Origin of the sequence: Anabaena catenula FACHB-362 (assembly GCF_014698735.1) — a bacterium.
Classification (GTDB): domain Bacteria; phylum Cyanobacteriota; class Cyanobacteriia; order Cyanobacteriales; family Nostocaceae; genus Anabaena; species Anabaena variabilis_A.
Genome location: NZ_JACJTQ010000028.1, coordinates 1 through 83,935, shown reverse-complemented (window position 1 = coordinate 83,935; position 83,935 = coordinate 1). Strand labels below are relative to the sequence as shown.

Genomic DNA, 83,935 nt, shown 5'->3' with positions numbered 1-83,935 from the left:
GTGAGGATTGCTCTGAATATATTCAAATATACTGCCCATAACGTCTTACCAAAAAATACACTTTTATATTCTTATACCATAATTTAATTCTTTTTCGGAGATGTCTAATATGATTCGATTGTTTTGAATGTTTATATCATCGTTAGACATAGTATTAATTATATTCCCTAAATACACAATTTCTCGTTCCCAGTCTCCGACTGGGAATGCTATGATGAGGCTCTGCCTCAATATCTCACAAATCAATTATCTCCACATCTAATAAACTCGGTAATCCTATATAATTCCGATAACTAGAATAACGCCAATGAGCCGGATCATCAACATAACCACGTCGCACCGGATTATTGTGCATATACTCTAATTTTTGCCTAAACATTTCCTCATTGGAAATTATCTGTGGATGAAAACCTTCTTGCCACAGTTGATACTCTTGTTTGATCTTATGTTTTATTTTATAAAACTCCAGTTGACCAAGTATATATTCAGCTTTATTTTTATGAAGTAAATCAATAATTGAACGGGCAGTAAATGATTTAAAATTACCTATTTCTTTGGATAAGTTTGCAGCCGCAGCGATAAGATGAAGATGATTTTCCATGATGACGTAACCATACAATGTCAACCGCTGTTGTCGTTGCATGAATTTTAGGGAATCTATGATAATTTGCACAACTTCAGTTTGTCCAAATAATGGCATCCAATTAACTATTGTGCTGGTTATAAAGTGTGGTTGAGTTCCTAGTACATGATAGCGGCTGCGTCCCATTCTTTCATTTAATTTGGTAGATGTGGTGATTTGATTTTAATATGGGAGGCAGAAGTTATACATCGTATAATCAACGATCATTAGTAAATTTGGGATACATAAGTTTTTGATTTTAGGCTATCAATTTAGGAGGCAGAGCTTCTATGATGGTATTTTGGGAGGCAGAGCCTCTTGATGGCATTCCCAGTCGGAGACTGGGAACGAGGGATAACTACACATTTATTGGTTGTCTAGTTTTCACCGGTTGATAATGTCCATTACTTTCAATTGGTACAGATGGAATAGTTTCTTTCCCTGTAATCAATCTCGCGCCACGATTGCGGGTAAAATAACTCCAAACCCATTGAATCATCACAACTAATTTGTTATCAAATTCAATCAGGAAGTAGATGTGAATAAATAGCCAAACAAACCACGCGAGGAAACCTTTAAGTTTGATGAAACCTAAATCAACAACTGCGGCGTGTTGCCCAATCATTGCTAAACTTCCTCTATCCACATAGTTAAATTGTGGTAGTGTTTCACCTTTAAGGCGTTTCTGAATTAGTTTAGCTACATATTCGCCTTCTTGCATGGCGACTGGTGCAACACCAGGTAAGGGTTTATTATTTTGATGGGCAAAATTTGCTAAGTCACCAACTACAAAGATGTTGGGATGTCCTTTAATACTTAGGTCTGGTTCAACGATAACACGACCAGCGCGATCGCTCTCCACCCCAGTCCGTTCTGTCAAAACTTTCCCCATTGGTGAGGCTTTCACTCCCGCAGCCCATAATACTGTTTTCGCAGCTATCTCTTTAACATCATCACCTTGTTTGATAGTCACAATATCATTGGCAATATTAGTTACCAGGGTTTTTGTCTGGACATTTACGCCTAATTGTGTTAAAGAAGTTTCTGCTTCTTGGGATAATTCTGGGGCAAAAGGTGGGAGAATGCGATCCATCCCTTCTAAAAGTAAAATTTGCGCTTCTGATGTATCGATGTTGCGGAAATCTTCTTTGAGGGTTTTGGTTGCCAATTCTGCGATCGCACCAGCTAATTCTACACCAGTCGGACCACCACCAACAATTACAAAAGTTAACCAAGCACGCCGTTTAGCTGCATCAGTTTCTTTTTCAGCGGCTTCAAACGCCATAAAAATCCGCCGACGCATTTCAATAGCATCTTCCACAGTCTTCAAACCGGGTGCAAATTCTTCCCAGTTATCTTTGCCAAAATAGGAATGCTTCGCCCCGGTGGCGACAATTAACGTATCATAAGGTACTATTTCGCCACTGAGAATTACCTGTTGTGCATTGGTGTCAATATCATTGACTTCACCCAACAGCACTTTTGTATTTTTACTTTTGCTGAGAACAGAACGCAAAGGTGAGGAAATATCCGCTGGAGACAAAGCACCCGTAGCTACTTGGTACAAGAGTGGTTGAAATAGATGAAAATTGCGTTTATCAATCAGGGTAACGTTGACATTAGCTTTAGCTAGGCTTTTTGCCGCATAAAGTCCACCAAAGCCACCACCAACGATAACTACCTGATGTGGTGGGTTATGATCATGTAAATCAACCATAAGAAATGTTTCCTTGTATTACCGATGCTGTAACTATTCTTAACAAATTTGTATCAAAGTTATCATAAATATTTCTGTTTATGTTGAACACCTTAAAAAAAAATTAAAGTATTCATAATTTCCACATAAAAGTAAAATTTTTTTCTATAACATTTTCTTTAGATACAGATAAGTATAGTTAATATTAACTTATCCCCAGTCAAGGCAATAAATATACCTAGATGTCTCTTCAACAAGATTCTGACCTAGAGTATTTATTTTGGTAACACAATTTGGGGTAAAATCAAAAGTCTGCCAATTTTATAACTATGCTTGCGGACAGGAGATGCTTCTATGGCGCGGATGTATTATGATGAAGATGCCAATTTAGACCTTTTGGCTGGAAAAACGATTGCTATTATTGGTTATGGTTCACAAGGTCATGCCCACGCCCTTAATTTAAAAGACAGTGGTGTAAATGTAATTGTAGGATTATATCCCGGTAGTAAGTCAACAGCAAAAGCCGAAGCTGCTGGCTTGACTGTGAAAAATGTGGCTGACGCTGCTAAAGCTGCCGATTTCATCATGATTTTATTACCTGATGAAGTGCAGAAAACAATTTACAAAAACGAGATTGAACCAAATTTAGAAGCAGGAAATGTTTTAGCCTTTGCACATGGCTTTAATATTCACTTTGCACAAGTTGTCCCTCCGGCTGATGTTGATGTGGTGATGGTTGCACCAAAAGGCCCAGGACACTTAGTGCGTCGGACTTACGAACAAGGACAAGGTGTACCGGCTTTATTTGCAGTATATCAAGATGCTACAGGCAAGGCACGCGATCGCGCAATGGCTTATGCTAGAGGTATCGGTGGTACACGCGCAGGTATTCTGGAAACTACTTTCCGGGAAGAAACCGAAACCGATTTGTTTGGTGAACAAGCAGTATTGTGTGGTGGTTTGAGTGCTTTAATCAAAGCCGGTTTTGAAACCCTAGTTGAAGCAGGTTATCAACCAGAATTAGCATATTTTGAATGTCTGCACGAAGTCAAATTAATTGTTGACTTAGTTGTAGAAGGTGGTTTAGCTACCATGCGCGATAGTATTTCTAATACTGCTGAATATGGTGATTATACCCGTGGGCCAAGAGTCGTTACTGCTGACACCAAAGCAGAAATGAAGAAAATCCTCAGCGAAATCCAATCTGGACAATTTGCGCGAGAATTCGTTCTCGAAAACCAAGCCGGTAAACCTGGTTTCACCGCTATGCGTCGTCAAGAAGCAGAACATCCCATTGAGGAAGTTGGTAGAGATTTACGCGCCATGTTTAGCTGGTTAAAGAAAGCTTAATTTTTGGAGAATTGGGAATTGGGAATTAGTGAAAAATTATAGCGGTATGCGCTTGAATAAGGTACATCATAGCCCCCTCCTCGCTTGCGGGGAGGGGGTTGGGGGGTGGGGTTCTTGTATCTCACTCAACCAAAAACCGCTATATGACTCCTGACTCCTGACTCCTGACTCCTTATTTACTATTTTTAATCAAACTATTGAAAGTAGAAGCCGTTTCTTCTGGTTTTCCAGATCCAGGAAAAACTAAAACACTCTTAACTTCTGGGTTATCTAATAATGCTTTTAAACGATGAAATTGCGGTTCACTAATAGCAATACCATTATAATTTTTCACATAATTTAATTCTTCTTGGAAATTAGCATCATTATAAACCTGAATAAAGACTCTATCCACATTCCATTTTTCCCAATCAGCCGCAAAGTATCGTTTAGCCCAATAAGGGTTATGATGACAAATATCAAAACTCACGGTCGAATTAGCTTTTTTCATGCCCGTAATCATTTGCTGCACAAAAGTAGTTAACTTAGCAGTCCGATCTACTTTTCCTGGTAATTCAGCATGATAACCTAAATAATCATCCCATTGTACAGCATCAATTTTGGGATACCTTTGTACAAACTCGACTAAAATATTTTTAAAGAAATTCGCAACTTCAGGAATTTCTACATCAAGCACATAATGTTCTACGGCAGAATAGGTTTTATCTACACCAGGAACAACCCATTTTTTCTCAATAGCTAAATCAAAAATAGGGCTATTTTTATCTATTTTAATACCTTTTTCAAAATAAGCGTGAACCTGCATTCCCTGTTTATCAGCTTCATCAATTAACCAATCTAACCATTGATCTTGAAACAGATTTGGACAACTTTTATAACCGAGGGTTTGCTGCATCACCTTACTATTGTACATTGTACAACCATTACCCCAAACACCATGAATAATAGTATTAAATCCTTGAGCGCGATAATAACGCACTCTTTCACGAATCGTTTTTTCAGTGGCATTATTAGTAACTTGGTAGCGACTTAAATAAATGCCTCTAATGGCTTTTTTCTGCCAAGGATTTGCAGGTAATGGTGTTGTTTTCGGTATGCTGATTTTAATGGGAGTTGGTTGATTATTAGGAGTAATTTTAGCAATACTTGATGCAGCCGGAGAAGGAATTTTTGTAGAGTTTGCTTGAGGTGTTGCTTGAGGTATTGGGGCAATAATTGGTGTAGGATTTGCTGTAATATTTGGTGTAGAATTGAAGATAGGATTAGTGATTTGTTGAGCTTGAGATACAAGGTTGCTAACATCTATATTGTTTCTCTGGGTAAACAACCAATAACCACCTGCGAAAATAATTAGTATCACGGAAAATGGAATATTGGCACATCCACATCCACTTGGTTCTTTTTTCTGGTTCGACATAATATGATGATTAGGTGAGAATCTTACTCTATAGACAATTGTTAACCTATGAGAATAAGATACAACTGAGATTCTGCACTTTACGGTTGAAAGTCGAAAAATCTTAACTCAACTTAACCTAAAAGGCGATTAATTTATTTTATCTACCACGAGATTTACCAAATCAAGTTAATTTGATTTTCTCTTGTTGTCTATATCAACTTATAAATCAACGTTCAGAAATTGGCGTATTTTCATAACCACGTATCTAACGCTTTGTTCATCTGTATATTGTGGATTAATTGGAATCTCTTTGCCATCTTTTAGAGAAATTACAGCCTGATAAACTTTAGAATATCTATCTTGCTTGTCGTGAATATGAAAACGGACAATCTCTTCTAGAGGATACTCGATAATTTCCTTGCTATGTAAACTTTTACGTTCTATATAAAACTTATTGATACTTTTATAAAAAGTGCAATTTGTTGCAGATGACATTGCTGAATAAGCACCAATTCCTGCAATAAATAACATAAATAAGCTGACAAAAACAAGATGGTCACGTTGATTTTGTCGCAATATTAGAAAGCTGTCACTAGAATTAATGAAACTATTAAATTTAATCATGAATGCCTGATTATCTTGATAGCTAATATGAGAGAGAAGGGGAAAATGTTTCAAATTACTGACAATGATGACTTGATAACTTTTACTCCCTTTGCTTCCAATCTTTTCCTGAATGTATGCTTGTTGAGGATTATATATATTTATTTTTTCCATACTTCTCAGAATTTTAAACCGCCTTAATTCGCAGTTAATTTCTGGAGGTGAAAAACGAGTACAGGTAAGATGGAGAGAAGCAAAATCAAAAACTATGAAATAAATCCAAAAACTCAAACCACCTATAAATAATACGCTTCCCCATAACCAATCGGCAATTGGTCGGTGTTTGATGACTAATCTAGTGCGGGTTTCCTCTACAACTTTCATCAGTCCTTGTGTATAGAATACATAACATATAAGTAGAGTATTCCCTTTTTAGTCAAGTAACCTATCACAGAGTTTTATATTCTCCCCTCCTGACTTTATTCTCATATTTCCTCTTCTTTGAGCTACCTCAAAGACAGTATGATAAAATTCTGACAGATTGGGGATAGAACAAGTTCAGAGGGTCAGACAGATGACCAACACCACCCTTAATTTCTCGACTGCTTCGGGACACCAAGTTTTAGCAGCAGCAGGTAAAAAATATTTACGTCCCGGTGGACGCATAGCTACAGAAAAATTATGCCAATGGGCGAATTTTCAACCAGGTGAGACAGTTTTAGAATTAGCTTCTAGCTTTGGTTATAGTGCTATTTCTTTGGTTCAACGCTACCATGTACAGGTAGTGGGAATAGAAAAAAATCCTGAAAGTGTAGCTAGTGCGCGTGCTAATATTCGTGCTGCTGGCTTAGAAAATGAAATTGAAATTATTGAAGGTGACATTTTCCACCTGGATAAAATTCCAGGAAAGTTTGATTACGTTTTCGCTGAAGCAATTCTAACAATGCAATCTCCACCGGGGAAAGCCAAGCTGTTAACAGAAATTCACAACCGACTGAAACCGGGAGGTAAATTTCTCTCCCATGAATTATTAGCTAATGATCAAGAAGCCGAAATTAGTGCAGATTTAGCCAAAGTAATTAAAGTTAATTCTACACCTCTTTCAGCAATTAACTGGATTCAGGTTTTTACTCAAGCAGGATTAAAAGTACAGAAACACGAAACCGGTGCTATGAGTTTACTGAATTGTTGGCGAATGTTGCAAGATGAAGGCATTATCAACACCATGCGGATTTTCTGGAATATCTTAACACAGCCTGCTATCCGCCAACGGGTTTTAGAAATGCGTCATGTTTTCCATAAGTTTCAGCAAGAACTAGGCTACATCCTTATATGTGCTGTTACTGATTAATATCTTGACACTTTGGAAATTTTACTCTTACATTGATATGAGTTCTACTGTCACCCAACTACGAGAACAAATTGAATATCCCCGTGCGGGAGTTTTAAGCAAGATGTTAGTAAAAGATACAGCTTGTCAATATACTCTCTTTTGTCTAGCAGCTAATACCGAAATATCTGAACATACCTCTACGCGCAATGCTACTGTCAATGTCTTAGAAGGTAGAGGTTTACTAACTTTATCAGGGGAAAATATTAAATTAGAACCCGGAGTTTTTGTTTTTATGCCTGCTAACGCACCTCATGCTTTACAGGCTGAATCTAATCTATCATTCCTGCTTACACTTTCTGAAAAAGCAGCAGATATTAATTAATTATTTTTGGAGATTTGCAAAATGTCATCACTAATTTCTACCTTTACCCAAAATTTAGCTTTTTCTGCACCAGAAATAGAAGCAATTCTTTCCACACCTTTAAATAAGGTACTGAATTCACCACAATTAAAACAAGAATTAGACAGTTTAGATATTAAATTGCTGCGAGAAACTTTACCCACCGCAGGTGCAGTTTTAGCTACACATTTACCGCCTTTTTATAACTGGCTAAAAAATGAATTAGGAGTGCAGCGTGTTCCTGATAGTCCAGATCATACAACAAAATGGGTAATTGGTTTTCTCAATAATCAAGAAAGTATCAATCACCTCGTTGAGTTACATCGTCCAGTTCCACACGCAGCTTTAGAACAGGCTGTTCCTCGCTTGGTTGGTTTATTTGATGGTGTGGAAGATATTACAGTACGCAAGGAATGGGAAAAGGCTGTGGCCGCACTTTGTTTAGTTTTAGTTGTTGATGCCCGTGAACAAGAAAAACTTGCCACAGTAGGATAATTGTTTTGGTGGGCATTGCCCACCCTACTCAATTTTACCATCGGCAATATCGTTTAAGTTATGAAGATCAATTATCGTAATTTCCCCACCTCGATGATAGGCAATTGTAGAGTTGATACTTTTGATTAACCGCACACATTCTTCATAGGTAATCCCAATACTTCGCGCCATGCGATAATAAGATAAACTTTCTTTTAATCTTTCACCTTTTGGTGTGGTTTCGGTTCCCGATGTGGTTGCAAAATATTGAATTAATCTCGCAAGTCTAATAATTGCCCTTTCGGAAACTAAGCCGTGAACTGTTTCATGTAATTGCTGAATTCTGTTGTTAAAAACAACCAACATTCGCAAAGCAATATCAGGCTTTTGTTGAATTGCTATTAATAAAGCATTTCGTTCAACAGTGATAATTTCACAATCAGTTTCAGCGGTGACAGTGGCTGGAGAAATGCCATTACCTAACAATGCAGGTGCGGCGAAAATTTCCCCAGTTCCTAAATTGCGAAGTATTGTTTCTTTACCTGTGGTTGCAGTTTTACTAACTTTAATTACACCACTGGCAACAGCATATAATTTAGCGGGTAAGGAATCACTTTCATGAAAAATTATCTCCCCTTTTTCATAACTTTTCACCACAGTATAAGGTTGCAGATTTAGTTGATCTGTGGTTTCTAAGTCTGCAAACACTTTAATTTGGGCTATTTGTGCTAAGGAAGCCTGCATTATAGGGCAAATGCGGGACGATGTTGAATCCAAGGATTAGCGGCTTCTAATTGCGCTGCGAGACTAATTAAAGTAGACTCAGCGGCTGGTTTACCCATTAATTGCACACTCATGGGTAAGCCGTTACTATCAAAACCGACGGGAATGGCTATAGCTGGTAATCCAGTTGCATTGGCTACAGGACAAGGTGCAACCCAGTTAACAATATTTTCAAATGTCTCTTCTGGACTCAAATTTGCCCATTCACCGACGCGAATTGGAGAATGCAAATAAACTGGCAATACCAGCACATCAAAAGTATCGAAAAAGGCGATAATTTGCCGTGAAACTATCTGCATCTTGGCAACTGCTTGCAGATATTCAGCTACAGAACTGGTTCTAGCTAATAACCAGCGATTCACTGGCTGCAATGCTTCTGCTGGCAGCCCTGCTGCGGCTATTCCAGATTGCCAGACAATTTGAAATGGTTCAACTAAACCGCTGAAATCTGGACATTTTTCTTCAATTTGATGTCCAAATTGTGCTAGTAATTGGACTGTTTGCAAAACCCCTTGTTTACAGTTAGCATCAGCTTCACCCAAGGGAAGAATGCTGGTACTAAAGGCAATTTTTAAATTATCGGTTTTTTGTTGAGTTGCAGACAGAAATGAGGGTTGAGGATCTGGCAACCAATAAGGATCACCAGTAACATAGCCAGAGATAACGTCTAACATAGCCGCTGCATCAGCCACTGTGCGGGCGATTGGACCATTAACAGCGATTCCCCCCAAGCGATCGCCTACAGGTGCTTTGGTGACTCTTCCCCGCGCTGGTTTGATGCCTACCAGACCACAACAAGCCGCAGGTCCACGAATTGAACCACCACCATCGGAACCTTGAGCGATCGCACTTAATCCCGCTGCGACTGATGAGGCTGCACCACCACTAGAACCACCAGGGGTATATTCCAAATTCCAAGGGTTTCTGGCTGGGGGAAATCCCGTAGGTTCACTGTAGGGAAAAGAACCTAATTCGGAAGTTGCCGTTTTACCAAGAATCGTAAACCCAGCTTGTTTAATCCGTGTTACCACCCCATCATCGTAGTTAGGGATATTATTGACTAATGCTGGATTTCCATAACTACAAGTAACACCCTCTAAGGCGTTCAAGTCTTTAATAGAAATCGGCACACCAAAAAATGGTGGTAGTTCTGAGGTGGTTGTCAGTAATTCTGTTTTGGCTTTTGCATCAGCAACAGCTAAATCTGCCGTTACCGTAAAATAACTTCCCAGTTGGGGATTTAAGCGTTCAATCCGTTCTAAATATATTTCTACCAAATCCAGGGGTGACAATTCCCGACGACGGATTAATTGTGCTAACTCTAAAGCCGGGGTAAAAGCTAAATCAATTTCATTCATTGTTATTTTTGCCAAATTCAATTTTCATACATCTATCAGGAGTTATATTTTTCCATATTTCAGAATTATTAACATTAGAACTTTGAACGTGTTTCTACTTTTTAGCAAGTTATCATTTTCAGATGCTTATGTCTAGAGACACAAACTTGATAAAATATCTATTGAAAATAAATGAAAGCCAGAGTTTTTAAGCAATCTTTTATAACTAAAAATAAATAAAAATGCGATAGCTTCGCTAGCCATAGATATCGCATTCTCAATTAATTCAGATTGAAAACATTAAACTTGCGATCTATCAGTCAAAATCTCATAACCTGTATCTGTCACCAACACTGTATGCTCAAACTGAGCAGATATAGCATTATCAACAGTTACAGCCGTCCACCTATCGGATAAAATCCGCGTGAATCTAGAACCAGCATTTAAAATTGGCTCAATTGCTAAAGTCATCCCTGAACGCAATTTCACATTAGGGATATCACGAGTTCTGTAATTAAATACCGCAGGTTCCTCGTGCAAATTCCGACCAACACCATGTCCAGTAAATTCTTCTACCACACAAAAATTATTAGCTTTTACATGGTCTTCAATAGCACCAGCAATTTCCGCTAGATGGACACCAGCTTTTACCTGTTCGATTCCTTTGAAGAGAGATTCTTCAGCGACGCGAATCAGTCTAGCAGCTTCTGGAGTCACATCACCCACAGCGATTGTAATACAGGAATCACCATGAAATCCTTGATAATATGCACCAGTATCTACTTTTAATACATCTCCTGCCCGAATAACTTTTTTGGGACTAGGAATACCATGTACAACTTCATTGTTAATGCTAGAGCAGATTGAACCGGGAAAACCGTGATATCCTTTAAAGCTAGGTGTTGCACCCATTTCTCGGATGCGTTTTTCCGCATGAGCATCCAAATCAGCCGTTGTCATTCCTGGCTGGACTAGCTCAGAAATTTCTTTGAGAACGGTTGCCACAATTTTAGCTGATTGCCGCATAATTTCAATTTCACGCGGCGATTTAATTTCAATTCCTCGGCGTTGTCTTTTTTCGGGTTTTGGCTGGGCTGGTTTAGAAAGCAAGTTGCTGAAAATGTTCATGGGAAAATTAATAATTGCTGGTGCTTGACTGCCTAAGTGTCAATTAGTTATCTAGCTTAGTTGAGAAAAAATATCTATATTTAACTTAACTTATTTTGTGCCTCTGGAGAAACACAGGTGACTGGGGACATGGAAGAGGATTGTTTAATAGGGAATTGGTGATATGCGATGATCGCACATCTTCCCACAAAAAAATCTGCACCTGTCAGCGTCATCAGACACAAATCACAGATGCAGAATTTACAAATTAATGTGAATTACACAACAGCAAAATTATTCAAATTGCCACTGTAACCTGTAATCTCAATAATGGAGTCGGTAGCCGCAGAGAAACCAGCAATACCGTAGTACCGTCGTTGTTGTTATCAATGAGTTCTGCGCTTAGTTGCCCAGTGAACAAGTCGTACTCATAAGTGACGACTTTATCAGTAGTGCCGTCAGTATTGTTGTCAAATAAAGCTGAAGTGGTGTTGTAAGTATTTGTGTATGAAGTGGTGGTATCTATCGTACCGTCACCATCAAAGTCCACTATCTCTGAAATCCGGTTGCCATTGGCATCGTATGTGTAGCTGAAGATCCGATTTGCCGTACCGTCAGCATCAAAGTCAAGGATAGAAATCCTAAATAAGTATGGCTCTTCAGTACCACAAATAGCAGTATTTGATACTAGCTTTCACAGCACTTTACCGGATGCAGCCGCTATTTATCCTGGTCCATATCAATGGGTAGAACAAGGTATCCGTCGCTACGGATTTCATGGTATTAGTCACCAATATTGTGCTAACCGTGCAGCGCAAATTCTCGGTCGAGATTTAGCATCATTGCGGTTAATAACCTGTCATTTAGGTAATGGTTGTTCCTTAGCTGCTATTAAAAATGGTCAGAGTATTGATACAACTATGGGTTTTACACCCTTGGATGGTTTAATGATGGGTAGTCGTTCTGGTGCGATTGATCCGGGGATTCTCATTCACTTAATGCAGAAGTATAATTACTCAGCAGATAAGTTAGATTATATTCTCAATAAAGCTTCTGAATTACGGGGAATATCGGGTATCTCCAGTGATTTTCGAGAAATCTTAGCTGCAATTGAACTAGGTAATGAGCGTGCTAAATTAGCTTATGATATATACGTACATCGTTTGCAGACCGGTATCGGTTCTATGCTGGCCAGTTTAGGGGGATTAGATGCCTTAATATTCACTGCTGGAGTGGGTGAAAAATCTGCGTTAATTAGACAAGGAGCTTGTGATGCTTGGTCATTTTTGGGACTAAAAATAGATCCTGAAAAAAATCAGCAAAAACCATTTGATGTAGATATTGCTACACCTGACTCAACTGTGCGAATATTAGTTATACATACTCAAGAAGATTGGGCGATCGCGAAGCTCGCCGCAGGTATCGCTCAACAATGTTGACAACTATAACATCAACAGGGAATAGGGAATAGTTTAAAGAAAATAGGAGTTTATGTCAGGCAAAGGAGGTAACATTTGAAATGTTACCCCTACACATCAATGTCAATTACGCGATCGCTAAATTATTCAAACTACCACTAAAACCAGTAATCTCAATAATCGAATCTGTAGCCGCAGAGAAACCTGCAATACTGAAACCCCTGTAGAGACGTTACATGGAACGTCTCTACCATCTTTTTTGGAGATGTCTAATTTAATTAATGATTGATGATAGAAATATATCCTTGCTTCTCTAAATAAATAACTACTTGAGAAACACATTGTTCAACAGTAAACTTATCAGTAATACAAATAATATCTGGATTTAAAGGTTCTTCATAAGGATCAGAAATACCTGTGAAATTCTGGATTTGTCCAGCCCTCGCTTTAGCGTAAAGTCCTTTTATATCACGGGATTCGCAAACTGATAAGGGAGCTTGAACATAAACTTCAACAAAGTTAGTTGTTGTTTGTTTGAGATGATCTCGAATTGAGCGATAGGGACTAATTGCTGCAATGATCGCTATTATGCCATTGCGACTGAGTAAATCGGCAACAAAACCAATGCGGCGGACATTTATATTCCGGTCTTCTTTACTAAATCCCAACCCTTGAGATAAATTAGTGCGAACAACATCACCGTCAAGTAATTCTACTCTGCAACCGCGTGTTTGTAGTTCTTGGGCAACAGACAAAGCGATCGTTGTTTTACCAGCACCACTTAAACCTGTCAGCCAGATAATTATACCTTGATGATTCATAACTCGTGATTTTTCGCTTAATTTGTCAGGTCTTCTCACTATACTCAACACAGCGAATTCCATTCGCTGCTACACAAACAAAGTCCACCTGCGCGGACTAACGAAAAATCAAGGATTTTAAACCCACGTAGGTGGGTTTTGCCTGTGTAGACGCGGTTTCTAACCGCCCGGTTAATCCAAAAATAAAAACTGCACCTGTTAGCGTCATCAGACACAAATCACAGATGCAGAAATATGGTTCAAGGTAGGACAAAATCCATCACCCCACCCAGAACCCTAAAGGGCTGAAATACTAAAGATTAACGAAATCAGCAGCAGTTAGCGTCGTGGTATTAATACCAGTCAGCGTTGCCAAAATTTCACTAGTGGAAGTTACCAGGATATTGCTACCTGAGAAACTCAGTTGCCCGAAGCTTAAACCACCATACAGTCCGATTAAATCATTACCATCAGTGAAGTCAGTAATGGTATCAGTACCTTCCCCAGCAGCAAAGGCAAATCTATCGTTACCGTTGTTACCTGTGAGGGTATCGCTGCCAATACCACCATAAACCAGGTCATTGCCATTACCGCCGTAAAGGTTATCAACACCAGCGCCGCCGTAGAGAGTATCGTTGCCATTACCACCGTAGAGGGTATCGTTACCCGCGCCGCCATCCATGAAGCCGTCTCCATACAAGGTGTCGTTACCATTACCACCGTAAAGGTCATCGTCACCAGCGCCGCCGGTGATGGTATCGTTGCCATTACCACCGTCGATGATGTCGTTACCGCTAGTACCAGCCAGGTTATCTGCTTGGTTAGTGCCAGAAATGTTCAGACCAACAGCCACAGTCACCGTAGCAGCATCAGTCAGGCTACCATCGCTGAGGGTGTAATTAAAGCTGGCATTGCCAAAGAACAGAAGATTTGGGGTAAAGGAAACGAAATCATCTGCGGTGTTGTTGGCTGTGCCGTTATTGTTGAGGACGGCAGTACCGTGAGTAGCACCGCTGACACCAGTAATGCTCAACGAGGTGCTATCTATATCGGTATCATTTGCTAGTAGGCTACTAACTGCGATGTTGACGGTAGTACCAAAGAATGTGGAAGCACTGTCATTAACAGCAACAGGCGCATCATTAACGGGGGTGACGGAGAAAGTCTGGGTTTGTCCAGTTAAGGTTGCTGTACCATCAGTCACATCGTAAGTCAGATTAACTGCACCATTAAAGTTGGCAGTTGGGGTGAAGGTATAAGTCCCATTATTGTTATTTACCAATGCACCGTTAGTCGCAGTTAAGTTGGTAACTGAGAGGATATCACCCGCATCGACATCACTGAAACCTGTTAATAAGCTAGCCGCAGTAATATTGATGGCAGTATCTTCTGCTGTGTTGCTTAAGGTTGCAGTGGGTGAACCTGTTGGCGCATCGTTAACGGGGGTGACGGAGAAAGTCTGAGTTTGTCCAGTTAAGGTTGCTGTGCCATCAGTCACATCGTAAGTCAGATTAACTGCACCATTAAAGTTGGCAGTTGGGGTGAAGGTATAAGTCCCATTGTTGTTATTTACCAATGCACCGTTAGTCGCAGTTAAGTTGGTAACTGAGAGGATATCACCCGCATCGACATCACTGAAACCTGTTAATAAGCTAGCCGCAGTAATATTGATGGCAGTATCTTCTGCTGTGTTGCTTAAGGTTGCAGTGGGTGAACCTGTTGGCGCATCATTAACACCGTTGATAGTCAGGCTAACTGTGGCTGTGCTAGTGCCACCATTACCATTATCGCTGACTGTGTAAGTGAAACTATCACTGGCAGTAGCACCCACACCCAAAGACTCAAATTGACTGTTGGGGTCATAGTCGAAAGTGCCATTGGCGTTGAGAGTAAGTAGCGCACCAGAAGCTAGAGTAATTGGTGTACTTACTGTGACGCTGTTGCCATTAACTTTAATCACACTCAGACTGTCGCCATTAGCATCGGTGTCATTTACCAAGACGTTGATATTGACGAGGGTATTTTCATCAGTGCTGGCAGTATCGTTGGCGGCAACTGGGGGGATGAAAGGTGATTCATAAGACCCAATATCCACAGTATCGCCAATGGTGCGAGTTATACCCCGTTGGTCTGTGGTGACATCCGCAGGGATGAGGGTATTGTCTCCCGCGTTGATAGCAGCCGAACCGGAAACTATCGCGTGAGTGAAAGTGGCACCGCCGTTGTCGGCGAGAGCGGCGATGACTTGGTTAATATTGGTAATGCCAGCGGAGGCAAAGGTGATATCGCTACCAGTACCGATGCTGCCAGATGCGCCAGTCAAGCTACCGATGAGGTTGTTGCCATTGCCTGTGACTGCACCCGAAATATCCGGGGCTTCGTTACCAGAATCGAAGTTGCCGGCGATGATCGTGTTTTGAACAATAACAGTACCAGCATCCTTGAATACACCACCGCCGTTGCCACTGCCATTATTGTCGGAGTCTGCCGTGTTATTGGTAATAGTGCTGTTGGTTAAGGTGAGGGTGCCGCCTCCATTGTAGATCCCGCCGCCGCTATCTGCTGATGTATTGCCAGAGATGGTGCTGCTGGTAATTGTAGCTAATCCTACGTTAAAGATACCACCACTCGCGAACCCATTATTGCCAGAGATAGTGCTGTTGCTAATCGTAGCTAATCCTGCGTTAAAGATACCACTCACGAACCCATTATTATTGCCAGAGACAGTGCTTCCCGTTAGGCTGAGGATGCCACCATCATTCACGATGCCGCTGATGAACCCAGTATTGTTAGAGATGGTGCTGTTGGATAGCGTCAGGTTTTCTCTGTTATAGATACCACCAACTTCAGCGAAATTATTATTCGTTCCATCCGTAATTGTCAGTTCGTTAATTGCTACGGCAATTTGATTGCTACTATTACCATCATCTATACGCAAAACAGTGGAGGCATTATTGCCACTGATGCTCAGGTTACTTGCCCCTAATCCATTAATAGTCAAGGCATCAGTAATAACTAATTCCCCAGAAGTCAGGATAATGGTGTCAGGTGTAGCATCAGCGAACACACTACCCGCAAAGGTAATTGTATCTGCACCTGCAAAGGCATTGGCGTTGAGAATCGCTTGCCGCAAGGAACCTTCGCCGGAATCGTTGGTGTTGGTGACGACGGTATCGTTGGCAGCAATGGTAACTGTGGCGGTATTGTTGGTACCATCTACCGTGTAACCTGTGCCAGTATCTAAGTTGAGGGTGAGGGTTTCGTCTGCTTCGGCTGCAATGTCGTCAATGGCAGATAAGTCAACGTCAACAAAACTTTGTCCAGCAGCAATGGTGACAGTTAAGGTATTACCAGAAACTGTAACGCTACCACCACTGAGGCTATAGTCAGCAGTTGCAGCTGTGCTGCCGCCATCAAGGGTGAGGTTAATGGTTAAATCCCCTGTGCTATCGGTACGAGTGACGCGATAGACACCGTTACTGCCGCCTTCATTGGCTGTGGCAGTTTGTGCGGTGATGCTGACAGTGGGGGTAGAAATGGGTTGATTCTCGAAGAACTGGATTTCGCCGTCAGAATTACCCACAAAAGCATCCAAGTCCCCATCGCCATCGATATCGGCAAAGGTGGGTGCAGAAGAACTCCCTACATTTGTTAGTCCGAAGGGGTTGGTGGCTTCCAGGGTGAAGGCGGGAGCCGTGGCAGTTCCACCGTTGCGGTAGAATAGGGTATCGCCGTCAAGATTACCGACAAAAGCATCCAAGTCCCCATCCCCATCGATATCGGCTAAGGTGGGTTTAGCATAACCCACCACATCTGTCAATCCGAAGGGGTTGGTGGCTTCCAAGGTGAAAGCGGGAGTCATGGCAGTTCCACTGTTGCGGTAGAACAAGGTGTTGCCATCATCATTACCGACAAAAGCATCCAAGTCCCCATCGTTATCGATATCGGCAAAGGTGGGTACAGCAGAAAACCCTACATCTGTCAGTCCGAAGGGATTGGTGGCTTCTAGGGTGAAGGTGGGTGCTGAGGCAGTTCCACTGTTGCGATAGAACAGGGTATTGCCATCACCATTACCGACAAAGGCATCTAAGTCTCCATCCCCATCGATATCGGCTAAGGTGGGTGCAACATAAGACCCCGAATCTGTCAATCCAAAGGGGTTGGTGGCTTCCAGGGTGAAGGTGGGTGCAGACGCAGTTCCGGTGTTGCGGTAGAACAGGGTATTGCCATCATTTTCACCCACAAAAGCATCCAAGTCCCCATCGCTATCAATATCGGCTAAGGTGGGTGTAGCATAACGTCCCACATCTGTCAATCCGAAAGGGTTGGTAATTGGGGCGATAAAATTCGGGTCAGTACCTACAATCTCGTCAGCACCGTTAATTGTAATGGTGACAGTAGCATCGCTAGTCCCGCCTTGACCATCACTGACGGTATAAGTGAAGCTATCACTAGCGGTTTGACCCGCAGCCAAAGATTCAAATTGAGCATTGGGGTTGTAACTGTATGTGCCGTTAGCGTTGAGCGTTAATAAAGCACCGGATGCCAAGGTAATCTGGTTGCCGACATCAGCAGCAACGCCATTTACAGCCGCTACTGTCAAGATATCGCTGACATCGGGGTCAGTGTCGTTGGTTAAGACGTTACCAGTGACAGAGGTATCTTCGCCGATGGTAGCAGTGTCGTTATTGGCGGTGGGAGGATTGTTGACTGGGGTATTAGCGGATGTATTCTCAAAGAACACGGTATTGCCGTCATAATTCCCCACAAAAGCATCCAAGTCTCCATCGTTATCGATATCGGCAAAGGTGGGTGCAGCATACATTCCCACATCAGTCAATCCGAAGGGATTGGTGGCTTCTAGGGTGAAGGTGGGAGCAGAGGCAGTTCCACTGTTGCGGTAGAACAGGGTATTGCCGCTAGAATTACCCACAAAAGCATCCAAGTCGCCATCGCCATCGATATCGGCTAAGGTGGGTGCAGCATAATTCCCCACATCCGTTAATCCGAAGGGATTGGTGGCTTCCAAGGTGAAGGTTGGAGCAGCCGTAGTTCCACTGTTGCGGTAGAACAGGGTATTGCCTTGAACATTACCAACAAAAGCATCCAAGTCCCCATCGCCATCAATATCGGCAAAGGTGGGGTCAGCAAAGTCCCCTACATCCGTTAATCCGAAGGGGTTGGTGGCTTCCAATGTGAAGGTGGGAGCCGTGGCAGTTCCACTGTTGCGGTAGAACAGGGTATTGCCCTGAAAGTTACCCACAAAAGCATCCAAGTCCCCATCGCCATCGATATCGGCTAAGGTGGGTGCAGCAGAATTTCCCACATCCGTCAGTCCGAAGGGGTTGGTGGCTTCCAATGTGAAGGTGGGAGCCGTGGCAGTTCCACTGTTGCGGTAGAACAGGGTATTGCCGTAATTATTACTCACAAAAGCATCTAAGTCGCCATCGCCATCGATATCGGCAAAGGTTGGTGCAGCAACATAACCCACATTTGTCAGTCCGAAGGGGTTGGTAATTGGGGCGATAAAATTCGGGTCAGTGCCTACAATCTCGTCAGCGCCGTTAATTGTAATGGTGACAGTAGCATCGCTAGTCCCGCCTTGACCATCACTGACAGTATAAGTGAAGCTATCACTAGCGGTTTGACCCGCAGCCAAAGATTCAAATTGAGCGTTGGGGTTGTAACTGTATGTGCCGTCAGTGTTGAGGGTTAATAAAGCACCGGATGCCAAGGTAATCTGGTTGCCGACATCAGCAGCAACGCCGTTTACAGCCGCTACTGTCAAGATATCGCCCGCATCGGGGTCAGTGTCGTTGGTTAAGACGTTACCAGCAAGAGAGGTATCTTCGCCGATGGTAGCAGTGTCGTTATTGGCGGTGGGAGGATTGTTGACTGGGGTAGTAGCGGATGTATTCTCGAAGAACAGGGTATTGCCGTCATAATTCCCCACAAAAGCATCCAAGTCCCCATCCCCATCGAGATCGGCAAAGGTGGGTGCAGCATTATACCCCACATCCGCCAGTCCGAAGGGGTTGGTGGCTTCCAGCGTGAAGGCGGGAGCCGTGGCAGTTCCACTGTTGCGGTAGAACAGGGTATTGCCCTGCTGATTACCCACAAAAGCATCCAAGTCCCCATCGCCATCGATATCGGCAAGGGTGGGTTTCGCATAAAACCCCACATTCGTCAGTCCGAAGGGATTGGTGGCTTCCAAGGTGAAGATGGGAGCCGCGACAGTTCCACTGTTGCGGTAGAACAGGGTATTGCCATTAATATTACCCACAAAAGCATCCAAGTCCCCATCCCCATCAATATCGGCTAAGGTGGGTGCAGCAGAAAGTCCCACATCTGTTAGTCCAAAGGGATTGGTGGCTTCCAGGGTGAAGGTGGGAGCCGTGGCAGTTCCACTGTTGCGGTAGAACAGGGTATCGCCGCCAAAATTACCCACAAAAGCATCTAAGTCCCCATCCTCATCAATATCGGCAAAGGTGGGTGCAGCATAATTTCCCACATTTGTCAGTCCGAAGGGATTGGTGGCTTCCAAGGTGAAGATGGGAGCCGCGACAGTTCCACTGTTGCGGTAGAACAGGGTATTGCCATTAATATTACCCACAAAAGCATCTAAGTCCCCATCGCCATCAATATCGGCAAAGGTCGGTGACGCAACACCCCCCACATCCGTTATTCCGAAGGGGTTGGTGATTGGGGCGTTAAAATTCGGTTCAGTCATGTTAGTTTTCTCTTGATTCAAGTGTAGGGTTAATCAACTTACTCGTTTGTCGCACTTCCCCTACCCCAGTTAAATAGGGTGTCAGGTGTCGTTCGACAAACTGCAACAAACGCGGATAACGGTAAGAAACCGAACCCGTGAGGTAGGGAACACCACTGTTAACTTGACGATGAATCGCTTCAGCTAACAGCGAAACCCCTCGCCCCCGCTTCTCAAATGCTTCCGCAATTGAAATAGTGGTGTAGCGAATTGTGTCAGGTGCTACCCGATGGGTTAACACCCAACCAATTACCTCCCCCCGATAGCGCAATCCCAAGCTATTTAGGGGTTCTAAGCGGTGTGCCTCGACATTAGGCGGCAGGGATAAACCGGCATCTAACCAAGGAAACACCTCAAAGGCTGGAGGTAGGGGATACTTGTTTAACCAAGGTGCTTGGGCAATTTTTTCTGTGGCGGTTTTGCCTAGCACCAAGTTAATTTGGGGTGGTTGCCAATGTAGCTTTTGCAGTAGCGGTTCTAAAGCGACATTGGTGAGTGTACTGGTTGAATAGCTGAGGATGATTTCAACACATCCCTGTTGGGCTAATTCTCGTTCTAAATAGGCGAGTAACTTTGTGCCAATTCCTTGATTACGGTATTCGGGTAAGACGAATAGGGAGATGATTTCGGCTTGTTGTGGGTTTAAGCGTTCGCTGATGGCAAAGCCGACTATTGCACCGTCTAGGGAAGCAGAAAGCCCAGTTAATTCGCCTTGGGGCGGTTGAGTTTGCCAGCGTTTTTGCAGGCTGGGATAGGTGAGGTGATTGTAGGTGAGGGCATTGCTAGTATTCAGGTGATACACCCGTTGGTAACGGACGGTTTGACCTAACCCCCCCTGCCCCCCTTCCCTAGTAGGGAAGGGGGGAGTAATACTCCCCTCTGCTTGTAGGGTTTGAGATGAGATATCCCTATTACTCCCCTCTCCTTGCAGGAGAGGGGCTGGGGGTGAGGTCGGTAAACCAGCAACAGGTGGAGTTGCGCCCTTACTGGGACGCTTGGCGGTGGGTTTGGTGGTGACAATGCCGCCACTGTTGGGAAATGTAACTAGACGCTGTATTTCTTCTTCTTGTAAGCCAATGAGTTGGGGTTGTCGGACTCCGGGCAGAACTACGACATCAAATAGTTCTTCAATGACGCTCTGAAAATATAGCCAGTGCAGGGGTTCACCTGTTTGTAAGTCAATTACGATTAACCCAGATTGGGGACGATTTCCCTCGGACATGAGGCGTTTTTCTAGGGTTAAGCCGGTGAAACTCTGGGAACGTAATTGAGATAGTCCCACAAAGGCGAAGTTTTGCCAAAAGGCTAATCCACGCACAAATCCAGGGCAGAAGGTGATGGGATGGAATTTATGATCTTGGATGTAGCCAAATTCCCCTGTGCCAGAATTGAGTAACCATAATTTCCCCTGATACCAACGGGGAGAATGGGGCATGGATAAGCCTGTGGCGATGATTTCATTTTGGGCAACGTCGATGACAACTCCGCCATTGAGGCGATGATTCCGCCACCCGGCGGCTGTATCTGTGGTACTACAGGCGGTGACATAAGCGGGTTTGCCTTCTACCATTGCTAACCCATTCAGATGACAACGATCTTCGGCGACGAGTTTGGAAATAAAGGGCGGTTGCCATAAGGGGACAAAGTTGTAGTCTGGGCTGAGGGTGGCTAAACAACTAAAGTCGGTATTGACAAAAATTACTTTTCCGGAGTTGTCTAATACTATTTCATGGGCGTTGACATCACCTGTGGTGTAAGCAGTGCGGGGGACATAGAGACGATCTGTTTCCTGTGATTTTTCCCCACTATCCAGAAGATTATGGAAATCCCAGATTTGGTAACGGGTGGTCATGTAGAGACGATTTGCGGCTACACATAATCCCATTGGTTTGTCGAATAGTCTTTCGTGTAGTTTCAGTCTGCCGTTAGCTTGGCCACTGACGAAAAAAAGGCGGTTAGTTTGGTAGGTGGTAAAGGCTAGACTGAGGTTTTGCTGTTCCAACCAAGAGGCGAAATCCTGGGAAGCGGTAATTTGTAAGGAAGGGGTGGAATCTGCTGATGTTATTGACATTAATTGGTATATGTTTTGTTTTTATTGAATAAGTATTAATGCTCATACAAAAAATTCCCAGATTGGCGCGGTAATGCCTTTGAGGGGAAGTTAGCTACAACTGAAACTTGGTTAATTGCTTGATTTAATGATGTGTGTCAGTCATTGTACTTCGATAGTTATGGCGATCGCATCGGACATTGATCTAGTTTTTGACTAGGATCATGATCCTATATAAGTAGAAATTATGAATGGGAATCAACGAATAAATTCGCCCGCGCCTTACCCCCCATGTCTAAAGCAAGTGGCCTCCACAGCGCGAGGATTTGTTGATATTAGGTGATTTCTGGTATTATCAAGAACGGATATCCCACAGTTAACGTCTTTCTCTGTAGCCATAGTGAGGCAATATGACAACACAGGTTGTACTAGGAAATATTAATCCTGCTGTATTAGAAAAATTACAGGGTTTAGCTCAAAGACATAATCGCAGTTTAGAAGATGAAGTCAAGGCAATTCTAGAAAATTTTGTAGAAGCTGAATTAGTAAATCAAGACTTAGCGAAAGCACAAGCGTGGGCGAAAATAGATACTGCACGTCAGCGTTATTTAGGTAAAACTTTTAGTGACAGTGTTGAACTTTTGCGTGAGGATCGAAACCGTTGAGTAAATTTGTAGTCGATGCGAATGTAGGGATTAAATGGGTACTACCGGAAATCCATTCAGAAGCAGCATTGCGTTTAAATAAACCAAATTATCAATTATTAGTTCCTGATTTCTTTTTCCCAGAGATTGGGAATATTTTCTGGAAGCGTGTACGTCGGGGAGAAATGAGTTTAGATGATGCTCAAAATGATTTAGAATCACTTTTAGAATTACCTTTACAAATCTGCTTATCTTCTCCTTTAATGCCAATGGCTTTGGAAATTGCCGTAAGAGTTCAGCAGGCTGTTTATGATTGTGTATATCTAGCTTTAGCGGTGAATAATGATTGTCAAATGGTAACGGCTGATGAAAGATTTTATAATGCAGTATCTAACGATAAACTATTTAGTCATTTGTGTTGGATAGAAGATTTACCATAAATACAGCAGTTTCCAGTATTCTGAGGTACAAATATGTGCTGCACACACACAAATCTGCACCTGTGTGAGTCCAAAGACACAAATCACAGATGCAGAATTGACACATCAATGTGAATTACACAACAGCAAAATTACTCAAATTGCCACTGTAACCAGTAATCTCAATAATTGAATCTGTAGCCGCAGAGAAACCAGCAATACCGTCATTGAGTGCCACAAATGTCTGTTGACTTGCACCACTACCCAAAGTGAAAGTAGCTGCACCATTAACTGCAAAAACACTGGTAGTTAACACCGCTTGAATATCTGCTTCAGTCAGGGTGCTAACTGTACCTCCCTGAAACACATTTTGCTTAGAAACAGCATTTAGCCCATCAAGCCTATCTACACTCATCTGGAAGTCGGTGATCTTATCGTAACCACTTAATAAAGAATCACTCAAAGCTACATAGCCGAAGGTATCTGAACTATTCCCGCCTGTGAGGACATCTGCACCTACACCACCAACCAGGAGATCGCCACCAGTACCACCATCGAGAGTGTCATTACCAGTTAAGCCATAGAGTTCATCATTACCAACACCACCAAACAGGTTATCGCCACCAGCAGTACCAGTTAATAAATCTTTGCCACTACCACCAATAATTACTTGAGTTGAGACAACTGCATTGTTAACCACTTTGATAACGTTACCACCAGCGTCGTAAGTGTAATTACTGCTTAAATCAGCTGTACCATCGTTGTTATTATCAACGCTTTCAGTGATTAATCGGCCGTTAGCATCGTAAGTGTAAGAGAAGTTTTGTTCAATTGAACCGTTATTACCTTGGTCGTAGGTTTTGCCTGTTAACTTACCATTAGCATCGTAGCTGTAGCTATAAACATCGTCTGTTGTGCCATCACCATTGGTGTCCAGGTTCTGGGTAATTAGATTGCCGTTAGCATCGTAGCTGTAGTTGATGATGGAGTCGAATGTACCATCGTTGTTGCTATCGGTGCTTTCCGAAGCTATTTGTCCGTTAGCATCATAGATGTAGCTAATTTTGCTGTCTATAGTACCGTCGTTGTTGTTATCAATGAGTTCTGCGCTTAGTTGCCCAGTTACCACGTCGTACTCATAAGTGACAACTTTATCAGTAGTACCGTCAGTATTGTTGTCAAATAAAGCTGAAGTGATGTTGTAAGTATTTGTGTATGAAGTGGTGAAATCTATCGTACCGTCACCATCAAAGTCCGCTATCTCTGAAATCTGGTTGCCATTGGCATCGTATGTGTAGCTGAAGATCCGATTTGCCGTACCGTCAGCATCAAAGTCAAGGCTCGCGGAAGTTTGGTTGCCATTGGCATCGTAGGTGTACGTGTATATGGAATCTACCGTACCGTCAGCACCAATGTCAATGCTCTCGGAAGTTAGGTTGCCATTGGCATCATAATCATAGGTCAAAGTATTTCCCTGATCTAGTATACCGTCACCGTCAGTATCGAAATCATTGATTTGTGAAGTCAGATTGCCATTAGCATCGTAGGTGTAGGTGAATAGATCGTTTACTGTACCATCATTATTATTATCAATGCCTTGTGAAGTCAGATTGCCATTAGCATCGTAGGTGTAGGTGCGTAGATTGTCTACTGTACCATCATTATTATTATCAATGCTTTGTGAAGTCAGATTGCCATTAGCATCGTAGGTGTAGGTGAATAGAGTTTCTACTGTACCATCATTATTCTCATCAATGCTTTTTGAAGTCAGATTGCCATTAGCATCATAAATGTTGTTGATAGTTCTTGACTCAAGAATTAGATTTCCTATTATGGAACCTTTTAGAAAAACTGATTGACCTGTGGAATTACCATGCTGATCGAAGGTTTCATTAAAAACAAAATAATCTATGATTCCATCTCCATCTATATCTTCTTCCGCGAAAGCTTGATTAATCTCAGAAATTTGACCATTTGCGTAGTAGTTAAAACCTAGTACATAATCAGTGCCAACCCCAGAAAAAGACCGATCAACTTCGACCGATGTCAGCCCGCTATTGTACTGGATGGTTTGATCCGCAATGCCATCGCCGTTGGTGTCAATGCTTGCACCGCTTAATAAGCCATTGATGTAGCTGTAGGTGGTAGAACCAATGACTTGTGTAGTGGTGGTAATGTAGCTGGTGGTGGTGTTGTTAGGCATAAAGATAAATCTCCTAGAACAGTTACTTTCGATTGAGGAATTAACGCGACTTGACTAGGTGCAGCAAATCAAATTGCCCAAAAAAAGGTACTTAGTTACCTATACCCATGCATTTTTATTGCTGAAGTCGAAATTAGAAACTAAGTTTGTTGAAAAGCTGCTGGGTTTGTGTTGTCTAAGTAATTCTACAAGGGTAGTTCTGTTCACCGCATCGGACATTGATCTAGTTTTTGACTAGGATCATGATCCTATATAACTATTAATTATCAATGAGAATAAACGCATAAATTCGTCTACGCCTTACCCCCATGTCTAAAACCAGCGGCCTCCACTGCGCTAGGATTTTGGTGATATTAGGCAATTTTCGGTATTATTAAAGGATAGAAATCCTAAATAAGTATTGAAAAAAGGACTAAAAACGTGCAAGCTATTCTTTTAAGCAGTGAAGAAGTTGGCAAACGTGCCAAGGAACTATACGAAAATGGTATTCGTGAACAAGTGGAAACAGAAGAAAATATCGGTAAGATGGTAATTATTGATATAGAAACTGGTGAATATGCAGTTGATAAAACAGGTAGAGAATCAGCCCATTATCTCAGAAATAAAAACAGATTTGCTCGACTTTTTGGTATTCGCATCGGCTACAAAGTTGCTGTTTCTTTCTGTGGTGATATGGAGCGTGATATTAGATGATTTCTGGTATTATCAAAAACGGATATCCCACAGTTAACGTTATATTTCGTCTGCCAAATCAACCAGATTTTACTATTGAATTTGTAATTGATACAGGTTTTACAGGTGATCTTTGTTTACCATCAGCCGCAGTCACTTTAATGGGTTTACCTTTTCTATATGAACTACCTGCAAATTTAGCTAATAATAGTTGGGTAGATATACCAATACATGCGCCCAAAAGTTGAAAATCAGTCCTTCTACTATTAGACATCATGTGACACAGGTATTGAATAGATTAGGAGTAACGAACCGCACTGAAGCTGCAACCACAGCAGTGCGAGTTGGAAGCTTTCAATAATAGATAAGTTCCCATCTTCCATCTGAATGATTAATTAGGGTTTGCTGTTCGCGTAGCGTGCCGTAGGCATAAAAGTCTTTTCGTGAGGGCTAGGAGTCAGGAGTCAGGAGTCAGAAGTCAGGAGGAAGAATCAGAAGCAGCTAAGAATAGTCTCGAAGAAAGGAAAAGTGATAGCGTAAGCGCTGACTTGTCAGTTCGGTTTTTGATGGGTTGAATGTCTATTCCTTGCACCATTCTCGCCTTTCATATTCCTAAATCCCTTGATTTATCTAGGTTTTCGTTTTATTCAGCAAGCCCTAATTAACCACAATTTCGCCAACCATACCCGCTTCTGTGTGTCCGGCTATGGTACAACGTAAACCATATTTACCCGGTTTGAGTGGTACAAATACCCATTCAGCTTCCGCACCAGGTTTTAATTCTAATTCGTGAATAACGCCTTTAATCTCGACATTTCCTGCTTCAACTTTTTGTGTCCAAATGGCATCAGCAAAATCTTTACTCGTAAAATAATGTTTTACAGGACTAGGATTATTTAAGTGGAGATTATAACGTTTACCTACCTGGAATTCTAAATTATTTGGTTCAAATATAAGTTCACCAGCGGCATTACCCAAACTGACTTTAATTTCTGTAGCTGGTTGTTTGAGGATATCACCAGATAAATTTGCTGCTCTTGCTGGAGTTGCACCCATGAGGCTGATACAAACTAGGAATGTCAATAAACAAAAGACTGAATATAGATGTTTGGAAATTTTTGTCAGCAAACTACTCATTTCTTGCCTTATCTATCAGTAACACCTATTACCATTATCCATTATCTAAGCATATTTCTGATGATCAGTCCTCAATCCCTAGTTCCCAATCACCTCATCTCTGCTCTGCCATAATTGCTGAACCTGCTGTTACTACCACTATTTTATCAGGGTGGATTAACTCACGGGCTGCTTGATTAACTTCAGCCTGGGTAACTTTCTGGATTTTTTGGACAAAAGACTGCAATTCTATTGTGTCTAGTCCATATACCTCGTTCATAACAATCGTATCTGTTAATTCTTCTGGTTTAGCGAGGGAAATATGATAGTTACTAATCAGGGTGCGTTGAGCGTTTTCTACTTCTAGTTGAGTCACACCTTGCTGATGTAGTTGCTTGAGAAGTTTACGAGTACTAGCGATCGCTTTATTAGTATCTTCTGGATTGGTTTGCATTTCAATCAAAAACGTCCCCGCATTCTTTCCAGTTTGGAAGTTGCTGTAAATTCCGTAAGTCAAACCCAAGCGATCGCGCACTTCTGCTCCCAGTCTACTAGATAAGGTGTCACCTCCCAAAATTTGATTCAACACTAAAGCTTGATAAAACCTAGCATCTTCCCGTTTAATACTTGTATAACCCATATATGTCACCGCTTGGGCTTTACCAGGAAGAAACGGATTAACACGCATTCCTTGATCCCGAATTACCACTTGCGGATATTGTAATGTTGGTGGATTTCCGCTCACGTGCCAATCACCAAACTGAGTTTCGATGAGCGAACGCACTTTCTCGAAATCAAAATCTCCCACCAGTGCTAATATTGTCGTATCTGGGCGATAATGTCGAGACTTGAAAGCAATCACATCATCACGTGTAATTTTCTGTAGACTTTCTTTAGTGGCAAAACTATGTAAAGGATGATTAGGCGGATAAATAGATTGTATGAAAGTTCTGTTAGCCACTTCATCAGGATCATCCAATTCCACATCAACCCGACTTAAAGCTTGTTGACGAGTTAGTTCTAAATCCCCAGCATTAAATGTACTATTTTTCAGAACATCAGCCAAAGTCCCCAGCAAAATCGGGAAATCCTCAGCTAAACTCTTACCCTGAATTCGCACACCTTGACGCTGCGCTGTAAAATCCAGACTTGCACCCCTTGCTGCTAAAACTTTGGCAATATCTAAAGTATCTTTCGTTTTCGTGCCATTCATCAAGTTATCTGCTACCAAAGCCGCTAATCCAGCTTTGTCATGTGGATCAAATTCTTTCCCAGCTTTGATATAGCCACTCAAAGTCACCGTCGGACTACTTTGATCTGGTAATAATAATACCTGCAAACCATTGACAAAAGTCAACTTCTGTGGAAGTTTTTGGTTCGATATAATCTGAGTCGCAGTATTTTCAGAAGGTAAATACTTCCTCACCTCAGAAGCAGTCAGAGAAACTCCAGAAGTCAAATTTTCCTGAGTAGCTAGGGAATCATTTTGATGATTAACTGCTTTTGAAGACTTTTGATCTGGCTCAAAAAATCCCACAGTTCCCATTTCTGACTTCAGATATTTGTCAATCACAGCTACAATATCTGCCGCTTTTACCTTGCGGACATTTTCCAAATAGCGTTCTGTATAACGATAATCACCAGATGTTAGCTCATCATTAGCCAATTGCATCGCTTGACTAGTGATATCACGACTATTTAAAATTACGGAAGCTATTAATTGAGTTTTAGCGCCTTCAACTTGTTCCTGTGTCACCCCGGTTTTTGCGAAATTAGCAATTGCGCTTTTGATCACTCCATCAATTTTTGACAAATCCTGATTTGCAGGAACAGTCACCAAAACATGATACCAACCAGATTGCCGCAAAGTCACTACACGAGCCGAAACATCAGTAGCTAAACCTGATTCTACCAAGACTTTATACAAATAAGAACTTTTTCCCCCAGTCAAAATATAGTCCATCACACCCAGCAGAGGTATATCCGGGTGAGTTAAATCTGGAACTGGATAAATCAATTGTAACAGTTTGCCTACGCCCGGTTCTCGCAAGACAATGGGAGATGAAGGGGAGCGGTGCGGAAGTGGAGAAGTAGAGAAGTGGGAAGACTTTTGACTTTTGGGAATTTTACCAAAAACCTCTTTTACAGTTTCCAAAGTTGGTTGAGTTTGAAAATCTCCTACAATCGTCAACACCGCGTGATCAGGATTGTAGAATTTTTGGTAATACTCCCGCACCTGCTCAATAGTTAATTTTTCCACATCAGCTTGAGTACCACCAGTAGGTAAACCATAAGCATGATCAGGAAAAACGGACTGCATCACAGCACGTCTAATACGGTATGCTGGACTATTCTCATAACCTTGTAACTCAGAAATAACTACTCGCTTCTCACTCGCTAATTGCTTGTTATCAAGCTGTAAATTTTGCATTCTGTCAGCTTCCAGCACCAGCAGCGCGTTGAGTTTGTTTCGTTCCGCAGTATTGTAATATGCAGTTTGATCGTAGCTAGTAAAAGCGTTGGAGTCACTACCTAAAGCACTAAATAATTGTCCAAATTGAATAGGACGATTTTTCGTACCTTTAAACATCATGTGTTCCAATTGGTGAGCAACACCATTTACTCCAGGTTCTTCATTACCTGAACCAACTTTATACCAAACTTGCACCGTTACAACTGGGGCATTATGTACTTCCTTTGTTAAGACAGTGAGACCATTTTCCAGCACTGTCTTCTGAATATTTTTTGTCAAGGTGAGATTATTTGTCTTTTTACCTACGAAAATTTGCTGAGAATGTTCCCCGTTTGCTCTGACTAATTTTTGGCTAACTGAAGAAGTATGTTTCCACAAAAATGCTGCAATTATCGATATTATGAACAATAATAGGGGAACACGATATCTATGGAAGACCGAAATAACAAACATATAGTTTTTAGATATAAGTAAATAAGACTACACCTTTTTTACCTATACATCTGTGGTTTAAACTTTCTGGAAAATTAGCGACTAAAAATTCAGAAAAAAAATTCAGTTACTCCCTTCCCGCAGTAAGATTACATATCTTCTTCCTTCTTCCTTCTTCCTTTCTTTCTTCGCGTCCTTTGCTTCGCAACGCTACCGCGAACGCGTCTTTGCGGTTCATTACATCCGTATTCTTTTACTGAGAAGGCAGTAACAGTGAAAAACTGTTAACATCCAGTTCAGATAAACACTTGTAATTAAGACTGACACGAAGATAGGGGGACGCAGGGAGTTTTGAACTATAACTAATTAAGCGAACTGAATCTAGCTGATAATTAATTTAACCCAGCTTTGACAAAAACCGGATCAACTCCAAAGGTAAACCATCAGCATCAGCGATAAAAGCGACTTCCAAAATGCGATCGCCTATTTGCTGTTGTGTCGGTTCTAAAAGGATTTTCAAAGGCTGTAAATCACTAACTATAGCTATTCGCGCCTTTAAATTTTCCAACCAATCATGCAAATCCGGCGTAATTTCAGTTAAATCAAAGGAAAGATGATAATAGCCCACATAATGCTCATCTGCAAAAGCATCAGGGGCTGGTTTTGGCTGGGGAATTTGGATTAATTCAATGCGGCTATCCAATCCTTCCATCCAACAAGCTAAAGTATATCCTGTAGTGAAGCGATCGCCAACCGTAAATCCTAACTGCTCATAAAAAGCGATCGCATGGTGAATATTCCCAGTCCGAATAGAAACGTGATGCATAATTCAGTAGTGAGTAGTGAGTACCGAGTAGCGAGTAAAAAGATACTTTAGTAGAATCCATAACTAAGTAATGTTCCTTGTAGACAAGTAGATGAAGACCTGTGAATAAGAGCAACTACTAATTATTATCATTCATTACTCACCACTCACCACTCACCACTTAGTACTCAGTACTCAGTACTCAGTACTCGGCACTCGGTACTCGGTACTCAGTACTCGGTACTCCACATTCCTTACTCAAACAGCCGAAAATAAGGATAACGCACCGGCACACCTAGCTCCTTGTCCAAATCAAAATTAATCACTTCCCAGCAAGGTTCATCAGCAGTATCTGGACTAAACTCAACTGGTAAGCCATATAAACGAGCAGAAGCACCTTCTGGTTGTCCAGCACGCCAAGGACTACTGCGTTCTAGATAGCCAGTCATCAACTCCTCATAACGTCGGGCAATAATCACCTTTGTAGCACGATAGCCTTGGGTATATAGCTTATCTAACGCTTCGTGAATTTCAAACCGAATGCCATCAGGATGAGTATGTTGTCGATACCATTCTCCATCCCATCTGCGCCAATGACGACCCGACTGGAGATGTACCAACTCCCCAGTTTTCGGATCTGCTTCAAAAGCGCCATGACGCGTACAAAGATAGGTGTCAGTCAGTGTCAGCGCGGGAATAGTCTGGCGACAATGGGGACACTGTATTTCAGGGCCAAATATTGGGTACTGCAAGCCTGGATTCATCATGAAGTGCGTACAAACATAGTTTTCTCTTCACCAGCACCATTGAGTTTAATTTTACACTTCGGCTCCGCTACTTTTAGTTACTTGCTCACTGTTCCACACAATCAGGGGGTTACTGCCTGAGCAAACTAGTAAAACACGACGAAAAGAAAGCTACTATTAAAAATTATTAAAAAGCTTGTGTAATCTGCTTTTTTAATTTTTAATTTTTAGTTTTTAATTCCGCCAACCGGTACTAGTGCCTTCCTCAGCCTAGAGGCTAAACGGCTGTGATATCCTGGTTGTGCAACCAGCCTCAAAAGTTGGAGTTTTTCCAGTGTTCCTGGGTACCATATCAATATTCTATCGTGTCTACTGTTTCCTACTGGACATCTCCCGATTTTTCTCAAGCTGCTTTTATCGCCACCAACGCCGTTGTTGTCGGCTCAGTCAGCATTGCAGCCAAAGTAAGCATTTGGTATGGAGCCGTTGTTAGAGGGGATGTAGAACGCATTGAAATTGGCGAATGCACAAACATTCAAGATGGAGCCATTCTACATGGTGATCCTGGTTGTCCCACAATATTAGAAGATCATGTCACCGTCGGACATCGTGCTGTGGTACATTCTGCCCATATCGAATCTGGGAGTTTAATTGGTATAGGCGCAATAATTTTAGGTGGAGTTAGAGTTGGTACGGGTAGCATCATTGGTGCTGGTGCAGTTGTCACCAAAGACATACCACCCTTTTCCCTAGTCGTAGGCATCCCCGCTAAAATCGTCCGTCAACTCACAGATACCGAAGCAGCAGAACTCATCGAACACGCCGAAAAGTACCATAAATTAGCCCTAGTTCACGCCGGTAAAGGGACTGATATTGGTTTTAGTTAGGTGACTGGGGAGGGAGAGACGCGGTGACGCGGAGAGCGGGAGACGCGGTGACAATTAAGAATAATTTAATTACCTTTTCCCCAATCACCAATCACCAATCACCAATCACCAATCACCAATGACCAATCACCAATCACCAATCACCAATCACCAATCACCAATGACTTAACTATTCTTTACACTTAAGGTTGGAAAAATACCCCACTTAAGCTAAAAATAAAAATTGAGAACTGTTGACAAAACTTTAAATTCTAATTAACAGAGGGCTTCTAATATGGACATCGATACCCGTGTAGTAATTGTTTTAGCACCAGTAGTGATTGCTGCTAGTTGGGCTGTGTTTAATATCGGTGCTGCGGCTTTAAGACAAGTGCAAAACTTTTTAAACAAAGAAGCCTAATCAAGGGAACAGGGAACAGGGAACAGGGAACAGGGAACAGAAAAATATATACTGTCACCTGTCACCTGTCACCTGTCACCTGTCACCTGTCACCTATGGTTGTAAGCATCGACTCTTTACTCCAACCCTTTCAACACTTTGGTGTCAATCTGGGACTATCCCGCATTGTCGAATTATTGGCAAATCTCGGAAATCCTCATCACCAAGTTCCTGTAATTCATGTTGCTGGCACTAACGGCAAAGGTTCTGTTTGTGCTTATCTTTCCTCAGTACTTACTGAAGCTGGTTATCGCACAGGACGCTACACTTCCCCTCATTTAGTTGATTGGACAGAACGTATTTGTATTAACGAACAACCAATCGAACAAAGTGAATTGTGCGAATTAATACTAAAAATTAAAGCTGCTATTGACTTTGAAGAAGAATCACCAACACAGTTTGAAGTAATTACCGCAGCAGCTTGGTTATATTTTGCACAACAAAAAGTTGATGTGGCAGTGGTAGAAGTCGGATTAGGTGGGCGTTTAGATGCAACTAATGTCTGTTCTCAACCTTTGGTGACGGTAATTACTTCCATCAGTCGGGAACACTGGCAGCAATTAGGCCCCACTGTTAGAGATATTGCCAGAGAAAAAGCTGGGATTCTCAAACCGGGATGTCCTGTAGTAGTAGGTCAATTGCCAGCAGAGGCAGAAACAGTCGTGCGATCGCTTACCGTTGTATTACAATGCCCTCTAGTCACTCCTCAGCCAGGATTTCCCATAGCTACAGATTGGGCAGAATATCAAAAAATTCAAAGTGCAGGATTAATAAAATATCCTCTTCCATTAAAGGGACAAATTCAACTAACTAATTCAGCTTTGGCTTTAGCAGCTTTGGAAATATTGCAACAAAAAGGTTGGCAAATTTCTGAAACAGCCATAGTCAACGGTATGGAAAAAACTAAATGGCCAGGCCGAATGCAATGGATTACCTGGAAAGACCATAAACTATTAATTGATGGCGCACACAATCCAGCCGCCGCCGAAGTTTTACGTCATTATGTAGATAGTCTCAATACTCAAAATATAACTTGGGTAATGGGAATGCTGGCTACTAAAGATCATGCTGATATTTTTCAAGCACTCCTCAAAAGAGGAGATAAATTATATTTAGTACCAGTTCCCGATAGTAATTCCGCCAATCTTGATCACTTAACAAAATTAGCCCTGGAAACTTGCCCAGATTTAGGTTTTTGCAGCACCTATCCAGATGTATTCTCAGCTTTAGATGCTGCATTCACCTCTACAGATAACTTAGTAGTTTTATCCGGTTCTCTCTATTTACTTGGTCATTTTTTAGGGAATAGGGAATAGGAAACAGGGAACAGGGAACAGGGAACAGGGAACAGGGAACAGGGAACAGATATATTTAAAATTCAAAAACTTCTGCCTTCTGCCTCCTGCCTCCTGCCTCCTGCCTTCAATTACCGATTATCCCATTGTTGTGCTGCATCTTCTACAGCTTTATCCACCGTTTTTTCACCCAACATTGCAGCTTGGAGATTTTCATAAATCGCCTTTTGCAAGAGTTTGAAATCTTTGATTTTTGGGGTTAAAACCTCAGCTTGTTGCATTTGTTGGGCGCTGATAATACGCCCTTTTTCCACAGTTGAGGCATTATTGGGAACTTCTTTAAAATAGCTGTCAGCAAGTGATTTGATTGTTGAAGGTAAAACATTAGCCGCTTTAGCAAAAGCTAGTTGATTTTCATCATTAGTAACAAATAAAGCAAATTTAACCGCTGCGTCAGGGTATTTAGTGGCGCGGGGAATGACTATGTTCATGACAGCGACGTTTTTCTTACCTGTATCACCTGTAATTTGGGGTGCTATAGCTGAAGCTTGAGCAATTTTTGGCGCATTATTAGATATCGTCTTCAGAAATTCAGGCCCAGAAGCTAAAAACGCAGTTTCCCCAGATTGGTATAAATCAATTGCATGACGGTGTCCTTGTGTCAATGATTCTTTAGGTAGTAATCCTTTCTTATACAAATCTACCCAGTACTGAAAAGCAGCTTTTCCCTGTGGTGAATTAAACCCGGCTTTACCCTCAGCATTGATTAAGGTAACTCCCATTTGCACAAATGATTCCAATACTTCACCCGAATCTTGGGGGACAAAAGTGGCAAAAAATGCGTATTTACCCGTTTTATCTTTGATTTGTTGTGCCGCTTGCGCTATTTCTGCATAAGTTGCAGGTGGTTTCTTGATACCTGCTTGTTTTAATAAATCAGTGTTATAAATAGTTAACCTCGTGGTGAGATACCAAGGAATCCCAAAAGTCTTACTATTGAGGGTACTAGCTTGCCAAATATTGGGCAAATAGGAGGAACGAACCTCTTTTGGGACTTTTGCATCCAAATCTAACCACGCATTTCGTCCTGCAAGTTGGGAGGCAAAATCTGGATTAAGGTTGACAACATCTGGTGGCGTTTTTGCGGAGACAGCTGTTAAAATCTTGTTCTCCATCGCTGACCAAGGCACATCCACCCATTTGACTTTGATACTGGGGTTTTGCGATTCAAAAGTCGCAATGAGGCTTTGGAAGTAGTTGGTAAATTGAGGTTGGAGTTGCATAGTCCAAAACTCAATAGTTGCTGCTTCAGAAGCAGCTGGTTTTGTAGCTGTATTAACATTACTTGTACTACAACTTACTACCCAACTGCTAAGTAAGCCAATTAATGCCCAAACAGTCATTTGTTGGAATTTTCGTAATTGAATCATCGTGTTAATATTTTTACGATTGAAAAGGGTGAAAAGCTTATGCAGAAATGTCGAGATTATAGGCTATATAGATTACTTAGTACTAAATTAGTTTTGAACAGGATTTAAATTTTTCATTTAGCAATGTAGCAGGTAAGACTGTCGTGAAAGTCCTCAATAGTCTCAGTAGTTTCAGTAATATCGTCAACGTCGGTAATCTCTTTGGTAAATCTAATAGAGGGATTGGCATTGAGCTTGCACCAGAACGAATGAACATAGTTCAGCTACGCAAGCAACGTCAAGGCTTAAAAATAGAGTCGTTAACAACAGTACCAGTCCCAGAAGGAATAATTACCGACGGTCAAATTAATGATTCCCCAAGAATGGCGGAACTCATTCAGCAAACAATGGCTGAAAATAAAATCAAAGCTTCTCGCGTTGCTACTTGTGTCCCAGGGCGAGATGCTATTGTACGTGTTATCCCTGTGCCAGCAGAATTGGATAACAAAGAGTTACGGGAGATGGTACTCAACCATGAAGCAGCTTTGTATTTGCCCTATCCAAGAGAGGAGGCTGATGTAGATTACCAGAAACTTGGGTACTTTGTAGATGAAGATGGAATTGAAAAAGTACAGGTGCTTTTGGTTGCCACTCGTAAGGAGGTAACTAATACCTATATTAGTACGTTTGCAGAAGCAGGATTAAAAATCGATGTTTTAGAAATTAACAGTTTTGCACTCATTCGGACTATTCGTGATCAGTTGAGACTATTTGGTCCTCAAGAAGCAGCAGTGTTAGTTGATATTGAGTTTGACAGTACGGAAATTGCCATCATTATCAATGGTGTACCGCAATTTTCGCGCACCGTACCAATAGGCACATATCAGCTACAATCGGCTCTATCCAGAGCAATGAATTTACCCACATCACGAGATATGGATATGTTGATGGGAATGACTATTCCGGCAACTTCTAATGATGCTATAAAAAGCGGAACTACTGGGATTAATCCGGGAATGGCTCCCATGCTGAAAGTGCTGGGGGAATTATCAGACGAACTGCGCCGTTCTATCGATTTTTACATCAATCAAAGTGAAGGTTTAGAAGTAGCGCAGATTTTACTAGCTGGAACAGGGGGGGGACTCCAACAGCTAGATGAGTTCTTTACCCAACGGTTAGGTTTCCCCACTACCCAAATAGATCCAATCAGGGATTTGTCTTTGGAAGTAGAAGCCGAAAAATACCCATCAGTGCAACGCCCAGGCTTGGGAATAGTACTTGGTCTAGGAATGCGGGAGGTTTAACAAAATGTATAGTCTGGATATTAATTTTCTCAAAGACCGCTTACCTGTTGATAGCGACCCGGTAAAACCCAAACCACCACAAATAGGAGATTTAAGGCCAGTGTATTTGGGACTGGGAGTGGGTTTGTGTTTGCCGGCGTTGGCATTCTGTAGCTTATGGTTTTTGCAAATGAAAACCGCTGAGTTAGAGCAACTCATAGGAAAACTGGATCAAGAAAATAAGGAGTTAGATGGAAAAATAGCCAATATTAACAAAATCAAGGCTGAAACAACAGGTATTAAAGTGCAAACACAAGCTTTAGTAACTGTGTTTGATCAGATTCGTCCTTGGTCAGCCATGTTGCAAGATTTGCGCGATCGCATTCCCAAAAATGTCCAAATTGACAATATCAAGCAAATCGCCCCTGTTATTCAAACCCAAGCTACCCCAGGAAAACCCCCTAGCAATCCAGCTGGAGGCTTAGAAATTAATGGCTATGCTCGCTCTTTTCGGGATGTTAACGACTTCGTACTGAGTCTGGGACAGTCCAAGTTCGTCAATGCCTCAGAAAGTAAAATTAGTACAGCAGAGTTAATCGATGCACCTCCAGAAACAGGTGCTATTCAACCTGATGGTCAATCTAATGAAAGTAGTGTGAAAATTAAACCAATTCAAGTGGTTAAATACACAATTAAGGCTGGTCTGAGTACCACACCAGCATCTGAATTAATTCGTGAGTTAGAACAAAAAGGCACAGTCGGATTAGTGACTAGACTTCGTAGTATCCAAAAAACAGGAGTCATTTCAAAATGACGCTGAGTGATGATTTAAGTTTTTCACAACACGCTAACGGATTCGATGATGCCCCATCATCCAACCTCGTTGTTTTTGGTGTAACTTTAACAGCACCAATCATTGGCGGTATAGTCGGAGGTATAGGGTTTCTTGCAGCTGGTTACATGATACTTAACATGGTCATGCCCGCTTGGGATACCTATCAGCAGCAACAAACAAAAAGTCAGGAACTTCAAGGACAAGTTGACCAAAAGAGACGCCAAGCTCAACAAATTGACACAGTGCTGGCAGAGTTAGCTCAAGCCAAGCAGCAACAAGTTCAAGTTTTAGCTTTATTTGCTAACGAAAAAAGTTTGTCCACGTTGCTGATGGATACCAGTCGTTTAGTAGATGCTAGCAATGGTAAATTTACCGCCAATTCTGTCAGAGCCACACTGAAAAAATTTGTACCATCAGGAGATAAACCAGAAATAATTACTGATGATAGCTTAGGAGCCGAAGTCAACAATAAGCTCAAACGCAGCAAGATCAAGGTAGAAATTGAAGGCACTTTTGAACAAACGCAGTCAATTATGCGTAATGTCGAGCGTTTACAGCCTTTGTTGCTAGTCAAAAACTATGACTCAAAATTAGTTCCCCCAGAAATACAAAACTCAGAGGAAAACAAGAAAGTAGTGCAGATTGGCCCAGGAAAACTGGCAACTTCCTTTGATTTAGAGGCCTTGATGCCATTGACTCCAGAGGAAGCAGCAGAAGTAGCTGCCGCTTCAGCACCACCAGCCCAGAAGTAACAATTACCAAGTTCTGAGTGCTGATTTGTAACTTAAATGCAAATCCAATGTACGACAAGTTTAATTACAGATGATTGGTTAAATAACCTTGATCAACTGCGTACATCAGAACTGATGAAAAAGAGATTAGAGGCTAGTACCGCAGTGAATTCCAAATAGAGCCTACTGCTTCCATACAGGATACAAAATTCAAAATTTAAAAAGTTTATAGTATGAGCTTTTTACGTATTTTGAATAGTAGTTTTATTTCTGCCACGCTGTACTAGTAGACATACAAACAAGGTTTTATTTAATGTGAGGAATGAACTGTGAAACAGGTTCATAGTAATGTTTTAATATCAAGTGTGACTTCTTGTGTACTTTTGGCAACACAACCAGTGTTAGCACAAACAAGTCAAATTACTGACGTGCGACTAAATCCCGCAGATGGGGGAATTAGTGTAATTTTAAAGACTTCTTCCGGTGACAGACCCCAGGTTTTCACTACTAAAAGAGATAAATCTTTAGTTGCAGATATCATCAATACCCAACTGCGTTTACCCCAAGGTAAGAGTTTCCGGCAAGAAAACCCCGCACCGGGAATTGCATCTGTAGAAGTTAATCAGTTAGATGCCAATAGTGTACGGGTGACAGTAACTGGTAGCGATAATGTCCCTACTAGTAAGCCCATAGTGCGACAAGATAACAGTCTTACTCTGGGCTTTACACAATCCACGGACGCGGCAGCAGCAGTACCCGGAACACCCAGTACAAACACCACAGCACCAGCACCCACAACACTTGCTAATACTCCTGTCGAGTCTGGCAAAAAACCGGATGTATTAGTGCCTAACCCAGAAATCACAATTGATGGTAAACCATCACAACCAGCCGGTCTCAATCAACCTTACAATCAAGCTCCACCTTTCCTACCCAGAGCAGTTGCTCCTCCAGTGGGAGATATTACCCAAGCTAACATCGATACTTCTCCCACTACTATTGATTTAGGCACTCAAGAACGGGTTCCGCGTTTAGTGTTACGAGATGCACCAGTCAGGGAAGTCTTATCACTGCTGGCTCGTGCAGCTGGTCTTAACTTAGCTTATGTAGGTAGCGAAGCAGGAGGAGCGCAACCTGCTGGGGGTCAGCAAGGTCAGCCTGGTGCAGCTGCTGGGAATGAAAAGACAATTTCCCTAGATATAGAAAACGAGCCAGTGCAAGATGTATTTAATTACGTTTTGCGCTTGAGTGGTTTAGAAGCGAACCGCAGTGGCAGGACAATTTTTGTCGGCACTAAACTGCCTAATTCCACCCGTGATAATGTCATGCGTAGCCTGCGATTGAATCAGGTCACGGTGGGAGTCGCTTTGAACTTTTTAGTGGCTTTAGGTGCAGAAAGTGCTGTCAGCCGTGAAAGACAAGTTACTAGTGTAAATGCTGTGCCTGTGGGTACTGGAGTAGCACCCATTACCCAAACTCAAACAACGACGGAAACAAGAGTTGAAACTCAACGCATTAATTATACAGACTCAACACCTTTACTGAGGGGTTTACAGGCATTAGGAGACGAGCGCACCAATTCCATTACTTTGATTGGTTCTCCTAAAATGGTTGAGATGGCAACAACTCAATTAACTCAACTTGATATCCGTCGTCGTCAAGTGGTGGTTAATGTCAAGATTATTGATGTTAACCTATCTGGAGAGCAACTTTACAATACCAGCTTTTCTTTTGGGATTGGTAATAATTACTTCTCTGTTGATGGTGGTGCAGCCAGTCTAAATTTTGGTGGTTCCAGGCCTCCTACTAGCACTGAAGCAAGAAACAGTGTAACTAGCACACCTACTGCCATTAATCCACTTAGTGGCGCTAATATTTTTAATGACACAAGTGCATTAAATCCCCGTGCTGGGATACAAACTGACCCTACGAGACCAGGTCTAACAGAATTTACCCCAGCCGTTCCTGGAACAACTACAACGTCGATTGTCCCGACTGCCATTGATCCTGTTACTGGGGACCCTACTCAGTTTGGTTTTCAAACTACGGTAACTCCTGGTACTCCTGCTGAGTACACATACGAGCTACCAACGTTGTACCAATTCCCCAAACGTCTTTTAGCTAGTTTGCAAGCTCAGGTTACAAGTGGCAATGCTAAAATTTTGACCGATCCAAGCTTAATTGTTCAAGAAGGTCAAACGGCTAATGTCAAACTTACTCAGGAAGTAGTAGGAAACATCAAGAACGAAATCACTCGTGGTGATGGTGCTACTACACAAACCATAACAGCAGAAAAAACAGATGTGGGTTTGACCCTGGCTGTAAAAGTAGATCGCATTGACGATAACGGTTTTGTTTCCTTATCAGTTGCACCTGTAGTTAAAGCACCTCAGGCACCCGCAGACATTAACGTTGGTACAGGCTCTCAAACAATCTTCTTGGTATCTGAACGCTCCCTTAATTCAGGCACAATTCGTCTGCGAGATGGTCAAACATTAATTCTTTCTGGTATTATTCAAGACCAAGATCGATCTACTATCACCAAGATTCCTATTTTGGGTGATATTCCCTTCATTGGTTCCCTGTTTAGAAGATCAAACAGAACCAATGAACGTAGAGAGGTAATTGTGTTGCTCACACCACAGGTGATGGATGACTCTGAACGTTCCAGCTATGGTTATAACTACACTCCTAGTCCACAGGTGCGGCAAATCCTTGAGCGTCGGGGTTTGAAGGTTCCCGGTAGAGAGTAGGCTGTACAGATAGCCGGCTTATGCAAAAAAGTTGGGTATCACAGGTCATAAATACCTCCGATAAAGTAGAGACGTTCCATGGAACGTCTCTACAAGGGTCAGATTGACCGTGTTAGCCTGTGGACTAGATAGTGCCGACACTTCTAGGAGGTCAGTGAGCGCAGTGGTCAGTGAGCCTGTCGAACTGTCGAACTGAAGAAGCAGGAAGAAAAAGCTGGCTATTGTTAGCATTAGTTAGCTTTTTTGTATCGGTTGTAGATAACGCATATTTAAATTCGGTCGATTGCTCTTTTAGCCTTCTTTCTCCAGAGCAGTTCTCACTGCATTGTGAAGACGATCCTTAAAACATTAGTACCATTTTAATTCTAAGGAAAAAAATAACTTTTATCTCCAGTTCTGAGTCACCAGTAAGTATTTATTCCTAAAAAGAGGGTGTTTCGAGTACAACAATGACCCAAAAAACACAAAAAATCCTGAAATCTATATAAATTAATGCTTTCATCTGTTCACTTCGGGCTACAACGCCTTAGAATGATTCATTGAAAAGTCGCGCCAATCAGATTTACAGAGATTTTGAGTGTAAATACTCTTAAGGAACGATTTTTGTAATTCTGCAAACAGAGATTTCCGTAAAGATGCGACAAAGTGCATCCTAAAAGAATCTCCAGTAAACCTCAAGGAGTTTGATATGAACAAGGGCGAATTAGTTGATGCAGTGGCAGAAAAGGCTAGTGTCACCAAAAAACAAGCTGATGCTGTTTTAAGTGCTGCCATAGAAACAATCATTGAAGCGGTTTCCTCTGGTGATAAAGTCACCTTGGTAGGATTTGGCTCTTTTGAATCACGGGAACGCAAAGCTCGTGAAGGCCGCAACCCCAAAACCAATGAAAAAATGGAAATCCCAGCTACTAAGGTTCCCGCCTTCTCTGCTGGGAAACTCTTTAGAGAAAGAGTAGCACCCCCAAAAGAGTAAGTTCTGTTCTAGGAAATCTTTTTTTGATGCAACAACAAGCACACGGGGGGAATTTAGCTTGGGCAGCAGCACTGGCTGGCTGTCCCCCTGATGCTATTGTGGATTTTTCTGCCAGCATCAGCCCGTTGGGACCACCAAACAGCGTTATTGCTGCGATTGTGTCCCAATTAGGTAATCTTAGGCACTATCCAGACCCAGATTATAGTGAACTAAAACTAGCTCTGGGTCATTTCCATCAAATACCTTCTGAGTGGATTCTGCCGGGCAATGGTTCCGCAGAATTACTCACTTTATTAGGTAGGGAATTAGCACAATTATCCGCCACAATTTTAATTACTCCAGCCTTTGGCGACTATTACCGCACTCTAGCGGCTTACAACGCTAAAGTCCTGGAGTTTCCGATTGATTTGAAAACAGAGAAAAGGGAACAGGGACAAGAGGACACGGAGACACGGGGACGCTCTTACACGGAGATATGGAGATATGGGAAAAGAAGACACGGGGATAGGGGGAAAGAGTTGACTGTCAGAAGACAATCTCTCTTTCTCACCGCGTCTCTCCATCACCGCGTCACCGCGTCCTCTTCTTCCCCATCTCCGTGTCTCCCCTTCTCCCCACCGCCCAATTGCGGTTTATTGCTGAATAACCCCCACAACCCGACGGGAAAGTTATTTACACGGGATTCTATTTTGCCTTATCTGGAAGAGTTTGCTTTGGTGGTGGTAGATGAGGCATTTATGGATTTTCTGCCCCCTGATGAAGAACAAAGCCTGATTGGATTGGTGCAGGAATATGAAAATTTAGTAATATTGCGATCGCTTACCAAATTTTACAGTCTCCCTGGGTTAAGACTAGGATATGCGATCGCTCACCCTCACCGTCTCGCTAAATGGCAATCATGGCGAGATCCCTGGCCTGTCAACACCCTAGCCGCCGCCGCCGCAATTGCAGCCCTCCAAGATACAGAATTTCAAGAACACACCTGGAAATGGCTACCACCCGCCCGAAATCAACTATTTCAAGGTCTAGCCTCAATTCCCGGATTACAACCCCTAGAAGGCGCTGCTAACTACTTACTGGTAGAGTCTCAACAATCTACCTCCCAGTTACAAGCACAATTACTCCAGCAGTACCAGATTTTAATTCGAGATTGTCTTAGTTTTAAAGAATTGGGCGATCGCTTTTTCCGAGTTGCTGTCCGTTCTGAATCAGATAACCAACGATTACTAACAGCCCTTAAATCAGTTTTGAGTGCTGAGTCTTGAGAGATGGGTGATGGGGAGATGGGGAAGAAGAGGACGCGGTGAGAAAGAGAGATTGTCTTCTGACAGTCAACTCTTTCCCCCTATCCCCGTGTCTTCTTTTCCCATATCTCCGTGTCCCCGCGTCCCCGTGTCTCCGTGTCCTCTTGTCCCTATTCCCTGTTCCCGATGAATATTGATTACGATATCGTCATTATTGGCGGTAGTCTTGCCGGATACCAAGCCGCCTTAGCTGCAACTCAACTAAACGCTACAGTGGCCTTAGTACAGCCTCAAGTCAACTATGACTTGAATTATCATCATGCACTCAGCGAACTTGCTAAAAAAGCGCAGCGTTCCCTTGATTTAGTAAATCTGGGGATTTTTGCCCCGCAGGTGAATACGGCATCAGATAATTATTTCAACAGCGTAAACAATCCTACTACAGTAGGATTAACCGAAAAATCACCATCAGCAATGTCTAATTTCGGTTCTTCTAAAGCTGTGAAAGAGGCAATGTTATATGCTCGTGGTGTGACTGCAAATCTTTCACATATCAATTCCCTCGCTAATTTAGCAGCCCAAGGGGTGGATATGATCTTTGACAGTGGTCAATTCCAATCTTCTCCCAAATGGGGTTTTGCGGTTAAAGACCGAATTTTACGCGGACGGACATATTTGCTTGCTTGCGGTTCACGTCCAGCAATTCCAGAAATTGAAGGACTACAAGCCACTGGCTACCTAACCCTAGCTAATATTTGGCAATCTTTAGATCAATCCAACCCCCCAAAAAATTGGGTAATTATTGGTGGTTTACCTCAAAGCATTGAAATTGCCCAGACTTTAGCAAGATTGGGTGGCAACGTCATTTTAATAGTTAAACATCGCTATATTCTGTCTCATCTTGATCCAGAAATAGCTCAATTACTACTTGCACAGTTAGAAGTTGATGGTGTGCGTGTTATCACCCAAACAGTAGTAACTCAAGTACTGAAAATTGAAGATAAAAAATGGGTTCAAGCTGGAGATATAGCCATTGAAACTGATGAAATTTTAGTCGCAACAGGGCAACAGCCAAATCTAGAATCTCTCAATTTAGCAGCAGCAGGTGTAAAATTTTATCCCCACCGCTTGGTAGTCAATGAAAAACTACAAACCACCAATCACAGAATTTACGCTTGTGGTGATGTTATTGGTGGCTATGATATTGCCAATCTGGCTAATTATGAAGCCAACATAGCGCTGAAAAATGCTCTATTTTTTCCTAACCTTGCAGTTAATTATCGGTCTATTCCTTGGGGAATATCTTCTCAGCCAATGGTAACACAAATTGGTTTAACAGAAACCCAAGCTAAACGCCAATATGGTAAAAATGAAGTTTTAGTTTTAAAACAATATTTTAAAACATCAGCAGCAGCCCAAATAAAAGGCGAAATTACTGGTATTTGTAAATTAATTGTCCGAGATAATGGAGAAATTTTAGGATGTTCTATATTAGGAGAGGAAGCAGCCGAGTTAATTAATCTAATTGCGTTGGCAATATCACAAAATATTCAAGTTAAGCATTTAGCAAATTTGGCTCCTGTTTATCCCAGCTTCTCGGAAATATTGGTAGAAACTGCAAGGGAATGGGGTAAGCAAAGACTTCATAAAAATTACGCTTTACAAGAGTTTTTGCAGAGCTTTTTCTATTTTCGCCGCAATTGGAATTTATAGTATTTTTTAACGCAGAGGAACGCAAAGTACGCGCAGAGGAACGCGGAGGGTTTTTGCTAATTATTTAGTTCGTTCTTTATGGCGATTCTGGGTTTTTTCTATTAAGGAAACACTACCAATACCTTGGAGAATTCCCCGCCCTATTAAACCTAATCCTCGTCCAATTACTTGGGTAAGAATGAAGACAAATCCACTACCTAAAAAGGATAAGATTGATTGTATGCGGGGTGCAATCGCATCACGAAATTCTAGCACTAATGTCACTACTAGGGGAATACCAGAAAGTTTTGCTAACTCTTGGCTGCGAGGTGCATAAATTGACATTTTGGCAATACCACGAGATGCGAATACAAATAGCTCATAGCGGCTTTCAAAAATTTCTTGGGCTTCAGTTACATAATTACGCAATCGGTATTTCCACGATAAGTTATTTCTAAATCGTTCAATTTCTCTGGTGGAAATCATGTGCCGATCATAATAACCTTGTTTAATGGTTTCTATATCTGCTAAAAAATTTAGTAATGGCTGTACTACAGCATTGGCTACCTGAATCAACAAATTTTCTAAAATTATTGATGCTTGCGAATTTGCTTGTTCACTACCTGCTGGATAGGATATATTATCAATATACAAATCTGTTTGTAAAACTAAATAAGAAAACAACTCCACGGTTAACGGAATTTTATTCAGAATTTGTGTTTCTACATTGGCTGCGTTATCCAGCATAAAACTGGCTATTGCTATTTTTTTATCCCCTACATATATACAGGAAAATTTTCCAAAAAAATCTCTAATTACTTCTTGCCACAAATCAATTAATATTTTATTTTTTAAATCTTGTATTAAGTTTAATTTAACTTCTGTATTGCGTAAATCATCCAATTCTTGCGACAATTTTTGGAGAATAATATAAAGTAATTCTCGTTTTTTTTCTTCCCGAAAGATATCAATTTCTAAGGGTATATCTGTGAGATTCTGTAGAGGAAACTGGAGTTTAGCAACGCAGGATGTAAATACTGTAGATTGCAGCGCTCTTGGACTCAGTAAGGGCGGCAAAAAAGTTGGCATCTGCTGGGAGTTTAATGGACTAATAGCGTTATTAGGGTAATTAGGTGAAGGTAGTGGTTGAGCAGGCTGTATTGGTTGTTCTTCCTTTGGTGCAGCTAATAAATGATTAACCAACCAACGAGCGGCTAACAGTTCACGTCTTTGTCCTGCGAGAATAGCTTTATCTAGTAGTGGTAGTCCGGGGATTTTTAATTGTGCTGTGACTGCGGTAAGAGTGGTGTTAATGTAGTTAATTCCTGACAAACGGACATTATTCCGCAGACTACGAAAAGGCAAAGAGGATGACAAAGACGTGACTATAGACCAGTAGTAACCACTATTTGCTACTTCTTGTATAATGGGGACTAATTCAGAAATAGATATACCTTTAGGACAATAGCCATTGACACCAGTAGACTTGGCTGCTGACAGCAGTTCTTGTGTGGAGATAACACTCAAAAGCAATATAGGTATCTGGGGGTATAATGCTTTGAGTTGTTTACAGAATTGCAAACCTAGTTGCTGAGAGTCCCTAGAATAACCATTACCTAACTCTAAAACTATTAAATTCACTTGGTTAGGGTCTTGGGCTGTAATTTGGGCTAAAATTTGCAAGGCGGCGATATCTGTTGGGACATCAGCTACTATTTGTATATCGGATATGCTTTCTAACGCTACCCTTAACCCTAGACGAAAGATGGGATCTGGGTCGATTAGTAATAATCTGAAAGGGCAATCGCGCATAGTACACTCAAATACAAATACTTTTTTCCCAACTAGGAACCAGATTTTATACTTAGCTGATTAAACCTGATTGTTATCTATTATTCATGCCTATACCCTATGCCCAATAACTCATAATTAATCACTATCTTGACCTGATGGTGAGTTACGATAGCCATAAAAGTTAATGGTGTAGCCAGTAATGTTCACTCCTGTTTGCACCTCAACTTGGTGGAGAAACTCTTCTGATAGTTCCACATGAACATCGAGAATTTGATTTGTATCTATACAGTTGACGTGGCTATGGGCATCACTAATATTACCGTATAAACGTCCATCGCAATGTTCAATACACTCAATGATACCCTGACTGGATAGGGCTTCTAAATTTTGATAAACAGACGTATGTCCGATATCTTTACCTTGTTGGTTTAAACGATCATAAATCTCTCTGGCAGAAAGATGTTCATTTGCTTGCCAAAGTAGTTCCAGAATAAAGCGGCGCTGGCGGCTGACGCGCATACCCAGAACTTGACACTGTTCTAGAGCATCTTCTAAGGAACGAATTGGTTTTTTAGAAATAGCTGGTTTTTGCATATTTCAATTTCTTAACTACTGGGACATTTTTCCCGTTCAATGTTGAGTGTTGATTTATCGATGTCAGGATATGAGACGCGATTTTTTTTGCTTATACCTATCTTATTAGTATTAAGCATTGTAGTAATAATAGACTGTAGCAACTCTTTTGCTTATTTACAGTTGCATTTTTACATCCTAACTCTAAAACAAACTCATAACAACTTTAGCTTAAAATCTTTGTTAATGTCCACCTTAGGATAGTTGTATATTATTTACAAGTAGATGTAATGGACATCTCCAAAAACGGTCAAAGCTATTTCTAGACTGGTTTTCAGCAGACCATAGCATGATAAAGAACCTCTCTGATTTGTGAACAAGAGCCAGATCCTCGACTTCTCAGAGAGTCGGGGATATTGTTGTATGGCATACGCCAAGCTGCGCTATCACGACTAATATAGGACTGCTATAGTCAAAAAATTTTAATTTTTATGAGCAGTATTTACTCTATGGTTATAATTATACCATCAGTTCACAACTCAAATATGATTGCTATATAACCATTATTCTTACTACGAAAAAACAATAAAAAATTCAATAAAATTAAAAAATCAATCAATAAATACTAACAGTAATAATTAAAAAATCAAACAAAATCACGTTAATAATTACCTAATATATTAATCTTTAAGGAATTGGTTTACTTGGTTCTGAAGAGATATATTTTTTCTGACTAAAGTTATACATCTTTAGTTAGATAAATCTGCTGTGTGAAACCGTTATAATCATAGTGCAGTATCTGGCTATTATTATGACAAAAAAACGACAGGAAAAGGAAGACGAAAATCAATCTGTTGATTTGCCACAGAAAATTACTGAATCCTATGGGACTGGAGTAAAAGACTTACCGGGATATAATGTTGGTCAACGTTCATTGCGAGATCATGGGCAAGAGTATACAGAAAGCAGCCCTGAATTTCCTGCGGAATATAATATTATTGTTGATGAAGTTGATACTTATTGGCGAGAAACTGTAGGAGATGAAGCTGTTGGTGGTACTGTTGCTACTCCTGAAAAAAATATAACAGAGGAATTAGAAGCAGCGGTAGGTTTAGAAATGAATGATGGTGCCTTTCTCCACACGAAGGATATTTTAGAACACCGTGATGATGCTCGATGGGAACTAGATCCCCGATCTGCCGAAGTTGAGGAGTGACAAGCAGAGTAAACCCGATACAGGAAGAGGGTTTACCTCAATAGCTCCGGAAAAAATTGCAGAAAAAACCGTGCTGATTGACAATTAACTGTGTGGTTATCAGAGAGCTATCTTCTGTAGGAGATCACTAGCTTTGACCTTTTAAAATATCCTCTTAATTTTTTGTTAATTAAACCAAAGACAATTATTACCTCAAATTATTGATAATCGATACCATCAAAACTCGTTATTTAGTTGTTTGGTGGATGATGAATAAATCTTCCGATAGAGAATATTAGTTGATATTTTCTATTTCTCTACTTCTTGAGATAGTAGATTTATGTTTTCCATAAGTATAATCTAGTCTCGAAGTGATGAAAACATAAGGAGGACAAAATTGATGGTTAAGAAAGCAGGGAAGAAAAATATTGATTCTGCTCATCGTGTTGATTCAGATTCATATGATCGGGGCATAATTCCAGCAGAAACAGCGGCGCGTATAGCCAGAGAAGGAGAAGATTATAAACAAGTTCCCACAGAAGAAAAACTCTCCAGTGCGCCTACAGATGACCAAACTAATGATGAAAGCATCCGCACCACTGATGGTTACACTGTTGATCAAGAAGGTCTTTTGAATAACTATCCAGTTGAACCAGAAATGTATTATGAAGTTCCAGGGGATGCGCGAGAAAACATCGCCAGAGATGCCGCAGAACGCCTTGAGGAACTACAAGAAGTTAAAGAAGATAAAGCCGGTGAATTGACAGAAACAGGCGATAAACGGGGTAAAGGAACCGGCATGATTTAGTGAATAAGCTGTATTCTGGGTGTAATTACTTGATTGCACCCCTTATTCATCTGAGTGTTTTATTTCCACATTCAAATGCGGCAGTCCTTCTAATTTTTCAGTGAATATTTCTTCTTCTACTAATGGCACAAAAATCCTCAAGCCAGCTGGTATGCAGTTAATTTCTACAGGAGTTGTACCCACTATTTCCCCATCTATGACTATCTTTTGTGGTGGGTCAGTTGTGATTTTAAACTTTTTACTTCGCAGATAGCCAATATCATCACGTTCCGTTGCGGTACCTGTGGAAGCGCTTTGAAGTAAATGGAACGTGGCTGCGATCGCACCAGCTTTATTATCTGGAGCTACAATTGTTAAATCTAGTAATCCATCATCAAAAAAAATACCTGCTGGCCCCTGAGCTAAAACTGATGTGGGAGGTGCAGCATTTGCCACTGTCACTGCTGACGCAATAGTTCTAATTATCTTGTCTTCTGTTTCAATTTCGACAGCAAATTTCTGTAAATTTTGCAGTTCTTGGATGCCTGCTAAGATGTAGGCTATCATTCCAAAACGATTTTTGGCTTCTCTGTCGGCTTTTTCGACTGCTCCCGCTTCAAAGCCAATACCTACCAATAAGACCATCGGTCTATCATTGCAATAAGCTATATCTACTGTGCGGGTTTTGCCTTCTAAGATTGTTTCACAAGCGGCGACGATTGTATTGGGAATATTTAAAGCTGCCGCAAAAGCGTTTGCTGTTCCCCTGGAAATAATCCCAAAGGGAATATTGGTATTAATTACCGCAGCAGCAGCAGCTGATAAAGTTCCATCTCCCCCGGAAACAATAATCTCCTCTACTCCCCTTTCTACCGCTGCTTGTGCTAGTTGATCAGCATCTATCTCTTCAGTTGTGAAATAAATATCTAGGTCAATAGCTGGCTCTAATATTGCCCTAATTTCATCTAATTCTAATTCTGGATTCCCCTGACCCGCAACCGGATTAAATATCAGGCAGGCTGAACGATTCATAGAGCTAAAAAATAGGTTTACTCATATAGTATATTGCAGGTAATGTAGTGTCCACTTCTACCTATTTATTAGAGATATCTAGAAATTAAATATTCTTGATCCAGAAACCTGATAGAAACGTTCCATGAGTAGTTTAATACTAAGTTTCCTAAATTACTTGTCACAAATATTCTCAGTAGAAACCCTAATTATAAGTCTTAAACCGAAGATGATCTGACAGGTTATTTATTATATTTGATATAGCTGTAGCCAGGATAGTTAGGACATTATTAATCCTTGAAACTTAGATATAATAAGGCTTTCCCTCCTGCCTCCTGCCCTCTGCCTCCTGCCTCCTGCTATAACTTTCCAAACATCGTCTTACAAACCTTAACCATTATTGATTGCTAAATATGCGTATATTTTTACCCAAATTTAACCTTATTTTACTGAAGTTTTAACCTTTTGGCTGTTCACTAACGATATATTCACTTTTTGCTGCAACATTTAAAACCCCCATAAACCTGATATTTGCAGGAATTGGGGGATTATTTATTAAAAATTCAAGGGTGAAAGACTTTTAAATTACGGCAACAATAAGAGTATAAATTTACACTATTTGTGTTAATCTGCACTCAGCGGGCTACAGTCGGCGATTTATATGAATTCATTTAATTAAAGCTACATAAGAATCTCCCTGTCTCCGTATAATAGAGTTATTTCATTTGTATGCACCTTAAAGTGAAACAGTATTAGACCTCGACTGAAACAGGTTTGAATTTTGACTTTTGAATTGTTTAAAATAATAGCAGTAGCTAAATCAGAGAGGAACGCTATTATACATACCCAGAAGCAAAATAGTATCGCCTATTCCTGTGTCATTCACCTGAGTCATGTCATCGACACGGGTATCCCTCAATGGCCGGGCGATCCTCCCGTAACATTTACTACTGTTGCCGAACTGCAAGATGATGGTTATTATCTGCGACGTTTTTCTTTAGGGGAACATAGCGCTACTCATATTAATGCCCCTAATAGTTTTTACACGAATGGTGTAAGTATTGATGAATACCCAGCCCAGTCTCTAGTAGTACCTGCGGTAGTTATAGACATCTGCAAGCAAGCAGCAGTGAATGCTGATTATCTCCTCACTATTGCTGATATTCTGACTTGGGAAGCAGAATTTGGGACTGTTCCTGCTGATTGTGCCGTACTACTTTATACAGGATGGCAAGCTAAATGGCTAGATAAAAGCGCCTTTTTGAACCACGACGAACAAGGAAATATGCATTTTCCAGGCTTTGGTAGTGATGCAACCCAGTTTTTAATTACTGAAAGAAAAATTGCTGGAGTTGGAATTGATACACATGGTGTAGATTCAGGGCAAGATATTAATCTTACTACTAATCGGTTGTTGTTAGAGCGATCGCACAGAGAGCAGTCACGAAGCCAATCGCTGATTGTATTAGAAAACCTAACCAATTTAGATCAACTACCGCCCCAAGGCGCTACTCTGGTGATTGGTATTCTCCGATTGCGGGGTGGTTCCGGTTCTCCTGCGGCTGTAATGGCATTATTTTGATTTCAGCCACAACTAAGGCTTTAAGCTAGAAATTTGTTACTTTTTCACCAAAATATATGCGGTAGCATATTCTGGTAATTGCTGAATATGCTGCCTAAATTCTCTTTGATTCTGAAAAATACCCGCCAAAAAATCGAGTTGAGCAAGATTTGGCAAAAACGCGCCACCTGTATCTGCAATTACTCCCATTTGCAAGCGTTTATTTCCAGCTTGATTATACTCCATAATAATCACCCTTCCTAACCCCATGTTTAATACATCACCGGCAAAAGTTACTCCTGGTTTGATAGAGATTTTTGCATCTATTTGGTGTCCGTAACCTTTAATTTGATCAACTTTTCTAAAATACCAATAACGTTTTTGTGATGTTGCTTTTAATCCCTTCACATAAGATATGCCATTATTTTTATCCACATTAAAAAATGCTTTAGAACCATCTGTAAAATTAATCAAGATTGTTCCCTGCATTAAAGCTTCTTCTAAACCTTCACGAGTTAAATATGCCAAAGGCTCAACTTTACCAAATTCTTTACCCCCAGGTTCATAAATACCTGACAAAACATCCTGCTTCGTATATTTCATGTAAAATTTATCAGCATCTGAATTTTCTTTTAAACTATAAATTGGTATATTATATTTAGAAGTTTTGCTGCGAGAACCAGAATGGGTAAAAACAGCATATTTTGTAATTCGTAATTGCTTCTGTTTTGGCTTTTCAGGGTTATAAGCCGACCATTTAATTACTCGAAAATTAGCGTTAATAAAATTCGGATCTTGTAACCGAGTAGTGCGATTATTGCTAATATCCTCCTGTAAAACTACAATCATAAAATCTAAAGTTTTGAGAACATCCTCTAAAGTAACTCCCTGGCTTAACAACAGCCCATTGCGAGAAATATCAGGGTCTTTTTGGGCATGATCTTGGAAATATTTTCTCGTATTGGTAAGCACCGTTAATAAATCTGCTTGATTAAAACTAACTTTGGTAGCTGGTAATTTTACTGGTTTTAAAACATGATTACCATTCACACTATATTGATATTTTTTCCACTCATCAATAACAGAATAGAATACAGATGTATTTTTAGACTTCTGGCTGCTATTTAGCTCAGATATTTGCTGATTAATAAAATTACTAATGGGCGCTTCAGTCAGATGGGTTTGAGTTTTAGCAGTATTTGACGGCTGAATAAAAGCTAAATTGGGTGTAACTTGTTGTTTTTGAATTAGCTGCTTATTCACAGACTGTGGAGCTAAATAGTTATTAGCTAAATTAGCAAGTATTAACGTGGCAACACCTGCTGTGATTTGAAATTTTTGATTGAAGAAGATACTCATAAGTCTAAATGAGGAAATTAATTTCTTAATTTGTTTGTATGCCAGAAGTAAAAGAGCTTGATAAGCTATTATACCTCAGTACTCTTAATAATTACTTTCATGGAGGATAAAAAGCAATTATCAATCTTAATTAGTAACAGATAAACTTAGATTTTGCACAAACACTTTCTAGAAATTCATAAAAAATTATTGATATCTTGACAAAATCAATAAGTAGCTAATTCACACTTATTAATCTAAATCTAAGCTGTAAAATCTTGGATATATTGTTATTATAATTGGCATTTTTGGTATTTTTGTGACTATATTTTTAACTACGTTATGCTATTCAAATCTTCCTTTGTTAATGGCTTAATACGGAAAAATGTTTTTTACCAACAAGACTTTAATAGACATCGACTTTTATTTAAATTAAATAAGTAAGTAAGTGGGCGTTAAAAAATATAATATAAACCTAACCCCCCAACCCTGGTAGGGGAGAGGTTTGGAGAGAGGTTTTATATTTAATTGTGCCCAAGCTACTTATGCCTTATCCAGAACCCTGTAGAGACGTTTCATATCAAGTCCGGCTAATTGCTTATCAAAAAACTCTCCGTGTCTCCGTGTCAGAACTAATAATAAGTCTTTAACCAGACATGGTATCATTGGTAGGGATTCTCGGTTATACCTTATTTACTCATCCATTTCTTTCAAAGTTGCTAATGCTGAAGGAGATAAACGGCTGAGATAGCGGAAGATCCAGTATTTAAATATAGTGTTTAAAATCACAGGAAATGTAGCGATAAATAGAAATATTCCGTTTCTACTTGCTGGTAAACCCAAATGTTCTGCTACTGCTTCTAAAAGAATTTCCCACCCATGCGGGGAGTGGAAACCAACAAATATATCTGTAAATAAAATAATTAAAAATGCCTTAGCACTATCACTTAAACCATAGATAATTTCATCTATAAAATATTTGACAAAGATAATATCTTTTTTGCTGAAAGCAATAACCATAGCAAAAGCAACCAGTGAAATTACATCAGCAAATACATTACTGATTGCATTGCTACTTTTATAATTAAATTCTGCGGCTATTTCCTTAACTTTATTCTTAAGCTTGGCTGCAATTTTTTCTGGTAAAATTTCAGGTGCTGTAAGTAAAAGACTTTCAAATTTTAATTGTTTTTCAAAATTTGCTAATTCTTTCAAAGCTGCGTCTTCCATTTCGGAATTTAGAAAAATTTGTGTTTTATTTTCGATTCTAAAGTTTTCTACTAGAGGATGAATTAACAAAATTTTAGAAAAATGCTGAGTTAATAGTGGGACAATAATTAACAGCAATAAAAATTTGATAGCCCTTCTTGTCCTATTTCTAGAAATTCGATACTTTTTGACAAATTCTTCTTCTGCCTTAGGGGCAAAATCTTGGGTAATTTTATTAATTGTTATGCCAATTGATCTAGGAATTACCCCCGTTTTCTGAATTGTAGGTGCGGAATTGGAAACATCTTTATTGGGTAGATTTGATTGTTTTTGAACTGGATTAGGATTAGTTGGCAGAGGTTCAAAAATTGATGCATCGGGCGGCGTATATCTAGCTATTACTTCATCAATAAATTTGAGCTTTTCTAAAATACTAGAATCTGAAGTATTGATAAATGTACTTCCTAAATTAAATTCCGCTAATCTCACTTTAATAGTAGTTAAATTTCTATTGAGATTTCCCTGCCAATAAGACATCACATTTTCTGTGGAATTGGCTAATTCAGGAGAAATTTTTTGCCCCTTAAATTGTTCTATTTCTATCTTTTGGATGGCTTTAGCTGCTTGATAAGCATCTAAAATAGCTCTTTCTGGAGTATTTATCAACCATTGATTAAATAAATGCCAATATTCTGTAAATTTTTGGCGGATTAATTGGGTTTTTTGCTCGAAAAAAGATAATTTCATGACAGCTAATGTAAACGGTTAATTTTTTAATTTTATTAAAATTAATATCAAAAATGAAGAGTAGGAAATTCCCACACTAGGAAATAACCATGTTTCTAGACTTTGATTTTGGTAATGAGATGATGATGCAAGATATGATTTAGGACTTTTTGCTCAAGCCGTGTGGTGTAATATAAAATTATTACCTTCCCACCAGAAGAATACCAATTAAATTAACCGTTAAGACATTATCACAATCTTGTTCGCGGTAGCGTTGCGTAGCAAAGAGTAGGACGCAAAGAAAGAAGGAAGGGAGTAAGATATAGGTTGACAGTCCGGTAATCTCACACCAATCATCTATTATAGATGGCATATAGGCACGCCGCTTCCAAAACTAATAAACAGATAGGAAAGGTTGTCATGAAGAGCAAAAACCCAATAATCTTAGCTTTAGCTTTGAAAAGCGCGATTTTATTTTCACCCTTACTGCTATCCACTGGTTTTGTCAGTGGACAACCTCCGGTATCTGCACCATCTTCTCAGATATTATCAAATCAGGAACGGGAAGAATTAACCCGACTGCGAGCAGAAAACAGAATTCAAAAGCAAGTACAGTCTAATTTTGAGCGTGCTTTTACTCGCACAAATACTTTGCTTAATGTCTGGTTAACTATTTTAAGTTTATTTCCTGTGGCTTTAATTGCGGTATTGTGGTTGTTACGCCGAGCAGCAATTCGGGAAATTGTTGACAGAGCAATGCAACAAATACAGGGAATGGAAAAGTTACAAACTCAGCTAACGACTGTCAAGCAAGAAGCAGAAAATATTATTCAAGATGCTAATATTATAACTCAGGAATTAGCCCAAAAAGTTAAATCTTTAAAAGAAAAAATCCAAGCTGAAGAAGAAAATTTATCTATCTTATTATCTGATTTACCTCTATCAAAACAAGAATTTTTGTCAGCATTAGAGAGTGAAATAAACACGGCTCAAGAACATATCAAGGTTTTACAAGCAACATTAAATACTCAAATAGATGAATTTAATTCATTTGCTCAACTCCAAAGGGATATAACAGCTAAAAATTTACGTAAATTAGAATCTGATTTAGCTGATCAATTAGGAGAATTTCAATTAAGCGCTAAACAAGAAAAAGATTTAGCTCTTAGCAATATAGAAACATATAGTGCTGATTGTATATCTCAATTTCAAGTTTTGCATTCCGAAACTGAACAGCAAAAAGATAAGACTATTGAAAGTTTAGTAAAATTACATTCGGATTTTGCAGTTCAATTATCTCAATTTCAGTTAGATGCTCAAACCCAAAAAGATAAGATCATAGCGGATTTGGAAAAATTAAATAATTTATTGAAATCAGAAATTTCCGCATTACAAAATGATGCTCAAACCCAAAAACATACGATGCTGGAGAGTTTAGATAAATTAAAAATAGAATTTACTGATCAACTTTCAGATTTACAGTTAGATTCTCAAAACTATCAACAGTTAGTAATTGCTAATTTAGACAAATCCGGTGGTGAGTTGACTTCGCAATTTTCAGAATTACAAAATAATGTGCAACAACAAAAAAATCGCATTTTCAAGAAGTTAGAAAAATTAGAAACAGAATTTGTTAATCAACTTTCAGAATTACAATTAGATGCTCAACAGCAGCAAAATTCTCAGTTACAAGAACTAATAGAAATCACGCCTAAAGCTAAAGCTATTCCTGAGTCAGAACAAGTCCCAGAACCACCTCAACCACAAGTTTCTGCTGATGATTATGTCAAAGAAGGAGATATTCTTTTTTCAGAAAAACGTTATGCAGATGCATTTGCAGTTTATGAACAAGCTGTAAAAGTTCAACCTGATGATGCTGGAATTTGGCTGAAGCGTGGTATAATTTTGAGTAGATTAAAACGTTATAAAGAAGCTATCGCTTCCTATAATCAAGCCATTAAAATTAATCCTGACTATCATCAAGCTTGGTGTGATATTGGTGTAGCTTGTGGAAATTTAAACAAACATCAAGAAGCATTTAACTGTTTTGATAAAGCTACCAAAATTAAACCTGATGATGGAGTTGCTTGGTTAAACCGTGGTTTATCTTTGGTAGAATTAGAACGTTATGAAGAGGCAATCACTTCTTTTGATCAAGCGTTGCAATTCCAACCTAATTCCCCTAAAATCTGGGATAAACGAGGTTACACTTTGGTGATGTTGGGAGAGGATGAGGAAGCAATTAGCAACTTTGATAAAGCGCTAGAAATAAAATCAGACTATGCTAGTGCTTATTACAATAAAGCAGCTTGTTATGCACTACAAAGAGAAATTGAATTAGCTTTAGAAAATCTCCAAAAGGCGATTCAACTTAATCCCCAATATAGGGAAGATGCTGCGAGTGATATAGATTTTGATGATCTTAAAAAAGAGCCAAAATTTCAGGAATTAATTAGAGAGTGAATTTGAAGAAAAAAGTAAGTAGATTGGTGCAAAAAAAAGCAACCTATGTAAAGAAATATGAGCTAGGCTAACACCTTCTTTCCCCCTGCCCCCTGCCTTATCCCTCTCTTTGACTATTCAGTCCTGAAGCAGATATCAACCGCAGACAGGAACACTTTTCTAGAAATCCAGATGCTTTTTTATCCGCAGTTGGGTTGTGAGTATGGGCTGGAGTCGGTCGAATAATACCAGCAAACAGGTCATCTAATCCATAGGGAGTGAAAAATTGCCATTCCCCTTGTGTATCTATCTTTACGCCTACGGCAGTAGCGGTATGTAGCCAATCTTTAATGCCATCCTCTACACTAGAATAAGTTCTACGACCATCACGCCAACGAGCAAAACTGGACTGATTTTTAATATCAAACACATAGTCAGGAAATTTGGCTGTGAGAGTAGCCTTTGCTGCTAGTTCCTGGGAACGGTTCCCGCCGTCATCAAAGAATGCAATATCAAAATCGTTGATGACTAACCCACATTCTGTTCCAAATATAGAATGCCAAACGGTATTTCGCACTGCACCCCCAGCCAACCACCAATTAGGTAAGTCCAGTAAGGCTATTTCTGGTAATACCGTGCCAATAATTGAATCAGCTAAAATGATTTTAAGGCTTGTCTGAATATTCATAATCTATTACAGGGAATTTTTAGACTGAAGGTGAAAACACTTTTTCTGATGCTGAAATGATCCTTCCATAAGATAGCTATGGCTAGAGCCGATTTTTACTGCTGATATTATTATCCAACCATGACAGACCAGATTGTTGCTCTTTTCTAATCCTGATAAAATGTTTAGATGTTAAAAATAAAACATCCTCAAAAAACAAAACCCGGTTGGTCTTTGGATGAGCGAGATCCAAAGTTCATCGAAACAATCATGCCCCTCTTGGGCTTTTTGTATAACTACTATTTTCGAGTTCAAACTAGTGGTTGGGAAAATGTCCCAGATGAAAAAATTCTCATTGTCGGCTCCCACAATGGAGGACTCGCTTCTCCCGACACGTCCATGATGATGTACGATTGGGTACGCCGCTTTGGTGCTGAAAAACCAATTTACGGTTTAATGCATCCCAAAGCTTGGGAAGTTTTCCCCGCTTTAGCAGAAATAGCCATGAAAGGTGGGGCTGTTATCGCTCATCCGCAAATGGCTTATCAGGCTTTACGCTCTGGAGCTAGTGTTTTAGTTTATCCTGGTGGTGCAGAAGATGTGTTCCGTCCCCATGAAATGCGGGACAAAATTTACTTTGCTGAACGACGTGGATTTATCAAGCTGGCGTTACGGGAAAATGTGCCAATTGTGCCGGCGATTTCTTGGGGGGCGCATGATACCCTATTTATCTTGGCGGATTTGTACAAAGTTGTTGAGCAATTCCACAAGTGGGGTATGCCGTGGCTGTTTGGGGTTGATCCCCTAGTCTTTCCTATTTATCTGGGACTACCTTGGGGTTTAGCCGTTGGACCTCTGCCTAATATTCCCTTACCTATGCCTATCCACACCAGAGTATGTCCACCAATTGTGTTTGAACGCTATGGAAAAGAAGCCGCAAGCGATCGCACTTATGTTAATGAATGCTATGAATTAGTCAAAAGTCAGATGCAGCATGAATTGGATGATTTAATCCAACAAGCTGGTAATTGATATAGTGGGGCGGATTTTCGCCCCCAGATATAGCAGGTTTGTGTAAATAATTATCGTTGTAACAAGGCAGGGGAGCAGGGAGCAGGGAGCAGGGAGCAGGGAGCAGTGGAGCAGGGAGCAGGGGGCAAAGGGTTTGAAGCTTATTTACTTTTCTTCACACATTTTGCTTATAGCCGTAGACAGGGTGGTTAGAACATCAATTGATAATGAAACTCTTACTACAAAAGGGTTTTACTCCTGAACGGCAGTTGCTTTATGCCGGGAAACCCGTCCACCGCACTGCCTCCTCCTGACTCCTGACTCCTGACTCCTGCTATATCTCCCGCCCACCTACTTAATTACGAACTACACCGTTACAACTTGCCGTACTTCCACTGGTTCTCCAGTCAAGCTAAAGGGGCGAACTTCGGTAATTTTCACTTTTACTATTTGCCCTTTGAGTTCATTGATATCGCCGGTGAAGAAAGTCAGACGATTACCGCGAGTGCGTCCCATCACCTGGGTTTTATCTTTGATATTTTGGTCTTCAACTAGTATTTCTTCAATTCTGCCAAAATAACGTTGCGATCGCTCGGCGGCTTTGACATTGACGAGATGATTTAATCTTTGCAAGCGATCGCTCTTGACTTCTTCACTCAGTTGATTATCCCACAAGGCCGCAGGTGTTCCCGGACGAGGTGAATAAGCAGCAGTATTCAACAAATCAAAACCAATATCATCCACCAATTTCAGAGTATTTTCAAACTGGGCTTCTGTCTCTCCCGGAAAACCCACAATTGCATCTCCACTAATAGACGCATCGGGCATATAGCGGCGGATAGTATCAATAATCCGGCGATATTTCTCTTGGGTATAACCCCGTGACATCGCCTTTAATAGCTCGTTATCCCCGGACTGAAAAGGAATATGAAAATGTTCGCACACCTTGGGCAACTCTGCACAAGCCTTAATTAGCCGTTCTGTAAAATAACGGGGATGGCTTGTAGCAAAACGTAGCCGTTCAATCCCTGGCACATCATGTACATAATACAGTAAATCTGTCAATGTGTGCAGGTGACGACCTTCAGGAGTTGCACCTGGTAAATCTCTGCCGTAAGCATCAATATTTTGGCCGAGTAGGGTAATTTCTTTATAACCTTGTTTACCTAATTCTGTGATTTCCGCCCGAATGGCTTCCGGTGTCCGAGACTGTTCCACACCGCGCACGTTAGGAACTACGCAATAAGTACAACGTTCGTTACAGCCATAAATCACATTTACCCAAGCTGTCACATGACTATCTCGACGTGGTTGGGTGATATCTTCCATGATATGCACCTCTTCTGTAGCGACAACCTGATTGCCTTCAAAAACTGACTCTAGCAAATCTTTGAGACGATTAGCGTGTTGTGGCCCCATCACCAAATCTAATTCTGGCACACGTCGCAATAAAGCTTCTCCTTCTTGCTGGGCAACGCAACCAGCTACAATTAAAGTTAAATCAGGCTGTTCATGTTTACGCTTTGCTTGTCTACCAAGATAAGAATAAACTTTCTGCTCGGCATTATCCCGAATTGTACAGGTATTATAAAGAATTACATTTGCATGATTTGGGTCTTCTGACCACTCAAAGCCCATGTCTTCTAAGATGCCTGCCATGCGCTCTGAGTCGGCTTTATTCATTTGGCAACCGAAGGTAGTAATGTGGTAGCGGCGGGATGAAGTGGTCATGGGGAATTACGCTTAGTCAGTTATTGTATTTTACGTCCATTTATCATTCTATCGAAAGCTATAGGTTACAGTGTAGATGGTTCACAGGTGTAAGCGCCCAAACTTAAAAAGCCTGAGCGCTTGACTAATAGGTTGCAGAGAACATTCTGCTGTGTGAATCGAATTAAACAGGCATCATTTGCATAGATCGGCAAGATTCAGCACAGTTGCGACAAGCAGCCGCACATTCCATCATTTTTCTATCGTCGCTCATTTTTTCACAAGCCGTTGCACAGCGATCGCACATTTCCGCACAAAGCATACAAGTGCGTCCCATAAACTCGGAACCACTCATCATCATATTCATACACATCATACACATTTCCGAGCAATCGCGCATTATGCTCATCATGGTCATATCCATATGCTTACCACCTCTGCTCATACAGTAAGCCATAGTTTCCATGCACATTTTGTGACATTCCATGCAAGCGTTCATAGCCGTTTGCATTTGGGAAGTCATAGATTCATTCATCATCATCATCATAGGAAGTACTCCTGATTTTCTGATGTATATTTCAAGTTCTAATTCAAGTCCTAAGTTTGGACTTGCTTCAACATTAGTTCCAACTTTTTTAAGAGTCAATAGGATTTTTACTCCTGAATTCATAAGCTCATAATTCCGATATAATTACCGGATTTTATTCAAAGTTATATATAAGTTAGTGATGATTTTTTCAGAAGTTCTTACAAAATAAGGCTGACAACCTCTCCTATCCAACTTGAGATTTATCAACCCATTAAGCTTCACAGATAGGAATCTAAATAGAAAGCTATTTATTACTAAATGTTAATGTCATCAATTTTTGACATTTTTACCAAAATTGCTTTCATTCACTTCTATAAAGGCAGAAGTTTTAGTTTTTAACTAACATCTTTTTAGCTTCTGCCATCTACCTTAAAGCTTATTTATCAGCCAAAGCATTTTCTACATCAGCTTGCAAATCTAGATAATGCTCAATTCCTACAGAAAGCCTCAGCAAATTATCCTTAATCCCGCGTTTTAGTCTTTCTGCTTCTGGTAAAGAACCATGAGTCATTTTGGCTGGATAGCAAAGTAATGATTCCACCCCTCCCAAACTTTCTGCTAACAAAAATAATTGCAGTCTAGAAGCAAATCTTTCTACTTCCGTCAAACCCCCCTTTAATTCCAAACTAATCATCCCTCCAAAGCCAGACATTTGCTCTTTCGCAAGATGATATTGTTCATGAGTTGGTAAACCTGGATAATAAATGCGTTCAACTTTGGGATGCTTTTCTAAATATTTCGCCAAAAACAAAGCATTTTTCTCATGTTCACGCATTCGCACCGCTAAGGTTTTAATTCCTCGCAAAACTAACCAGCTATCAAAGGGACTGGGAACCGCACCAATGGCATTTTGATAAAACTTGAGTTGCTGGTATAGTTCCTCATTAGAGGTAACAACTGCACCACCAATAATATCGCTATGTCCACCGAGATATTTAGTTGTGCTGTGAACAACAATATCCGCACCTAAATTTAAAGGTTGTTGAAAATAAGGACTAGCAAAAGTATTATCAACTACTAAGATGATATTATTTTGATGGGCAAAATTTGCCAATGCGGCAATATCAATAATTTTTAATAGCGGGTTGGTTGGTGTTTCAATCCAAATCAACTTAGTATTAGATTGAATGGCGCTTTCAAAATCATTGATGTTATCAATATCGACATAGGTAGTATCTACGCCCCAATTTTTGACAACCTTTTCTAATAACCGATAAGTCCCACCATATAAATCATCACCAGCAACAATATGATCACCAGTTTTCAAAAGACTTAAAACAGTGGTAGTTGCAGCCAAACCAGAAGCGAAAGCTAAACCGAATTTAGCATTTTCTAAAGAAGCTAAAGCATCTTCTAAAGCTTGGCGGGTCGGGTTTCCTGTGCGAGAATATTCATAACCTTTGTGCTGTCCAATTGCTTCTTGTTCATAGGTGGAAGTTAAATAAATTGGTACAATTACCGCTCCAGTTTGAGGATCTGGTTTTTGTCCTTCGTGAATTGCTCTAGTTTCAAATTCCATTATTTTCTCTTTCTTATTCCTGGGTTTTTAACTGTGTCAGCCTAATTTATAATTACGAATTACGCATTTTCATATTTTGCACCTTTTCTACTCCCTTCCCACTAAAAGAATACCGATTAAATGAACCGCGAAGGCGCGTTCGCGGTAGCGTTGCGAAGCAAAGGACGCAAAGAAAGAAATAAAAGATCAAAAAAATTGTTTGGCGCAGGCTCACAAAGAAATGGTATTAGACTTGTATTTTTGCGGCGAAGATGATAGTGCAAGATATGAGCATTACGAATTACGAATTAGTTTGACTAATCCAATATCTAATTAAATCGGCTCTGGTAATTAAGCCTGTGGGGACATCATGACGGGTAATGATAATTCCTGTTGTTCCCGATAATAGAACTCGGTAAGCTTCAGAAATATCAACTTCTTCATCTAGTATTGGTAATGGTTTACCCATGACTGCGGAAACTTCTTGATTAGAAAAGTTGATACCGTCATGTAAACATTTCATCAAAGATGCTTCGTTTAAACTACCTAATACATGATAATTATCAATTACAGGTAGCTGGGAAATATTTAATTTTTGCAGTAAGTTGGTAGCGGTACTTAAAGTGTCACGGGAAGTAACAGAAATGAGTGAGGGGAAATCTGTTTTTTGTGAGAGGATTTCCCCAATTTTAATAGTTCTGGCTTTTGTCCCTTCCCAAAAACCATTTTCTTGCATCCAAACATCAGAATAAATTTTATTGATGTAGTTTCTCCCTGTGTCGGGTAACAGCACAACAATATATTTAGGTTCGGTTAATCTGGCTGCATATTTAAGGGCGGCGGCGACTGCTGTTCCACAGGAACCTCCCACTAATAAGCCTTCTTCCCGTGCGAGACGACGCGCCATATTAAAGGATTCTTTATCACTGACGCGAACCATTTCATCAACTAATTGACGATTAAATGTTTTAGGGATAAAGTCTTCGCCAATGCCTTCAACTTTGTAAGATTTGGGACTATCACCAGAGAGAATTGAACCTTCAGGATCTGCACCCACAATGGTAATATTTGGGTTTTGTTCTTTGAGATATTTGGCAACTCCAGAAATTGTTCCTCCTGTTCCCATTCCCGCGACAAAAACATCTATTTTACCGTTACTATCTGCCCAAATTTCTGGGGCTGTGCTGAGATAATGGGCAAGGGGATTATTGGGGTTTTCAAATTGATTTGGTCGATACGCGCCGGGAATTTCTTTAGCGAGTCTGTCAGCTACACCGTTATAACTTTCGGGTGAATCGGGTGCTACAGATGTGGGGGTAACTACAACTTCTGCACCGTAAGCTTTGAGTAGGTTGATTTTATCTTGGCTCATTTTATCGGGCATGACAAATATACAGCGATATTTTTTGACTGCGGCGATAAGTGCGAGTCCGACTCCTGTGTTACCTGCGGTGGCTTCGATGATGGTTCCACCTGGTTGTAATTGTCCTGATGTTTCGGCGGCTTCTATCATGGCGAGGGCGATTCTATCTTTGGTACTCCCGCCTGGATTGAGATATTCGACTTTGGTGTAAATGGTAGAGGAAATGTTTTCTGTAATGCGGTTGAGTTTGACTAATGGGGTTCTGCCGATGCTTTGTAGAATATTATCGTAGGTTGCCATGATTCCTCGTTGTTAGTGAGGGGATTTTGGTTGTGATGGATTTTTAAGAGAAAGGAACCGCAGAGGCGCTGAGAAGCCAGTGCGTTGGTGAGGCAGTGCGGTCTTGGGGGTTTCCCCCATGAGTAACTGCCGAAAGGGTTCCCCGACTTGTAGCAACTGGCGCGACGCAGAGAGAGGAGAGAATGGGCAATATCTAAATTACTAAATCTCGATAGAGTTAATGTAGTATATCCGATTTTGACTTTGAGGAATACAAGTTTTGAACTTAATAGATTGATTCTTGATAAAGTATTGATGCTGACCTATAGGAACTATTGAAGGTTCTGAACCCAAATCATCATGAAATCTCTGCATCGTCCTGATTTATACAGCTGGTCTTGTTTCAACCCTGCAAGAAATATTGATTTCAATGGCTTTGCCTGGATTCGTCCAGAGGGTAATATCTTGATTGATCCAGTAGCTTTATCAAATCATGACTGGAATCACTTGGAATCTCTCGGTGGTGTGGTTTGGATTATTTTGACGAATTCGGATCATTTGAGATCAGCAAAGGAAATTGCTAATCAAACCTATGCTAAAGTGGCTGGACCGGCTGGGGAAAAGGAGTATTTTCCGATTTTATGCGATAGGTGGTTGGTTGATGGTGAGGAGTTTGTCCCCGGACTGAAGGTGATAGAAATGCAAGGTTCTAAAACTCCCGGTGAATTGGCGTTGCTGTTGGAGGAAACGACGTTGATTACTGGGGATTTAGTGCGATCGCACAAAGCCGGTACTTTAACTATTTTACCAGATGAAAAGCTGATGAATCGAGAACAGGCTGTGGCTTCTGTTCGCAGGTTGGCAGGTTTGGAGAAGGTGGAAGCGGTGCTAGTAGGTGATGGTTGGTCTGTTTTTCGAGATGGTAGGGAACGATTGCAGGAGTTGGTAGCGACTTTGGAGTGATGTGGATAAAGACCGAACTGACAAGACGGTTTGCGATCGCATGACTTTAGAACAACATGGTACAAAATTTAACGTAGGCTGGGAAATGCCCACTTTATACTGTGTAAGTATTTACTACTCTAATTAAGAAGCTTTTTCAAGTTAGAAGTATTCTGCTAAAAACTGCCTTCTTTCATTCATTTTTCAAATTTCAGTTGATTAGAATACATATGATTGTGAAAAAACTCAAAACCTATTGGTCAGGTACTTTGAAACATCTGCAAGTATTTCAGGCTTGGAATCAGAGAAGTTTAGCGAACCAAAAAATCATTTTGTATGGAGCTTACTTCTTAACTGGTATGAGTTTAGGAACTCTTCTGGGATTATTTAAGTATCCTGTAATTAGTAATATTTCATTTATATTTTACTGGATTCAATCTTGTTTAAATTGGATAATTTCTCTGTCACCTAACACTAGCTTTCTCTCAGATATAGTAGCTTTTCAAGGGGCAATAATTGCTATTGCTATACCTCTCAGCTTAGAAATTATTTCTAGAATATCGGAGCGATATAACTCAGGAGTTATTACCAAGAAATTTAGCCAAGAGTCGGAAATTAAGCTGCTGCCAATATTGTTAACTATAGATATCATAGCTGCTATTATCCTAAAATTTTTCATCCCTGCTGATTCAATTTCTGGTTATTGGAAAATAATTGCCTGGATTACTTTTATAGTATTTATATTTACGATTTACATACTGTACAAATTTTTTGCGACCCTTCGACGTTATATAACTGATACTAATTTCTTATTAGATGAGCTTTTCAATGATATAGAAAAATCACTTACTCCCCAAACTCAAAATAAGAAAGTAGATAATCAAGATTTGAAATTAAAACAAAAACAATTTATTGAAGCTCTGGAAGCTACTGGTGATATTTTAGTATTTGAAACAAAGAATAAGAAAGGAGAAGAAAAAATCACAACAGGACTATATAGAATTAGAGAGAAAATCGGACAATTTATTGAGATGCAAAAAAGTAGCCCTAAAGAATTTGAGCGGTTACTTTTATCTCAAGATTTCTTTGATACATATGCTCAGGATAAAACTAATGCTAAACTACTATTGGCATTCGATACTAAAAAACATCTAGTTTCATTTACAGCAGCAATAAATCAACTTTTGAGAATCCGCGAAGCAGCTTTAGAAGTAAATAATGCTGAAATTGATTGGGTTGCAACTGATCATATTATTTCGTTACTTACAGATATATCTCAGATTCCTAATAATAATTTGCTTGTAGAAGAATTGCTTAAAAATCTTGCTGAAATCAGAAGAAGCATTAAAGAAAATAAAGATGATTCAGCATCCACTGTCACCATAAGCTGGTACAAAAATGTTGTTTTTAATAAATTCTTTGATATTTCATATTTAGAGTTATTTGATAGATACTTTTTTTATGGTATTAAAGATATTATATCTAATAATAAAACTTCTCTGTTTAAAAGTTTGGTATCTAATTTGATAAATTCTATAACACTACACGATTCAGGTTATGGAAATATTGATAATTATATATCATTTGTTAGAGGGTGCAATTATCAAAAATACAAAGAAATAGATGAAACATATCACATAAGCAGTAAAATAAATAATTTAAAGCAGCAAATTAAACATATTCGTACAAGAGATCAGCTAATTAGTTGTCTAAAAATTGTTAATGAAGTAGTAAAATTATTACAACCTTGCTGTAATGAAGTTCAAAAAGAGGAAGCTCAACAGAAAGAAGATAAACTTAGAGAGGATATTACTTCTAAGTTCAAGTTTAATAACCTTATAGATATTATTTTTGGTGCTGGAGCATATTGTATTTCCAAACAAAGATATGACTATATTAAATATCTATGGAATTACAATCAACCATCTGATTCAAATGCAATCTGGATAAATCATGATATAGTTCCTAAAGGTCTTGGAGTTTTAATCAACTTTTATTTTAGAAAAAATCATATTCAAAAAGATTTTTCTTTTATTTGGGAAGATCATCATGGAAGTGAACTCTACTATAAACAATATTTTTTGCTGCTATTGCTTAGAGAATTGCAAAAAAACAATCGGCAAGAAATAATTAATCAATTTAGATTATCAGAAACTCTAGATTCCCACGAATTAAATAATATAAGTTACTCGGTAGATACCTTTATCGAACTGGCTAATAAAATTAAAGATAATACTGAAAATTTAAGAATCCTTGGACTGGATATTAATAATATTGAATCAGCCTTAATTCCATTCTTAGAGAGTTTGAAACCAAAAGCTGAAGAACGGATAAAAACTTTACTAAGAACTAAAAACATCAATTCTAAAAAAGTCGCTGAATTTAAACAAGATTTTACTGAGAGCTTTGATAAATCAACAATAATTAGAAATATTCTCAGTTATCATGGGTTGTATGAAGATATAATTCATGCAGGTTTAGAAATTAGCATTAATCCATTTGGTATCATAGAAGTTTCAGAAAAAGCTGCTTTTTTTGAAGAATGGTATTTGAAATATTCTGATATGGGTATTACCTACGGTAGAGAGTTAGCAATATCCGAAAATTTAAGAATTATAGAAGAAATAGAAAATTTGTGCCAAGAGATTGATATCAGTCAGTTTGATGCAGCAATTGATGTATTTAAAGAAAATCTAATTATTCTAACTATAAATTTGGATATGAATAGTCTTCTTCCAAATAGAGCCAACTTCAAATCCAAGCAGCAAAATGATTGTCCAAAAATAGAATTGAAAGGTTTTCAGGGATGCTATACAATTGAAAATTTTGATATTCCAGTTTTTACTGTGTATGACTATACTGGTAATCAAAGAATTTTAATCCTTGATAAGTCTAAACTTGGTAAACTAGTTCAGTATTCACCTAGAAATGGGAGCGAGACGGAAGAATTGACAGGTATATTTCATATTAGTATCCAGTCTTTTTCAGAAAATCAAGAACTAATAAATGATTTACTACAAAATCCGCCAAATTGGTTAACAGATTTAGGTGATCAAATCCAACAAAAAGAATATCTGGAGGAAAAAGTTAAAATCGAAATTTATGAAAAATTCCAATTCGAGAAACATCAAGACTTTCAGGGGTATTTAATAAAATTATCTAATTACAGCAGGTTGGGTAGTTAGGAGGTACAAAATCTAAATTGAAACCTATACACAAAGACAGTTTTACTCCTGACTCCTGACTCCTGACTCCTGACTCCTGACTCCTGAATTCTGCTGTAAGATTCCTATAATTGAGATAACTTTATCTCGTAACAATATGTTCTATGGCAAAGTTAGAAGATTATCGCCAATATATTCAGCAAATCCTGACGAAATACGCCAGTTATAAACCTGCTTATGGAGAAATTGAAGTAGAGACAATCTTCGATACACAAAGGGATCATGATTCAGATTGTCTATATTGGCTGGGAAAATAAATGTCGAGTATATGGCTGTTCTCTGCACCTCGACATTAAAAAAGAAAAAATCTGGATTCAATGGAATGGAAAATAAGTTGATATTGCTGAAGAATTAGTTCAACTTAATGTTCCCAAATAAGACATTGTTATCGGGTTTCATTCCCCTTAATACACGAAAATTTACCGATTATGCAGTAGGTTAAGCTAAAAACCTTTACAATTCAATTAACTTAAAGCCCCAAATTTTTAAAACAGTAGTTGCTATTTCTGGATCTACACCATCATAAGCCTCCCATTCCGAGTTCTTATCTTTAGGATGTCCATCACCTACATGACCTGCAACTTTTATCACTGGAACACCCACCATATAATCACGTTCCATCCCTTTGGGGAGAGCTAGTTGAATTCTGCGGCCTACGAACTTTGATGTACTAGTTTTAGCCACAGATTCACGAACTAAACAAATATCACCAGCAGTCCCCCAAGTAGTTTGGTAGATGTGGAGGAACGATATATAACTTTCTGGTTTGATGGCTCTTTTGAGAACTTGCATTATCTAATCCTTACTTATCGTTTTTGGTTCAACAATTTCATTAAAACCTCATCAGAAACAACTACAAGTTTCAATACTAGACACGGTTTCCATGACAATTTCCTCCCTATAATAAAATAAAACAAGGAGTTTAACCCCCTTGTTAAAATTTAAAAGTTGAGGCGTATTAGTAATCTAAGCAGGTGTAAACTGCAACGATACACCGTTCATACAGTAGCGCAGACCTGTTGGTTTGGGTCCATCATTGAACACATGGCCTAAATGTCCACCGCAGTTACTGCAATGTACTTCAACTCTAGTCATGAAAAATGACCGATCCGTAGTGGTTGCGATCGCACCCTCAATCGGTTTAAAAAAGCTCGGCCAGCCAGTACCACTGTCAAACTTGGTTTCTGAGGTAAACAAAGCCTGTCCACACCCTGCACAAACATAAGTACCTGGGGCATAATTTTTGTCTAAAGGGCTAGTGTGGGCGCGTTCTGTGCCATGTTTCCGCAACACCTGAAACTGTTCCGGCGTTAAAATTGATTTCCACTCGTTTTCAGGTTTCGTCACTGCAAACTCACTCTGAGAAGCTGCCATAGTTTCTGAACTCCAATTGATATAACGTGAAAAAAAGGCCGTACCAACTAGAACGGCACTAATTTGCAAAAAATGGCGTTTGTCCATATATCTATTATTTGCTATTTTTCTCTTCTAGAGCTAACCCACTTCAGCCAGACATTCACCTAGCATCCCCCATCGCCCTGAATTACTCCTGAGAGAATAATTAAAATTTGCTCAAAAATTTGCTCAAAAATTGCCGAAAAAAGAGCATCAATCGTCATCATCAACGATTGTTAACTCCTGAGTTGTTTCCTGATGACCCTGACGAATTAAAACCTTAAATAGACGATTTAACCGCTTCACCCCACTTAGGGTAATCAGAGTTAGAAGCGCTCCCAATAATCCCATTTGCCAAAGACCACAGCCAATGGCAGCCCCCAACCCAGCCGCAATCCATACAGAGGCAGCTGTAGTTAAACCCCGCACTTTTGGCACTTCATCTCTTCTGGGCGATTCTTGGAGTATCAATCCGGCTCCCAGAAATCCGACCCCAGTTGTTACACCCTGAATCGTCCGACTCAGTGCATTGGTAGCTGCATAGGGGCTTTCACCTTCAACCTGCAAAGGAATCATCACAAATAGGGCAGCACCCATACTCACTAACATGAATGTTCGCATACCTGCTGGTCTACCGCCTTTTTGACGGTTTAATCCAATAATACAACCCACCAAGAGCGCCAGCGTTAATCTGAATGCTATGTGTGGCAAATCATTGGCAGCTAGAAACATTGGATTCATCTCAACCTCCAGGAAATTTTGCGCCTATTGCCAGTAGGCTGGATGGCTACCCAAAGTTATGGGTGTAAATATAAATACCAAAAGTCTATAGGATTATAGTTGTTTATGTTTAGTTTAACAGTAGGTTAAGAATAAGTAAATTCATATAGGAATCCTAATTGATTTCTAATAGCTTGCGTGGCGTAGCCATAAAATATCTAAGTATTGTAGGGTGGGCATTGCCCACCAAAAACCGCATATTGTGGGCAATGCCCACCCTAGGTATATGTTCAAAAATCAAATAGTAACCCTATATAAGCCATACAACATTTATTTGGCGCAACCTCACATATGGCAGTCCTAAATGATTCATGAACACTTCTGTTCCCTATTCCCTGTTCCCTTGACTCACCGATAAGTTCTCAACTCCAGTAGGATTGCTATAGAATTGGTTGGTATAAAACCCTTTTCCCCTGCTCCCTGCCTTATAATCGCTAAGTGTGAAATACTTAAAGTAAAGCGATCGCATCAACATAGATCAGTTATTGTGAAGTATCTTTGTCCAGAGTTATTAATTTAAACATCAGAACTGCAACACTAATGTGCCAACTGCTGGGAATGAACTGCAATGTGCCAACGGATATTTGCTTTTCCTTTGAAGGTTTTTCTGCACGAGGAGGCAAAACCGATGAACATAGTGATGGTTGGGGCATTGCTTTTTTTGAAGGTAAAGGATGCCGGATGTTTCTTGATGCCAAACCCTCTATCGATTCTCCACTAGCAGAGTTAGTAAGGCGCTATCCCATCCACTCTACCCATGTGATTGCCCATATCCGCAAAGCTACTCAAGGTGAAGTCACCCTAGAAAACTGTCATCCTTTCCGTAGGGAACTGTGGGGAAGATATTGGGTATTTGCCCACAATGGTAACTTGCCAGATTTTCAAGTTGAAAGTAAAGGTATTTTTCAACCTGTAGGTGACACAGATAGCGAACAAGCATTTTGCTTGATGCTCAATACTTTACGAGAAAATTTTCCTCAAGGACAACCCCCGTTAGAAGAACTTTATCAAGTACTGCGTAAAATTACGGAAGAAATAGCATCACTAGGTGTTTTTAACTATCTACTATCAGATGGAAAACATTTCTTTACTCATTGCTCAACCAAACTCTGCTACATTATCCGACAAGCACCTTTTGCCGCTGCTCACTTGATTGATGAAGATATGACTGTCGATTTTAGTGAGTTGACAACACAGCGAGATCGCGTTGCTATCATCGCTACTACACCCCTTACAGATAACGAAGTTTGGACACCAATCCAACCAGGAGAACTATTAGTATTTCAGGACGGATTACCACTCAAATTTAAGTAATTCCTTGAGGACAATATCTAATCATATAATACCAACTCAGGTATATTTATCTCTGATGATTTAGTCTGTAAATACTGATGCATTATTTGCACTACGTTATCATTATAGACAGGTTTGTTAATAAAATCGTTTGCTCCAAACACCCTAGCCCTGAATCTATCAAAAACACCTTCACTACCCGTTAATATGATAATTGGCGTATTGGCAAAATAAGAACAGCGTCGTAATTGTTCGCAAATTTGATAACCACTACTAACGGGCATAATCAAATCTAAAAATATCAGGTTTGGTTGATGCTGAATTAAAATCGGTATCGCTTGTAATGGATCTTGAATGCCAAGAAATCTCATACCGTTAGATACAATAATGCTCTCTAATATTTTACACGCTAGAAGACTATCATCAATACAGGCAATAAGAGGTGAATTTTCTTGATTTAGTTGCTTATAGTTCAAGCTTTGTTGAATTTTTATTATTGATGATGGCAAATCAGGTACTTCTATAAGTTCGACAATTCCTTTCTCAATAAACAGCCGCAATGAATGAGTGACAGCTAAAACACTTTGCCGCATTTTTGCAGCTAAGTCCAATAGCGTATGTTGTCCATTTATTAACCTTTCAAAGTTTTTGTAGAAACTGTTACTTACTTGCTGTCTCAGTTTTTCAGGCTGCCGAATAACTGGGGATAAATGAGGTGAAATCCTTCTTAAACCCGCTTGCGACCAGTTATGCCAGGCATCTTGCATTGCCTTAATAAACATATTTGTACTGGTGGAAATCATCAGTGCTTTTAAGATTGTGTCTTGGTTGATTTCACAACTGAAGTCAGCAACATTTACCTGTTGAGCTAAATCAAATAGAATTTCCCCTATAGTATTGGTGACAAAATCATTAAATTGTTTCTGCTGGATCTGGCCTGTATGATATAAATTTTCTAGCAATAGATAATCCCAATACTCAATTAAAATATTCTCATCCCGTAGCTCGATTTTATCAATATCAATTTCTGGACAAATTAAATTCATATTTCTCAGCCAACGTCTACGAGGATGAACTCCTCCTGTTGCCCAAACTATCTGTCCTAGTTGATAATAAAAAGTCCATTTATTTCCCTGTATACCCTGAATATTTAGCTGTCCATTGTATTGTAATAGACTGCATTTTTTAAATTCTTGCAATAATGTATCCAAGTTCATGACTTTTTACTTAATTACAACCTAGTTATTTGTATCATTTCGTTGGATTAAATTAAGTATTCCCAAGGTTAAATTTTGTTTAAGAATAAGTTATTTTACTGCTAATCAATTTTTTAAACGATTGCGACATACAGAAAACTGCAAAACTGATACAGTCAGTGTTTCACAATCCAAAATCTAAAATGACATAATATTCTCTACTTTTCTACTTTTGTTGAGAATCTTATCGTTCAATATGCTTGGTGTTAGCGCCAAAAACCTTAAATTGCGTAGGTTGGGTAGTAGCTTGCTGCCCTGTAGGAGAGGAACAAAACCCCACAAAATTACGAAAATATTGAGTTATGCCTACGGCACGCTACGCGTGGGCGTTATCTGTGGGTTAGCACTACAGTATAGTTTTACCCAACCTACAATTACCCTTAAATCAACTGTATCACTTTATAATGTCAGTGTGTAAGTTCTCAAGTAGATAAATTTATCGCCGTCCACCTTGGATTTTGTCAAAAATAGCACCATCATTAAAGAACTTCTTCTGGACAGCATCCCAACCACCAAGACTTCCTACAGTGTAGAGTTGAGTAATTTTGGGGAATTTATTCTGTACTTCTTTAGCCACAGCGGCGTTAACTGGTCTAAAACCAACTTTAGCAAACTCACGCTGTGCTTCTGGAGTGAAAAGAAACTTAACGAAAGCTTCTGAAACCTCACGAGTTCCATGCTTATCAACGTTTTTATCCACAACGGCCACAGGGCCTTCTATAGAAATATTGACAGAAGGGACTTCGTAAGAAACATCTGTCTTTCCTTGTTGTGCAGCTAAGATGACTTCGTTTTCATAATTGAGTAATACATCCCCCTGACCTTTTTTGTAAAAAGCATCACTGGATTCTCGTGCGTCTTTGGGTAAAACAACTACATTTCTAAACACATCATTTACAAATTTTAAAGCCTGGGTTTCATTTCCCCCATTCTTAGTCACTGCACCCCACAAAGCCAAGAAATTCCATCTTGCACCACCAGAAGTTTTGGGATTAGCTGTGACAATTTTCACACCAGGTTTTCCCAAATCAGCCCAAGTTTTAATCTTTTTGGGATTACCAGCACGAGTTTCGAGTGCAACTACTGAACGGGTAATAATTGAACTATTCGGAGCGTCTTTCTCCCAACCTGGGTTAATCAATCCTGCTTGTTCAATTTTTTTGGTATCCAGTGCTAATGCTAGAGCTACCACATCTGCGGGTAAGCCATCAATCACAGCACGAGTTTGAGAGCCTGAACCACCATAGCTCTGCCTAATCACCACTTCTTGCCCTTTTTCCTTCTTCCATTTCGCCACAAAATTAGGAATGATTTTTTCATAAGCAGCTTTGGTGACTGCGTAACTAACTAAGGTAATTTCAACTTTTTTACCTTTTTGACTAATGAGTTGGGTTTTTTGGGCTGTACCTGCAAACACTGGCAGGATAGTGCTTATACCCAATCCTGCTGCTAAAAATAACGCTGAATAGGATTGGAAAGGTGTAAAGACTGGCTTTGTTGTTTGTAGGAATTGGGCAGTTTTTGAGAAATTATATGTCATGGATTTGCCTTGCATAAGGATAAATACAATCAACGGTTTTTTGGTCGAATTACCGTAGTTGCTGTCTAAAAAAGAGCGTATCAGATGCGACATAGAAAATCAATAGTTCTCACACTTAAAAACAACTATTCCCCAATCGGACATAGTGTGTATTGTTTATTACTGATAAATATGCGCCGTTTTTGATGCATGAATTATTTATAAATGATTCATATCAAAGAATTATGGGAATAAAATCTGTAATCTATTTTAGAATTTACACGTAGCAATTAACATTAAATAATACTTTGCGCTCAGTAGAATATCTATTTGTTGACAAAATAATTATGGTCATAAATTGATACTAGCTAATTTATGGTATTGTAATTTTTTATGAAACTGCTAAAATCCCCATATTACCTATCGCTAATGTGAGGTTTGATCTAGATTTCATCACCAGATACCTGCAATCGCGTATTAGCATAAAGTATATGTACTTTATTTCTATCAACTAACTGTAGTTTAACAGGAGCAAAAAAAATGAATTTATGGCAGCGTCTACTGAAACAATCGCAACTTAGGTTAAGACCAAATTCGCTCAAAGGCTTTGTATCACTCTTTTTAGTCGGGGGAATTTTGACTGTAGCACTTGCTTCTTGCTCTGGTGCGAATAATAGTAATACTACTACAACTACCACTGAAACTACTGCTGGTGAAAAGAAGCAGAATGTAGAACTAACCCTTGTCTCTTTTGCTGTCACCAAAGCTGCTCACGAAGCCATTATTCCTAAATTTGTGGAAAAATGGCAAAAAGAACATAACCAAACTGTCACCTTTAAACAAAGTTATGGTGGTTCTGGTTCTCAAACTCGCGCTGTAATTGATGGTTTAGAAGCAGATATTGTTCACTTGGCACTGGCTGGGGATACATCAAAAATTGAAAAAGCGGGATTAATTGAGCCAGGATGGGAAAAAGAAGTTCCCAACAATGCTATTGTTTCTAAGTCTGTAGCAGCTTTAGTCACTCGTGAAGGCAACCCGAAAGGTATCAAGACTTGGGCAGATTTAGCAAAAGATGATGTTAAACTGATTACCGCTGATCCCAAAACATCAGGAGTTGCGCGTTGGAATTTTCTTGCACTGTGGAACTCAGTCATTAAAACTGGTGGAGATGAAGCCAAAGCCACTGAGTTTGTGAGTAAGGTTTACAACAATGTTCCCATATTAACAAAAGATGCCCGTGAAGCTACAGATGCATTTTTCAAGCAAGGTCAGGGTGATGCTCTGATAAACTACGAAAATGAAATTGTATTAGCAGAACAAAAGGGTGAAAAAGTGACTGCGATTATCCCTGATGTGAATATTTCCATTGATAATCCCATTGCTGTTGTAGATAAGAATGTTGATAAACACGGTAATCGTGAAGTAGCAGAAGGTTTCGTTAAATTTCTCTTTACCCCAGAAGCACAACAGGAATTTGCCAAGGTAGGATTTCGTCCTGTAGATGATACTGTAGCTAAAACTAAGGAATTTGCAGATAAATATCCTCCAGTAAAAACTTTGGGTACAGTTGAGGAATTCGGTGGTTGGGATGCAGTTCAGAACAAGTTTTTTGCTGACGGGACAGTTTTTGACCAAATCCAAGCCAAAAAGAAGCGGTAATTGGTAATTTGTGAAAAATAACTATTGACTCAATTCTGAATTATGACTGTATCTTCTCCTGTGCAAGCTAACATTAAACCTTCTGTTTGGAAGGTATTCTTAGATAATGTGATTCACCTTCCTTGGACTTGGCGAATTACCATCGGATACCTATTTGTGATGTTGTTTGTTCCCATAACGGCCATGTTCCTCAAAGCCAGTACGGAACCTCCGGCTAAGTTTTGGGAAATCGCTACCAATGAGTTAGCATTGTCCACTTACAACGTTACTTTTGTCACTTCACTGTTTGCGGCGCTACTCAATGGTGTGTTTGGAACTTTGATTGCTTGGGTATTGGTACGTTATGATTTCCCTTTCAAACGGATAATTGATGCCACGGTAGATTTACCTTTTGCTTTACCAACATCTGTTGCTGGTTTAACTTTAGCAACTGTTTACAGCGATAATGGTTGGATTGGTTCACTGTTAGCACCACTGGGAATTAAGGTATCTTTTACCCGGTTGGGAGTTGGGGTAGCAATGATATTTATATCTCTGCCTTTTATCGTGCGGACTGTGCAACCTGTGCTTCAGGAAATGGAACATGAAATTGAAGAAGCAGCTTGGTGTCTGGGTGCGACTCAATGGCAGACTTTCTGGAAAGTAATTTTACCGCCTTTATTTCCGACAATTTTGACTGGTGTGGCTTTGGGTTTTTCCCGCGCAGTCGGGGAGTATGGTTCAACGGTAATTATTTCTTCCAATACCTCTTTTAAAGATTTGATTGCACCTGTGCTAATTTTCCAGCGCTTGGAACAGTATGACTATTCTGGTGCAACTGTTATTGGTGTGGTTTTACTAGCAATTTCTTTGGTGCTGTTACTGGCAATTAATTTCTTACAAGCTTGGGCTAGAAGATATGACAACAGATAAGAGAAATAGTCGCCAACAGCAAAGTTGGGTTCCAGGTGTTTTGATTGCGATCGCGATCGCTTATTTATTTCTAGTCCAATATATCCCAACGATCAACCTTTTTTTTGAAGCTTTCAAAAAAGGATTCAGTCCATTTCTATCTAACCTCACAAAACCGGAATTTCTCCATGCCGCTTGGCTAACTTTGTTACTGGCTTTAATTTCCTTGCCTGTAAATACAGTATTTGGTTTATGTGCGGCTTGGGCGATCGCTCGTCATAAATTTCCAGGACGCGCTATAGTTCTGAGTATAATTGACCTTCCCTTTTCTATTTCCCCTGTCGTAGCTGGTTTAATGATTGTGCTACTTTATGGAAGACAGGGCTGGTTTGGTCCTTGGCTTCAAGCACATAATATCCAGATTATCTTTGCATTTCCCGGCATGGTTCTAGCTACAGCATTCGTGAGTATGCCTTTTGTGGCCAGAGAAGTAATTCCCATCTTAGAAGAATATGGCAAAGATCAAGAAGAAGCAGCTAGAACCTTAGGTGCAAATGATTGGCAGACATTTTGGCGTGTCACCTTACCCAGTATCCGTTGGGGCTTACTCTATGGCTTAATTTTAACTAATGCCAGAGCAATGGGTGAATTTGGCGCTGTTTCAGTCGTATCTGGTAACATTGCCAATACAACTCAGAGTCTACCGTTATTTGTTGAAGACGCTTATAAACAGTATGAATCCGAAGCTGCTTTTTCTGCGGCTGTAATTTTGGCGCTTTTAGCAGTAGTAACTTTGGTGCTGAAGGAGATTCTGGAACGGAAAACCAAAATTAAAGAAGTTGAATAAGTCGTAATTGCAATGATTTAAATATCAATGGATTTCATAATTTTGTGCAGCCTTACATAAAATTGGCATTACTAGAAAAAATATCAAATTCCTTTCTTTGCAAGAGGTTTTTATGGCTAGTGAAAATGCACTTATCTATCAAAGAATTCGGGTGAGAATTCCTAAAGACTATCACCAAGAACCTGTAATTTCTCGTTTAGTGTCTGACTACGGACTGACTGTGAATATCAAAGTAGCAATTCTAGGACGTGATGCCATTGGTGATGGTTGGTTTGAGCTAGATTTACAAGGAACAAAAGCACAAATTCAAAACGGGTTAATCTATCTCCAAGAACTGGATTTAGAAGTTTGGGATGATAAAAAAATTAGTCATTGGTGATTACAGCAGTTTTCACTTATTTATACCACACTCTTCATTTCTCTGGAGTGACTCTGCGTCTGGAACGTGAGACAAAAAAATGTAGTTCATTTACCCGAAAATGGCTATAAAGCAATTGGTATCTGAATGAATCAAGCATTCAAACTACTTTTCCTCCCTCTGGCCTAAAAACCATGGGGTATTTTTTTATTTGGAAGTACCTAAGGTCTATTCCTCAAGTATCTCCATCGATCTTGGCATTTCTGGTAAAAATCTAGAACCAGTCGTGTAAACTTTAAAATACTTAAAATTTGGCAAAATACACAATAATGATTATCATTAAAATATGAATATACCAATCATCACAGTTGTTGCTGGACTTGCTGGCTGTGGGAAAACTACTTGGATTTGCCAAAAGTTGCAAAATAGCGCCTCCCTTGACAATGTAATTTATTATAGTCCTGGAAATGGCAAGGTTCCCATAGACCAAACGCGCATAGCTGCGGAATTCCCAGAAGTAAAAGTCTTTGGAGATGGTCAAGAAATCGAATTTTACACCCAGCTAGAAACCGCCAAACTAGCCTATATTGAACTGGGGTTTTATTTGGAATTAACGGCAATTCAGCAAATATTAAACGATGTACCCTACATTGCTATAGCCATTTTACCACCACACCTCAAAGATTCTGAATATCATAATTGGGCAGAAAAAATTATCAAAGGTGCAAATATTGATATCAGTATTTCCCCAAGTCAACTTTGGCGCGTTCCCAGCAGTGGTCAAGTTATTGACGAAGACAGTTTACATGACTTTTGGTATGAAATTACTCATCATGCTTATGGTCAAGTTACTCGTGCTAAAGGAATTTTTGATGTAGCTGATGGTCGGTCAATTTACGGTGATTTTGTTGCGGGTATCCCAGCAACCGATTTTCTGGAATTAGACTTACCACGTCATTTAGAAGGCAGACCACAGCGCTTTAGTGGTATAGAAGTATGGGGTAAAAATTTAGACGAGTTAGCAATTAAACAAACTTTGCAAGATTGTTATTTGTCAGATATCGGCATTAAACAATACCAAGAACAGGTCAAAGAGATTTTATCAGAAGGAGAAATAACTCAGTGAAAATAGCAGTAATGTCTTGTATTCATGGCAACTCAGAAGCTTTGGATGCCGTTTTATCAGATATAGATAACCAAAAAGCAGAAAAAATATTTTGTCTGGGAGATTTAGTCGGATATGGCCCCTATCCAAATGAGGTAGTGACACAAATTCGTGCTCTGGATATTCCTACTTGTTCTGGTTGTTGGGATGAAGATATTGTAGAAGGTTTAAATGCTTGTGATTGCAGTTATCCTTCTTTATTAGCTGAAAACAGGGGTAAAATAGCTCATGAATGGACAAATCAACAAATCAACCCCGAAAATAGAGAATTTCTAGCCCAATTACCCCATAGTTTGCGTGAGGAAAATTTAGCTTTTGTTCACGGTAGTCCTCACAGCAACCACGAATACTTGTTACCTGAACTTGACGCTTTTGCAGCCTTGGAGCGAGTACTTTCTACAGATGCAGATGTGCTTTTTTGTGGACATACTCATGTCCCTTATGTGCGTAATTTGGATGCAGGTAGTTTGCAAGTGCGTGTTCAAGGTGAAGGTACAGAAGCAAGGGAAATCAATTTTACAGCTAACTTGAAACGGATTATTAATGTCGGTTCTGTGGGAGAACCTCGACATGGAAGACCTAATGCAACTTATGTGATTTATGACACCGATAATCAAGATGTGAAGCTGCGGGAAGTTGCTTACAATTATCAAAAAACCTGTGCCGCAATTATTGAGAAGGGTTTACCTGCTATTTTTGCTTGGCGTTTGTCTCAAGGTTTGGAATATGCTGAAAGGGCTGATGATGCAACTCATGTTTGTACTAAGTAGGGCTTGAGACTTTTTGCAAAAGTTCACACATAGCAGGTGACAGGTGACAGGTGACAGGTGACAGGTGACAGGTGACAGAGTTGAAAGTCTTTTTGTGTCTAAGTTTTATCATTTGTTGATGTCCTACTCCCTTCCCACCAGAAGAATATAGATTACAGCACAGTGACTTTCGGGTAAATGAAACACATTTTTTGTCTCACGCAGAGGCGCAGAGGGCGCAGAGAAATAAGAAAATGACTAAATGGGCTATTTTGAGTGGAATTGAGGGTAATTTGGCGGCTTATGAGGCTGTAATGGCTGATGTTAAGCGTCTGCGAGATGTTGAGGCTTTATATATTTTGGGTGATTTGGTGGGGCCAAATCAAGATTCTGAGAAGTTGGTTGCAAGAGTTCGTAACCCAAAGCGCGGGGAGTTGGAACCGTTAGTTTGTAAGGGTTGGTGGGAAGAACAATGTTTTATTCTGCATGGTGTGGCTGGGACTGGGGAACCGACGGAGTTAATGGCTAAGTATGGAGGAGATACTGTTAAGTTACTTTGGGATTCGGTTTCTCGTCCGACTGTGCAATGGTTGCGAAATTTAGATTTTGGTTTTTTTGAACTTGATTGTTTATTAATTCACGGTTCAACGGTAGCAATTGATGAAGCACTAACGCCAGAAACGTCTCCTATCCAAATGCTTGACCGTTTGGGACGTATGCAAGCAAATAATTTATTCTGCGGTCGTTCTGGTTTGGCTTTTAGATATCAGCTAGAAGCCGGTTCTATTACTACAGGTGTGACAACTTTGGATAGTTCCCCTACTCCTGAAACTGTGGAAATTTCTCCGCGTCAAGTGATAGGTGTGGGTAATGTGGGCAGAAATCCTGGAGAAGCAATTTATACTGTTTATGATCCAGAGACCAATTTTGTAGAATTTAAAACTGTACGTTACGGAGTTGGAAAAGGTTTTCAGGTTTCAACTAAGGTAATTTCTGCTGGGTAATTTTTTGTTTTGTTTCCCAGCTAGAAGCCAAGATAGAAATCTGTATGGATGACATTGAATTAATTCAGATATTTTTAGCTAATTTGGATAAGATGGACTGATTAACAATCAACTGGTCTGAAAAGATGGTTGGTTTGTTTTCCTAGCCATAAACTTTTTTCCAGAAATGAACAGAAAATTTATCTTGGCCTTGCTTTCTAGTCCTGTCTTGTTTACGTCTATGCTATCTATGGTGATGATGGGTAGACCAGTTCATGCTAGTCAAACAGTTACCCCTGTTGGCACTCATCTTTCTTGTGTCCGTTCTCCCCACTCAGCAAATGTACGTCAGGTATGTATACAGGCGGATGATGTTACTCCTACGACGGTTAAACCAGATATGAAATTGGCGCAAGTTCAACCTGCTCAAAATCAGTCAGATGAACTAGAATTCACTGATGCAGAAAGTAATGAGGCGATTAAGTTGTTTGGCTGTGATTGCCTAGTTTGTCTCAATGCTGTGCGTCAGTTGCATGGTGTAGCACCTTTACCCGTGTAGTTTTAAAAACCGTATTTATGCATAATTGAACTTCATCAAAAAATACAGATGATAGGCAAATAACTGTGAATATCTGTTGTTGAGATGCTCCCGTCTCACAGGAGGCATAAGTCAAGGAGAAAAAGCCAGAAAACTTGATTTCTGGCTCTTAGCTGGAAAAATAAACAATAAATCGATTTAATACAAGCAAAATTGCACTCAAGCTTAGATTCTGCCGATGTTGTGGAGTCCTAAGATGATGCCTGCACCTAAAATATGACCAAAGGAGGTGGTTGCTAATACAGCAGGTAAACCAAAACCACCAAAGAAATTGGGTGCAGGTAGAGCAGGTTCTGCATTAGGATACTTGATTGTAAACTTGCCGATAGCGATCGCTAGAATGTTGGCGAGAATCATGATGATGCCAACAGTAGGACTCCATTCTAGGGTTGTGGGTACAGTAGCGAGTAAGCTAGAGGTCAACATCGGGTTTTCTCCTGAGATTATTGAATCATTGAGAATATAATCTTCAAAATTCATCGGAAAAATCAACAAAAAGCCGATTTTTGAAGCAATATTTAACAGTTGTTGCCAATACTTAATATAAACAATCACTTTACTGATGCCATTTGGTCATCAGCAATACAATTACCAGATAAATTGTCTTTTTTTGACTCAAAATACCATGAGCGATGGGTAAACTGAATACGGGCGATCGCTCTCCAGATAATTTAAACTCAAGATGAGACTGAATTATTTCCTGAATTTATTATGTCCTCAACTCTTGATTCCTTACCACCTGCTTTAGCTAAAATCGTCCAACGCTTCCAACGTGCTGCTGAACCAAAGCGACGTTACGAACAGTTAATTTGGTATGCTCAGAAATTGCCAGAATTTCCCGAAGCTGATAAATTACCCGAAAACAAAGTTCCTGGTTGCGTCTCACAGGTATATGTGACAGCATCATTGGATGATGGGAAAGTTGTTTTTCAGGGAGATTCTGATTCCCAGCTAACTAAGGGATTAGTAGCACTTTTGGTAGAAGGATTAAACGGACTCACACCCACACAAATCGTCCAATTAACTCCTGATTTTATTCAAGCTACTGGTTTAAATGTTAGCTTGACACCTTCCCGTGCTAACGGTTTTTACAACATTTTCAAAACCATGCAGAAAAAAGCTTTGGAATGTAAGTTAGAAAATTAGGGACGCGGGAGATTGAGAGACGCGGTGACACGGTGACACGGTGACGCGGAGATGGAGACAGAATAATTAATTACGAATGACCAATGACCAATGACCAATGACCAATGACCAATGACCAATGACCAATGACCAATGACCAATGACCAATGACCAATGACCAATGACCAATGACCAATGACCAA

70 protein-coding genes and 3 pseudogenes are annotated in these 83,935 nt (G+C 40.0%); 39 read left to right on the top strand and 34 right to left on the bottom strand.

Features of this window, described 5'->3' with window-relative positions; translation table 11 throughout:
• Positions 1-235: 235 nt before the first annotated feature.
• Positions 236-769 (bottom strand): REP-associated tyrosine transposase, encoded by a 534-nt coding sequence (locus H6G68_RS17665; RefSeq protein WP_190907815.1) that lies wholly within the window; start codon positions 767-769, stop codon positions 236-238.
• A 211-nt stretch (positions 770-980) separates the two neighbouring features.
• Positions 981-2,339 (bottom strand): NAD(P)/FAD-dependent oxidoreductase, encoded by a 1,359-nt coding sequence (locus H6G68_RS17660; protein WP_190907814.1) that lies wholly within the window; start codon positions 2,337-2,339, stop codon positions 981-983.
• Positions 2,340-2,672: 333 nt separating this feature from the next.
• On the opposite strand from H6G68_RS17660, the gene ilvC reads away from it, so the two are divergent.
• Positions 2,673-3,668, top strand: a complete 996-nt coding sequence (gene ilvC, locus H6G68_RS17655) for a ketol-acid reductoisomerase (protein ID WP_015214206.1) — start codon at positions 2,673-2,675, stop codon at positions 3,666-3,668.
• 172 nt (positions 3,669-3,840) lie between these two features.
• Here ilvC and H6G68_RS17650 read toward each other — a convergent pair whose 3' ends face one another.
• Both H6G68_RS17650 and H6G68_RS17645 read right to left on the bottom strand, forming a co-directional pair.
• Positions 3,841-5,085, bottom strand: coding sequence for a family 10 glycosylhydrolase (locus H6G68_RS17650; protein ID WP_190907813.1), 1,245 nt, complete (start codon positions 5,083-5,085; stop codon positions 3,841-3,843).
• A gap of 201 nt (positions 5,086-5,286) precedes the next feature.
• Complete coding sequence (locus H6G68_RS17645; RefSeq protein ID WP_190907812.1) at positions 5,287-6,054, bottom strand: hypothetical protein; 768 nt, start codon at positions 6,052-6,054, stop codon at positions 5,287-5,289.
• A gap of 190 nt (positions 6,055-6,244) precedes the next feature.
• Here H6G68_RS17645 and H6G68_RS17640 point away from each other — a divergent pair, with 190 nt between their 5' ends.
• From H6G68_RS17640 to H6G68_RS17630, 3 genes are read left to right on the top strand one after another with little or no spacing between them, the layout of a single operon-like run.
• Complete coding sequence (locus H6G68_RS17640; protein WP_190907811.1) at positions 6,245-7,021, top strand: SAM-dependent methyltransferase; 777 nt, start codon at positions 6,245-6,247, stop codon at positions 7,019-7,021.
• Positions 7,022-7,058: 37 nt separating this feature from the next.
• Positions 7,059-7,385, top strand: coding sequence for a cupin domain-containing protein (locus tag H6G68_RS17635; RefSeq protein ID WP_190907810.1), 327 nt, complete (start codon positions 7,059-7,061; stop codon positions 7,383-7,385).
• 21 nt (positions 7,386-7,406) lie between these two features.
• Positions 7,407-7,898, top strand: coding sequence for a hypothetical protein (locus H6G68_RS17630; RefSeq protein WP_190907809.1), 492 nt, complete (start codon positions 7,407-7,409; stop codon positions 7,896-7,898).
• A gap of 24 nt (positions 7,899-7,922) precedes the next feature.
• Here the strand turns inward: H6G68_RS17630 and H6G68_RS17625 are convergent, their stop codons facing one another.
• The 4 genes from H6G68_RS17625 to H6G68_RS27920 form a co-directional block, all read right to left on the bottom strand.
• On the bottom strand, positions 7,923-8,621 hold the full coding sequence (locus H6G68_RS17625) for a Crp/Fnr family transcriptional regulator (protein WP_190907808.1): 699 nt from the start codon (positions 8,619-8,621) through the stop codon (positions 7,923-7,925).
• Complete coding sequence (locus tag H6G68_RS17620; protein ID WP_190907807.1) at positions 8,621-10,018, bottom strand: amidase; 1,398 nt, start codon at positions 10,016-10,018, stop codon at positions 8,621-8,623. The genes H6G68_RS17625 and H6G68_RS17620 overlap by 1 nt, the downstream gene beginning before the upstream one ends.
• A gap of 279 nt (positions 10,019-10,297) precedes the next feature.
• Complete coding sequence (gene map, locus H6G68_RS17615; protein WP_190907806.1) at positions 10,298-11,125, bottom strand: type I methionyl aminopeptidase; 828 nt, start codon at positions 11,123-11,125, stop codon at positions 10,298-10,300.
• A 257-nt stretch (positions 11,126-11,382) separates the two neighbouring features.
• Positions 11,383-11,433, bottom strand: coding sequence for a hypothetical protein (locus tag H6G68_RS27920; protein ID WP_422596332.1), 51 nt, complete (start codon positions 11,431-11,433; stop codon positions 11,383-11,385).
• A gap of 288 nt (positions 11,434-11,721) precedes the next feature.
• On the opposite strand from H6G68_RS27920, the pseudogene H6G68_RS17605 reads away from it, so the two are divergent.
• Positions 11,722-12,543 (top strand): annotated as a pseudogene (locus H6G68_RS17605) (acetate/propionate family kinase); the annotation flags it as partial.
• Between the two features lie 106 nt (positions 12,544-12,649).
• Here the strand turns inward: H6G68_RS17605 and H6G68_RS27915 are convergent.
• The 4 genes from H6G68_RS27915 to H6G68_RS17590 form a co-directional block, all read right to left on the bottom strand.
• Positions 12,650-12,733 (bottom strand): bluetail domain-containing putative surface protein, encoded by an 84-nt coding sequence (locus H6G68_RS27915; protein ID WP_422596330.1) that lies wholly within the window; start codon positions 12,731-12,733, stop codon positions 12,650-12,652.
• A 67-nt stretch (positions 12,734-12,800) separates the two neighbouring features.
• Positions 12,801-13,406 carry an adenylyl-sulfate kinase gene (cysC, locus tag H6G68_RS17600; RefSeq protein WP_190907804.1) on the bottom strand — a complete coding sequence of 202 codons (606 nt, stop codon included), beginning with the start codon at positions 13,404-13,406 and terminating at the stop codon, positions 12,801-12,803.
• Between the two features lie 229 nt (positions 13,407-13,635).
• A complete protein-coding gene (locus H6G68_RS17595) occupies positions 13,636-20,052 on the bottom strand; it encodes a cadherin-like domain-containing protein (RefSeq protein ID WP_190907803.1) in 6,417 nt (2,138 codons plus the stop codon).
• Between the two features lies 1 nt (position 20,053).
• Complete coding sequence (locus tag H6G68_RS17590) at positions 20,054-22,162, bottom strand: TIGR03032 family protein (protein ID WP_190907802.1); 2,109 nt, start codon at positions 22,160-22,162, stop codon at positions 20,054-20,056.
• Between the two features lie 389 nt (positions 22,163-22,551).
• Between H6G68_RS17590 and H6G68_RS17585 the strand changes: the two genes are divergently transcribed.
• Both H6G68_RS17585 and H6G68_RS17580 read left to right on the top strand, forming a co-directional pair.
• A complete protein-coding gene (locus tag H6G68_RS17585; protein WP_190907801.1) occupies positions 22,552-22,806 on the top strand; it encodes a FitA-like ribbon-helix-helix domain-containing protein in 255 nt (84 codons plus the stop codon).
• Positions 22,803-23,225: a type II toxin-antitoxin system VapC family toxin gene (locus tag H6G68_RS17580; RefSeq protein ID WP_190907800.1), complete on the top strand. Its 423-nt coding sequence runs from the start codon at positions 22,803-22,805 to the stop codon at positions 23,223-23,225. Before H6G68_RS17585 ends, H6G68_RS17580 begins: the two co-directional genes overlap by 4 nt.
• Before the next feature lie 115 nt (positions 23,226-23,340).
• Here H6G68_RS17580 and H6G68_RS17575 read toward each other — a convergent pair whose 3' ends face one another.
• The gene (locus H6G68_RS17575) at positions 23,341-25,407 is read right to left on the bottom strand and encodes a beta strand repeat-containing protein (RefSeq protein ID WP_190907799.1); all 2,067 of its coding nucleotides are present in this window, start codon (positions 25,405-25,407) and stop codon (positions 23,341-23,343) included.
• Between the two features lie 420 nt (positions 25,408-25,827).
• Between H6G68_RS17575 and H6G68_RS17570 the strand changes: the two genes are divergently transcribed.
• Genes H6G68_RS17570 through H6G68_RS27910 form a run of 3 tightly spaced genes read left to right on the top strand, consistent with a single transcriptional unit; the run spans position 25,828 to position 26,440 of the window.
• Positions 25,828-26,100: a hypothetical protein gene (locus H6G68_RS17570; protein WP_190907798.1), complete on the top strand. Its 273-nt coding sequence runs from the start codon at positions 25,828-25,830 to the stop codon at positions 26,098-26,100.
• Positions 26,097-26,327: a hypothetical protein gene (locus tag H6G68_RS17565; protein WP_190907797.1), complete on the top strand. Its 231-nt coding sequence runs from the start codon at positions 26,097-26,099 to the stop codon at positions 26,325-26,327. Before H6G68_RS17570 ends, H6G68_RS17565 begins: the two co-directional genes overlap by 4 nt.
• Entirely contained in the window at positions 26,291-26,440 is a 150-nt protein-coding gene (locus tag H6G68_RS27910; RefSeq protein WP_422596322.1) for a LuxR C-terminal-related transcriptional regulator, read from the top strand. The genes H6G68_RS17565 and H6G68_RS27910 overlap by 37 nt, the downstream gene beginning before the upstream one ends.
• Before the next feature lie 296 nt (positions 26,441-26,736).
• On the opposite strand, the gene H6G68_RS17555 is transcribed toward H6G68_RS27910, so the two are convergent.
• The 4 genes from H6G68_RS17555 to H6G68_RS17540 all read right to left on the bottom strand — a co-directional run bounded on the left by H6G68_RS17555 (position 26,737) and on the right by H6G68_RS17540 (position 31,672).
• On the bottom strand, positions 26,737-27,135 hold the full coding sequence (locus H6G68_RS17555; RefSeq protein WP_422596320.1) for a cupredoxin domain-containing protein: 399 nt from the start codon (positions 27,133-27,135) through the stop codon (positions 26,737-26,739).
• A gap of 175 nt (positions 27,136-27,310) precedes the next feature.
• Complete coding sequence (locus tag H6G68_RS17550; protein ID WP_190907794.1) at positions 27,311-30,121, bottom strand: M16 family metallopeptidase; 2,811 nt, start codon at positions 30,119-30,121, stop codon at positions 27,311-27,313.
• A gap of 376 nt (positions 30,122-30,497) precedes the next feature.
• The gene (locus H6G68_RS17545) at positions 30,498-30,926 is read right to left on the bottom strand and encodes a VOC family protein (protein WP_190907793.1); all 429 of its coding nucleotides are present in this window, start codon (positions 30,924-30,926) and stop codon (positions 30,498-30,500) included.
• A 233-nt stretch (positions 30,927-31,159) separates the two neighbouring features.
• Complete coding sequence (locus H6G68_RS17540) at positions 31,160-31,672, bottom strand: TIGR02652 family protein (RefSeq protein ID WP_190907792.1); 513 nt, start codon at positions 31,670-31,672, stop codon at positions 31,160-31,162.
• 344 nt (positions 31,673-32,016) lie between these two features.
• Here H6G68_RS17540 and H6G68_RS17535 point away from each other — a divergent pair, with 344 nt between their 5' ends.
• From H6G68_RS17535 to H6G68_RS17525, 3 genes are all read left to right on the top strand, one after another.
• Positions 32,017-32,538, top strand: coding sequence for a gamma carbonic anhydrase family protein (locus H6G68_RS17535; RefSeq protein ID WP_190907791.1), 522 nt, complete (start codon positions 32,017-32,019; stop codon positions 32,536-32,538).
• Between the two features lie 274 nt (positions 32,539-32,812).
• Positions 32,813-32,938, top strand: coding sequence for a photosystem II protein Y (locus H6G68_RS17530; protein WP_016950225.1), 126 nt, complete (start codon positions 32,813-32,815; stop codon positions 32,936-32,938).
• 95 nt (positions 32,939-33,033) lie between these two features.
• Positions 33,034-34,293: a bifunctional folylpolyglutamate synthase/dihydrofolate synthase gene (locus H6G68_RS17525; protein WP_190907790.1), complete on the top strand. Its 1,260-nt coding sequence runs from the start codon at positions 33,034-33,036 to the stop codon at positions 34,291-34,293.
• A gap of 110 nt (positions 34,294-34,403) precedes the next feature.
• Here the strand turns inward: H6G68_RS17525 and H6G68_RS17520 are convergent, their stop codons facing one another.
• Positions 34,404-35,702, bottom strand: coding sequence for an ABC transporter substrate-binding protein (locus H6G68_RS17520; RefSeq protein ID WP_190907789.1), 1,299 nt, complete (start codon positions 35,700-35,702; stop codon positions 34,404-34,406).
• A 143-nt stretch (positions 35,703-35,845) separates the two neighbouring features.
• Here H6G68_RS17520 and pilM point away from each other — a divergent pair, with 143 nt between their 5' ends.
• From pilM to H6G68_RS17485, 7 genes are all read left to right on the top strand, one after another.
• The gene (gene pilM, locus H6G68_RS17515; protein ID WP_339327871.1) at positions 35,846-36,985 is read left to right on the top strand and encodes a type IV pilus assembly protein PilM; all 1,140 of its coding nucleotides are present in this window, start codon (positions 35,846-35,848) and stop codon (positions 36,983-36,985) included.
• Between the two features lie 4 nt (positions 36,986-36,989).
• Positions 36,990-37,778, top strand: a complete 789-nt coding sequence (locus tag H6G68_RS17510) for a PilN domain-containing protein (RefSeq protein ID WP_190907788.1) — start codon at positions 36,990-36,992, stop codon at positions 37,776-37,778.
• Positions 37,775-38,551 carry a pilus assembly protein PilO gene (locus H6G68_RS17505; protein ID WP_190907787.1) on the top strand — a complete coding sequence of 259 codons (777 nt, stop codon included), beginning with the start codon at positions 37,775-37,777 and terminating at the stop codon, positions 38,549-38,551. The genes H6G68_RS17510 and H6G68_RS17505 overlap by 4 nt, the downstream gene beginning before the upstream one ends.
• 308 nt (positions 38,552-38,859) lie before the next feature.
• Positions 38,860-41,283, top strand: a complete 2,424-nt coding sequence (locus H6G68_RS17500; protein ID WP_190907786.1) for an AMIN domain-containing protein — start codon at positions 38,860-38,862, stop codon at positions 41,281-41,283.
• A gap of 688 nt (positions 41,284-41,971) precedes the next feature.
• Positions 41,972-42,256, top strand: a complete 285-nt coding sequence (locus H6G68_RS17495) for an HU family DNA-binding protein (RefSeq protein WP_016950232.1) — start codon at positions 41,972-41,974, stop codon at positions 42,254-42,256.
• A 26-nt stretch (positions 42,257-42,282) separates the two neighbouring features.
• Positions 42,283-43,521 (top strand): threonine-phosphate decarboxylase, encoded by a 1,239-nt coding sequence (locus tag H6G68_RS17490; protein WP_190907785.1) that lies wholly within the window; start codon positions 42,283-42,285, stop codon positions 43,519-43,521.
• 165 nt (positions 43,522-43,686) lie between these two features.
• Positions 43,687-45,213, top strand: a complete 1,527-nt coding sequence (locus H6G68_RS17485) for a dihydrolipoyl dehydrogenase family protein (RefSeq protein ID WP_190907784.1) — start codon at positions 43,687-43,689, stop codon at positions 45,211-45,213.
• Between the two features lie 60 nt (positions 45,214-45,273).
• Here H6G68_RS17485 and H6G68_RS17480 read toward each other — a convergent pair whose 3' ends face one another.
• Both H6G68_RS17480 and H6G68_RS17475 read right to left on the bottom strand, forming a co-directional pair.
• Positions 45,274-47,004 carry a DUF3685 domain-containing protein gene (locus tag H6G68_RS17480; protein WP_190907783.1) on the bottom strand — a complete coding sequence of 577 codons (1,731 nt, stop codon included), beginning with the start codon at positions 47,002-47,004 and terminating at the stop codon, positions 45,274-45,276.
• Positions 47,005-47,121: 117 nt separating this feature from the next.
• On the bottom strand, positions 47,122-47,580 hold the full coding sequence (locus H6G68_RS17475; protein WP_190907782.1) for a Fur family transcriptional regulator: 459 nt from the start codon (positions 47,578-47,580) through the stop codon (positions 47,122-47,124).
• Positions 47,581-48,370: 790 nt separating this feature from the next.
• Between H6G68_RS17475 and H6G68_RS17470 the strand changes: the two genes are divergently transcribed.
• Together H6G68_RS17470 and H6G68_RS17465 are read left to right on the top strand one after the other, a co-directional pair.
• Positions 48,371-48,775: a DUF6335 family protein gene (locus H6G68_RS17470; protein ID WP_127052038.1), complete on the top strand. Its 405-nt coding sequence runs from the start codon at positions 48,371-48,373 to the stop codon at positions 48,773-48,775.
• Positions 48,776-49,154: 379 nt separating this feature from the next.
• The gene (locus tag H6G68_RS17465) at positions 49,155-49,562 is read left to right on the top strand and encodes a hypothetical protein (RefSeq protein ID WP_190907781.1); all 408 of its coding nucleotides are present in this window, start codon (positions 49,155-49,157) and stop codon (positions 49,560-49,562) included.
• Between the two features lie 42 nt (positions 49,563-49,604).
• Here the strand turns inward: H6G68_RS17465 and H6G68_RS17460 are convergent, their stop codons facing one another.
• Positions 49,605-50,573, bottom strand: coding sequence for a YegS/Rv2252/BmrU family lipid kinase (locus H6G68_RS17460; RefSeq protein ID WP_190907780.1), 969 nt, complete (start codon positions 50,571-50,573; stop codon positions 49,605-49,607).
• Positions 50,574-51,387: 814 nt separating this feature from the next.
• Between H6G68_RS17460 and H6G68_RS17455 the strand changes: the two genes are divergently transcribed.
• On the top strand, positions 51,388-52,134 hold the full coding sequence (locus tag H6G68_RS17455) for a cyclase family protein (RefSeq protein WP_190907818.1): 747 nt from the start codon (positions 51,388-51,390) through the stop codon (positions 52,132-52,134).
• Positions 52,135-52,170: 36 nt separating this feature from the next.
• Here H6G68_RS17455 and H6G68_RS17450 read toward each other — a convergent pair whose 3' ends face one another.
• On the bottom strand, positions 52,171-53,472 hold the full coding sequence (locus tag H6G68_RS17450) for a hypothetical protein (RefSeq protein ID WP_190907779.1): 1,302 nt from the start codon (positions 53,470-53,472) through the stop codon (positions 52,171-52,173).
• A 672-nt stretch (positions 53,473-54,144) separates the two neighbouring features.
• Positions 54,145-55,407 carry a proton extrusion protein PcxA gene (locus tag H6G68_RS17445; RefSeq protein ID WP_190907778.1) on the bottom strand — a complete coding sequence of 421 codons (1,263 nt, stop codon included), beginning with the start codon at positions 55,405-55,407 and terminating at the stop codon, positions 54,145-54,147.
• Positions 55,408-55,806: 399 nt separating this feature from the next.
• On the opposite strand from H6G68_RS17445, the gene H6G68_RS17440 reads away from it, so the two are divergent.
• Entirely contained in the window at positions 55,807-57,849 is a 2,043-nt protein-coding gene (locus H6G68_RS17440) for a tetratricopeptide repeat protein (protein WP_190907777.1), read from the top strand.
• 97 nt (positions 57,850-57,946) lie between these two features.
• Here H6G68_RS17440 and H6G68_RS17435 read toward each other — a convergent pair whose 3' ends face one another.
• Entirely contained in the window at positions 57,947-58,516 is a 570-nt protein-coding gene (locus H6G68_RS17435; RefSeq protein WP_190907776.1) for a nucleotidyltransferase family protein, read from the bottom strand.
• Positions 58,517-58,684: 168 nt separating this feature from the next.
• Here H6G68_RS17435 and H6G68_RS17430 point away from each other — a divergent pair, with 168 nt between their 5' ends.
• Positions 58,685-59,527 carry a lysophospholipid acyltransferase family protein gene (locus H6G68_RS17430; protein WP_190907775.1) on the top strand — a complete coding sequence of 281 codons (843 nt, stop codon included), beginning with the start codon at positions 58,685-58,687 and terminating at the stop codon, positions 59,525-59,527.
• Positions 59,528-59,872: 345 nt separating this feature from the next.
• On the opposite strand, the gene miaB is transcribed toward H6G68_RS17430, so the two are convergent.
• The 4 genes and pseudogenes from miaB to H6G68_RS17410 all read right to left on the bottom strand — a co-directional run bounded on the left by miaB (position 59,873) and on the right by H6G68_RS17410 (position 64,966).
• Positions 59,873-61,237, bottom strand: a complete 1,365-nt coding sequence (gene miaB / locus H6G68_RS17425; protein ID WP_190907774.1) for a tRNA (N6-isopentenyl adenosine(37)-C2)-methylthiotransferase MiaB — start codon at positions 61,235-61,237, stop codon at positions 59,873-59,875.
• A 163-nt stretch (positions 61,238-61,400) separates the two neighbouring features.
• Entirely contained in the window at positions 61,401-61,763 is a 363-nt protein-coding gene (locus H6G68_RS17420; RefSeq protein ID WP_190907773.1) for a four-helix bundle copper-binding protein, read from the bottom strand.
• A 418-nt stretch (positions 61,764-62,181) separates the two neighbouring features.
• Positions 62,182-63,330 (bottom strand): annotated as a pseudogene (locus H6G68_RS17415) (cystathionine gamma-synthase); the annotation flags it as partial.
• A 274-nt stretch (positions 63,331-63,604) separates the two neighbouring features.
• The gene (locus H6G68_RS17410; RefSeq protein ID WP_190907771.1) at positions 63,605-64,966 is read right to left on the bottom strand and encodes a cystathionine beta-synthase; all 1,362 of its coding nucleotides are present in this window, start codon (positions 64,964-64,966) and stop codon (positions 63,605-63,607) included.
• Positions 64,967-65,305: 339 nt separating this feature from the next.
• Between H6G68_RS17410 and H6G68_RS17405 the strand changes: the two genes are divergently transcribed.
• The 4 genes and pseudogenes from H6G68_RS17405 (at position 65,306) to H6G68_RS17395 (ending at position 69,553) form a co-directional block, all read left to right on the top strand.
• The gene (locus H6G68_RS17405; protein ID WP_190907770.1) at positions 65,306-65,908 is read left to right on the top strand and encodes an MBL fold metallo-hydrolase; all 603 of its coding nucleotides are present in this window, start codon (positions 65,306-65,308) and stop codon (positions 65,906-65,908) included.
• Position 65,909: 1 nt separating this feature from the next.
• Complete coding sequence (locus H6G68_RS27660) at positions 65,910-66,035, top strand: hypothetical protein (protein ID WP_277925538.1); 126 nt, start codon at positions 65,910-65,912, stop codon at positions 66,033-66,035.
• Between the two features lie 88 nt (positions 66,036-66,123).
• A complete protein-coding gene (locus H6G68_RS17400; RefSeq protein ID WP_190907769.1) occupies positions 66,124-69,072 on the top strand; it encodes a hypothetical protein in 2,949 nt (982 codons plus the stop codon).
• 143 nt (positions 69,073-69,215) lie between these two features.
• Positions 69,216-69,553 (top strand): annotated as a pseudogene (locus tag H6G68_RS17395) (element excision factor XisI family protein).
• Between the two features lie 11 nt (positions 69,554-69,564).
• Here the strand turns inward: H6G68_RS17395 and H6G68_RS17390 are convergent.
• From H6G68_RS17390 to H6G68_RS17380, 3 genes are all read right to left on the bottom strand, one after another.
• On the bottom strand, positions 69,565-69,903 hold the full coding sequence (locus tag H6G68_RS17390; protein ID WP_190907768.1) for a hypothetical protein: 339 nt from the start codon (positions 69,901-69,903) through the stop codon (positions 69,565-69,567).
• Positions 69,904-70,077: 174 nt separating this feature from the next.
• Complete coding sequence (msrB, locus tag H6G68_RS17385; RefSeq protein ID WP_190907767.1) at positions 70,078-70,572, bottom strand: peptide-methionine (R)-S-oxide reductase MsrB; 495 nt, start codon at positions 70,570-70,572, stop codon at positions 70,078-70,080.
• Between the two features lie 147 nt (positions 70,573-70,719).
• Entirely contained in the window at positions 70,720-71,247 is a 528-nt protein-coding gene (locus H6G68_RS17380) for an MgtC/SapB family protein (protein WP_190907766.1), read from the bottom strand.
• Positions 71,248-71,826: 579 nt separating this feature from the next.
• On the opposite strand from H6G68_RS17380, the gene H6G68_RS17375 reads away from it, so the two are divergent.
• The gene (locus tag H6G68_RS17375; protein ID WP_190907817.1) at positions 71,827-72,600 is read left to right on the top strand and encodes a class II glutamine amidotransferase; all 774 of its coding nucleotides are present in this window, start codon (positions 71,827-71,829) and stop codon (positions 72,598-72,600) included.
• A 17-nt stretch (positions 72,601-72,617) separates the two neighbouring features.
• Here H6G68_RS17375 and H6G68_RS17370 read toward each other — a convergent pair whose 3' ends face one another.
• Both H6G68_RS17370 and H6G68_RS17365 read right to left on the bottom strand, forming a co-directional pair.
• On the bottom strand, positions 72,618-73,796 hold the full coding sequence (locus H6G68_RS17370) for a response regulator (protein ID WP_190907765.1): 1,179 nt from the start codon (positions 73,794-73,796) through the stop codon (positions 72,618-72,620).
• 475 nt (positions 73,797-74,271) lie between these two features.
• A complete protein-coding gene (locus tag H6G68_RS17365) occupies positions 74,272-75,375 on the bottom strand; it encodes a sulfate ABC transporter substrate-binding protein (RefSeq protein WP_190907764.1) in 1,104 nt (367 codons plus the stop codon).
• A 519-nt stretch (positions 75,376-75,894) separates the two neighbouring features.
• On the opposite strand from H6G68_RS17365, the gene H6G68_RS17360 reads away from it, so the two are divergent.
• The 8 genes from H6G68_RS17360 (at position 75,895) to H6G68_RS17325 (ending at position 82,568) form a co-directional block, all read left to right on the top strand.
• Positions 75,895-77,016, top strand: a complete 1,122-nt coding sequence (locus H6G68_RS17360) for a sulfate ABC transporter substrate-binding protein (RefSeq protein ID WP_190907763.1) — start codon at positions 75,895-75,897, stop codon at positions 77,014-77,016.
• Positions 77,017-77,058: 42 nt separating this feature from the next.
• Positions 77,059-77,928 carry a sulfate ABC transporter permease subunit CysT gene (cysT, locus tag H6G68_RS17355; RefSeq protein ID WP_190719022.1) on the top strand — a complete coding sequence of 290 codons (870 nt, stop codon included), beginning with the start codon at positions 77,059-77,061 and terminating at the stop codon, positions 77,926-77,928.
• On the top strand, positions 77,915-78,754 hold the full coding sequence (cysW, locus tag H6G68_RS17350) for a sulfate ABC transporter permease subunit CysW (RefSeq protein ID WP_190907762.1): 840 nt from the start codon (positions 77,915-77,917) through the stop codon (positions 78,752-78,754). The genes cysT and cysW overlap by 14 nt, the downstream gene beginning before the upstream one ends.
• Positions 78,755-78,866: 112 nt before the next feature.
• On the top strand, positions 78,867-79,133 hold the full coding sequence (locus tag H6G68_RS17345; protein ID WP_127051985.1) for an NIL domain-containing protein: 267 nt from the start codon (positions 78,867-78,869) through the stop codon (positions 79,131-79,133).
• Between the two features lie 325 nt (positions 79,134-79,458).
• A complete protein-coding gene (locus H6G68_RS17340) occupies positions 79,459-80,238 on the top strand; it encodes a GTP-binding protein (RefSeq protein WP_190907761.1) in 780 nt (259 codons plus the stop codon).
• Positions 80,235-81,047 (top strand): metallophosphoesterase family protein, encoded by an 813-nt coding sequence (locus H6G68_RS17335; RefSeq protein ID WP_190907760.1) that lies wholly within the window; start codon positions 80,235-80,237, stop codon positions 81,045-81,047. The genes H6G68_RS17340 and H6G68_RS17335 overlap by 4 nt, the downstream gene beginning before the upstream one ends.
• A 233-nt stretch (positions 81,048-81,280) precedes the next feature.
• A complete protein-coding gene (locus tag H6G68_RS17330; RefSeq protein ID WP_190907759.1) occupies positions 81,281-82,030 on the top strand; it encodes a metallophosphoesterase family protein in 750 nt (249 codons plus the stop codon).
• 166 nt (positions 82,031-82,196) lie between these two features.
• A complete protein-coding gene (locus H6G68_RS17325) occupies positions 82,197-82,568 on the top strand; it encodes a hypothetical protein (protein ID WP_190907758.1) in 372 nt (123 codons plus the stop codon).
• Between the two features lie 204 nt (positions 82,569-82,772).
• On the opposite strand, the gene psaK is transcribed toward H6G68_RS17325, so the two are convergent.
• Positions 82,773-83,033 (bottom strand): photosystem I reaction center subunit PsaK, encoded by a 261-nt coding sequence (gene psaK / locus H6G68_RS17320; protein WP_190907816.1) that lies wholly within the window; start codon positions 83,031-83,033, stop codon positions 82,773-82,775.
• Positions 83,034-83,318: 285 nt separating this feature from the next.
• Between psaK and H6G68_RS17315 the strand changes: the two genes are divergently transcribed.
• Positions 83,319-83,753 (top strand): SufE family protein, encoded by a 435-nt coding sequence (locus H6G68_RS17315; protein WP_127051990.1) that lies wholly within the window; start codon positions 83,319-83,321, stop codon positions 83,751-83,753.
• Positions 83,754-83,935 lie beyond the last annotated feature (182 nt).

What these genes read in the sequence shown, in the direction of transcription:
- H6G68_RS17665 (WP_190907815.1), bottom strand. Translation starts at nt 769, where the DNA reads ATGGGACGCAGCCGCTATCATGTACTAGGAACTCAACCACACTTTATA.
- H6G68_RS17660 (WP_190907814.1), bottom strand. Translation starts at nt 2,339, where the DNA reads ATGGTTGATTTACATGATCATAACCCACCACATCAGGTAGTTATCGTT.
- ilvC (WP_015214206.1), top strand. Translation starts at nt 2,673, where the DNA reads ATGGCGCGGATGTATTATGATGAAGATGCCAATTTAGACCTTTTGGCT.
- H6G68_RS17650 (WP_190907813.1), bottom strand. Translation starts at nt 5,085, where the DNA reads ATGTCGAACCAGAAAAAAGAACCAAGTGGATGTGGATGTGCCAATATT.
- H6G68_RS17645 (WP_190907812.1), bottom strand. Translation starts at nt 6,054, where the DNA reads ATGAAAGTTGTAGAGGAAACCCGCACTAGATTAGTCATCAAACACCGA.
- H6G68_RS17640 (WP_190907811.1), top strand. Translation starts at nt 6,245, where the DNA reads ATGACCAACACCACCCTTAATTTCTCGACTGCTTCGGGACACCAAGTT.
- H6G68_RS17635 (WP_190907810.1), top strand. Translation starts at nt 7,059, where the DNA reads ATGAGTTCTACTGTCACCCAACTACGAGAACAAATTGAATATCCCCGT.
- H6G68_RS17630 (WP_190907809.1), top strand. Translation starts at nt 7,407, where the DNA reads ATGTCATCACTAATTTCTACCTTTACCCAAAATTTAGCTTTTTCTGCA.
- H6G68_RS17625 (WP_190907808.1), bottom strand. Translation starts at nt 8,621, where the DNA reads ATGCAGGCTTCCTTAGCACAAATAGCCCAAATTAAAGTGTTTGCAGAC.
- H6G68_RS17620 (WP_190907807.1), bottom strand. Translation starts at nt 10,018, where the DNA reads ATGAATGAAATTGATTTAGCTTTTACCCCGGCTTTAGAGTTAGCACAA.
- map (WP_190907806.1), bottom strand. Translation starts at nt 11,125, where the DNA reads ATGAACATTTTCAGCAACTTGCTTTCTAAACCAGCCCAGCCAAAACCC.
- cysC (WP_190907804.1), bottom strand. Translation starts at nt 13,406, where the DNA reads ATGGAATTCGCTGTGTTGAGTATAGTGAGAAGACCTGACAAATTAAGC.
- H6G68_RS17595 (WP_190907803.1), bottom strand. Translation starts at nt 20,052, where the DNA reads ATGACTGAACCGAATTTTAACGCCCCAATCACCAACCCCTTCGGAATA.
- H6G68_RS17590 (WP_190907802.1), bottom strand. Translation starts at nt 22,162, where the DNA reads ATGTCAATAACATCAGCAGATTCCACCCCTTCCTTACAAATTACCGCT.
- H6G68_RS17585 (WP_190907801.1), top strand. Translation starts at nt 22,552, where the DNA reads ATGACAACACAGGTTGTACTAGGAAATATTAATCCTGCTGTATTAGAA.
- H6G68_RS17575 (WP_190907799.1), bottom strand. Translation starts at nt 25,407, where the DNA reads ATGCCTAACAACACCACCACCAGCTACATTACCACCACTACACAAGTC.
- H6G68_RS17565 (WP_190907797.1), top strand. Translation starts at nt 26,097, where the DNA reads ATGATTTCTGGTATTATCAAAAACGGATATCCCACAGTTAACGTTATA.
- H6G68_RS17555 (WP_422596320.1), bottom strand. Translation starts at nt 27,135, where the DNA reads ATGGGTGCAACTCCAGCAAGAGCAGCAAATTTATCTGGTGATATCCTC.
- H6G68_RS17550 (WP_190907794.1), bottom strand. Translation starts at nt 30,121, where the DNA reads ATGTTTGTTATTTCGGTCTTCCATAGATATCGTGTTCCCCTATTATTG.
- H6G68_RS17545 (WP_190907793.1), bottom strand. Translation starts at nt 30,926, where the DNA reads ATGCATCACGTTTCTATTCGGACTGGGAATATTCACCATGCGATCGCT.
- H6G68_RS17540 (WP_190907792.1), bottom strand. Translation starts at nt 31,672, where the DNA reads ATGATGAATCCAGGCTTGCAGTACCCAATATTTGGCCCTGAAATACAG.
- H6G68_RS17530 (WP_016950225.1), top strand. Translation starts at nt 32,813, where the DNA reads ATGGACATCGATACCCGTGTAGTAATTGTTTTAGCACCAGTAGTGATT.
- H6G68_RS17525 (WP_190907790.1), top strand. Translation starts at nt 33,034, where the DNA reads ATGGTTGTAAGCATCGACTCTTTACTCCAACCCTTTCAACACTTTGGT.
- H6G68_RS17520 (WP_190907789.1), bottom strand. Translation starts at nt 35,702, where the DNA reads ATGATTCAATTACGAAAATTCCAACAAATGACTGTTTGGGCATTAATT.
- H6G68_RS17510 (WP_190907788.1), top strand. Translation starts at nt 36,990, where the DNA reads ATGTATAGTCTGGATATTAATTTTCTCAAAGACCGCTTACCTGTTGAT.
- H6G68_RS17505 (WP_190907787.1), top strand. Translation starts at nt 37,775, where the DNA reads ATGACGCTGAGTGATGATTTAAGTTTTTCACAACACGCTAACGGATTC.
- H6G68_RS17495 (WP_016950232.1), top strand. Translation starts at nt 41,972, where the DNA reads ATGAACAAGGGCGAATTAGTTGATGCAGTGGCAGAAAAGGCTAGTGTC.
- H6G68_RS17490 (WP_190907785.1), top strand. Translation starts at nt 42,283, where the DNA reads ATGCAACAACAAGCACACGGGGGGAATTTAGCTTGGGCAGCAGCACTG.
- H6G68_RS17485 (WP_190907784.1), top strand. Translation starts at nt 43,687, where the DNA reads ATGAATATTGATTACGATATCGTCATTATTGGCGGTAGTCTTGCCGGA.
- H6G68_RS17480 (WP_190907783.1), bottom strand. Translation starts at nt 47,004, where the DNA reads ATGCGCGATTGCCCTTTCAGATTATTACTAATCGACCCAGATCCCATC.
- H6G68_RS17475 (WP_190907782.1), bottom strand. Translation starts at nt 47,580, where the DNA reads ATGCAAAAACCAGCTATTTCTAAAAAACCAATTCGTTCCTTAGAAGAT.
- H6G68_RS17470 (WP_127052038.1), top strand. Translation starts at nt 48,371, where the DNA reads ATGACAAAAAAACGACAGGAAAAGGAAGACGAAAATCAATCTGTTGAT.
- H6G68_RS17465 (WP_190907781.1), top strand. Translation starts at nt 49,155, where the DNA reads ATGGTTAAGAAAGCAGGGAAGAAAAATATTGATTCTGCTCATCGTGTT.
- H6G68_RS17460 (WP_190907780.1), bottom strand. Translation starts at nt 50,573, where the DNA reads ATGAATCGTTCAGCCTGCCTGATATTTAATCCGGTTGCGGGTCAGGGG.
- H6G68_RS17450 (WP_190907779.1), bottom strand. Translation starts at nt 53,472, where the DNA reads ATGAGTATCTTCTTCAATCAAAAATTTCAAATCACAGCAGGTGTTGCC.
- H6G68_RS17445 (WP_190907778.1), bottom strand. Translation starts at nt 55,407, where the DNA reads ATGAAATTATCTTTTTTCGAGCAAAAAACCCAATTAATCCGCCAAAAA.
- H6G68_RS17440 (WP_190907777.1), top strand. Translation starts at nt 55,807, where the DNA reads ATGAAGAGCAAAAACCCAATAATCTTAGCTTTAGCTTTGAAAAGCGCG.
- H6G68_RS17435 (WP_190907776.1), bottom strand. Translation starts at nt 58,516, where the DNA reads ATGAATATTCAGACAAGCCTTAAAATCATTTTAGCTGATTCAATTATT.
- H6G68_RS17430 (WP_190907775.1), top strand. Translation starts at nt 58,685, where the DNA reads ATGTTAAAAATAAAACATCCTCAAAAAACAAAACCCGGTTGGTCTTTG.
- miaB (WP_190907774.1), bottom strand. Translation starts at nt 61,237, where the DNA reads ATGACCACTTCATCCCGCCGCTACCACATTACTACCTTCGGTTGCCAA.
- H6G68_RS17420 (WP_190907773.1), bottom strand. Translation starts at nt 61,763, where the DNA reads ATGATGATGATGATGAATGAATCTATGACTTCCCAAATGCAAACGGCT.
- H6G68_RS17410 (WP_190907771.1), bottom strand. Translation starts at nt 64,966, where the DNA reads ATGGCAACCTACGATAATATTCTACAAAGCATCGGCAGAACCCCATTA.
- H6G68_RS17405 (WP_190907770.1), top strand. Translation starts at nt 65,306, where the DNA reads ATGAAATCTCTGCATCGTCCTGATTTATACAGCTGGTCTTGTTTCAAC.
- H6G68_RS17390 (WP_190907768.1), bottom strand. Translation starts at nt 69,903, where the DNA reads ATGCAAGTTCTCAAAAGAGCCATCAAACCAGAAAGTTATATATCGTTC.
- msrB (WP_190907767.1), bottom strand. Translation starts at nt 70,572, where the DNA reads ATGGACAAACGCCATTTTTTGCAAATTAGTGCCGTTCTAGTTGGTACG.
- H6G68_RS17380 (WP_190907766.1), bottom strand. Translation starts at nt 71,247, where the DNA reads ATGAATCCAATGTTTCTAGCTGCCAATGATTTGCCACACATAGCATTC.
- H6G68_RS17375 (WP_190907817.1), top strand. Translation starts at nt 71,827, where the DNA reads ATGTGCCAACTGCTGGGAATGAACTGCAATGTGCCAACGGATATTTGC.
- H6G68_RS17370 (WP_190907765.1), bottom strand. Translation starts at nt 73,796, where the DNA reads ATGAACTTGGATACATTATTGCAAGAATTTAAAAAATGCAGTCTATTA.
- H6G68_RS17365 (WP_190907764.1), bottom strand. Translation starts at nt 75,375, where the DNA reads ATGACATATAATTTCTCAAAAACTGCCCAATTCCTACAAACAACAAAG.
- H6G68_RS17360 (WP_190907763.1), top strand. Translation starts at nt 75,895, where the DNA reads ATGAATTTATGGCAGCGTCTACTGAAACAATCGCAACTTAGGTTAAGA.
- cysT (WP_190719022.1), top strand. Translation starts at nt 77,059, where the DNA reads ATGACTGTATCTTCTCCTGTGCAAGCTAACATTAAACCTTCTGTTTGG.
- cysW (WP_190907762.1), top strand. Translation starts at nt 77,915, where the DNA reads ATGACAACAGATAAGAGAAATAGTCGCCAACAGCAAAGTTGGGTTCCA.
- H6G68_RS17345 (WP_127051985.1), top strand. Translation starts at nt 78,867, where the DNA reads ATGGCTAGTGAAAATGCACTTATCTATCAAAGAATTCGGGTGAGAATT.
- H6G68_RS17340 (WP_190907761.1), top strand. Translation starts at nt 79,459, where the DNA reads ATGAATATACCAATCATCACAGTTGTTGCTGGACTTGCTGGCTGTGGG.
- H6G68_RS17330 (WP_190907759.1), top strand. Translation starts at nt 81,281, where the DNA reads ATGACTAAATGGGCTATTTTGAGTGGAATTGAGGGTAATTTGGCGGCT.
- H6G68_RS17325 (WP_190907758.1), top strand. Translation starts at nt 82,197, where the DNA reads ATGAACAGAAAATTTATCTTGGCCTTGCTTTCTAGTCCTGTCTTGTTT.
- psaK (WP_190907816.1), bottom strand. Translation starts at nt 83,033, where the DNA reads ATGTTGACCTCTAGCTTACTCGCTACTGTACCCACAACCCTAGAATGG.
- H6G68_RS17315 (WP_127051990.1), top strand. Translation starts at nt 83,319, where the DNA reads ATGTCCTCAACTCTTGATTCCTTACCACCTGCTTTAGCTAAAATCGTC.